102 protein-coding genes, 5 tRNA genes, 3 rRNA genes and 1 pseudogene (1 of these 111 running past the window's edge) are annotated in these 115,343 nt (G+C 57.1%); 34 read left to right on the top strand and 77 right to left on the bottom strand.

Translation table 11 applies throughout. The features are described from left to right. The 17 genes from NLK58_RS00550 to NLK58_RS00475 form a co-directional block, all read right to left on the bottom strand. A protein-coding gene (locus NLK58_RS00550; RefSeq protein ID WP_341581705.1) for an IS3 family transposase crosses the window boundary here: on the bottom strand, positions 1 to 1,294 show its 5' portion. It extends 248 nt beyond the left edge of the window; 1,294 of the gene's 1,542 nt are visible here — the first part of the coding sequence; the start codon lies at positions 1,292 to 1,294; its stop codon lies off the left edge, out of view. Positions 1,295 to 1,332: 38 nt separating this feature from the next. Next, the gene (locus NLK58_RS00545) at positions 1,333 to 1,986 is read right to left on the bottom strand and encodes a reverse transcriptase N-terminal domain-containing protein (RefSeq protein WP_341581704.1); all 654 of its coding nucleotides are present in this window, start codon (positions 1,984 to 1,986) and stop codon (positions 1,333 to 1,335) included. 257 nt (positions 1,987 to 2,243) lie between these two features. Continuing rightward, complete coding sequence (locus NLK58_RS00540) at positions 2,244 to 2,366, bottom strand: hypothetical protein (protein WP_264756443.1); 123 nt, start codon at positions 2,364 to 2,366, stop codon at positions 2,244 to 2,246. Between the two features lie 444 nt (positions 2,367 to 2,810). After that, positions 2,811 to 3,179 carry a hypothetical protein gene (locus tag NLK58_RS00535; RefSeq protein ID WP_341581703.1) on the bottom strand — a complete coding sequence of 123 codons (369 nt, stop codon included), beginning with the start codon at positions 3,177 to 3,179 and terminating at the stop codon, positions 2,811 to 2,813. A 96-nt stretch (positions 3,180 to 3,275) separates the two neighbouring features. Further along, positions 3,276 to 3,548, bottom strand: coding sequence for a hypothetical protein (locus NLK58_RS00530; RefSeq protein WP_341581702.1), 273 nt, complete (start codon positions 3,546 to 3,548; stop codon positions 3,276 to 3,278). 147 nt (positions 3,549 to 3,695) lie between these two features. Continuing rightward, entirely contained in the window at positions 3,696 to 4,163 is a 468-nt protein-coding gene (locus NLK58_RS00525) for a hypothetical protein (RefSeq protein ID WP_341581696.1), read from the bottom strand. A gap of 97 nt (positions 4,164 to 4,260) precedes the next feature. Next, positions 4,261 to 5,043: a hypothetical protein gene (locus tag NLK58_RS00520; RefSeq protein ID WP_341581700.1), complete on the bottom strand. Its 783-nt coding sequence runs from the start codon at positions 5,041 to 5,043 to the stop codon at positions 4,261 to 4,263. A gap of 116 nt (positions 5,044 to 5,159) precedes the next feature. Beyond that, entirely contained in the window at positions 5,160 to 5,513 is a 354-nt protein-coding gene (locus tag NLK58_RS00515) for a hypothetical protein (RefSeq protein WP_341581698.1), read from the bottom strand. Positions 5,514 to 5,673: 160 nt separating this feature from the next. Beyond that, positions 5,674 to 5,904, bottom strand: coding sequence for a DUF6429 family protein (locus tag NLK58_RS00510; protein ID WP_144777380.1), 231 nt, complete (start codon positions 5,902 to 5,904; stop codon positions 5,674 to 5,676). A 126-nt stretch (positions 5,905 to 6,030) separates the two neighbouring features. Further along, positions 6,031 to 6,375 carry a Rap1a/Tai family immunity protein gene (locus NLK58_RS20560; protein ID WP_376788073.1) on the bottom strand — a complete coding sequence of 115 codons (345 nt, stop codon included), beginning with the start codon at positions 6,373 to 6,375 and terminating at the stop codon, positions 6,031 to 6,033. Positions 6,376 to 6,517: 142 nt separating this feature from the next. After that, positions 6,518 to 6,985, bottom strand: coding sequence for a hypothetical protein (locus tag NLK58_RS00505; RefSeq protein WP_341581696.1), 468 nt, complete (start codon positions 6,983 to 6,985; stop codon positions 6,518 to 6,520). 97 nt (positions 6,986 to 7,082) lie between these two features. Beyond that, entirely contained in the window at positions 7,083 to 7,442 is a 360-nt protein-coding gene (locus NLK58_RS00500; RefSeq protein ID WP_341581695.1) for a DUF2750 domain-containing protein, read from the bottom strand. Between the two features lie 80 nt (positions 7,443 to 7,522). Beyond that, the gene (locus NLK58_RS00495) at positions 7,523 to 8,374 is read right to left on the bottom strand and encodes an SHOCT domain-containing protein (RefSeq protein WP_341581694.1); all 852 of its coding nucleotides are present in this window, start codon (positions 8,372 to 8,374) and stop codon (positions 7,523 to 7,525) included. Positions 8,375 to 8,457: 83 nt separating this feature from the next. Continuing rightward, entirely contained in the window at positions 8,458 to 8,928 is a 471-nt protein-coding gene (locus NLK58_RS00490) for a GNAT family N-acetyltransferase (protein ID WP_341581693.1), read from the bottom strand. 115 nt (positions 8,929 to 9,043) lie between these two features. Next, the gene (locus tag NLK58_RS00485) at positions 9,044 to 9,406 is read right to left on the bottom strand and encodes a cupin domain-containing protein (RefSeq protein WP_065761995.1); all 363 of its coding nucleotides are present in this window, start codon (positions 9,404 to 9,406) and stop codon (positions 9,044 to 9,046) included. A 171-nt stretch (positions 9,407 to 9,577) separates the two neighbouring features. After that, positions 9,578 to 9,814 (bottom strand): hypothetical protein, encoded by a 237-nt coding sequence (locus NLK58_RS00480; protein WP_106762053.1) that lies wholly within the window; start codon positions 9,812 to 9,814, stop codon positions 9,578 to 9,580. Between the two features lie 91 nt (positions 9,815 to 9,905). Beyond that, the gene (locus NLK58_RS00475) at positions 9,906 to 10,286 is read right to left on the bottom strand and encodes a hypothetical protein (RefSeq protein WP_341581690.1); all 381 of its coding nucleotides are present in this window, start codon (positions 10,284 to 10,286) and stop codon (positions 9,906 to 9,908) included. Between the two features lie 811 nt (positions 10,287 to 11,097). Here NLK58_RS00475 and NLK58_RS00470 point away from each other — a divergent pair. Beyond that, positions 11,098 to 12,084 (top strand): integron integrase, encoded by a 987-nt coding sequence (locus NLK58_RS00470; protein WP_341581688.1) that lies wholly within the window; start codon positions 11,098 to 11,100, stop codon positions 12,082 to 12,084. Here the strand turns inward: NLK58_RS00470 and NLK58_RS00465 are convergent. Both NLK58_RS00465 and NLK58_RS00460 read right to left on the bottom strand, forming a co-directional pair. After that, positions 12,081 to 12,356 (bottom strand): YrhK family protein, encoded by a 276-nt coding sequence (locus tag NLK58_RS00465; RefSeq protein ID WP_341581687.1) that lies wholly within the window; start codon positions 12,354 to 12,356, stop codon positions 12,081 to 12,083. The genes NLK58_RS00470 and NLK58_RS00465 overlap by 4 nt on opposite strands. A 17-nt stretch (positions 12,357 to 12,373) precedes the next feature. Continuing rightward, complete coding sequence (locus NLK58_RS00460) at positions 12,374 to 12,721, bottom strand: 4a-hydroxytetrahydrobiopterin dehydratase (protein ID WP_341581686.1); 348 nt, start codon at positions 12,719 to 12,721, stop codon at positions 12,374 to 12,376. Positions 12,722 to 12,849: 128 nt separating this feature from the next. On the opposite strand from NLK58_RS00460, the gene imuA reads away from it, so the two are divergent. Genes imuA through NLK58_RS00445 form a run of 3 tightly spaced genes read left to right on the top strand, consistent with a single transcriptional unit; the run spans position 12,850 to position 18,086 of the window. Further along, positions 12,850 to 13,539 (top strand): translesion DNA synthesis-associated protein ImuA, encoded by a 690-nt coding sequence (gene imuA, locus NLK58_RS00455; RefSeq protein WP_117620491.1) that lies wholly within the window; start codon positions 12,850 to 12,852, stop codon positions 13,537 to 13,539. 9 nt (positions 13,540 to 13,548) lie between these two features. After that, complete coding sequence (locus tag NLK58_RS00450; protein ID WP_117620209.1) at positions 13,549 to 14,967, top strand: DNA polymerase Y family protein; 1,419 nt, start codon at positions 13,549 to 13,551, stop codon at positions 14,965 to 14,967. Beyond that, positions 14,967 to 18,086 (top strand): error-prone DNA polymerase, encoded by a 3,120-nt coding sequence (locus tag NLK58_RS00445; protein WP_341581683.1) that lies wholly within the window; start codon positions 14,967 to 14,969, stop codon positions 18,084 to 18,086. Before NLK58_RS00450 ends, NLK58_RS00445 begins: the two co-directional genes overlap by 1 nt. Positions 18,087 to 18,299: 213 nt before the next feature. Here NLK58_RS00445 and NLK58_RS00440 read toward each other — a convergent pair whose 3' ends face one another. The 4 genes from NLK58_RS00440 to dbpA all read right to left on the bottom strand — a co-directional run bounded on the left by NLK58_RS00440 (position 18,300) and on the right by dbpA (position 23,312). Then, entirely contained in the window at positions 18,300 to 19,622 is a 1,323-nt protein-coding gene (locus NLK58_RS00440) for a sodium ion-translocating decarboxylase subunit beta (RefSeq protein ID WP_227539377.1), read from the bottom strand. Between the two features lie 13 nt (positions 19,623 to 19,635). Further along, the gene (gene oadA, locus NLK58_RS00435; RefSeq protein ID WP_341581682.1) at positions 19,636 to 21,423 is read right to left on the bottom strand and encodes a sodium-extruding oxaloacetate decarboxylase subunit alpha; all 1,788 of its coding nucleotides are present in this window, start codon (positions 21,421 to 21,423) and stop codon (positions 19,636 to 19,638) included. Positions 21,424 to 21,463: 40 nt separating this feature from the next. Beyond that, entirely contained in the window at positions 21,464 to 21,715 is a 252-nt protein-coding gene (locus tag NLK58_RS00430) for an OadG family protein (protein ID WP_117620205.1), read from the bottom strand. Between the two features lie 223 nt (positions 21,716 to 21,938). After that, on the bottom strand, positions 21,939 to 23,312 hold the full coding sequence (dbpA, locus tag NLK58_RS00425) for an ATP-dependent RNA helicase DbpA (RefSeq protein ID WP_117620204.1): 1,374 nt from the start codon (positions 23,310 to 23,312) through the stop codon (positions 21,939 to 21,941). A 106-nt stretch (positions 23,313 to 23,418) separates the two neighbouring features. Here dbpA and NLK58_RS00420 point away from each other — a divergent pair, with 106 nt between their 5' ends. Continuing rightward, positions 23,419 to 23,955 carry a DUF2058 domain-containing protein gene (locus NLK58_RS00420; protein ID WP_117620203.1) on the top strand — a complete coding sequence of 179 codons (537 nt, stop codon included), beginning with the start codon at positions 23,419 to 23,421 and terminating at the stop codon, positions 23,953 to 23,955. Between the two features lie 253 nt (positions 23,956 to 24,208). Beyond that, on the top strand, positions 24,209 to 26,065 hold the full coding sequence (locus NLK58_RS00415) for a methyl-accepting chemotaxis protein (protein WP_117620202.1): 1,857 nt from the start codon (positions 24,209 to 24,211) through the stop codon (positions 26,063 to 26,065). A 75-nt stretch (positions 26,066 to 26,140) separates the two neighbouring features. On the opposite strand, the gene NLK58_RS00410 is transcribed toward NLK58_RS00415, so the two are convergent. The 7 genes from NLK58_RS00410 to alaS all read right to left on the bottom strand — a co-directional run bounded on the left by NLK58_RS00410 (position 26,141) and on the right by alaS (position 31,598). Beyond that, positions 26,141 to 26,332: a hypothetical protein gene (locus NLK58_RS00410; RefSeq protein ID WP_117620201.1), complete on the bottom strand. Its 192-nt coding sequence runs from the start codon at positions 26,330 to 26,332 to the stop codon at positions 26,141 to 26,143. Positions 26,333 to 26,785: 453 nt separating this feature from the next. Continuing rightward, positions 26,786 to 26,862: transfer RNA gene (locus tag NLK58_RS00405), tRNA-Arg, on the bottom strand. Between the two features lie 26 nt (positions 26,863 to 26,888). Beyond that, positions 26,889 to 26,965: transfer RNA gene (locus NLK58_RS00400), tRNA-Arg, on the bottom strand. Positions 26,966 to 27,028: 63 nt separating this feature from the next. Beyond that, positions 27,029 to 27,118, bottom strand: a tRNA-Ser gene (locus NLK58_RS00395). 126 nt (positions 27,119 to 27,244) lie between these two features. Beyond that, the gene (gene csrA / locus NLK58_RS00390; protein ID WP_008172808.1) at positions 27,245 to 27,442 is read right to left on the bottom strand and encodes a carbon storage regulator CsrA; all 198 of its coding nucleotides are present in this window, start codon (positions 27,440 to 27,442) and stop codon (positions 27,245 to 27,247) included. A 182-nt stretch (positions 27,443 to 27,624) separates the two neighbouring features. After that, positions 27,625 to 28,863, bottom strand: coding sequence for an aspartate kinase (locus tag NLK58_RS00385; RefSeq protein ID WP_117620200.1), 1,239 nt, complete (start codon positions 28,861 to 28,863; stop codon positions 27,625 to 27,627). 104 nt (positions 28,864 to 28,967) lie between these two features. Beyond that, on the bottom strand, positions 28,968 to 31,598 hold the full coding sequence (gene alaS, locus NLK58_RS00380; RefSeq protein ID WP_341581677.1) for an alanine--tRNA ligase: 2,631 nt from the start codon (positions 31,596 to 31,598) through the stop codon (positions 28,968 to 28,970). A gap of 141 nt (positions 31,599 to 31,739) precedes the next feature. On the opposite strand from alaS, the gene NLK58_RS00375 reads away from it, so the two are divergent. Further along, the gene (locus NLK58_RS00375; protein ID WP_117620198.1) at positions 31,740 to 32,294 is read left to right on the top strand and encodes an RDD family protein; all 555 of its coding nucleotides are present in this window, start codon (positions 31,740 to 31,742) and stop codon (positions 32,292 to 32,294) included. 24 nt (positions 32,295 to 32,318) lie between these two features. Here the strand turns inward: NLK58_RS00375 and lptG are convergent, their stop codons facing one another. Then, a complete protein-coding gene (gene lptG / locus NLK58_RS00370) occupies positions 32,319 to 33,380 on the bottom strand; it encodes an LPS export ABC transporter permease LptG (protein ID WP_117620197.1) in 1,062 nt (353 codons plus the stop codon). Further along, the gene (gene lptF / locus NLK58_RS00365) at positions 33,367 to 34,476 is read right to left on the bottom strand and encodes an LPS export ABC transporter permease LptF (protein WP_341581674.1); all 1,110 of its coding nucleotides are present in this window, start codon (positions 34,474 to 34,476) and stop codon (positions 33,367 to 33,369) included. Before lptF ends, lptG begins: the two co-directional genes overlap by 14 nt. A gap of 243 nt (positions 34,477 to 34,719) precedes the next feature. On the opposite strand from lptF, the gene NLK58_RS00360 reads away from it, so the two are divergent. The 4 genes from NLK58_RS00360 (at position 34,720) to NLK58_RS00345 (ending at position 40,798) form a co-directional block, all read left to right on the top strand. Next, positions 34,720 to 36,213 carry a leucyl aminopeptidase gene (locus NLK58_RS00360; RefSeq protein ID WP_117620196.1) on the top strand — a complete coding sequence of 498 codons (1,494 nt, stop codon included), beginning with the start codon at positions 34,720 to 34,722 and terminating at the stop codon, positions 36,211 to 36,213. Beyond that, positions 36,200 to 36,730 carry a DNA polymerase III subunit chi gene (locus NLK58_RS00355; RefSeq protein WP_117620195.1) on the top strand — a complete coding sequence of 177 codons (531 nt, stop codon included), beginning with the start codon at positions 36,200 to 36,202 and terminating at the stop codon, positions 36,728 to 36,730. The genes NLK58_RS00360 and NLK58_RS00355 overlap by 14 nt, the downstream gene beginning before the upstream one ends. Positions 36,731 to 37,046: 316 nt before the next feature. Continuing rightward, positions 37,047 to 39,899, top strand: coding sequence for a valine--tRNA ligase (locus NLK58_RS00350; RefSeq protein ID WP_341581673.1), 2,853 nt, complete (start codon positions 37,047 to 37,049; stop codon positions 39,897 to 39,899). Between the two features lie 5 nt (positions 39,900 to 39,904). Next, the gene (locus tag NLK58_RS00345; protein WP_341581672.1) at positions 39,905 to 40,798 is read left to right on the top strand and encodes a 2-dehydropantoate 2-reductase; all 894 of its coding nucleotides are present in this window, start codon (positions 39,905 to 39,907) and stop codon (positions 40,796 to 40,798) included. Positions 40,799 to 40,850: 52 nt separating this feature from the next. Here the strand turns inward: NLK58_RS00345 and NLK58_RS00340 are convergent, their stop codons facing one another. From NLK58_RS00340 to NLK58_RS00325, 4 genes are all read right to left on the bottom strand, one after another. Further along, positions 40,851 to 42,881 carry a methyl-accepting chemotaxis protein gene (locus NLK58_RS00340; RefSeq protein ID WP_117620192.1) on the bottom strand — a complete coding sequence of 677 codons (2,031 nt, stop codon included), beginning with the start codon at positions 42,879 to 42,881 and terminating at the stop codon, positions 40,851 to 40,853. A 119-nt stretch (positions 42,882 to 43,000) separates the two neighbouring features. Next, on the bottom strand, positions 43,001 to 43,888 hold the full coding sequence (locus NLK58_RS00335) for a histidine kinase (protein ID WP_117620191.1): 888 nt from the start codon (positions 43,886 to 43,888) through the stop codon (positions 43,001 to 43,003). Then, entirely contained in the window at positions 43,889 to 44,515 is a 627-nt protein-coding gene (gene ampD / locus NLK58_RS00330; protein ID WP_117620190.1) for a 1,6-anhydro-N-acetylmuramyl-L-alanine amidase AmpD, read from the bottom strand. 69 nt (positions 44,516 to 44,584) lie between these two features. Beyond that, positions 44,585 to 46,897 (bottom strand): DUF1631 domain-containing protein, encoded by a 2,313-nt coding sequence (locus NLK58_RS00325; protein WP_117620189.1) that lies wholly within the window; start codon positions 46,895 to 46,897, stop codon positions 44,585 to 44,587. 244 nt (positions 46,898 to 47,141) lie between these two features. Between NLK58_RS00325 and nadC the strand changes: the two genes are divergently transcribed. Further along, entirely contained in the window at positions 47,142 to 47,981 is an 840-nt protein-coding gene (gene nadC / locus NLK58_RS00320) for a carboxylating nicotinate-nucleotide diphosphorylase (protein ID WP_117620188.1), read from the top strand. On the opposite strand, the gene NLK58_RS00315 is transcribed toward nadC, so the two are convergent. From NLK58_RS00315 to NLK58_RS00295, 5 genes are all read right to left on the bottom strand, one after another. Then, positions 47,982 to 48,317, bottom strand: a complete 336-nt coding sequence (locus NLK58_RS00315; RefSeq protein ID WP_117620187.1) for a YqcC family protein — start codon at positions 48,315 to 48,317, stop codon at positions 47,982 to 47,984. A 12-nt stretch (positions 48,318 to 48,329) separates the two neighbouring features. Next, on the bottom strand, positions 48,330 to 49,127 hold the full coding sequence (locus NLK58_RS00310; protein ID WP_117620186.1) for a ParA family protein: 798 nt from the start codon (positions 49,125 to 49,127) through the stop codon (positions 48,330 to 48,332). A 62-nt stretch (positions 49,128 to 49,189) separates the two neighbouring features. Continuing rightward, positions 49,190 to 49,888, bottom strand: a complete 699-nt coding sequence (hda, locus tag NLK58_RS00305; protein WP_341581670.1) for a DnaA regulatory inactivator Hda — start codon at positions 49,886 to 49,888, stop codon at positions 49,190 to 49,192. Further along, positions 49,885 to 50,439 carry a CDP-alcohol phosphatidyltransferase family protein gene (locus tag NLK58_RS00300; RefSeq protein WP_117620489.1) on the bottom strand — a complete coding sequence of 185 codons (555 nt, stop codon included), beginning with the start codon at positions 50,437 to 50,439 and terminating at the stop codon, positions 49,885 to 49,887. Before NLK58_RS00300 ends, hda begins: the two co-directional genes overlap by 4 nt. 27 nt (positions 50,440 to 50,466) lie before the next feature. After that, positions 50,467 to 51,747, bottom strand: coding sequence for a DUF2066 domain-containing protein (locus tag NLK58_RS00295; protein WP_376788060.1), 1,281 nt, complete (start codon positions 51,745 to 51,747; stop codon positions 50,467 to 50,469). A 219-nt stretch (positions 51,748 to 51,966) separates the two neighbouring features. On the opposite strand from NLK58_RS00295, the gene purM reads away from it, so the two are divergent. From purM to NLK58_RS00280, 3 genes are all read left to right on the top strand, one after another. Next, on the top strand, positions 51,967 to 53,031 hold the full coding sequence (purM, locus tag NLK58_RS00290) for a phosphoribosylformylglycinamidine cyclo-ligase (RefSeq protein ID WP_117620488.1): 1,065 nt from the start codon (positions 51,967 to 51,969) through the stop codon (positions 53,029 to 53,031). Further along, positions 53,028 to 53,690, top strand: a complete 663-nt coding sequence (gene purN / locus NLK58_RS00285) for a phosphoribosylglycinamide formyltransferase (protein ID WP_341581667.1) — start codon at positions 53,028 to 53,030, stop codon at positions 53,688 to 53,690. The genes purM and purN overlap by 4 nt, the downstream gene beginning before the upstream one ends. Positions 53,691 to 53,780: 90 nt before the next feature. Beyond that, entirely contained in the window at positions 53,781 to 54,509 is a 729-nt protein-coding gene (locus NLK58_RS00280; protein WP_341581666.1) for a DUF3108 domain-containing protein, read from the top strand. On the opposite strand, the gene NLK58_RS00275 is transcribed toward NLK58_RS00280, so the two are convergent. The 4 genes from NLK58_RS00275 to apbC form a co-directional block, all read right to left on the bottom strand. Then, positions 54,506 to 55,783 (bottom strand): valine--pyruvate transaminase, encoded by a 1,278-nt coding sequence (locus NLK58_RS00275; RefSeq protein ID WP_341581665.1) that lies wholly within the window; start codon positions 55,781 to 55,783, stop codon positions 54,506 to 54,508. The genes NLK58_RS00280 and NLK58_RS00275 overlap by 4 nt on opposite strands. 75 nt (positions 55,784 to 55,858) lie before the next feature. Then, entirely contained in the window at positions 55,859 to 56,458 is a 600-nt protein-coding gene (locus NLK58_RS00270) for a YjaG family protein (RefSeq protein WP_117620180.1), read from the bottom strand. Next, a complete protein-coding gene (gene dcd / locus NLK58_RS00265) occupies positions 56,455 to 57,021 on the bottom strand; it encodes a dCTP deaminase (protein ID WP_117620179.1) in 567 nt (188 codons plus the stop codon). The genes NLK58_RS00270 and dcd overlap by 4 nt, the downstream gene beginning before the upstream one ends. Before the next feature lie 253 nt (positions 57,022 to 57,274). Continuing rightward, positions 57,275 to 58,375 carry an iron-sulfur cluster carrier protein ApbC gene (gene apbC, locus NLK58_RS00260; RefSeq protein WP_341581664.1) on the bottom strand — a complete coding sequence of 367 codons (1,101 nt, stop codon included), beginning with the start codon at positions 58,373 to 58,375 and terminating at the stop codon, positions 57,275 to 57,277. Between the two features lie 198 nt (positions 58,376 to 58,573). Between apbC and metG the strand changes: the two genes are divergently transcribed. From metG to nth, 8 genes are all read left to right on the top strand, one after another. After that, positions 58,574 to 60,604, top strand: a complete 2,031-nt coding sequence (metG, locus tag NLK58_RS00255; protein WP_341581662.1) for a methionine--tRNA ligase — start codon at positions 58,574 to 58,576, stop codon at positions 60,602 to 60,604. A 32-nt stretch (positions 60,605 to 60,636) separates the two neighbouring features. Beyond that, entirely contained in the window at positions 60,637 to 61,218 is a 582-nt protein-coding gene (gene rsxA / locus NLK58_RS00250; protein ID WP_341581661.1) for an electron transport complex subunit RsxA, read from the top strand. A 74-nt stretch (positions 61,219 to 61,292) separates the two neighbouring features. Further along, positions 61,293 to 61,871, top strand: a complete 579-nt coding sequence (rsxB, locus tag NLK58_RS00245) for an electron transport complex subunit RsxB (RefSeq protein WP_117620175.1) — start codon at positions 61,293 to 61,295, stop codon at positions 61,869 to 61,871. Beyond that, positions 61,871 to 63,697 carry an electron transport complex subunit RsxC gene (rsxC, locus tag NLK58_RS00240; RefSeq protein ID WP_341581660.1) on the top strand — a complete coding sequence of 609 codons (1,827 nt, stop codon included), beginning with the start codon at positions 61,871 to 61,873 and terminating at the stop codon, positions 63,695 to 63,697. The genes rsxB and rsxC overlap by 1 nt, the downstream gene beginning before the upstream one ends. 20 nt (positions 63,698 to 63,717) lie before the next feature. Further along, positions 63,718 to 64,767: an electron transport complex subunit RsxD gene (gene rsxD / locus NLK58_RS00235; RefSeq protein ID WP_117620173.1), complete on the top strand. Its 1,050-nt coding sequence runs from the start codon at positions 63,718 to 63,720 to the stop codon at positions 64,765 to 64,767. Between the two features lie 3 nt (positions 64,768 to 64,770). Then, positions 64,771 to 65,472: an electron transport complex subunit RsxG gene (gene rsxG / locus NLK58_RS00230; protein ID WP_117620172.1), complete on the top strand. Its 702-nt coding sequence runs from the start codon at positions 64,771 to 64,773 to the stop codon at positions 65,470 to 65,472. A gap of 2 nt (positions 65,473 to 65,474) precedes the next feature. Then, the gene (locus NLK58_RS00225) at positions 65,475 to 66,191 is read left to right on the top strand and encodes an electron transport complex subunit E (RefSeq protein ID WP_117620171.1); all 717 of its coding nucleotides are present in this window, start codon (positions 65,475 to 65,477) and stop codon (positions 66,189 to 66,191) included. A 28-nt stretch (positions 66,192 to 66,219) separates the two neighbouring features. Then, a complete protein-coding gene (nth, locus tag NLK58_RS00220) occupies positions 66,220 to 66,858 on the top strand; it encodes an endonuclease III (protein ID WP_117620170.1) in 639 nt (212 codons plus the stop codon). A 75-nt stretch (positions 66,859 to 66,933) separates the two neighbouring features. On the opposite strand, the gene NLK58_RS00215 is transcribed toward nth, so the two are convergent. The 17 genes from NLK58_RS00215 to NLK58_RS00135 form a co-directional block, all read right to left on the bottom strand. After that, positions 66,934 to 67,509, bottom strand: coding sequence for a chalcone isomerase family protein (locus tag NLK58_RS00215; RefSeq protein ID WP_341581659.1), 576 nt, complete (start codon positions 67,507 to 67,509; stop codon positions 66,934 to 66,936). A gap of 206 nt (positions 67,510 to 67,715) precedes the next feature. Beyond that, positions 67,716 to 68,711, bottom strand: coding sequence for an RNA polymerase sigma factor RpoS (rpoS, locus tag NLK58_RS00210; protein WP_117620168.1), 996 nt, complete (start codon positions 68,709 to 68,711; stop codon positions 67,716 to 67,718). Between the two features lie 200 nt (positions 68,712 to 68,911). Further along, positions 68,912 to 69,802 (bottom strand): peptidoglycan DD-metalloendopeptidase family protein, encoded by an 891-nt coding sequence (locus NLK58_RS00205; protein ID WP_341582753.1) that lies wholly within the window; start codon positions 69,800 to 69,802, stop codon positions 68,912 to 68,914. Between the two features lie 210 nt (positions 69,803 to 70,012). Next, positions 70,013 to 70,996, bottom strand: coding sequence for a DUF368 domain-containing protein (locus NLK58_RS00200; protein ID WP_117620167.1), 984 nt, complete (start codon positions 70,994 to 70,996; stop codon positions 70,013 to 70,015). 2 nt (positions 70,997 to 70,998) lie between these two features. Continuing rightward, on the bottom strand, positions 70,999 to 71,655 hold the full coding sequence (locus tag NLK58_RS00195; RefSeq protein WP_117620166.1) for a protein-L-isoaspartate(D-aspartate) O-methyltransferase: 657 nt from the start codon (positions 71,653 to 71,655) through the stop codon (positions 70,999 to 71,001). Continuing rightward, the gene (surE, locus tag NLK58_RS00190; protein ID WP_117620165.1) at positions 71,652 to 72,410 is read right to left on the bottom strand and encodes a 5'/3'-nucleotidase SurE; all 759 of its coding nucleotides are present in this window, start codon (positions 72,408 to 72,410) and stop codon (positions 71,652 to 71,654) included. The genes NLK58_RS00195 and surE overlap by 4 nt, the downstream gene beginning before the upstream one ends. 11 nt (positions 72,411 to 72,421) lie before the next feature. Then, positions 72,422 to 73,471, bottom strand: a complete 1,050-nt coding sequence (gene truD / locus NLK58_RS00185; RefSeq protein WP_341581658.1) for a tRNA pseudouridine(13) synthase TruD — start codon at positions 73,469 to 73,471, stop codon at positions 72,422 to 72,424. Beyond that, positions 73,468 to 73,947, bottom strand: a complete 480-nt coding sequence (gene ispF / locus NLK58_RS00180; protein ID WP_117620163.1) for a 2-C-methyl-D-erythritol 2,4-cyclodiphosphate synthase — start codon at positions 73,945 to 73,947, stop codon at positions 73,468 to 73,470. Before ispF ends, truD begins: the two co-directional genes overlap by 4 nt. A gap of 25 nt (positions 73,948 to 73,972) precedes the next feature. Further along, positions 73,973 to 74,674 carry a 2-C-methyl-D-erythritol 4-phosphate cytidylyltransferase gene (gene ispD / locus NLK58_RS00175; RefSeq protein WP_117620162.1) on the bottom strand — a complete coding sequence of 234 codons (702 nt, stop codon included), beginning with the start codon at positions 74,672 to 74,674 and terminating at the stop codon, positions 73,973 to 73,975. Positions 74,675 to 74,680: 6 nt separating this feature from the next. Continuing rightward, entirely contained in the window at positions 74,681 to 74,953 is a 273-nt protein-coding gene (locus tag NLK58_RS00170) for a septum formation initiator family protein (RefSeq protein WP_117620161.1), read from the bottom strand. A 205-nt stretch (positions 74,954 to 75,158) separates the two neighbouring features. After that, the gene (gene eno / locus NLK58_RS00165) at positions 75,159 to 76,454 is read right to left on the bottom strand and encodes a phosphopyruvate hydratase (protein WP_341581656.1); all 1,296 of its coding nucleotides are present in this window, start codon (positions 76,452 to 76,454) and stop codon (positions 75,159 to 75,161) included. Positions 76,455 to 76,632: 178 nt separating this feature from the next. Further along, entirely contained in the window at positions 76,633 to 77,478 is an 846-nt protein-coding gene (kdsA, locus tag NLK58_RS00160; RefSeq protein ID WP_117620159.1) for a 3-deoxy-8-phosphooctulonate synthase, read from the bottom strand. 2 nt (positions 77,479 to 77,480) lie between these two features. Next, a complete protein-coding gene (locus NLK58_RS00155) occupies positions 77,481 to 79,109 on the bottom strand; it encodes a CTP synthase (RefSeq protein WP_117620158.1) in 1,629 nt (542 codons plus the stop codon). Between the two features lie 87 nt (positions 79,110 to 79,196). Then, a complete protein-coding gene (tilS, locus tag NLK58_RS00150; protein WP_117620157.1) occupies positions 79,197 to 80,552 on the bottom strand; it encodes a tRNA lysidine(34) synthetase TilS in 1,356 nt (451 codons plus the stop codon). Further along, positions 80,536 to 81,489 carry an acetyl-CoA carboxylase carboxyl transferase subunit alpha gene (gene accA / locus NLK58_RS00145; protein ID WP_117620156.1) on the bottom strand — a complete coding sequence of 318 codons (954 nt, stop codon included), beginning with the start codon at positions 81,487 to 81,489 and terminating at the stop codon, positions 80,536 to 80,538. The genes tilS and accA overlap by 17 nt, the downstream gene beginning before the upstream one ends. A gap of 141 nt (positions 81,490 to 81,630) precedes the next feature. Next, positions 81,631 to 85,113 carry a DNA polymerase III subunit alpha gene (gene dnaE, locus NLK58_RS00140; RefSeq protein ID WP_341581653.1) on the bottom strand — a complete coding sequence of 1,161 codons (3,483 nt, stop codon included), beginning with the start codon at positions 85,111 to 85,113 and terminating at the stop codon, positions 81,631 to 81,633. Between the two features lie 46 nt (positions 85,114 to 85,159). After that, a complete protein-coding gene (locus NLK58_RS00135; protein ID WP_341581652.1) occupies positions 85,160 to 85,627 on the bottom strand; it encodes a TlpA disulfide reductase family protein in 468 nt (155 codons plus the stop codon). 68 nt (positions 85,628 to 85,695) lie between these two features. Between NLK58_RS00135 and arsC the strand changes: the two genes are divergently transcribed. The 3 genes from arsC to NLK58_RS00120 all read left to right on the top strand — a co-directional run bounded on the left by arsC (position 85,696) and on the right by NLK58_RS00120 (position 88,335). Next, positions 85,696 to 86,049 (top strand): arsenate reductase (glutaredoxin), encoded by a 354-nt coding sequence (gene arsC / locus NLK58_RS00130; protein ID WP_117620153.1) that lies wholly within the window; start codon positions 85,696 to 85,698, stop codon positions 86,047 to 86,049. 75 nt (positions 86,050 to 86,124) lie between these two features. Beyond that, a complete protein-coding gene (locus tag NLK58_RS00125; protein WP_117620152.1) occupies positions 86,125 to 86,484 on the top strand; it encodes a DUF2069 domain-containing protein in 360 nt (119 codons plus the stop codon). 33 nt (positions 86,485 to 86,517) lie between these two features. Beyond that, positions 86,518 to 88,335, top strand: coding sequence for a GspE/PulE family protein (locus NLK58_RS00120; protein WP_341581649.1), 1,818 nt, complete (start codon positions 86,518 to 86,520; stop codon positions 88,333 to 88,335). A 6-nt stretch (positions 88,336 to 88,341) separates the two neighbouring features. Here the strand turns inward: NLK58_RS00120 and NLK58_RS00115 are convergent, their stop codons facing one another. From NLK58_RS00115 to smrA, 9 genes are all read right to left on the bottom strand, one after another. Further along, the gene (locus NLK58_RS00115) at positions 88,342 to 89,397 is read right to left on the bottom strand and encodes a DUF3080 domain-containing protein (protein WP_117620150.1); all 1,056 of its coding nucleotides are present in this window, start codon (positions 89,395 to 89,397) and stop codon (positions 88,342 to 88,344) included. Positions 89,398 to 89,437: 40 nt separating this feature from the next. Beyond that, positions 89,438 to 90,130: an acireductone synthase gene (gene mtnC, locus NLK58_RS00110; RefSeq protein ID WP_341581648.1), complete on the bottom strand. Its 693-nt coding sequence runs from the start codon at positions 90,128 to 90,130 to the stop codon at positions 89,438 to 89,440. Continuing rightward, positions 90,127 to 90,687, bottom strand: coding sequence for a cupin (locus NLK58_RS00105; RefSeq protein ID WP_341581647.1), 561 nt, complete (start codon positions 90,685 to 90,687; stop codon positions 90,127 to 90,129). The genes mtnC and NLK58_RS00105 overlap by 4 nt, the downstream gene beginning before the upstream one ends. Next, complete coding sequence (locus NLK58_RS00100; RefSeq protein ID WP_341581646.1) at positions 90,684 to 91,310, bottom strand: methylthioribulose 1-phosphate dehydratase; 627 nt, start codon at positions 91,308 to 91,310, stop codon at positions 90,684 to 90,686. Before NLK58_RS00100 ends, NLK58_RS00105 begins: the two co-directional genes overlap by 4 nt. A 49-nt stretch (positions 91,311 to 91,359) precedes the next feature. After that, complete coding sequence (locus NLK58_RS00095; protein ID WP_341581645.1) at positions 91,360 to 92,349, bottom strand: XdhC family protein; 990 nt, start codon at positions 92,347 to 92,349, stop codon at positions 91,360 to 91,362. A 1-nt stretch (position 92,350) separates the two neighbouring features. Then, positions 92,351 to 94,555, bottom strand: a complete 2,205-nt coding sequence (locus NLK58_RS00090; RefSeq protein ID WP_341581644.1) for a xanthine dehydrogenase family protein molybdopterin-binding subunit — start codon at positions 94,553 to 94,555, stop codon at positions 92,351 to 92,353. A 1-nt stretch (position 94,556) separates the two neighbouring features. Continuing rightward, positions 94,557 to 95,033, bottom strand: coding sequence for a (2Fe-2S)-binding protein (locus tag NLK58_RS00085; RefSeq protein ID WP_117620145.1), 477 nt, complete (start codon positions 95,031 to 95,033; stop codon positions 94,557 to 94,559). A 77-nt stretch (positions 95,034 to 95,110) separates the two neighbouring features. Then, on the bottom strand, positions 95,111 to 95,302 hold the full coding sequence (locus NLK58_RS00080; protein WP_117620144.1) for a hypothetical protein: 192 nt from the start codon (positions 95,300 to 95,302) through the stop codon (positions 95,111 to 95,113). A gap of 62 nt (positions 95,303 to 95,364) precedes the next feature. Beyond that, positions 95,365 to 95,832 carry a DNA endonuclease SmrA gene (smrA, locus tag NLK58_RS00075; RefSeq protein WP_341581643.1) on the bottom strand — a complete coding sequence of 156 codons (468 nt, stop codon included), beginning with the start codon at positions 95,830 to 95,832 and terminating at the stop codon, positions 95,365 to 95,367. Between the two features lie 284 nt (positions 95,833 to 96,116). On the opposite strand from smrA, the pseudogene NLK58_RS00070 reads away from it, so the two are divergent. The 8 genes and pseudogenes from NLK58_RS00070 to NLK58_RS00035 all read left to right on the top strand — a co-directional run bounded on the left by NLK58_RS00070 (position 96,117) and on the right by NLK58_RS00035 (position 107,498). Continuing rightward, positions 96,117 to 98,034, top strand: a pseudogene (locus NLK58_RS00070) (putative nucleotidyltransferase substrate binding domain-containing protein). 17 nt (positions 98,035 to 98,051) lie between these two features. Continuing rightward, entirely contained in the window at positions 98,052 to 98,759 is a 708-nt protein-coding gene (locus tag NLK58_RS00065; RefSeq protein ID WP_117620142.1) for a PolC-type DNA polymerase III, read from the top strand. Positions 98,760 to 98,971: 212 nt separating this feature from the next. Continuing rightward, on the top strand, positions 98,972 to 99,238 hold the full coding sequence (locus tag NLK58_RS00060; RefSeq protein WP_117620141.1) for a DUF4212 domain-containing protein: 267 nt from the start codon (positions 98,972 to 98,974) through the stop codon (positions 99,236 to 99,238). A 6-nt stretch (positions 99,239 to 99,244) separates the two neighbouring features. After that, on the top strand, positions 99,245 to 101,011 hold the full coding sequence (locus NLK58_RS00055) for a sodium:solute symporter family protein (protein WP_341581642.1): 1,767 nt from the start codon (positions 99,245 to 99,247) through the stop codon (positions 101,009 to 101,011). 97 nt (positions 101,012 to 101,108) lie between these two features. Beyond that, positions 101,109 to 101,615 carry a hypothetical protein gene (locus tag NLK58_RS00050; RefSeq protein WP_117620139.1) on the top strand — a complete coding sequence of 169 codons (507 nt, stop codon included), beginning with the start codon at positions 101,109 to 101,111 and terminating at the stop codon, positions 101,613 to 101,615. Between the two features lie 53 nt (positions 101,616 to 101,668). Continuing rightward, positions 101,669 to 105,187: a PAS domain-containing hybrid sensor histidine kinase/response regulator gene (locus NLK58_RS00045; protein WP_117620138.1), complete on the top strand. Its 3,519-nt coding sequence runs from the start codon at positions 101,669 to 101,671 to the stop codon at positions 105,185 to 105,187. Continuing rightward, positions 105,184 to 106,821 (top strand): response regulator, encoded by a 1,638-nt coding sequence (locus NLK58_RS00040; RefSeq protein ID WP_341581641.1) that lies wholly within the window; start codon positions 105,184 to 105,186, stop codon positions 106,819 to 106,821. Before NLK58_RS00045 ends, NLK58_RS00040 begins: the two co-directional genes overlap by 4 nt. Beyond that, positions 106,818 to 107,498, top strand: a complete 681-nt coding sequence (locus NLK58_RS00035; RefSeq protein WP_117620136.1) for a sensor histidine kinase KdpD — start codon at positions 106,818 to 106,820, stop codon at positions 107,496 to 107,498. The genes NLK58_RS00040 and NLK58_RS00035 overlap by 4 nt, the downstream gene beginning before the upstream one ends. 99 nt (positions 107,499 to 107,597) lie before the next feature. Here NLK58_RS00035 and ltrA read toward each other — a convergent pair whose 3' ends face one another. From ltrA to NLK58_RS00005, 6 genes are all read right to left on the bottom strand, one after another. Beyond that, on the bottom strand, positions 107,598 to 108,986 hold the full coding sequence (ltrA, locus tag NLK58_RS00030) for a group II intron reverse transcriptase/maturase (RefSeq protein WP_341581639.1): 1,389 nt from the start codon (positions 108,984 to 108,986) through the stop codon (positions 107,598 to 107,600). 516 nt (positions 108,987 to 109,502) lie between these two features. Continuing rightward, a 5S ribosomal RNA gene (gene rrf / locus NLK58_RS00025) occupies positions 109,503 to 109,617 on the bottom strand. A 101-nt stretch (positions 109,618 to 109,718) separates the two neighbouring features. Next, positions 109,719 to 112,611, bottom strand: a 23S ribosomal RNA gene (locus tag NLK58_RS00020). A 324-nt stretch (positions 112,612 to 112,935) separates the two neighbouring features. Further along, positions 112,936 to 113,011: transfer RNA gene (locus tag NLK58_RS00015), tRNA-Ala, on the bottom strand. 272 nt (positions 113,012 to 113,283) lie between these two features. Next, positions 113,284 to 113,360 (bottom strand) — tRNA-Ile (locus tag NLK58_RS00010). Positions 113,361 to 113,605: 245 nt separating this feature from the next. Next, positions 113,606 to 115,140: ribosomal RNA gene (locus NLK58_RS00005) — 16S ribosomal RNA — on the bottom strand. Together the 16S, 23S and 5S rRNA genes with 2 tRNA genes alongside form the textbook arrangement of a ribosomal RNA operon. Positions 115,141 to 115,343 lie beyond the last annotated feature (203 nt).

The following is a 115,343-nucleotide window of genomic DNA, read 5'->3' as shown; positions in this document are numbered from 1 at the left end:
TTACCCAGTCACGTGCCAGCTCCAGGTTCTCAAAGCCTTCAGGCGGGTATCCCGGACGCTGCTTGGTGGTGCCGAACAGCGATTCGATATAGGCGTTGTCGTTAGACACACGCGGCCGGCTGTAGGACGGCGTGACACCCAGTTTCTCGAACGTCGCCGGTAACGTGCCACCTTTCATGGCACTGCCATTGTCCGAATGCACCACCGGTGGGTTGTTGATACAGCCTTCACGGAGCAGCGCTTTGCGCAGCACGATTTCACTATTGGCGGCGCTTTCTGCATCGAAGACTTCGGCACCCACGATCTTGCGGCTGTAGACGTCGAGCATGAAGTACAGATAAAAGAATTGACCCCGAACCATAGACTTTAAGTAAGTCACGTCCCAGCACCAGACCTGATTCGGTCTGGTTGCCTCGTGCCGGCGTGGCGGGCCCACTCGTCCGGATGATCGTGTGCCCCGGCGATGGTTCTCATTGTGTTCGGTCAGAACGCGATAAAATGACGATTCTGAGGCGATGTACCAGCCATGGTCATCCAGCAACAGCGGCACGACCTGAGACGGTGGCAGACTGGCGTAATCGGACTGGTGGCAAACGGCCAGGATCATGGCTTTCTCCATTGCGGTCAGTGCATGAGGCGGTGTGTGTTTTGGTGCGCTTGGCCGGCCATCCTCATCACCGGCTTTCCAGCGGCGATAGGTGTTGGTGCCAATGCCCAGCTCGGCACAAGCGCTTTTCAGGCGCGCGCCATCCACACGGGCCTCATCAACCAGCTCTAAGGCATGCTGGCGATCTCGGGTGCTGGTCAGTCGTCCTCGTCCCCCAGATCGCCTGGGCCTTTTTCGCAGGGCCAACAGCGCGGCTGTTTCAGCCAGGGCGGCGTCTTTACGCTTCAGTTCGCGTTCAAGTTGCCGGGTGCGTTTTTTCTCCTGCTTGACCGCTTCACGAGAGCGTTTTTCGACCTTTTCATCGCGATCATTGGCGATTTCACAACTCTGGCGCCAGCGTCGAATCTGCTCGGGATAAACGCCCCGTTTGCGACAATACTCATTCAACTCGGACTCGCTCAGTGCGGCGGTCTCAAGCACGGCATTGAACTTATCGCGAGAACTCCAACCTTCCGGATCTGAACCGTGATCTGGCAGTAACTGTCCATTTTTCCGAGCTTCGTTTCGCCAGTTGTAAAGAGTGGCATCGGAAATACCTTCTTCCTCTGCCACTACGGCAACTGGCCGGTTATTAGGTGGCAGTAACTTTTTAAGAATGGCTTCGCGACGCTCCGGTGAATATTTCATGAAAACCTCTGTCTCTCGCCCCACTTTATTGAGAGAGTCTAACATCGGGTGGGGTTCCAACTACCTTGACAGAGGGGGGTCAACAACCAGTCATGACTGATGCGGTCGAAGCAGGCTTTGATGTCTGCCTCCAGAACCCACTGGGCCGCGGTTTTCTGGGCCAGTATAATGAAGCCCTGTTTGCAAGCATCGTGCAGGCTGCGTTTTTCCCTGAAACCGTAAGAGTGTTTGTCTCCCGTGGTTTCCGCAATGGGGTTAAGCCCAAGAGCATAGAGGGCTTGCATCGCCCGGTCATGAAGGGTGGGTATCCCCAAAGGACGGCGGTCACCGTTCTTTTTCGGGATATAGATCCGGCGCAGTGGTTGCGCCTGATAACCGGCTGTCCTTAGTTGTTGCGCCGCCCGCCAGTATTGCCCGGGAGCGGTCCACCGCTCTCCGTCAACACCTGCCGTGCGGCTTCCTTTATTGGATATGACCCGTCTGACGGCGATCAGCTTTGCCGCAAACGAGCGCGATAGCAGATGTTGCAGGGCTCGCGCCTTACCCCACCGCTGCTCGCGGATAGATTTTGCGATACGCACTTGCAGTCGATACACGCGCTTTTCCATCGCCGGCCAGTCTATGGACTGCCAGCGTTGGGCGTCGGTTGAAGGTGCACTCGCCGTGGCGGCGATCATTTGTCGTTCCTTCATGAAATCGATTCTGTCAGCTCTCTCGCAACAAAGCACCGAGGGGACGTGGGCTCACTTTCGTGCCGGACAAAGTTCGAATCCGTATGCCTCCCATTACAGGAAACCCTTCGCTTTTTCCCCCATCTCATCGACGCAGAGTCACCGGCTCCCTTACGGGTTACCTTCTTCCTCCCTGAAGGCTCTACGACATTGCCATGTTCTGCATAAGCACCTTTACGAGCGACGTAGATGGAATCTGTATCCCGGCAATGCGGTGTCTACGCGCCGCCCACGTTATCAAGGCGACGACCGAGATTGCTTACCTTTTGGTGACTGCCTGTCAGCGCCTTTGGCAGATCTGGCATCTCACGGAACGTCAACGATTCTTCACTTACGTTCATCCTATCGCTCCATCCTAGCCCCCGACCGCCTGGCACTGGCAGTTCCGATTCCCCTCACGGTTCCTCTTAACAGGGTTCATTGTCCCCAACGCTTCATACCAAATCCGTTTCGCATGGTGGGTAGGATACTGGTGGTAGAACACCAGGTTGCGCTTTCGAGTACTTCTCTGTTGGGTGGGCCAATGGTGCGCAGAGCCAACAACTACGAAAATAACTCGAATTACAACATATACTTATGCAACTTCATGTCGCAAATAACGCGCGCAGCATGCGCGGCTTTGGAATGGAGGCGAAGCCGCAATGGAAAAGCCGTCGCCGTGCCTGCGATTGTTAGGGCATCGCGCTCAATGTCTCGTGGCCACCTCCGACAAATTCCAGAAAAGGCGCGACGAAAAAGCGCCCGACGACCGTTGGAAGCGAAATTAATGGCACTTTTAAAAAAATTTAATGACATATGGCTGTAGAATAAGACTCTCCTTTACTATCTACCTGTCTGACTGATAGAAAGGCAATACTGAAATTTTTAGCTATGCTTTTCATCTCAGGAGTACATACTAACGCACTCCACTTTTTTGTAAGTGATAAATTCTTCTCTCTTGGACTGGAGAGTCTAGCAAGCTCCATAGTATCGGGGACTCTAACTTCTACCACATAATTATTGGTCGTGGTTTCAAATACACGAATCAATTTCAATTCTGGGTGCTTCTCAGTGAGATTCATAATTGAATCTTCGATTTGTTTTTGTGCTGAATCAACTGCATTTGCAAAACCACACACAAAAAAGATAGCTATTGCCCATACTAATTTTCGCATCGATTAACCCTCATTTTTTTTATGCTGACAGCCAATTTAGTTACGCTAAAAAGTTTATAGTCGCCTCAGTTTAATAGTTATTTGCCCCTAAGATTATCAGTCTCCGTCATTATTTAATATTTTTTGCATTCTAAACGCATATTCGCGCTCCAGAAAAAGATAGACAAGGCAGCAGTCGCCGAATTCACGTTGGAGCTCAGATTGACGCACAGGGTGGTTGCCATATCGAAACGTTTTACCCGCATTTGCAGTGTTCACGATTTGGTAAACTCCATAACTCTTTGGACAGGTGAGGCGCCCATCGTATTTCATGTCATTACAGGAAACTGCTTTCTGCTCCAATGCCTGTATCACTTGCTTTCTGCCCATGAGTTCTACCCCTGATACTGAGCGATCTGCCACCGTTTTAGCTTCATTTCACCCTCCCTAACGCTTTTGTTCAGCGGCAGCCTTGGCAGAGCGAAGCGGCGACAAGGCTGTCCGGTGGAGGGCCTTCAGGCCCGGAACGAACTGGAACTATTGGTTAGAATTTTTCATCATCCAGGTCCTCTGGGCATACTCAAGCGTAGCCCTAATCCAACATGCCTCTACCAACGCGATGACGCCGAAAAGGAGAATGCCGGTGAAGCTCAAAAGCATTTCACGGCTGTAGTCGAAAATTAGCCACAGCATGAATACTGAGATGAAGATACCTGCAGTTATCCGCAAAATGCCAAGGAACGACGAGGCCATTTCGTAAAGAACTTCAGATACGAATCTGTGAAATTTCCGGAGTGCGTCGCTGTGAAATAGGAAGCGCCACTCAAGGTAGGAGACCACGATAAAAAGACCAAACCCTACCATGCTGTAAATCATGATCCATTTGTGGGTCATCATGCTTTTTGTAAGCTCTGTTAGCAATTCGACGCCGCCACTAGCGTAAGCGAGAAAAGCGGGGAATGCCGCCAACAGAATGGAAATCCAAAATTCCTTTTTCAGCTTCAAACTCTAACTCCCTGAGAAATTCTAACGCCCGCAGCATGCGCGGCTTTGGAATGAAGGCGAAGCCGCAATGGAAAAGCCGTCGCCGTGCCTGCGATTGTTAGAGCGACTCAGCATAGTTCCACCCTTTATTGGTAAGCTCGAAAATCTCGCGCTTTGAGCCCTTTGGTTTGACATACCCTTGTACCTCGAGCTCTTCCAAAGCCGACTCATACAATGCATATGATTTGGCATCTTGATCACCAAAAACCGAATCACCAGCATTGATCGATTTCCCGCTGAATGTATTTGGTGCCAATATAGTCCCTGTTTTATTTTTGGCCGCCGCTTTAATCAAGCTAATGGATTCTTTGCTCAATACATCTGGATTGACAGACCCTCCCTTGGACTTCACCTGTGAGCTCAATTCATCTCGCTCAGCTCTTAATGCCGCCAGTTCGCTTACCAAACGTTTTTTGACTTCTTCATCTTCAATCGTCGCTATTTCCTCATCGCGCCTTGCTCGCTCAATTAACTCCTCCTCCTTCTGTCCAAATAACTCAGACCGAGCCTGTTCCAGTTGAGTTTGGAGAATCGTTCTTTGATGATCCGCATTGAGTTGGAGTCGATCACGCATTGCAAACGGCTTCTGGGAGAGATGCTCGAAGACGTATCTCGACCAAGGCGTCAAAATGGCTAAGATCGCACCAGCGAGAAGCGGAAAAACAAGTGCAGTCCAATAACTGGTTTCTTGCTCAAATGCCGCAATCCGCTCATTGGCTGGTGCATCTAGCATTAAGAGCAAAAATATGGCGCGCCAATTTAGAACCAAGAAGGCTAAAATGGAATAGCCGAAATAAGGGGCTTGAATCCTTGTTGTTACTGCATCCAAAAATTCTTTCATGGCAGATTTAAGACAACCTCGAGTATGGCTCTAACGCCGTTCAGCACGCGCGGCTACGGAATGGAGGCGAAGCCGCAATGTAGTAGACGTCGCCGTGACTGGCTTGGTTATACGTTTCACAGGTTGGTCTCTTCTAGCCAGTATTGCCGATCATTCGGATTAAATACTTCTTGGACAACATTTTCCTTCTTATCATCGTCAAACACGATACGCTCTATTCGCTTGCCAATCAGCTCAGACACTCTTTGGCATTCTGCCGCGAGGAAGCTCTCAGCGTCGTCGCTGAATTTATACTCGGGAGACTCCCACGCTCTGAATCGGTCAATGTCGCCGATCGAATGCTTGATACACAGGAACATTGCAGCCTTTGTACAGGATACGTTGTGCCCATCGAGAGGGAATTTCGACTCTCCTGGAACAACGCACGCCTCAATTTTGTAGGCAGCGCTGAATTGGCGATGGCGTTTCAAGCATTCCTCAGTTGAGTGGTGCCGCCCGAAAAACCTTCCTAGCATGAGCACCTCGTATAACGCTGATGGTAACCGGCGCCGGAGCGCAGCGTAGGGAACCAAAAGCGATAAGCTTTTGGCGTCCGGTTGACCGCTTGGTTAAAAGGCCTGCCATCCAAGTTCAAGAGCCCTTGGTGAAAAGTTTCTGGAACAGACGCTCTGACTCTTTTAGACCGCCCTCTGTGAACAGGACAGACTTAGCCTTACCAACCGGGTTCTCAATGAGACCCTTTTCATGAAGCCTATTCATGGCATCCCAATCAAAGGATTTCCACGCCCGACCGCCATCATGCAAAGTCAGGTATAGCAAAGCCAATACGGCCTCATCGATTTTCTCTTCATCAATCTCCATGGCTCATCCTCTGGTGATGTGCCCTTTTAACGCAGAGCGCACCGGTGGCCTTTACAGAGCGAAGCGGCGTAAAGGGCATCCGTGTGCCGCGTTTTGTTAAAGGCTGAAATAGCCCAGTAAGACACTCTATTTACAAGGAAAAGCTTCACTGAACGCATTCATAGTAAGGATTGACTGGAGTCTATTTAGTTCAGAAGGATTTGCTTTCAGGTATTGAACCAAGACCCTAACCTTTTGGCCTAAAGGCACATCGGGTGGCACACAAAAGAAGCCCTCCTTCTCGCCTCCAGATACCGCTGCGTGAACAGTATTGAAGTCCGACGCTCCTGTTACATAACCAACACATGCACCTGCAGAAAATCCATCTGACCCGTCTCCACTGCGATCCAGTACCCGCAAAAAGGCTGAACAACTGCTCAACAGAGCATTCCCATCACCAAGCACTCGAGAGGCACTAACGTTCCCACTCATTCCTATCAGCAGCAGCAAAAATATCCAACATACTCGATGCATAATTTCCCCTTTAACGCTTTTGTTCAGCGGCAGCCTTGGCAGAGCGAAGCGGCGACAAGGCTGTCCGGTGGAGGGCCTTCAGGCCCGGAACGAACTGGAACTATTGGTTAGAATTTTTCATCATCCAGGTCCTCTGGGCATACTCAAGCGTAGCCCTAATCCAACATGCCTCTACCAACGCGATGACGCCGAAAAGGAGAATGCCGGTGAAGCTCAAAAGCATTTCACGGCTGTAGTCGAAAATTAGCCACAGCATGAATACTGAGATGAAGATACCTGCAGTTATCCGCAAAATGCCAAGGAACGACGAGGCCATTTCGTAAAGAACTTCAGATACGAATCTGTGAAATTTCCGGAGTGCGTCGCTGTGAAATAGGAAGCGCCACTCAAGGTAGGAGACCACGATAAAAAGACCAAACCCTACCATGCTGTAAATCATGATCCATTTGTGGGTCATCATGCTTTTTGTAAGCTCTGTTAGCAATTCGACGCCGCCACTAGCGTAAGCGAGAAAAGCGGGGAATGCCGCCAACAGAATGGAAATCCAAAATTCCTTTTTCAGCTTCAAACTCTAACTCCCTGAGAAATTCTAACGCTTGCCATAAGCGGCGGCTGAAAGCCGTCCGGTGGAGGGCCATCGGCCCGGAACAACCTTAATGGCCTGGTTAGGTGTTGTTGCGCACAGCTTCGACATTTTCCCGCAACTCGAATGGTTGAATATCAAAGCCTGTGGCAAGTTCGCCAGACCAATTTATACCTGCCAGAAGCCCATCTCTGGAAAGCCCAGGAACCCATCGCTCACAGAAATCCGCCCAAGAAATGGCCACAGGTTCAAAATCTTTGTAGGCGCTTACATTGTCGATTAGCAGTTGGGCTCGAGATTGGGAGGACCAGAATGGCATTGCTCGCGTCCCCTCCGATCCGCGTGGAGCTGGAAAGCCACCACTATCCTTAATGCCCCAAACAATGCCGCTCTCGGCAACTTCTTTATAAAACTGCGAGGCTTGCACAGAATAAGTACTCATATGCACCTAACGCTTGGCTTTGCGGCGCGCCGGAGCGCCAGCGTAGGTGCGTCCGACAACAGCCACTTGTTAGGCGTCGATTACTGGGATGCACTGTCGCACATTTTATTTAAGAGTGCGTTGGCAATCATCTTGTTTTGAGGAACACCATTCATTTCTATTGCTTGGAATTCAAAAGACTGTTCACTTTCATTTATTTTTAACTGGAGTGTGGCTCTAACTTCCTTATTTGCGTACATAATATCTCCTTCTATATTTACAAACTCAACTCCACTATCAGATACTCCAGACGCCCAAGAAGGATTGCCCATAAAACTATTTACCAATTCTTCTACTGTGTGACTTTTACATGTATAAAGGCTTCCGTCCTTAACCATTGCTACACTTGGATCATCTGAAGATAAGTTGAATCCAGACTTGTTCGTTGACTCAAATACCGCCGTTACTATAATTAGTGAAAAAATTAATCCTATAGCTATTATTATTGGTTTAAACCATCCCTTTTTTTCGTATTCATCATTATATTTTTCTTTTACATATTTTGTTTGACTTTTGGACGCGGTGAAATACCAAAATAGAAGCCAGATAATACCAATTCCACTTCCATATTTTGCCAGTCCAGGGACAATTAATACTAGAAAAATTATTAAACAGCCGAGGTATACCCAAAGCATCGAACTTTTTGATTTATTCTGCTCTCCAAGACTCTTCCAGTTTTTGGCCTGAAGAAATGCGCCAAAGATTGGGCTAAAAAGTAGGCTCCAATTCGCGGCTGCAGTTGGATTCCAAATTTCTATTGACTGGGGTCCAGAAGCAGTGTCTTGGCTATTGCCAGGACTAAGAATTTCAGCCTTCTTCCTCTGAAACTCTTCTTCCGTTAATGCACCGCTGTCTTTTAATTTAGCTAGCCTTTCAAGATCATCTACACTCATTTTTCTTCTCCACGTCCTGTGGTTGATAGATTGCTAGACATTGGACGCATGAAATGCCTAACGCGAAAACGAAGCGGCGCGTCTCACGCGTCCGCCTTCCGTGACTTGTTAGGGCCGCCGAGCTCTTTCGCGTATACCTTTGTCGTTTTCATGAGCTCAAAACCGATTGAAGGGTAAAACTCATGAGACTCCAAGCGACGCACATTTGATCGGACAAGAACTCTTAGGAGACCCAAATTTTGAGACCATTCTTCAACTGCGTTTACCAACAACTGCCCTATGCCGGACCTTCTACAACTTGAGCGCACGACCAGCCCAGTAATTTCTGATATGAATCCCTGATCAAGCGATATGCGTTTTTCTACAGCGGCCCACCCAAGAACTGAGTCATCAGAAACGGCCACAAATACCTGATGATTTGAGGAACTCACCAATACTTCGAGCCATTCAAGAGTTTCGGGCTCGGTTACTTGATAGCCCCACTCGAGAACTAATTCGTGTATCCCCTTCAGATGTTCTCTATTTGCGGCCTGAACCGAAACTTCCATATTCATCTGGGAGCCCTAACGCCCGGCTCACGCGCCGGTTTGTAGCTGCGAAGCAGCGGAAAACCGGTCGCCGTGCAGCCGATTGTTAGAACGTAGTAACTTGGCACTCATATGTGGCTGTTTATTTTTCAGCCAACGCAAAACCGGCATTGGCCGGCGCAACCACTGAGACAAATATAAAAGGTTCTGGGCCAGAGTTCATTGCACCATGTACTTGCCCAGGTTTTGCGATGGCAATATCTCCAGCTTTAATATGAGTGGCTACGCCGTCACCTTGATAGTACTCGGCTTCTCCTGAGATAACCGTCCAAGTATCTTGGCCGTGAGGATGGACATGGGCAGCTATTTCCTGCCCAGGGTGGGCGTGCCAAACAACAATGACGGAGTCGTTGGTTTCCAGAACAACCGAACGAATCGGTTCGCCGTTAGACGGACGGACATATTCATCCACCGAAAAAATCCGCGATTCCGTTTCTGCTTTCATGTTCACACCTCATTTAAAACTGATTGGACACGTACTAAAAACGCAACTGCGCCTGGACGTTCTAACGCCGAAGCACAGCGGCGACCTTGGAGTGGCGACGAAGGAGCCACGTAAAGGGCGTCCGGCGGCCATCGGCCGCGAACTGCTGCGCCTTGTTAAATGTTGCGGCCACTACGCTGGCACCTTGTTTATTAATATTGAGCTTTTACCTTTATAGTACTCTGTAGCGAATACAGTTTTATTGCTTTCATAAGCAGCAATCTGGATCCACTCTTGTGCTTCACCAAGAGATACTTCTTTGTAGTCTGGGAGCAGAAGATAGCCACCGGGATATCTCTCTATAAAATCGTCAAGAGCATCCCAGCCTTGCAGCCATAATTCTTCTTGCTCTAAGTTGGTGAGCACCATTCCCAATCCTTGGTGACATTTAACGCCTTGGGTAAGCTGCCGGTACGGAGCGCAGCGTAGTACCGGTCAGCTTCACCCACTGGTTAGCAGTTTACTCGATCCAAAATCCGGCAATCTGGTTTTGCCCCATAGCCATCTTTATGAGGCTATCGGACTCTGAACTTGAAGACACCACCTTCCATAGATGAACCTTGAACCCTTCCTGATTGAGAACCCCCAAATACTCAGGTTGGTATCCACCTTTGAATCTTGAGGATAGAGACCTTGAAAGGGTTTCGAACTGCTCTGCACTGATGGCTTTCCGAAAATTTGAATCAGTATGTTCCAGAAATTGCTGATAATCGTTTGAAGCAATAGCACTAATTTGTGAATGGAGCAAAACCTCGATCGATGGCTTGGCTTTCGTATCTGCAAGCAGCAATGATGAAAAGACTGATAACAAAATCAGTGCCGTGAGTGCGAACCTATTCAAAACTTGGAATCTCCTTTTCCTACCTGCTAACGAAAGAGGTTAAGCGGCCCTGGCGCCAGCCAGGGTCCGACTTAACGTGTGGTTATACGGATCGTCCTGAATGACTCTCATGTTCCCCTTCATTGACAGACCACTCCACACTCGGAAGACAACCCTGGAAAGCTATCAGGCAAATGGTTAGCGCGGACGCAGAAGATGCGAAGGCACGGAACAAAGGCGACCACGATCGCTGATTGATCGGCCTTCCCTCAAGAGCCGGAACAGAGCGGTTTAAGCCGGGTCTTAACCGTCTGTTCCGGCTCTTGAGGGTAGCAGGGAGAGCGCTCAACGGCGATCCGCATTATTTGTTTTCTTGCAGCAGGTTCCAAAACCAGAAAAATACTGTTTACATATACAGTACTGTCCGATAACCTCCGGAAAAACGGCAAGAAAACCTTTGCACCCTCACCAACCGCTATAACAGCTAATTATACGAACGCGTTCGTATATCACCCGTTCGTAAAACTCCACTCAAGATTTCTCAGGAAAACGCCTGATTCTCTCTCAAAAACAGAGTCTTGAGAACCATTTACCATGGCTACCGCCGGAGTTATACGCTCATTCCTGAGCCACTCCCGCTCTTGGCCATGGGCGTATAACTCCGCCCTTCCTGTTCCAACTTTTCAACCCTATCAGATAGTTACCTTATTTTCACACTCGGTGTTTTGGAGTTTTGCGAACGCGTTCGTATAATTCCGCGAAATATCAGCCTCTTGACTTCGTCGCAAATCAAGATACTGTATATAAAAACAGCACTTCAGGATAACTGGATATGGATATCCCTACCCCGATACCGGCGCAACCAACCCGGCTTCTGGACAAGGTTCGGAGTTTTTTGCGCCTGCGAGGCATGGCGTACAAAACAGAGAAAACTTACCTGTTCTGGATCAAACGCTTTATTCGCTTCCATGGCCTGCAACATCCTCAGGATATGGGCTCTCCGGAAGTCGAAGCATTCCTGTCGCACCTGGTTTTACAGGTGAACGTCAGCGTCTCTACCCAACGAGTCGCATTGAACGCCTTAGTATTTTTGTATCGGGAGTTTTTGGGCCAGCCTCTGGACGAACTGAACTTTGAGCGTGCAAGAAAACCGGTAAAGCTTCCAACGGTATTCAGTGCGGAAGAAGCCAAGTCTGTAATCCGCAATCTGGAAGGTGAATACAAGCTCGTTGCCATGCTGCTCTATGGCTCCGGCTTACGCATCAACGAAGCTCTGCGCTTGCGGGTTAAAGATGTTGATTTTGATATGCAGCAACTGATTGTTCGAAGCGGCAAAGGCAGTAAAGATCGGATTACGCTATTGCCGGATCGGCTTATCGCACCGGTGCAACAGCAAATTGATTCCGCGTTGCACCAGCATCAGGCAGATCTCTTGAAGGGATTTGGCTCTGTTTATCTTCCAGCCGGCCTGGCGCGCAAGTATCCGAACGCCAGTCAGGAGCCCGGCTGGCAATATATCTTTCCCGCCCCAGAGCCGTCACGGGATCCTCGCTCAGGTATTCGCAGGCGGCATCACTTGCTGGATCGAACCGTTCAAAAGCATATTCGTCGCGCTATTCAGGCGGCTGGCATCCACAAGCTCGCCGGGAGTCATACCTTTCGCCACAGCTTTGCCACACATCTGCTGGAGGCCGGCTATGATCTGCGCACCATACAAAAGCTCCTTGGCCACTCGGATGTGCGCACAACGGAAATCTACACACACGTCGTTCGCAAAGGTGGATTCGGTGTTCGCAGCCCTGTTGACGAGGGTTTCTAACTCTCCCAGTTACTGGCGGGAATTCGCTGTATGTGGATGTGACTGATGAGACGGATGGCCGGGCGAATCAGGAACTGGAAACTGCCAACGATAAACAGCCAGATAGCCGCCTTCTCATATTCGGGGAACAGAAACAGGATACTGCCCACGAGGAACCAGATGGCGATGAAAAAGTCGTTGATGATGCTGATCACTTCGTAGCGGCGGCGAATGATCAGCTCTTCATTTCCCAGTTTCAGGGTCAGTGGGCTGTCGGTACGGTCTTCAATCATACGGCTTACGGCCCGGGTTATTGCAGGTCGTTAAAGGCAGCATCGGTTCGTGCCGCCAGGATGAAGTCGTTTTTGTGCAGGCCGCCGATTTCGTGGCTCCACCAGCTTACCGCGACTTTTCCGTATTCCAGAACAATCACGGGGTGATGATTCTCGGCTTCGGCGAGATCGCCGATCTTGTTGGTGAATTCCAGAGCCTTAACAAAGTTTTTGAGTTTGAAGATCTTGTGAAGCTGCTCTTCTCCATCAATGTCCAGAATTTCCCAGTCCGGAACGTCTTTGTGCAAGCGCTGCTTCTCTTCCCCGGTAGCCTTGGGCGCGTTCGGGCTGCACGCTTCGCAGCTGTGCTCTTTCAGGTCACTCATCTCAACCTCCATGGCTGATGGCTGTACTATAAGCGTGGGTCTGGCCGTTCGTTTTATCAACCCTTCCCTTGAAATCCCGCCACTCTCAATATACTGTATATTTAAACAGTATATTGAGAATGTTCATCATGAGCGAGCTTCTGAACACGCTGATGCAGGATGCCCGTGTCTGGCAGGGGCGCCGTCACGTCCAGACCACACAACCTGCGGAACCAACCGGGTATCAGGTTCTGGATAACCAGCTTGGCGGCCTGGGCTGGCCCCGGGGCGCCCTGAGCGAATGCCTTCTGGATGCACCGGGTATTGGTGAGCTGCATTTGCTGCTGCCACTCATGCAGCGGGTGTGTGGAGAAGGTAAAACCGTGTTCTGGCTGAATCCGCCACACACCCCCTATGCGCCAGCCCTTGCCCGGGAAGGCGTAAATCTGGACCAGGTGGTTCTGATCCATGCTGAGGATGAGGGCGACTTTCTGTGGACACTGGAAAACTGCCTCCGCTCACCGGTAACGGGGCTGGTGATGGCCTGGCCCGGAAAACTGGCCTCCCGGGAGGTCCGGCGCCTGCAACTGGCTGCCGAAGCCGGTAGCAATGTGTGCGTGCTGTTCCGGGAGCGGCGTTACGCCGGGCAGAATTCTCCGGCCGCACTGCGCCTGGAGCTGGAGCCGGGTGAGCAGCAGGATCTTACGGTAAATGTGCTGAAACGCCGGGGAAGCTGGCCCGGGCAGCGCTGTTCACTGGCCATGGCCCAGCGGGCCGGCCTTTCGTTTCGTGAAACTACCCGGACCATTCGCGGGCCCTGGTCGGATTCAACCGGGTAATAGCTCTCCATGCTGTGGCTGTATTTGCATTTTCCACACCTGTTGCTGGACCATATTCGCCGCTCCCGTGAAGACCAGGGCGCGCTGGTGATTGTGGAAGGCTCTGGCCAGAAGGTGATCCAGGCCTGCCCCGAGGCCAGGGCCCAGGGCATACGTAGCGGCATGCGCCTGAAAACCGCCATCGGTCTGGTGCCGGATCTGGGCATGGTGCGCGCTGATGAGGCTCAGGAAGTCAGAATCCTGGAAGATCAGGCCCGCTGGCTGTATCGCTACGCCGCCTATATTGTGCTGGTTCCGCCGGATGGCCTGCTGACTGAGATCGGCAGCCTGCAGAAGCTGTATGGCGGGCTGCCCACCGTTTGGCAAACGGTGGAACAGGGGCTGAATGAGCGCCAGTTGAATGCCTGGATCGGGATTGGCTACACGCCCCTGGCAGCCCGCCTGATTGCCCGTGCGGGCAAGGGGGAATGCACAGCCGATAAGGACCATATTCAGCGAACCCTGAGCCAGATGCCCCTGTTGGCTGCCGAATTCGATGAGAAAGCCTGCACGCGTCTGCAGCGCCTGGGACTGAGCACGCTGGGGGAGGTCTTTGATTTACCGTCCAATGAGCTGGCACGCCGCCTGTCTCCTGAGCTGCTGGCTTACATCCAGAAAATCCAGGGCACACGGCCGGATCCGCGAGCACCCTGGCAACCGCCCCACTCTTTCCGGCAGCAGGCCGATTTTGTGCGGGAGATCGAGCACACCCAGGGGCTGCTGTTTCCGCTCCAGCGCATGCTCACGGAACTGGAGGAAGACCTTTGCTGGCGCCAGCAGGATACCGACAGCCTGAGGCTGGTTCTGAAACACCGGCACTCGGAGCCTACCCGTTTACACATCCGAACCTCCGGGCCGGAACACCGGGCCGGGAACTTTCTGAACCTGATCCGGTTGCGACTTGATCAGCTTTCGCTACAGGCGCCGGTTATCTCGCTGATGCTATCGGTGAAGCGTTTCATGCCCCGGGAAAAGCCATCCGGGCAGGACCTGCTGGGAGAAACCCAGGATCTGAATGAAGCCTGGCATACCCTGATCAGCCGCTTGCAGGCGCGCCTTGGGGAACAGGCGCTCAAACAGCTCTCGCCCCAGGCCGATCATCGCCCCGAACGGGCGTGGTCCGCTTCAGAAGTACTGCGCAAACCCGGAGCCCGGTTAAAGCCGGACGGAAAGCTGCCACGGCGCCCCCTCTGGCTGTTGAAAGGCCCGCAACCGCTTGCCGAAGCGCCGGCCGCCTGGTTCGCCGGCCCGGAGCGGATCAGCGGTGGCTGGTGGGATGGCCAGCGGGTACACCGGGATTACTACATTGCCCAACTAAACAACGGCCAGTTGGCCTGGATTTTCCGGGATCCCCGGGAGGGCTGGTTTGTGCATGGCTGGTTTGGCTGATGGCTGAACGTCAGTATGCAGAACTGTTCTGCTTCAGCAATTTCACCTTCCTGACCGGAGCCTCTCACCCACACGAGCTGACCGAACGGGCGCACGAGCTCGGCTACGCGGCTCTGGCGATCACCGATGCCTGTTCCGTGGCCGGCATTCCCCGGGCCTGGGCGGCACTGTCCGAAAGCCCGGTCAAGCTGATTACCGGCAGTTGGTTCGAGCTTTCCGATGCGCCCAAAGGCGCAACCACACCCCGCTTTATCCTTCTGGCACGGACCCGTAAAGGCTATGGCCAGCTCTGTCAGCTGATCACTACCAGCCGCCGCCGGGCGGAAAAAGGCCAATACCAGTTATTCGCCCGGGACATTGAAACCCACCCTCTCGACGACTGCCTGTGCCTGTGGCTGCCACCCTCACCTGCCGAGGCAGAGTCCGATCAGGCTCTGGCCTGCGGAGAATGGCTGAACCGCCTGTTTGATCCCCGGCTCTGGATTGCCGCCGCCCGCACCCTGGAATCCGGCGAGGAACAGCGGCTTGCGCGGATTCGCTGGCTGGCCGGGCAGATACGCATCCCGGTTGCCGCCGTGGGTGAAGTGCATATGCACAGCCGGGAGCGTCAGCCCCTGCAGGATGTGCTTACAGCCTTGCGCAATCACACCAATCTTGAACACGCTGGCCACTGCCTGTTCCAGAATGGTGAACGATACCTTCGGCCCTTGCCCGTTCTTCAGCGGCTGTTTCCCGAAACCTGGCTGAACGAAACCCTGGCCATCGCCCGGCAATGCATCTTTGAGCCCGGCAGCCTGCGCTACGAATACCCGCCGGACCTGGTGCCGGAAGGGGAATCTCCCGCCAGTTACCTGAAGCGCCTGACCCGTGAAGGCGAGCGAAAGCGCTATCCCGGGGGTACACCGCTTCAGGTTCAGAACCTGATCCGCAAGGAGCTGGGCCTGATCTCGGAGATGAAGTACGAGCATTACTTCCTCACCATCCACGACATCGTGGCCTTTGCCCGCAGTCGGGATATCCTGTGCCAGGGCCGGGGCTCCGCCGCCAACTCCGCCGTCTGTTACTGCCTGGGCATCACCGAGGTGAACCCGACCCGGGTTGAACTTCTGTTCGAACGCTTCATCTCCAAAGACCGTAACGAACCACCCGACATTGATGTGGATTTTGAGCACGAGCGCCGGGAAGAAGTCATCCAGTACATCTACCGGCGCTACAGCCGGGAGCGGGCCGCCCTCGCCGCCACAGTGATCCGTTACCGTCCTCGCAGTGCTATTCGTGATGTTGGCAAAGCCCTCGGTTTTGATCCCGCCCTGGTAGAACAACTGCTGGAAGGCATCGACTGGCGGGACAAGGCCACCAACTGGCGCCAGCAGATTCTGGACAAGAAAATCACCCGCAATCCGCAGGTGGCGGACCAGTTCTTCACCCTGGTAAACACCCTGCTCGGCTTTCCCCGCCATATGTCCCAACATGTAGGCGGTTTTGTTATCAGCGCCGGCCCACTGGCCGAACTCGTCCCGGTCGAAAACGCCGCCATGGCAGACCGCACCGTTATCCAGTGGGACAAGGATGACCTGGAAAGCCTGGGCCTGATGAAAGTGGATGTGCTGGCTCTTGGCATGCTTTCAGCCATACGCAAGGCCCTGGAGCTGATCAGCGACGAAAAGGGTCAGCCATTCCGGATACAGGACATCCCCCCGGAAGACCGGGCGACCTACGCCATGCTCCAGAAAGGCGACAGTATCGGCGTATTCCAGGTGGAGTCCCGGGCCCAGATCAACATGCTCCCGCGCCTGAAACCGGAAACCTGGTACGATCTGGTAATCGAGGTGGCCATCGTGCGGCCCGGCCCCATCCAGGGCGACATGGTGCACCCCTACCTGCGCCGCAAACACGGCCTGGAGCCAGTGGACTATCCTAACGATGCCGTACGAAAAGTCCTGGAGCGCACCCTGGGCGTGCCCATTTTCCAGGAACAGGTCATCAAGCTGGCCATGGTGGCCGCCGGTTTCTCCGCCGGCGAAGCCGACCAGCTCCGCCGGGCCATGGCCGCCTGGAAATCCCACGGCGACCTGACCCCGTTCCGGGAAAAACTGGTCACCGGCATGCTCGAACGCGGTCACGACGCCGACTTTGCCGAACGGCTCTACCAGCAAATCTGCGGCTTCGGCGGCTACGGCTTCCCCGAATCCCACGCCGCCAGCTTTGCCCTGCTGGTGTACGCCTCCGCCTGGATCAAACGCCACCATCCGGCCGCCTTCTACTGCGCCCTGCTGAACAGCCAACCCATGGGGTTCTATTCCCCCTCGCAACTGGTCCAGGACGCCCGGCGCCACGACGTTACCGTACTCCCGCCAGACGTGAATGCCAGCCAGTGGGACCACACCCTGGAAGGCAAGGAACACCACCTGCGCCTGGGCCTGAGAATCATCCAGGGGCTCTCCGCCAGCGGTGCCGAACGCATCCACCAGAACCGCCCGGCAGCCGGCTACCGCTCCGCCAGTGAACTCCGTCGCCTGGCCGTACTGAACCAGCGTGACATGGAGCTCCTGGCCGGCGCCAACGCCATGCCCACATTCACCACCAACCGCCACCAGGCTTACTGGCAACTACTCGACCACGAACAGCCCGCCGAACTGTTCGCCGAAGAAACCACCGTCGACTGCCAACCGGAATATTGCCACCAGCTACCGGAACCCACCGAAGGCCAGAACGTATTGGCCGACTATGCCAGCCAGGGCCTGACCCTCCAGCGCCACCCCCTGGCCCTGCTCCGGGAACAGGGCCACCTCCGGTTCTGTCTCAGTGCCGAACAACTGAAAACCACCAAAGCCGGCATCCCCGTCCAGGTCGCCGGCCTCGTCACCGGCCGCCAGCGCCCCGGCTCCGCCTCCGGCGTGACCTTTGTGACTCTGGAAGACGAAACCGGTAATGTGAATGTGGTGGTGTGGCTGGAAACGGCGCGGCGGCAGCGGAAGCCGTTATTGACCGCCCGGTTGTTGCACGTGAAGGGCGTTCTGGAACGGCAAGGGGATATCGTGCACGTAATGGCAGGAAAGCTTTCGGACCTCACTCATTTAATAAAAACGCTTCCGGTCGGTTCCAGGGATTTTCACTAAAAGTATTACGAAAAGTTGGAGAGCCTGCCGGAACTCCCCTCCCAGGAATGTTGGAGGCCATGGATGGCCGGAAACAAGCGCACATGGGTGAGGCCGAGCGTTTATGAAAGGAGGCTCCATATCCGCTCAAACTCACGAATTGTCAGTCCTATGAAACGAGAAAACCCCGTGAGGCCAAAGCCCAACGGGGTTTCTCAAAGCAGCGGAGAGAGATCAGCCCAAAAGCTTGATCATCACACCAGCAGCAACCGCAGAGCCGATAACACCAGCCACGTTCGGGCCCATGGCGTGCATCAGCAGGAAGTTATGCGGATTGGCTTCAAGACCAACCTTGTTGGACACCCGCGCTGCCATCGGCACCGCGGACACACCGGCTGAACCAATCAACGGGTTGATCTGCTCCTTGCTGAACTTGTTCATCAGCTTCGCCATCAGAACACCACACGCAGTACCCACAGCAAACGCGCCGATACCCAGCGCCAGAATGCCCAGGGTCTGGGCATCCAGGAACTTGTCCGCCATCAGCTTGGAGCCAACAGACAGCCCGAGAAAGATAGTCACGATGTTAATCAGTGAGTTCTGGGCGGTGTCACTCAGACGCTCAACCACGCCACACTCACGCATCAGATTACCGAAGCAGAACATACCCAACAGCGGCGCCGCATCCGGCAGGAACAGCACCACAGCGATCAACACCACCAGTGGGAAGATAATCTTTTCTTTCTTGCTCACCGGGCGCAACTGGGACATCTTGATCTTGCGCTCTTCCGGAGACGTCAGCGCCTTCATGATCGGCGGCTGGATCATCGGAACCATCGCCATATAGGCATAGGCAGAGACCGCAATCGCACCCAGCAGGTGCGGAGCCAGAACGCTCGATACGTAGATCGACGTCGGACCGTCAGCACCACCGATGATACCCACGGCTGCCGCTTCCAGGATCGTGAAGTCCAGAATGCCGGCCCAGTCCAGTAGCGCCGCACCCAGCACTGTACCAAAGATGCCGAACTGAGCCGCCGCACCCAGCAGCATGGTCTTGGGGTTCGCCAGCAACGGGCCGAAGTCGGTCATTGCACCCACGCCCATGAAGATGATCAGCGGGCCCACGGTGCTACCGATAACCACCAGATAGAAGTTGTACAGCATTCCGTTACCGTACCCGAAGTCCTGTGCCAGACCATTAGCCATGACGACCTGGGCAGAGCTCGCTTCTTTATAGGCGTGCTTGAACGCATCCATGATTTCCGGCGTCACCGCCTGGCCAGCCTGATAGGCAACATCCAGTGCGCTGGCGAGCGCCGCCAACACTTCCGGCTTGCCGTAGTGAATGGCATTCTCAGCGGCCGACAGGGCAAGCCCCGCCTCCGGAATGTTCGCCAGAATACCACCGAAGCCAATCGGCACCAGCAGCAGCGGCTCAAATCCCTTACGAATCGCAAGGTACAGAAGAAGCAGGCCGACGGCGATCATCACCCCCTGGCCTGGTGTCATATTGAACAGGCCACTACCTGTCCACAATGTCATTAATTTATCCATGGAATGCTGGCCCTTATGCGATTGTCAGCATTTCATCATCAGGAGAGACGGCATCACCGACCTTGATGAAGATTTCACCGATAGTACCGGCCTTGGGTGCGCGGATCTCGGTTTCCATTTTCATGGCCTCGAGAATGATCAGCACATCGCCCTCTTCCACGGCGTCACCCGGAGAAACCAGAACCTTGAAGATGTTGCCGCCCAGAGGCGCAACCACCGGCTCACCTTCACCAGCAGCGGGTGCCGGTGCGGAGGAAGCCACCGGTGCAGAAGCTGCACCACCCTCACCCTGAATCTGGGTGATCTCACCACCTTCGGAAACCGCAACCACAAACTTCTTGCCGTTCACTTCCACGGTGTAAGTCTCGGGGCCGTCAGCCTTCCTGGCAGGAGCGGCACTTTCTGCGGCCGGAACCGGCTCGAAGGCGTCCGGGTTGTCACGGTTTTCCAGGAACTTCAGGCCAATCTGCGGGAACAACGCGTAGGTCAGTACGTCGTCTACGGTGTTTTCCGCCAGCTTGATGCCCTTGTCGTCCGCCAGCTTCTTGAGCTCGTCGGTCAGCTTGTCCATTTCCGGCTCAATCAGATCCGCCGGACGGCAGGTAACTGGCTCTTTTCCATCGAGGACACGCTCCTGCAATTCCTTGTTCATCGGCGCCGGTGCAGCGCCGTACTCGCCTTTCAGGATTGCAGAGGTTTCTTTGGAGATGGACTTGTAGCGCTCGCCAGTCAGAACGTTCAGCACCGCCTGGGTACCCACGATCTGGGAAGTCGGAGTTACCAGCGGAATGAAACCCAGGTCTTCGCGAACCTTGGGAATCTCTTCCAGAACCTGATCGAACTTATCGCTTGCGTTCTGTTCGCGCAGCTGGTTTTCCATGTTGGTCAGCATGCCACCCGGTACCTGGGCAATCAGGATGCGGGAATCGGTACCACGGAGACTGCCTTCAAACTTCGCGTACTTCTTGCGTACCTGGCGGAAGTAGCTGGCGATTTCTTCAAGCAGGTTCAGGTCAAGACCGGTATCCCGATCAGTACCTTCCAGAATGGCGACCACGGCCTCGGTGGGCGAGTGACCGTACGTCATACTCATGGAAGATATAGCGGTGTCAACGTTATCAATACCGGCTTCCGCTGCCTTGATGGCGGTGGCAGTCGACATGCCAGTGGTGGCGTGGCACTGCATGTGAATCGGAATATCCAGTTCTTTCTTCAGACGGCTGACCAGATCGAACGCCACATAAGGCTTGAGAATACCCGCCATATCCTTGATGGCAATGGAGTCCGCACCCATGTCGGCGACTTCCTTCGCCAGCTCTACCCACATGCCGATGGTGTGCACCGGGCTGGTGGTGTAGGCAATCGTGCCCTGGGCATGCTTGCCGGTCTTACGGACGGCCTTGATGGCGCGATCCAGGTTACGGGGATCGTTCATCGCATCAAAAATACGGAACACGTCGACGCCGTTCTCGGCGGCACGCTCACAGAAACGGTCCACCACATCATCCGCGTAATGACGGTAACCCAACAGGTTCTGGCCGCGCAGAAGCATCTGCTGCTGGGTATTGGGCATGGCTTTCTTCAGCTCGCGGATGCGCTCCCAGGGGTCTTCGCCCAGGTAACGGATGCAGGAATCAAAGGTAGCCCCCCCCCAGGATTCCAGTGACCAGAAACCGACCTTGTCGAGTTTCTCGGCAATAGGCAGCATGTCATCCAGCCGCATACGGGTGGCAAGCAGGGACTGGTGGGCGTCACGCAGGATAACGTCCGTAATCCCCAGCGGTTTCTTTGTGTCAGTCATCGTGTCAGCCTTCTGTTTAAAGGTTCTATCTTTTACCGGATCACTTCTTGTGGCGGGCCCGGAATTGTGCAATTGCCTTTTTAATGGCCTCGGCAGTGTCGGGGTCAACCGACGCAGGCGCCTTCGGCTTGGCACGTGGCGTTTTGGCCGGGGTTGCCGGCTCTGGCGGCGCAAACCGCCCTATGAGTTTGGACATGAGGAGCGTCGCGACTACCAGAATAATCAGGAACACGAACACAAACCCCATTCCGGCAATCATCAGATCGACGGCCTGTGACATCAGGTCATTCATATCGAACAGCTACCTGTATTGATTTATGTTTCTTCCGAACCCTGCCCGGCCTGACCAGTTAGACCAAGGTCTAACGCCATTCCGTCACAATTCGGGTGGCAAAATCCTGCGTAATTTACCGTTTTCAGTAGCCCCGGGCAACCTGAATGCGAAAATCTATACGGAGTTTCCGAGTGTCGAGGCCCATAATGACAGACACCATGGCGCCCGAAGCAATTCTCATTCAGGCATACCGGACGCGTATTTTGCGGCCTTTGACCTTGCCACTTTCCAATCTGGACAAAGCTTTGCCTGCCTGCGACTTCTCAACAGCCACAAAACACTGATGATCAAACAGATCTATCTTGCCAACCGCCTTGCCGGGAATGCCAGCATCTCCCGTGAGTGCCCCCAAAACATCTCCTGGACGGATCTTGTCCTTGCGACCACCAGCAATGCACAGGGTTCGCATGGCAGGAACAACCGGTTTTGCCGGCGTAGCCAGAAGCGATTCAGTGTCTCCCCAGAGCGCGCTACGCCCCCGCTCGGATTCAATCCGGCTGATCTTATGTCCCTGGGCCGGCGTGCAGAAGGTAACTGCATGGCCCTGCTCCCCTGCTCGCCCGGTACGTCCGATGCGATGGGTGTGAACTTCAGGGTCCCGCGCCGGTTCCGCATTTATGACGAGCGGCAGGGACTTGATATCCAGACCACGGGCAGCCACGTCGGTGGCAACCAGAATCGAACAGCTTTGATTACCAAAACGCACCAGCACACTGTCACGATCCCTTTGTTCCAGATCACCATGCAACGCCAGCGCCGAAAACCCCCGATTGCCCAGGTCTTCCGCCATCTCGTCACACTGCTGTTTTGTGGTACAGAAAACGATACACGACTCAGGCTGTCTCCCGGAGAGCAGTGCCACAATGGCATCCGCCCTCTGCCGGGGCGACACCTCGTAGAACAGCTCTTCGATGTCCGGATTCTCGCCAGCGGTTTCCGCGCGCACGTCCACCGGGTCTTTCTGATACTGTTTGCTGAGTTCACGGATCGGAGCCGGCCAGGTTGCCGAGAACATCATGGTCTGCCGCGAGCCTGGCGTCTGCGAGAGGATGTCTTCCATGGCATCCTGAAATCCCATATCCAGCATCCGGTCTGCTTCATCAAGAACGACAGTCTTCAGGCGCGCGAGCGAGAGAGTCCCCTTGCGCAGGTGGTCCTGAACCCGTCCCGGCGTGCCGACAACAATGTGCGCCCCATGACTGAGCGAACCGATCTGCGGCCCGATCGACACACCTCCGCACAGGGTCAGTATCTTGACGTTCTCGCGGGCGCGGGCCAGCTCCCTCAACGCCTTCGCCACCTGATCCGCCAGCTCCCGGGTCGGGCATAAAATCAACGACTGCACCGCAAACAACCGTGGATTCAGCCGCTCAATCAGACTGATGCCAAATGCAGCGGTTTTACCACTCCCGGTTTTTGCCATGGCAATCACGTCTTTACCGGCAAGCCCTGGCGCTAATGCCTTTGCCTGTATCTCGGTGGGTTTTGTAAAACCCAGCTGCTCAAGATTTGCACGCATGGCAGAAGACAAACCGAAGTCATTAAAAGAAGACATAAAAGAAAATCCCGGAATCAGCGGATGCTGGTTATGAAGGCAATAATGAGGGCGTATACTAGGCCAGAATGATACCAGAATTTGCAACTAAAGAACGGAGTTACTGATGGCAACCCTTCAGGACCAATTGCTGAAAGCCGGCCTTGCCGATGAGAAAAAAGCCAAAACCATTCGCACTGAAAAGCGCAAGCAACGTAAGCAGCAACCCAAGGGCGCGGTTCAGGTTAACGAAGCCGAAATCCGGGCACGCCAGGCCCGCGAAGAAAAGGCAGAACGGGACCGTCAGTTGAACCTTGAGCGCCAGCACGCGGCTGAGAGGAAAGCAATCCAGGCACAGATCCGCCAATTGGTTGAATCGAACCGCCTCGACCGAAGCCGGGGGGAAACCTCCTATCAGTTTGTCCATGGCAAGAAGATCAAGAAGATTTTTGTAGACGACAAAATGGTCGATCAGCTGTCCCGCGGCCGACTGGCCATTGTCCATGTCAACGACAATTACGAGATCGTGGCAGAGGGCGTTGCCCGGAAGATTCTGGAACGTGACGAAAATGCCGTTGTCGTGCTCCACGATCGCAAGAAGGATGACGCGGGAGAAGATGATCCCTATGCGGGTTATGAGATCCCCGATGATCTGATGTGGTAAACCGGCGGCTCAATTCTGATAGCTTTAAATTCTCAGCAACCCTCTATTCCGTATCACGTTCGAAAACACCCGGCAATCAACTGTAACGGTAAAGTTCTGGAATACGCAGCCGTAAACCGACTTAATATAAGTCAAACAAAAGGCACTTTAACTCTTCAGGGCGCATCAGAACGCCTCCCGGTTTCCACAACCAGGGCGAGAAGCGATAAAGGCTGAACCGGCAAATCTCACCTCCTCCAGGGACATTGAATCAATGCGTTTTCCAGAACTCTTCTCCAATATGACCATCCGGACCAGGCTGGCCAGCGGCTTCGCCATCCTGCTGTTACTGACCATTCTGGTGGGCGTGGTGGGTGACCGCGCCCTGGACAGCTACAGCAAAATGTCAAATATTGTTGCCATGCTGGGGCAAGTGAATACCGGCCTTACGGAAGCTCGCGTGGAAGAGAAGAACTTCCTTTTGACAGGCGAAGCTGATGCAGTCACCAAAACGCAAGCGCAAGGCGACCGCGTTCTCGAACTAACCAACGAGATAAAACCCCTGCTGGAGGTCAGCGAAGACGTTAACAAGCTGGGCCGCATTCAGTCTGGTGTAAAACAGTATCAGCAACTGATGGGAGAGGTTGAGAAAAACATCAGTGATCGGGAAAAGGCCCTCAACCGCCTTGAGACCAGTGCCAGAATTTTCGGGTCGTCCCTGAAGGCCCATAGTTCGCTGTTCTTTGCCTCAGCGATTTTCGAGGATATGCGCCGGTCAGAACGAAAGTTTCTGATCGAGCATGATGACGCCAGCGTCAAGGCGTTTCTTGGCGATGCCAAAAGGGTCCAGAGCCCGCTGAAATCAGCTGCCATCACTGCCGAAGAAAAAGAACAGATCAACGCGGCGCTCGACACCTATGCCAACGAGTTCCGTACGGCTGTAGAACTGACCCAAACGGGCAGCCGCTTATCGGAGGAAATGGTCAGTACAGCGAGAAGCGCCATTGAGTCTGCGAACAGCCTCCGTGCCCTGCAGGCCGAAAAAATGGAAACGGACCGTCAGCAAGCATCCTGGCTGATTTTTGGCGCGACAAGTATCGCTCTGGTGCTCGGTATATTAATGGCCTATCTCATTACCCGCTCGATTGTGGCACCGGTCAACCAGGCGGTAGACATCGCATCTGAAGTTGCTTCCGGCAACCTGACGGTCGACATAAACGCCTCTGGAACCAATGAGATTGGCCGCTTGATGGCTGCCCTGGCGACCATGGTCACCAGCCTCCGGGAACTGGTCAGAAGCATCGAATCCGGCGCCTCCAACATCGCAGCTTCCTCCGAGGAACTGTCTACAGTCACCAGCCAGACCAGCGACGGCATTAATCGCCAGAAACAGGAGACCGATCAGGTCGCAACCGCGATGAACGAGATGGCAGCTACCGTTGGCGAGATTGCACGGAGTGCAGAGCAGGCATTTTCGGTGGCAACCGATGCCGCCAGCCAGGCGAGCGAGGGTGAGCGGGAAGTTCGGGAAACAGTCGAGCAAGTTAACAACCTGGCCCGGGAAGTAAACCAGAGCATGGAAACCATTCAGGGCCTGCAAAAGGAAACCGCCAACATCGGCACTGTCCTGGATGTCATCAAATCCGTGGCCGAGCAGACCAACCTGTTGGCGCTCAATGCTGCCATCGAAGCGGCGCGTGCCGGTGAGCAGGGCCGGGGATTCGCTGTGGTTGCTGATGAAGTTCGCTCCCTCGCCCAACGGACCCAATCGTCGGCTCAGGAAATCGAGACACTGGTAACCTCGCTTCAGAGTAGTGCGGGAGATTCAGTATCCGCCATGGAATCCAGCACCACCATGGCCTCCAACACGCTGGAGCGCGCGAAAGCGACGGGAGCTACCATTGAGCTCATAACCAGGGCCGTTGAGGATATCAAACAATACAACAGCCAGATTGCCACGGCATCCGAACAACAGACATCGGTGGCTGAAGAGATCAACCAGAACATTACCAGAATCAGGGACGTGACCGATCAGTCCGCAGCCTCATCCAACCAGACCGCAAGCTCCAGCAGCGAACTGGCCAGGCTCGGCAGCGAACTGCAGAACCTGGTTTCCCGCTTCAGGCTTTAAGCCAGCCAATAGCAAAGAGGGACCGGAAACAATTCACCGTTCCCTGCGCCCTCTGCTTTTGTACCAGCCAATATTTTAGTTGAGCTGGTGCCGCTCGAAGATCTCCAGGATTTCCCGTTCGGTCTCGGCGGGCACGCTGACTTTCACCACCTTGGCTTCCTCGTCGATGAAAATGTTATCGCGCGGGATACCGGTTGCGATCAAATCGTCCCAGGCATTCTTGGCCTGGACGTGATCTTGGTAGGCGCCGTTTATTGTCTTATTCATGAATAGACCTCTTGCTTGCTAAACAATTTCCTTGCACCTTAGAGGTTAGGCGGAGACGAGATTTACGCAAATATTAATCAATCGGAAATTGACCAAGCGCAAATAAAACCCCGCGCGGGGCCGCCGTCGCGCTGCTCCGGCGTTCCTCAACCCACTGCGTGGGTTTCGGTCGAACCTCTTATCGGCTCCAATCCTCCCAGCTATACAAAGCAAAACGCCTCAATCTGTGGGGTACACAGACTGAGGCGCTTTGGTCTTGATATGGCGCGGCTGGGAGGATTATGCGGACCTTCGGCCCTTCCCCTTCGGGGCCGCCGTCGCGCTGCTCCGGCGTTCCTCAACCCACTGCGTGGGTTTCGGTCGAACCTCTTATCGGCTCCAATCCTCCCAGCTATACAAAGCAAAACGCCTCAATCTGTGGGGTACACAGACTGAGGCGCTTTGGTCTTGATATGGCGCGGCTGGGAGGATTCGAACCTCCGACCGCCTGGTTCGTAGCCAGGTACTCTATCCAGCTGAGCTACAGCCGCTTAAAACGGATGGCAAGGTTGATCGATGGCGCGGCTGGGAGGATTCGAACCTCCGACCGCCTGGTTCGTAGCCAGGTACTCTATCCAGCTGAGCTACAGCCGCACATTGATCACTTGCTGTGGTTGAATACTACATCAACCTGTCTCTCTTTTCCCGTGAGGGAAATGGCGGAGAGGGAGGGATTCGAACCCTCGGTACGATTGCTCGTACGGTTCCTTAGCAGGGAACTGGTTTCAGCCACTCACCCACCTCTCCTTGAGAACGGGGCGTATACTACCATAATTTTTCTGATTTCATAGGGTTGACACGAGTTTTTTCAGCCTCGATATCCCCGAAAATCAAAAAAGCCGTTCAGGCTTCCCATGAACGGCTTTTCGTCTCTCAGCTGTTGCCGGGTTCCGGCTCTTCGGAGCCTTTTTCCGACTGAATTCGCTGATAGATTTCTTCGCGATGTACCGCAACTTCCTTCGGGGCATTGACGCCAATGCGCACCTGATTGCCCTTCACTCCCAGAACGGTGACGGTGATATCGTCGCCGACCATCAGAGTTTCGCCTACGCGGCGAGTTAGAATCAACATATCCCTTACTCCCTATCCAGAGCTACCTGTTCCGACAAATGGTTTTATCTACTTTTTACTTTTATAGTGAGATCACTGACTGGACAACAGACGCATATTCCCTTATACGGGGCAGCGATGTCATAGGCTCAGTTAATGAATCTCTTTTTTATACAGCCCCGCAGACCGACCTGTTACCTGCGTTACCGGGCCTCGTCTACCCCGGGCTTGTCGAGTTCGAATGCACTGTGAAGGGCACGAACCGCAAGCTCAAGATATTTCTCATCGATCACCACGGAAATCTTGATTTCCGACGTGGAGATCATCTGTATGTTGATACCTTCATTGGACAACGCTTCAAACATTTGAGTTGCAACACCGGCGTGGGAGCGCATACCAACACCCACAATGCTGACTTTCGCAATTTTGCTGTCCCCGCCTACTTCTCGAGCACCCAACTGATCGGCAACGCCCTGGAGTACTTCCCTGGCACGCTTAAAATCATTTCGGTGCACCGTAAAGGTAAACGCAGTTCTGTTATCCTCACCCACGTTCTGGACAATCATGTCCACTTCAATATTGGCATCGCTTATGGGCTTGAGAATCCGCAGAGCGCTGCCCGGAGTATCGGGCACACCGGATATTGTCAGTTTGGCTTCGTCACGGTTAAAAGCAATGCCGGAAACAACCGGTTGTTCCATGGCGTTTTCATCCTCAAGAGTAATCAGGGTGCCTTCCCCTTCCTGGAAGCTGGAAAGAACCCGTAATGGAACGTTGTATTTGCCTGCGAATTCCACAGAACGAATCTGGAGAACCTTGGAGCCAAGGCTCGCCATTTCGATCATTTCTTCAAAGGTAATACGCTCAAGACGCCGGGCGCTGTCCACCACACGGGGATCGGTGGTATACACGCCATCCACGTCTGTGTAGATCTGGCACTCATCAGCCTTTAGCGCTGCTGCCAGAGCCACTGCGGTGGTATCGGAACCGCCGCGGCCCAGCGTTGTAATATTTCCATTTTCATCAATGCCCTGGAAACCGGCCACGACAACCACCCGACCCGCATCAAGGTCTTCCCGCATACGCTGCTCGTCGATCTGCTTGATCCGGGCCTTGGTATGGGTGCTGTCTGTGACAATCCGTACCTGGGAGCCGGTGTATGAGCGCGCTTCACAACCACGCTTTTGTAGTGCCATGGACAAAAGCGCAATCGTAACCTGCTCACCCGTGGACACGAGCACGTCCATTTCACGGGGAGTCGGCTCCTCCATGATGTTGTTGGCAAGGGCAATGAGTCGGTTGGTTTCACCGCTCATGGCGGAAACCACGACAACAACATCATGACCTTCCTTGCGGAAACGGCACACCTTCTCGGCAACCGCTTCGATACGCTCGGTGGTCCCCACCGAGGTGCCACCGAATTTCTGAACCAACAGAGCCATTATCTTCCAATATCCGAAACGGGGACTCACAGCGGAACAATGCCCCGCCACTCACAATAAACGGGCGGGATTATAAACCCCAGCCCGCCCTTTAAAAAAGTTGCTTAAGCGATATTTTTTTCGACCCAGGCCGGAATTCCCGCCAGTGCCTCAGCCAGCCTGGAGGGATCATTGCCTCCACCCTGGGCCATATCGGGGCGACCGCCACCCTTGCCATCCACCTGAGCCGCAAGGTGCTTCATCAGGTCCCCGGCCTTGATCTTGCCGGTGGCAGATTTGGTGACACCGGCAACCAGGGTCACCTTGCCACCCTCAACACTGGCGAGGACAACAACGCCCTCACCCAGCTTGTTCTTGAGCTGATCAGCGGTTTCCATCAGCGCTTTGCGATCCGCACCTTCCATTTCCGAAGCCACCACCTTGAGGCCGGCAACCTCCACAGCCGAACCAGCCAGGTCACTGCCCGCGGAGCTGGCCAGTTTAGCCTTCAGGACATCAATGTCTTTCTCAAGCTGACGGTTGCGGTCGATGGTCTGCTGAACTTTTTCGACGACGGATTCCCGCGTGCCCTTTACCAAGCGGGCAGTTTCCCGCAGGGTGCGCTCGGTTTCATCAACCCAGTCCAGCGCCCCCATGCCGGTCACCGCCTCGATCCGGCGCACCCCGGAGGAGATACCGCTTTCCGAGGTGATCCTGAACAGGCCAATATCACCGGTCCGGCCCACGTGAGTGCCGCCGCACAGTTCCACGGAGTAGTTGTCGGTACCCATGCTCAGCACCCGGACCACATCGCCGTATTTCTCTCCGAAAAGCGCCATGGCGCCCTTTTCCTGGGCCTTTTCCATATCGGTAATTTCGGTCTGTACCGGGCTGTTTTCCAGAATCTGCTCATTCACCTGGCGCTCAATTTCCCGCAACTGCCCGGGCGTTACCGCCTCGAAATGCGAGAAATCAAAACGCAGTTTGTCCGGATCCACCAGCGAGCCCTTCTGGGTCACGTGCTCGCCCAGAATCCTGCGCAAGGCAGCATGCAAAAGGTGCGTAGCGGAATGGTTGCGCTTGGTGCGCTCACGGCGGGCATGGTCAATGCGCGCGTCCACTTCCAGCCCGGGGAACAACTCCCCTTCAATCAGAGTACCGAGATGCAGATGGTTATTCCCTTCCTTGCGGGTGTCCGTTACCTTGAACCGGCCGCCGCTCCAGGTCAGCAGCCCGGTGTCGCCTACCTGGCCACCGGATTCGGCATAAAAGGGGGTACGCTCAAGCACCACGACCGCTTCATCACCGGCTTCAGCGGTCTTTTCTTCGCCATTCACGATAACCGCACGAATTTTTTCGTGGCCGTCGATGCGCTCATACCCGGTGAATTCGGTTTTGCCCTCAATCTGCAGGCCGGCGGCGTTGTAGTCGATACCGAACTTGCTGGCTGCCCGGGCGCGCTCTCGCTGGCCTTCCATAGCTTTCTCGTAGCCCTCGTAATCCAGTGTCAGGCCGCGCTCACGGGCGATGTCGTTGGTCAGGTCAACCGGGAAGCCAAAGGTGTCGTACAGGGTAAAGATCGTTTCGCCCGGAATTTCCGTGCCCTTGAGCTCGGCGATGTCCTGCTCGAGCAGTCGCAGGCCTTTGTCCAGAGTCTTGGCAAACTGTTCCTCTTCCTGCAGCAGCACCTTCTCAATCTGTTTGCGGCTGCTTACCAGCTGCGGAAACGCAGCGCCCATCAGTTCACACAGCGCACCGGTCAGCTTGTAGAAGAACGGCCCGGTTGCCCCCAGCTTGTTGCCGTGGCGGGCTGCGCGACGAATGATCCGGCGCAGGACGAACCCACGGCCCTCGTTTGAGGGCATAACACCATCGGCAATCAGGAAGGCGCAGGAGCGGATGTGGTCGGCAACCACACGCAGGGACGCCTCCGTGGCTGCCGCGCCACCAAGAACCTTCGAAGCAGCCGTGAGCAGATCCTGGAACAGGTCTATCTCATAGTTGCTGTGAACGCCCTGAAGCACAGCGGTAATCCGCTCCAGTCCCATGCCGGTATCGACGGATGGCTTGGGCAGCTTCAGCATCTCACCGTCGGCAGTACGGTTGTACTGCATGAACACCACATTCCAGATTTCAATGTAGCGATCACCGTCCTCCTCCGGGGAACCGGGAGGCCCGCCAGCGACATCCGGGCCATGATCGTAGAAGATTTCGGTACAGGGGCCGCAGGGGCCGGTGTCGCCCATCTGCCAGAAGTTGTCAGACGCATAGCGGCCGCCCTTGTTGTCGCCGATACGGACGATGCGCTCTGCCGGGACACCGATTTCCTTGTTCCAGATGTCAAAGGCTTCGTCGTCTTCAGCGTAAACGGTCACCCAGAGCTTGTCCTGAGGCAGATTCAGCCATTCCTCACCGGTGAGGAATGTCCAGGCGTAGTTGATCGCTTCGCGCTTAAAGTAGTCACCGAAGCTGAAGTTGCCCAGCATTTCAAAGAAGGTATGGTGGCGAGCAGTGTAACCCACGTTCTCCAGGTCATTGTGTTTGCCACCGGCGCGGACGCATTTCTGGGAGGATGTTGCCCGGGTATAGTCGCGCTCTTCACGGCCAAGGAACAGGTCCTTGAACTGGTTCATTCCCGCATTAGTAAACAGCAACGTGGGATCGTCCGCGGGTACCAGCGAACTGCTTGGAACAATTGTGTGACCTTGCTGCCTGAAATAATCGAGGAACGCCTGTCGCAACTCAGCGGTTTTCATAGCCCTTTGATACCTTTCCAGAAACCCGCCGGGAATGCCGCCGGGTCCGCGATTGAATACGAATGCTTACATGCTTGTGCAAATCCGCTACTCTAGCACACGCCGAGAACAGGAAAAACGTGAAACATCACAGGAGATTCCATGCCCCGACGCTTCCACGACGCCGAGGAACTATCCCCCCCGGCCACCGCCCTGAAACGGGCCCTGGCGATTATTTACGACGGTTTGATCAGCATTGCCGTGCTATTGGTAGTCACCTGGGCCTACACCATGGTTGCCGGATGGGTCACTGGCTGGGACCGCTACGAGCAGATGGCCGAGGCAGGCCAGCTTTCCGGTGACCCCGGCTTGACCTTCGTGCTGTTCCTGGTGCTGTACCTGTTTTTTGCCTACTTCTGGACACGCGTCGGGCAAACCCTGGGGATGCAGGTGTGGCGAGTCCGCATCGAGAACCTGGACGGCACTTCCGTAAGCTGGACCCAGGCGCTGATCCGCTATGTGACGGCCGCGGCGGTCATCTTCCTGGCCCTGCTCGCAAGCCACTACCTGGGCGCAGCAACACTATTCCTTTCAGTTCCGGCTATGATCGCCCTGTTTTACCCTATCAACGGCCTTTCCGTTACAGACCGGCTGTCCGGCAGCTTGGTTATCTCCTTACCCAAGGAATCCGGAAAGAAGCAGTCTGCGAACAGATGAAAACCGGCCGTGTAACCGGGCTGATCATCCGGCCCGGCGCATCAGGATTGCGCCCACCACTGCATTGACCGCAATGGGCACCAGCACCGCCAGCATCGGGTTAAACCCGTAGAGCAGGCTCATGGGCCCCAGCAGGTCCTGCATGTATTTGAACAGAAGCCCCACCAGCAGCCCCGTGAACACCCGGAAACCCATGGTGACAGAGCGCAGGGGGCCAAAGATGAAGGATATGGCAACCAGTACCATGACGGCCGTGCCCAGCGGCATCAGTGCTTTTTTCCAGAAGGCAAGCCAGTATCGCGAGGCATTCAGGCGCTGCTCCCCGAGATATCTGGCGTAGGTGTACAGGCCCGTCATGGAGAGATTTTCTGGTTTAACAATCAGAACGCTCAGTACACCTGGGGACAAACCTGTCTCCCATCTCAGGGTCTGGCTTTCAGAGCGAGCAGTTCTATTGCCCTCAAAATTCGTGGTGCGGACATTCTCCAGCAGCCAGTAGTCGCCCTGGAAAATTGCCCGTTCGGCAAAGCTGGCCGAGATCAACAGACGATCGTCGTCGAAGCGGAACCGGGAGACACCGTGCAGCACGCCGTTCGGCTGGACTGCGTTCAGGTGGATATAGACATCCCCCTCCTTGTGCCAGACGCCAGACGCCGAAGCCACATTTCTTCCCGCGCCGAGGGCCACGGCCTTGTCGCTCTGGGCCACGCGTTCCGCCGGAGGTGCAACATACTCGCCGATCACAAGCCCCAGCAAGACCACTACGAGCGCCGGCTTCATGGCCGACCAGACAATACGCCTGAGCGACACCCCGGCGGCGCGAATGACCGTGAGTTCCGAGGAACTGGCCATGGAGCCGAGGCCAATCAGGCAGCCCATGAAAGCGCCGAGCGGAAGGTAATCGTAGATCCGGCGCGGCACAGTCAGGAGAATATGCCAGAGCACCTGAAGCGTCTGGTAGTCGTTGCGGGTATTTTCCAGCTCGGCAATGAACGCAAACACCAGATCCAGCGACAGCACAACAACCATCACCAGAAAAATGGCGCCGCCAACCGTGCGCATTACATAGCCGTCAACCCTGCGCATGCACGCCTCCCTCCCTGGCTATACGCCGCCGGTGCAGCCAGCCAGGACCGAACTGGAGCCAGAGACCCAGGGCCGTGAACAACCCATGCACCCAGAGCATGCCGACCCACTCGGGCACCTTGCCCGCAGCCAGCCAGTCCCGGGCCACAATAAGCAGGCCGAGGTAGGTGATGTAAACCAGCATCGCCGGCAACAGATGAAAAAAGCGGCCCTGCCGGGGGTTGACCCGGCTCAGGCTCACCGCCAGCAAGGCAACGACCGGAACAATCAATGGCAGGGAAAGACGCCAGTGAAGCAGTGCCCGGTCTCCGGGATTGTCTGACTGCATCAGGCTCAGGGTGCTGATCCCTTTCTCAAGTTCCTGGGCCCCGGTTTTGCCGCTCTCGATCCTCAGGCCATAGGCTTCAAAATCAATCAGCTTGTAATCGAGTTGGCCAGCGACGCCCTCGAACCTGCCTCCCTCTTCGAGTATGAGAAAGCGACTGCCGGTTTCCGAATCTATCAGCTGCGAACCTGTTTCGGCGGTGATAATGGTCAGGCCATTACCATCCTGCGCATATTCGGCAATGAAAACGCCCCGCAACTGACGCTTGTCCTCGCTGAGACTTTCGGTATAGGTCACCCGCCCGCCTGAGGCAAAATCCTGGAACCGCCCGGGCGCCAGCATTTCAAACTCCGTGGCCTTGCGCTGCTCGTTGATAATGTCTTCAACCTGCTTCATTCCCCACGGCGAAACATAGAGGCTCATGGCCCCGACAATGATCATTACCGGAAAGCTGCCAATCAGAGTCTTACCAAGCAATGCCTTATTGCTCACACCGCAGGCATGGAGCACCGTCATCTCGCTTTCGAGATACATTCGCCCGTAGGCCAGCAGAATTCCGATGAACAGCCCCAGTGGCAGTATCAGCTCAAGAAAACCGGGGAATCGATACGCCATGATTTCAAACAGCACCCCGGCCGAAATGCTCCCTTCAGCTGCGCTGTCGAGGTACTTCAGGAAACGGCCACTCATAAACACCAGCAACAGGATGCCCGAAACGGCAACCATGCTGATCATGGCCTGGCGTATGAGGTAACGGAAAATGATGCTCAAATCGCTCTCTCTGGCCGTATCCGGTGAAACGTGGAGGATGCTGGGAACAGCGCGTATTCTATGTAACCTTGATGCCGAATGACAGAGCAGCGGCATTACACCGGCATGAAGGGCCGGCCAGGCCGGCAAGCGGGACCAACCGCTTGATAATATCCTTGCCAGCCCCAATGCTAAACTGGATAACATTCAAGCACGATTGCCCGCCTCTGGCGGACGTCTCCCGAACAATCAACAGGAGTTGCCATGAATTTCAGCCTGAGCAATAAAGCCATCAACAGCACCAAAGCAGACTGCCTCGTTGTCGGCTTGCCCGAAAAAGGCACCTGGCCGCAATCCACCAACCAGGCAGACGAGGCGCTGGGCGGGCTGATCAAAAAACTCCAGAAAGCCGGCGACCTTACCGGCAAGAACGCCACCACGGCGGCCATTCCGCTGACAGATCAGCCCTGGGGTCGTCTGCTGGTGGTTGGCACGGGTAACGATAGTGATCGAACGCCGGCGAATTACCGCAAGGCCCTGATCGCCATGATGACAGCCCTGAAGGATGGTCCCTCGAAAAGCATCGCCGTCGCCCTCGCAGACACCCCCGTAACCGGCGAAGACGCGGTAAGCTCCGAAGCCGCCCGCCTCAGCCTTATCGGCCGCACCCTGGAAGATCAGCTTTACACCTTCAGCGACTTCAAGAGTGAAAAGCCGGCAGCCCGCAAACTGAATAAAGTAGCGGTAGTTGCCTCGAGTGCTGCCAAAGACCTGAAAGATGCGTTCAATCTCGGCCTCGCCACCGGCCGCGGCATGAACCTCACCCGCGACCTGGGCAACACCCCACCCAACATCTGCCACCCGGAATGGCTGGCTCAGCAGGCGAAGAAGCTGGCGGAGGACCATGACTGCATCAAGACCGACGTGCTTGATGAAAAGCAGATGGAAAAGATGGGCATGAACACCATCCTGGCCGTGGGCAAAGGCAGCACCCAGCCCCCGAGACTGATCGTGATGGAATACCGTGGCGGTAAGGCCAAGGACAAGCCTCATGTCCTGGTGGGCAAAGGCATCACCTTCGACACCGGCGGCATCAGCCTCAAACCCGGTGAAGGCATGGATGAAATGAAATACGACATGGGCGGCTCCGCCAGCGTATTCGGCGCCATGCAGGTCCTGGCCGAAACCCGGCCCAAGATTAACGTAGTGGGCGTGATCGCCGCAGCGGAGAACATGCCGGACGGCGGCGCCTCGCGCCCGGGCGACATCGTCACCACCCTCTCCGGCATGACCGTTGAAATCCTCAACACCGACGCCGAAGGCCGCCTGGTACTGTGTGACGCCCTCACCTACGTGAAGAAATTCGACCCGGCCGCAGTCATTGATCTGGCCACCCTCACCGGTGCCTGCATCATCGCCCTGGGCAACCACGCCACCGGCCTGCTTGCCAATAACGACGACCTGGCCAACGAACTGCTGGCTGCCGGCGAACGCGCCGGTGACCGCGCCTGGCGCCTGCCCCTGTGGGACGAATACCAGAGCCAGCTCGACAGCAACTTCGCCGACATGGCCAACATCGGGGGCCGCCCCGCCGGCACCATCACTGCCGCCTGCTTCCTGTCCCGGTTCACCAAGGATTACCGCTGGGCCCATCTGGACATCGCCGGCACCGCCTGGCACTCCGGCAAAGCCAAAGGCTCCTCGGGCCGCCCGGTACCCCTGCTGGTCGACTACCTGATGTCCCATGCAGGAAAGTAACCCGGCCACTATCCACGGGCAAGGCAGCCCGGAGACCGGCAGCCCCGCTGCCGGCCCCTCCGGCCAGGAAGACCGGAACCAACGCTACTGGTTCCACATTCTCGCCCAGAACTCCCCCGCCGCCCGCAACCTCCACGCCGCCAGACTCGTGGACAAAGCCTGGCGGCAGGGTGACCGCGTGTGCATCGTCTGCGATACCGCCAGGCACGCCGAAGAACTGGACGACCTGCTGTGGAGCTTCAGCCCTGATGCATTCATCCCCCACAGCGTCGTTCCCGACTCCGCCACCACCTGTCCGGACCCCGTCGGTATCTTGCTCTGCCCGCCTGTTGCCGAGGACTGGGACACGGTGATCATACTTTCTGCAACATTGCCGCCTGATGCTGACCGGTTTAAACGGCTTGCTCTGGTTGCCCATAACGATCCGAACGTTCTCAATCAGGCGCGGTCGCATTTCAAGCAGTTGAGGACTCTGGGGATTGAGCCCCGGGTGCATGATCAGAGGAAACGGGGGTAGGTTTTTGTCGGATTACGCTTCGCTGATCCGACCTGCGTTTTCCACAGCCCGTTACTCCTGCGAACTGCACGAGTTCGGACCGGCGGGGTTGGGGGCCACTTTCCAAAACTGTTGAGGGCCATGGACGGCCCGAAACAAGCGCACATGGATGTGCTCGTAGCGTGTTTTGGAAAGTGGTCCCCAACCTCGCCTCGCACACAACTAGCAGGCTACTGACAGAACCCACCTCCAAGGTTCGCCGCATCACCGGCGACCATGTATAATCGGGCGTCTCAATTTTCCCTTGTGAATCAACCAACGGTCACTGCAGAACCCCATGGAAAAAACCTACCAGCCAGAAAACATCGAGCGCCAGTGGTACGAAAACTGGGAATCCAAAGGGTACTTCCGCCCCAGCGGTGAAGGCCAGTCCTACAGCATTGCCATCCCGCCGCCCAACGTCACCGGCAGCCTGCACATGGGCCACGCGTTCCAGCACACCATCATGGACACCCTCACCCGCTTCAAACGCATGCAGGGCCGAAACGCACTCTGGACCGTTGGCACCGACCATGCCGGCATCGCTACCCAAATGGTGGTTGAACGCAAACTGGCCGCCGAAGAAGACAAAACCCGCCACGACCTGGGTCGGGACGAGTTCATCAAACGGATCTGGGACTGGAAAGAACACTCCGGCGGTACCATCACCCGCCAGATTCGCCGCCTCGGCAACTCCGTGGACTGGGACCACGAACGCTTCACCATGGACGACGGCTTCTACAAGGCCGTTCAGGAAGTGTTTATCCGCCTGTACGATGAAGGCCTGGTATACCGTGGCAAACGGCTGGTGAACTGGGACCCGAAACTGCACACCGCCATCTCCGATCTGGAAGTGGAAAACAAGGAAGAGAAGGGCTTTTTCTGGCACCTGCGTTACCCGCTGGCTGACGGCGCGCAAACCCGGGATGGCAAGGACTACCTGGTGGTCGCCACCACCCGACCGGAAACCATGCTCGGCGACACCGCCGTGGCCGTACACCCGGAAGACGAGCGCTACCAGCATCTGATTGGCAAGCACGTGTTGCTGCCGCTGGTGAACCGCCGCATTCCCATCGTGGCCGATCACCATGCCGATCCGGAAAAGGGCTCCGGCTGCGTGAAAATCACCCCGGCCCATGACTTCAACGACTATGCCGTGGGCAAGCGCAACAACCTGCCGATGATTAACGTCATGACCCAGGACGCCAACATCCGGGACGTGGCCGAGGTGTTCAATGCAGACGGCACCGAAAACACCGAACTCGACGGCACCATGCCGGGCGCCTACGCTGGTTTGACTCGCGAAGCGGCGCGCAAGCAAATTGTTGCCGATATGGAAGCCGAGGGGCTGGTCGAGAACATCGAGGATCACGTACTCAGCGTTCCACGCGGTGACCGGTCGGGCCTGATTATCGAGCCCATGCTCACCGACCAGTGGTTTGCCGATGCCAAGACCCTGGCCAAGCCGGCCATTGAAGCGGTGGAAGACGGTCGTATCCAGTTCGTACCCAAGCAGTACGAAAACATGTACTTCGCCTGGATGCGCGATATCCAGGATTGGTGTATCTCGCGCCAGCTCTGGTGGGGCCACCGCATTCCGGCCTGGTACGACGCCGACGGCAATATCTACGTGGGCCGCAGCGAAGATGAAGTGCGCCAGAAGCACAAATTGGACGCCAATGTCGCCCTCGAGCAGGATGAAGACGTTCTTGATACGTGGTTCAGCTCTGCCCTGTGGACGTTCGGCACCCTGGGCTGGCCAGAGATCACCGAGCGCCTGAAAACGTTCCATCCGACCGACGTGCTGGTCACCGGTTTCGACATCATCTTCTTCTGGGTTGCCCGGATGATCATGATGACCATGCACTTCATGAAGAACGAAGACGGCACACCCCAGGTGCCCTTTCATACCGTGTATGTCACCGGCCTGATCCGGGACGAGCACGGCGACAAGATGTCCAAGTCCAAGGGCAACGTGATCGATCCGCTGGACATGATCGACGGCATCAGCCTGGATGACCTGCTGGAGAAGCGCACCGGCAACCTGATGCAGCCCAAGCTGGCCGAGAAGATCGGCAAACGCACCCAGAAGGAATTCCCGGAGGGTATTGCCGCTCATGGCACTGACGCCCTGCGCTTCACCCTGGCGGCCATGGCCACCACCGGCCGTGACATCAACTGGGACATGAAGCGCCTGGAGGGCTACCGCAACTTCTGCAACAAGCTGTGGAACGCCGCCCGTTACGTGCTGATGAACACCGAAGGCGAAGACTGCGGCGTCAACGACGAGCCGGTGGAGCTGTCACTGGCTGACCGCTGGATCATCAGCGAACTGCAGAGTTGTGAGCAGGATGTGATCCGCCACCTGGACCAGTACCGTTTCGACCTCGCAGCCTACGCGTTGTACGAGTTTATCTGGAACGAATACTGCGACTGGTTCCTGGAGCTGTCCAAGCCGGTTCTGAACGATGAGAATGCCAGTGCTGAAGCCAAGCGTGGCACCCGCCGCACCCTGGTCCGGGTGCTGGAAGCGGTCCTGCGCCTGGCCCACCCGATGATGCCGTTCATCACCGAGGAAATCTGGCAGCGCATTGCGCCCCTGGCCGGCAAAAGTGGCGACAGCATCATGCTGCAAGCCTTCCCCCAGCCGGATGCCACCAAGCAGGATGCTGCTGTTACCGCTGACATTGAATGGCTCAAAGGGGTCATCGTGGCCGTGCGGAACATCCGTGGTGAGATGAATATCTCCCCGGCGAAAAAGATTCCGGTCCTGCTGCGGAGCAAAGACGCCGAAGACCAGCGACGTATGAACGACAACCGCCAGTTCCTGAGCTCCCTGGCAAAGCTCGAGAGCCTGGACTGGTTTGAAGGCGAAAAAGCCCCGATGTCTGCCACCCAGCTTGTTGGCGAAATGGAAGTGCTGGTCCCCATGGCCGGCCTGATCGACAAGGATGCAGAGCTCAAGCGCCTGGACAAGGAGCTGGAGCGCCTGCAGAAAGAAATTGGCCGCCTGGAAGGCAAGCTGGGTAACGAGAAGTTTACCGCCAAGGCACCGGCCGAAGTTGTTGAAAAGGAGCAGGAAAAGCTCCGTGACGCCCAGAGCAGCCAGGCCCGCCTGAGCCAGCAGCGGGCCGACATCGAGGCCATGTAACCGACATGATCGCCATTCTGGGCGCAGGTTCCCTGGGGCGGCTGTGGGCCGCCTCATTGAATCCCGGCCGGGCTGCGTTCATTGCCCGGCCTGCTGAACCGCCCAGGGCGGCCATCCGCTATCGGTTCCGGCCTTTCAATGGGCCGGAATCGATCATCGAGGTTCCCTGGCTCAGGGCCGGTGACAACCCCGAACTGATTCTGGTCACCACCAAGGCCGGCGACACCTTCGGGGCGATTGCCGGAGTAATCGACCGGTTCCCCCAAAGTTCCCCAATCATTCTTTTCCAGAACGGCCTCGGCAGCCAGCAAACGGTGACTGCCCACTGGCCGTACCGCCCCATCCTGGCAGCCAGTACCACCGAAGGCGCCAACCGGCCGGAGCCGGATCTGCTGGTCCACGCCGGCACCGGTGACACCTGGATCGGGCCAATGACCAAATCCGCTGGCAGCTACCTCAACAAGGCAGTGGCGTTACTGAGCGCCGGCGGCCTGACGATTCATCCCGAGCAGACTATTCGCCAGCGGCTCTGGCAGAAGCTTATTATCAATGCCGGCATCAATCCCTACACCGCCATCCTGGACTGCCCCAACGGCGATATCCTTGCCTCTTCCCTCTATCGGGACACCATCCGCGGTCTGTGCCGCGAACTATCAGATCTGATGCGAGCAAGCGGACAGGGCGAGGAAACGCCGGAAGCCCTTCGTCACAGGATAGAAACGGTTGCCCGCAAGACTGCCCGCAACACCTCGTCCATGCGTGCTGATGTTCTCAAGGGCCGCACCACGGAGATAAACTTCATCAACGGCTATCTGGCGAGGCTGGGAAAAGACTTCGGCATCCGGACACCAGTGAACCAAATGCTGACCGAGCAGGTACAACAGCTGTCGTCACATTAACAGGCGCAGACTGATGAGCAATCGCCTTTTGTCAGCACAAACGTCGTGCCGGTCAGACCTTGAAGGCCTCCACCAGCCGCTGAAGCGAAGCCGTCCGTTCCGACATTTCCCTCGAGGACCCCAGCGTCTCCTCCGCGTTTGCGGCGGTCTTTTTGCCCAGTTCGCCAATTTCCTCTACGTTCGAATTGACGTTCTTCGCGACGGCGGACTGCTCCTCCGCAGCCTGAGCGATCTGGTGGCTCATATCCACAATGACCGCAATACCATTGGCAATCCGATCCAGCGCCTGCGTCACCTCACCGGATTTCTGCACCGTCGCTTCGGTAACATCCCGGCTGTTGGTCATGGCGGACACAGCGTCCTTAACACCGCTCTGCAGCCTTGAGATCATCCCTTCAATCTCTTCGGTCGACTTGTGAGTGCGCTGTGACAATGACCGGACTTCATCGGCAACCACGGCAAACCCGCGCCCCTGCTCGCCCGCCCTGGCGGCTTCAATCGCCGCATTCAGGGCCAGCAGATTGGTCTGTTCCGCAATGGCCTTGATTTCCACCAACACCTGGCTGATATTGTCGCTGTCTTTACTGACCCTGTTGATCACCTCCACCGCGCCCGAGATTTCGGCAGCCAGCTTATTAATGGTTGCCACAGTATCGGCAACCACACCACGACCGGTTTCGGTATCCCGTTCGGCATTGCCGGCACTGTCGGCGACCCTGTGGGCACTTTCGGTGACCTCGTTCACGGCTTCAACCATCTGGTTCATGGCCTCATTAATCTGGCCGCTCTCATCCATCTGGCGAGCCACGGCCTCACTGTTGGCCGCTGCAGTGTCGTTAACCCGGGTCGCCTGCTGATCCACATCGGCCGTGGTACGACTGACAGACCGTATCAGTTCGGCGATCCGGTCCGTCATGTTGTTGAACTCCGCTGTCAGTTCGCCCAGTTCGTCCCGGTTATGCAACATGATGTGGGTGGTCATATCGCCGGCGGCAACGCCCCTTGCGGCCTCACTGAAACGGTTGATGGCGGTACGAACCGACATGAAGAAACCGATGTAGAGGTAAACAACCACCAGCAGAATGGCAACCAGTGCAATGATGATCAGGCGACGCTGACTCATCTCACTATCGAGCCGTGACCGCAGGTTGGCATTCACCACCTCAAACGCGGCGGCTTTTACCCGATCGTAGTGAGCCAGCTGTTCTGACATCAACTCATCGTATTCCTGCCAGGGCATTTCCAGGCGCATGGGTGTGATAACATTCTGGTCCAGCTGGTCCCGAACAATCATCAGGCTTTCGTCAACCCTGCGAATTGCCCCACCCGACTTCTCCACCAGAGCGGGCGACGACTCAGTGACGACAGACAGCGCCGGAGTAAGGAGCGAGCTGCGATTGGTCAGCTGGTCATAGATTTCATTCAGGGTTTCACTCAGGGCGTAGCCTACCTGCCCATCGACCAGCGCAAAGATACCGTAGGATTTTGCCCGTCCGATAACGGTGCGAGCCGCCGGAAGTGAATCACGAACCAGGCCAAGGATCAGCAGATTTTCCCGCGAAGCCCCGTGCCCGAGGCCGGAAATCTCAATGGTCGCCGGCAACAGGGCCTGGGCCTTCTGGACGAACTCCTGATAATACTTGAATTGCGGATCGAAACTGCCCAGGTAGTTATCGTCGGCGCGCAGAGCCTGCCAGTCCTGCCGGAGTGTCTCGACCTGTCCGGTCCAGGAGCCGGAAGCATCAAAGGAACGCTCCTCTGCAGTCAGCGCCTCCAACCTCGCCTCAACTTCACTGGCCGCTTCCTCTGACGCGGCCATAATGGCCCCGTCATCCTTGATCACAGCCGGAGAACGATAATCCCGGTAATCCATTGCCGCATCGACCAGCCGGTCAACCTGCTCCAGTTGCTCAAGCCCCTCGACGCCACGGGTCATGGCCTGAACCGAGCGGTTAAGCTCGGAGATAACCAACCATGACAGTCCACTGATCGGTAACAGAAACAGGATGCTGATGAGGCTGAATTTGTAGACCATCGGCAGCCGGTTCATAAGGGCAATGGCAGGATTGATAAGGTGCTTCACGGTGACCCTCTTGCTGGCGATTAACTACTGAACAATTGTTCTTTTCTTATATTGTCGCCTAAAGTCTTAAAAACTTGAGCATTATTTGTTGTTAAACTGTAACTTCGCAGGAGTTCTGCTCAGACAACGCCGGAAATCACCAGCAAGGCGAGCGTGCAGATCCACACGAGCATACTTCTGTTCAGTAAATCCCTTATCGCGCTCAGGCTTCGCCCCCCGAAAGCTGTCCACTCATCCGGATGAATCCGGGAAAAACGGGCAGGATCCAGAGCATATCCGGTTAACGCCCCGTTGGCGGAAATCATTAGGACCTCACCGGCTTTTCTCGTCACGCCGGTAAGGGTCTGGCGGGTTTCGCGCAACCAGCCGGCAAGGTCTCCGGCAATTCCGAATGTCAGTGACAACAGCCTTGCCGGAATCCAGCCCGCCCATTCCGATAGCCTTTCGAATCTGGGGCGAGCCGGCGCCTGGGGCCACTGATCTGCGAGCGCAGCCAGCCCCCGGGCCAGAACCGCCACGCCGATTCCCCCGACTGCGTACCAGAAAGCCACCAGGAAGAAACGCTGGAACACCGTTAACATCAGCGTCCTGGACAGGGAAAGATGCATTGCCTCCGGAGACAATGCAGCGCCACGCTCTTCCGCCGGCAAATGATCCTTCACATGGTGCCATGCCGATTGCATGTCTCCCCGTTGCCATGCTTCTGCATAAGGCCGGAGCACCTGCCGCCAGCCGGGTGTTCCCATGATGACCACCAGAACCAGGAACTCCAGCGGGTAAGTCGCCACCGGCCAGCCCGAGGCCACCAGCAGATACTCGGCCACTCCCAGCAACAAGGCCGGAAGCAGAACCAGCGCCAACCCGGTTGCAATTTCCGTTTCGTGGCCCGCCCTGGCACGACTGCCCAGATGAAACCACCGGCGCCAGACGTCATCACCGGAAAGCAGATCCAGGGAATCCAGACGTCTGCGCACCATGTAGGCAAGAAGAAAGACAATCAGCACCATCTAGACGCTCTCCCTCGCTGCTCGTATTTGCTTAAGGGTTGCCCGGAAGTGCTGCCAGTCAAACGCCGGTCCCGGGTCGCTTTTGCGGCCCGGCGCAATATCGCTATGGCCGGCAATGCGACCGGCAGTGATGTCGGGCCAGGCCAGCATGATGAGATCGGCGACACGTGCAAGCTGATGATATTGCCCGGAGGTATAAGGGACGTCATCGGCGCCCTCCAGCTCAATCCCGATGGAGAAGTCGTTACATTCTTCCTGCCCGTCAAAACTCGATCTGCCCGCATGCCAGGCGCGATCAAGCAGGCTGACGAACTGGACAACGGCTCCATCGCGACGAATCAGCAGATGAGCCGAGACCTGAATGCCTTCAATGGTCCGGAAATACGGGTGGGCCGAGTGATCGAGACAATTGCAGAAGAAGTTTTCAATTTCCGGGCCGCCGAAACGCCCTGGAGGAAGGCTTATATTGTGGACAACCAGCAGGGAAATGGCAGCGCCATCAGGGCGGGGCCCGAAGTTTGGCGAGGGACACCAGCGGGCGAAGGGAATCTTCCCGGTTTCACGGAGCGTACTTCGGTCGGAACCGGAATCGGAAAGGCTCGCGGACAAAACGTCTGAATCGGGCAAAATAATTCCAAAAGTTTCAGAGGATTACACTCCCTGATTGAATCACAAACTTGCCCCGGTTGCTACGAGTCAGTCTCTACGGCTGTTCCGCAGGTTATCAATAATTGACTCCAGTGCCCGATCGAAGATCAGGCCATCGTCCAGCATGGTGATTCGGCCCGCCTCCATGTCTGCGGCCAGGGCCTGGCGCTGGTATTCGGCAACCTTGGCACCGCTTCTGTTAACGAATATATACTTCCCGGTTGCCTTGATAAAAGCGGCGAGTTTACACCGGACCCGCGTTTCATCGCGGATGAGTTCAATCCAGGACCCCACCCGAAGGCCGTCCGCTGTTTCCTGCCACTGCGGCGATACCGAACCCGTCACCCCGGTGCGCTCAGGCTGTTCGGCAGCTTCGCCCCCGGCAACCTCAACAGATGATGCAGCAGGCCCTGCAACCGGCTCGTCGTCCCGGGATTCCTCCGGACTCTCAGGGCCAGCCGACGCGTAGTCCTCCGGGCGTTCCGGTTCAGACTGAACCAGATTACCAGCCGGCAACTCGGAAGGGGGCCCTTCCCGTGACGGTGCGGTCACAAGCTTCTGGAATACATCCACATGGGCCAGTTCCAGATCACGGATGGCGGCATCGGTGGCAAACGGATCCCAGGAAATTTCCTGCAGAGCTTTGCGCAGGTCATCAACAATGGCCGGAATGGCCCGCAACAACTCGCTGCGGGTTGAATCGCTGACCGGGCGCGGATCCACACTCCAGACCAGCTGTTCCGTCAGCTTGCGGGCATGCCGCCAGCGGTCACTGCCCTCACCCTCCCGAAGCGCAACCCACTGCAGATACCGGACCCAGGCCTCGTTGAGCAAGCCGGTGACCGGCTCCGGAATAGCATGCTTTTCAGTCAGCTCCTGCACCAGCCCTTCTGCCGCCTCCGAAGCACGCTCCTGACGGGCCCGCCCCTCTTCCGCATCCCGAAGGCGCTGCTCCACGAGTTCCCGGCGACGGCGGTCCAGATCCATGAAGTAACTGAAATCCTTCAGCAACTCCTCGAACAGGGCTACGTTGTCGGTGAATTCGTTCAGAACGCGGTCGACTACAGCTTCTATCTTTTCCCGAAGGGGGTCACGCTGGCCGGTTTTTTTCTCGGCCCAGCCGATCGCGGACAAAGCCATCTCATTGAGCAGCTTACGAACCGGATGACCGCCCCGATTGAAAAAGTTCTTGTCACTCAGGGCGACTTTCAGCACCGGAATCTGCAGGCGCCCGATCAATGCCTTCATGACCGGATGCAGCTGCCGATCTTCCAGAATAAAATCGAACAACATGGACACCAGATTGATTACATCACCGTCCACCTGCCCCGGCTTCAGGCTCTGGCCATCTCCAGCCCGGAGAATGGGTTGTAGCTGCTCATTAAGGGGCATGACGACACCGTCACCCCACTGCCGGCTGTTGGACTGCGCTTCCGTCAGGCGTGCCATAAGGCGATCAGTATCGATGCAGCCTTCACCACCGTGGCCTCGGCCACCGGATGCGGCGTCACCCTGATGCAACAGTGCGCTGAGCTCGGAGAAGGTCGCCCGGGACCATGGCCCACCATAACTCTCACCGGCGGGGGCGCCCGGCGAGACATCAGCACCGGAGGGTGCCCCCGTGCCACCACCTGCGGGCCGTTGACCGGGCCGGGTTGACCCTCTTCCGACCGGCGGACGCTTCATCTCCGGCAACACCCCCTCATTGATCAGCGTCCGGTTCGCCTCCTGATAGAAGTCGCCCAGTGTGTCGGCAAGCAGGCGGTCAAACAGCTTGAGGACCACCAGCTTGGCCCGTATGTCTATGTCAAGATCGGCACAGGCTTCAGCCACCCCGCCACAGATAACTTCCGGGCTCAGGGGCATCTGCGCGTCTTTCAGGTTAATACCCGGTACCAAATGGCCGACCCGCACAGTCAACAGGCGGATCTGTTCTGGGTAACGATTCCGGAGCTTGTTAATCAGGTTATCGATGGCAACCTGCTGCTCCAGCTGTGAATGGTCTACCAGACTGAGCGAATCCTGGTCGATGTCTTCCAGAGAGCCGGTCGCCTGTTGGGGCAGGAACTTTCCGATTTCGTTGAACGCCTGGCTGACATACTGGAGCATCGACACCACCATGGCCTTGCGGCGCAGTCTGAGCTCACGCATGGCATCAAAATAGGCTGTCTGGTCGAGGTTAGTACCTGCCCGGTCGGCAAGTTCGAACAGGGCATCGTCGGCGCGATCAAAAAATCTGGCAAGAACAGATTTCAGTGACTGACCCGAGGCGTCACGCAGGTGAACCAGCGCAGCCGGCAAGGAAAACCGGCCAGGCGGTTTCTGGCCTGAAAAGCTGACAACCTTGTTATCGTGCGCCATGAAGCTGCTCCGGGTCTTGATCGGCCAATATCTGAACTTCTTTCCACCTCACATGATACGAGCTGCCTGCGTCAGGTTGTGTCAGAATTTGTCACCTTTTGTGTAGACCTGACCTGCATCACACTTTAGCAGCCCAACATTAAGAGTAGCAGGCAGGCGGCGAGCGTTTGGCGATTCCCCGAGTGCCCTATAGAATGACCAGCCTCAACATTGTTCCATCCCAAACGACCGGACGCTCTTCCCTATGATCACCGCAGAAATCCTCCGCCAGGCCAGAATCGAAAATGTTGCCCAGAGTCTGCGGGAAGATATTGGAGACGGCGATATCACGGCCAAGCTTATACCGCCGGAAAAGCGTGCCAGCGGCCGGGTTATTACCCGGGAAGCCGCCACCATCGCCGGTCGTCAGTGGGTTGAAGAGGTTTTCCGGCAGGTTGATCCTTCGGTGACGCTTAGCTGGCAGGTTACCGATGGCGAAACCGCGTCACCCGATCAGGTACTTTTCACCATGGAAGGCCCCGCAAGAAGCTTGCTCACCTCGGAACGGTCGGCCCTTAACTGGTTACAGACCCTCTCTGGCGTCGCCACCGCCTGCGCCGGATATGCGGCCAGGGTGGCCCATACTGGCGTTCGCCTGCTTGATACCCGGAAAACCCTGCCCGGGCTGCGCCTGGCCCAGAAATACGCGGTTACCTGTGGTGGCTGTTACAACCATCGCATCGGCCTGTGGGATGCGTTTCTGATCAAGGAAAACCACATTGCCGCGTGCGGCTCCATAGCCGATGCCATTCTGGCGGCTCACCGGATCGCACCGGGCAAACCCGTTGAAGTGGAAACCGAAAACCTTGACGAACTGGACCAGGCCCTGAATGCAGGGGCAGACATCATCATGCTGGACGAATTTTCGCTGGAAGACATGCGCACGGCGGTCGCCAGGACCGCTGGCAGGGCAAAACTTGAGGCCTCTGGCGGGATTAACTCAACCACCCTGGTCCCGATCGCGGAAACCGGCGTGGATTTCATCTCGATTGGCGCACTGACCAAAGACATCAGGGCCGTGGATCTGTCCATGAGGCTGGACTGATCAGCCTCCGGACAGCAAACGGTCGATTTCCTCCAGCTCCCTGACCAGCGCGCTCCCGGGCTCTGGCCGGCCACGAAAATGCTCCTCAGCCATGGGCGCCATGCCGGAAACCGCCGGCAGCGGGTGGTCGTTCTCAATAATCACCTTCATTCTGGCCACAAACACAAACTGCAGCCACTGGTGGAACTCCAGGGTATCGATGCAAAACGGCTTGGTGCTCTGAAAAGCCTGTTCAGGCGGCAACTCCGACTCCCAAAGCCCGAGTTGCCGTAATTCCATCTCAATGTTCAACAGGCTGTCTGCAACCTGCCTGATCGGATGATCGGGTTTGGTCATATCAGTCTCACTTCAGTCAATCAGTGGCTCCAGCTCCACTGTTTCGCCATGCAGAACCCGAAACAGGTCCTCGTACTGGCGTGTCAGAGGGTGCTTGGGCGCCATATGAATCAGGGGCTGCCGGCTCTGATGGGACTCTTTCATTTTCACGGAGCTCGATAGCCTCACCGGCAACACGGGCAAGCCTTCTTCGATGAGCTCCCTGACCAGCTGTCTCGGCAAACTGGCCCGGGGCTGGAACTGATTGGCGATAATTCCCTCAACAACCAGGTCTTCGTTGTGGTCTTCCTGAAGATCACGGATCTCATTGAGAATGTTGTACAGAGCCTGACGGGAAAAATCGTCACAATCGAACGGGATCAGGCAGCGCTGGGCCGCAATGAGTGCCGACCGGGTGTAAAAGTTGAGCGCAGGCGCCGTATCGATGTAGATGGCGTCAAAGGTTTCCTCCAGCTTTTTAAGGGCTTCGCGCAGCTTGTAGATCTTGTGCTTGGCCTCCAGCTTGCGCTCAAGGAAGTCCAGCTCCGGACTGGACGGCATCACAAACAGGTTTTTGAACGGTGTTGCGTGAACGAATTCGTCCGGGCGGCGATTGAATACTGTAAATGCGACGGTCTGTTCAAGCAGATCAGCGGCAGTGTCCTTGAGCTCACTGGCCGGCTTTCCCAGCAAATAATGGGTGGAGTTCCCCTGGGGGTCCAGGTCCACAACCAATGTTCGTTTTCCCCGAGCTGCACTGATAGCGGCAAGATTGCAGGTAATACTGGACTTGCCGACACCGCCTTTCTGGTTGAATACCACCCGTCTCATTTCGTCTCTCCCCTAATAAGCACGTATCGTTCTTTATGATGCCACTATAGCTTCGCGGGCTTTCACCACCCCATGACCGTTTTCACAAACGGGATCGTGAGTCTTCGCTGCGCCTGAAGTGAATTTTCATCCAGTATATCCAGAATGCCCAGCAAATCCCCAAGCCGCCTGGGAGCCCGGCGCATAATGTAGCCGGCGACGTCATCCGCCATCACCAGACCGCGTTTTTCCGCCCGCGCCATCAGAATCTTCAGTCGATCGTCGTCCCGGTAGATCCCCAGCTGGATGGTCAGGCCGTGGCTCAGCCGCGATACCAAGTCTGGCAATTCGAACGGCAGGTTGGCGGGCAGGTCCGACAAACCCACCACCAACAGTCCGCCCTGGTCCTGTATCCGGTTATACAAATGGAAGATGGCTTCTTCCCACAACCGGTCACCCGCAATGCGATCCAGGTCATCCAGACAAATGATGTCCTGGGCCTCAAGGCCGGAAAGTGCCCCGGGGCCAAAGGGGTGCAGCTCGGCAATACTGATGCAGACCGCAGCCTTGCCACGGTTTTCGCTGCGATGGCAAACCGCCTGCAGGAGGTGACTTTTCCCGGTATCGGAATCTCCGCACAGAACAACCACGGGAACCCTGGCGGGCCGATGACACACCGCCTCCAGACGTTTCGCGGCATCCGTGTTGCGATCACCGTGGAAGTTATCAAAGCGCGCATCGTCACGCAGCTTGACGCCAAGTACCAGCTGGGATGCACTCATGACCGTTTGGCCCTCCAGGCCCGCAAACCCCAGACACAAAGGTAATGAACACCACTGAACACCGCCGAGGCGGCGACCAGCACGATGCCGGCATCCACCACCCAGGTCGGCATGGACAAATCGGCCAGCAGCACAATGATCGCCAGTGCCACCAGAATCTGAACGAAGGTATTCACCTTACCAGGGATACTCGGCTCCATATCGTAGCGGCCAACGCTGTAATGGTATGCCAGCGCGCCTGCCACGATCAGCAGGTCCCGCCCCAGAACCACCATGAACAGCCAGACCGGCAGAACGGAGGTCAGTGTAAGCATAAGGTAGGCGGTGATCAGTAGGGCCTTGTCGGCAAGTGGATCGGCAATTGCTCCGAGCCTGGTGCGCCAGTTAAAGTGCCGCGCCAGGAACCCGTCAATTGCATCCGTGCCAGCCGCCAGAAAAAAAATCACCAGTGCCCACCGGTAATCTCCGGCCAGCAACGCGCCTGCAAAGGGAGCTATCAGAAGAATGCGCAGAAACGTCAGGGCATTGGGAATCCAGCGCCAGCTGTGCAAATTCAAAAGACTCCCTCCGGTAACGTCTTACTCTCCGCCATCGCTCCCGATGACAGAAGACGGTTGCCAACGATAATACAGAACCTGGTACAGGGATTCGAACGCCTGCCTGGCATCCTCTTCATCAACGGGCACCGGCTGGTAGGTAAACAGGGACGGGCTTTCTGATTCTCCTGACGATAACGGCGACCCTGCGCCTGCCGGTTGCTCAGTGGCGCTTTCCTGGGCGGTTTCCGTTTCTGGCGCGGCCGACGGCTGACTTGTTACCGACGGAACTTCCGCCGGAACAGACGGGTTTTCCGTTCCCAGGGAGACGAATCTCGGATCGAGGGCAATATATTCCCTGAGCTGATCCAGCTCACCGGAAAAAGCGACTCTCAGAGTCAGTTGGTCTTCCCGTACCCGGTGTGCACCCACACTGACCACCGGCGTCAGCCCCCCGAGAACCTGATTGACCCTGGCATAGTCCTCCAGCGAAGTCACACCACGCAACACAATATCCACTTGCGGGGACTCGCCAACCTCTGCAGCGTCAACGGCATAGCGACTGGCGTACAGCTCGGCCCAGCGATTAATCATCGCCTCGGCCAGAGCGTCGGGGGTCGGGCCGGTTACCGATTCCTCGCCCGAATTCATCGACATGCCATCAAAAACCCAACCGGCACGCCACTGCTCACCACTGCGGCTGACCCGCACCAACGCCAGCACATCGTGCTCCAGATCACCCGATGCGGCCTTCACCCGGCCAACAAACTGACCCCAGATATCTGACAAAAGTTCCCGATCGGTGGTGAAACTTGCTGGAGGCAGCGCCACCGGCAGCCCCCGCTTTCTCGCTGCCGCGTCAAAGGCGGCCTGCCAGGTTCCGCTGGTTTCCTGCACGCGCAGGGTAGCCCCCAGCGTATCATCGGTTATCAGTGTACGGGAGCCACGCTCCTCGGCCGCAATCCATGCAAGCGTCAGTGGGCGGTTGGCGCCCCACACCGGCGCGTTGACTGACGCCAGGGCCCGGTTTACACCTACCGCGCCGAAAGACATGTCCAGGACGCTCTGACCGGAGTCGTCCCGGACTACCTGATAAGATAGCAGCAAGGACTCAGCGTCAGACAGCAGCGCTTCGACGCCTTCCAGGGACAGCACGTCCCTGGTGCCCGAGACACGCACCAGAACCTGGCTCAAACCATCTGAATACCCTTCAGCAAGCTGGCCCGGGGAAGATCCGCCCACGGGCACCCTGGCAGAATACAGGCCGGATACCGTTACCGCGGCTGCCGGGCCGGAAACCCCGCCCAGCAGAAACGTGAACAACACAAACACCCACGCTGCCGATACTGATGTATGTGCCGGCTTTTGTCCTGATACTGACATGAAACACCCTGCAGTTCGCATGAATGGCGCATAGGATACACCATGGTCCAGAGTGTGAGTAGCGGCGCCGGGTTTCAGAAAAGCAATATACATTTGGAGCACCACACTGCACCTGTTAAAATCCGCCACCTGACCCACTGGCCAACGGTTAAGTACACCATGAGCGAACAGAAGCCCTCCCTGACCTACCGTGATGCCGGCGTTGATATAGACGCCGGCAATGAACTCGTCAGCCGCATCAAGGACACCGCAGCGCGCACCCGCCGCCCGGAAGTTCTGGGCGGCCTCGGCGGCTTCGGCGCCATGGTCTCGATTCCTGCCGGCTACAATGAGCCGGTTCTGGTTTCCGGAACCGACGGGGTGGGCACCAAACTCAGACTGGCGATGCAACTGAACAAGCACGACAGCATTGGCATCGATCTGGTCGCCATGTGCGTGAACGATCTGGTTGTCGGCGGTGCCGAACCCCTGTTTTTCCTGGATTACTACGCCACCGGCAGACTCAACGTCGATGTTGCCGCCCAGGTGGTTGGCGGAATCGGTGAAGGCTGCGAACAGGCCGGCTGTGCGCTGGTGGGCGGCGAGACTGCCGAGATGCCGGGCATGTACGAGGGCGACGACTACGACCTGGCGGGCTTCTGTGTCGGCGTTGCCGAGCGCAGTGAAATCATCGACGGCAGCCGGGTTCAGTCCGGCGATAGCCTGCTCGCACTGGGATCATCCGGCCCCCACTCGAATGGCTATTCGCTGATCCGGAAAATCCTGGAAGTGAGCAGCGCCGACCTGAATCAGCCCATGGGCGAGACCACCCTGGCCAACGCCCTGATGGCACCCACCCGGATTTACGTGAAAAATCTTCTTCAACTCATTCGTGAAGTGGACGTGCGTGCACTGTCCCATATCACCGGCGGCGGACTGCCAGAGAACATTCCCCGGGTACTGCCAAGGGGCAGCGTGGCCGCAATCGATACCGCGAGCTGGACGCTGCCTCCGGTATTCCAGTGGCTCAAGGACAATGGCGGTGTGGCCAGCGAGGAGATGTACCGTACCTTTAACTGCGGCATCGGCATGATCGTCTGCGTACCTGCCAACCAGAAGGAGCTGGCTCTGGATACCCTCAAAGCACTGGGCGAACATGCCTGGCAGGTCGGTATCATCGAAAGTGCGGACAGCGAAGACGCAGAGGCATCCGTTCGCTACGCACCCGGACTTCTGTCGGCATGAAGGCAGATCAGACCCCATTACCGAGAATCCTGGTGTTAGCCTCCGGCAGCGGCACCAACCTGCAGGCACTGATCGACGCGAGCCGTGAACGGGAATTTCCCGGGCAGATTGTTGCGGTCGGCTGTAACCAGCCGGGGGCCTTCGCCCTGGAGCGTGCAGCCCAGGCCAACATTGAAGCCTTCGTGGTAAACCACAAGGATTTCGGCTCCCGTGAGGAGTTTGATGCTTCCCTTATGGCGGAGATTCTCCGCCATAACCCGGATCTGATCGTGCTGGCAGGTTTCATGCGGATCCTGACCACCGGTTTCGTCCGCACCTTCCGGGGCAAGATGCTGAACATCCACCCTTCTCTGCTGCCGAAGTACACCGGTCTGAAGACCCATCAACGAGCGCTGGAAGCCGGCGACAAAGTTCATGGGGTCTCCATCCACTTCGTGACAGAGGAACTGGACGGCGGGCCGGTCATCGCCCAGGCAGAGGTGTCGATCGCACCCGACGATACCCCGGAGTCCCTGGCGGAGAAAGTTCAGGAAAAGGAACACGTTCTTTACCCCATCGTAGTCCGCTGGTTCTGCGAGGGCCGGGTTCAGTTGGGCAGCGATTACGTGATGTTTGACGGAGAGCCCCTGAACGCGCCCATGCGCCTGCCCGATAACTGATCCATCGCCTGAACGAATTGTCATCTCCGTATCTCACCCGGGCAGCTACACTGTCGCCATCGATGACGGTATTTGTTCGGGTTTAGCTATATGCACTCACTACTAACCTCCAAACTCCGGGGCGCAGCATTGTCGCTCTGCCTCGGCATTCTGGCAGGCTCCGTCCAGGCGGAGTCGGACACGGGGCTTACACCCTTTGAAGCCAGCTACACAGCGGCCATGGAAAAAGGCATCTCCCTCAGTGGCACCGCAAAACGGACTCTGACATCTCAGGGCAACGATATCTGGCTCTACCGAACCGATGTTGATTCCTTTATTGCCAGCATTGATGAATCCCTGATCCTCAGATGGGAAAACGGTCGGGTCGTGCCGATGAGGTACCGCTACCACCTTTCCGGGTTTCTGATAAAGGATCGGAAGCATTCCATCGATTTCGACTGGTCGACAGGTGTGGCCACCGGAGAGTACAAGGGCAAGCGCTTTGAAATCGAACTGGAGGAAGGGGTCCTGGATCCGCTCGGCTACCAGCTCCAGTTGCATCAGGATATCCGCAACGGCGAACGTGATATGACCTACAAGGTCATTAATGGCCGGTCAGTTGATGAGGAGCGTTTTGCCGTCATAAACGGCGAGGCTACAAGCACCGGTGGCGACGGAACAGCCTTTCTGAAAGCGGAAAAGGTTCGGGAGGACTCGAAGCGCCAGACCCTGATGTGGTTCTCGCCCGAGCAGGATTTCCTTCTCGTGCGGCTGCGACAGGTGGAACCAGACGGCAGCAGCTACGAGCTGAAACTGGAAGCGGCGGATTTCGGGCCCTAAACCTCGCGCCCAGCCTCACGCCAGACGGCTTTGACTTCATCCGCGATGATCCTCAGACCCTCGGCAACCCGCTCATCGTCCTGGGAGTAGGTCACACGCAGGCACTCGTGCCGGTGTTTCCAGCCGTCCTCCGGCAGCCCCGGAAAGAAATAATGGCCGGAAACAACCAGCACACCACGGGCTTTCAGTCGCTGGTACAACTCAAGGCTGGTGATCGGCAGATCCGGGAACCACAACCAGAGAAACATCGCGCCCTCCGGCTTGTGGAGATACCAGCGGCAACTGTCCTCCCCCATGGCGTCCCGAAAAACTGCTACCGCCTTCTGCATTTTCGCCTTGTAGAATGGGCATACCACCTCGCGGCTCAGCGAGAGGATCTCGCCGGACCTGACCAGCGGATCCGCCAGCATGGCTCCGAAACTACCCGTGGCCAGGTTCACGATGGCGTTAATGCCCGAGAGCGCCTTGATGATCGGCTCAGCCGCAATCACAATACCCGTACGCGCCGCTGGCAGACCCAATTTCGACAGACTCAGGCAGAGGATAATCTGCTCGTTCCAGGTGGGCGTTGCGTCGACAAAAAGCAGGCTGGGAAACGGCGTGCCATAGGCTCCGTCAACGATCAGGGGCACGTCGTGGTCACGCGCCAGCTGCTCAAGACGCGCAAGCTCGTCGTCGGTCACCACATTGCCGGTCGGATTGGTGGGCCGCGACACACAGATAGCGCCCGTCTCGCCGGTCACTTCCACGGCATCAAAGTCCACCCGGTACTTGAATTCGTGAGCATCGGTAAAGGAAATATCCGGCTGAACCGCGTGAAACAGGCCAGGCTCGATGCCAGCGTCGGCGTAGCCGATGTATTCCGGTGCCAGAGGCAACAGAATATGCTTGCGCTGACCTTCACCGTAATCGCCGCCAAACATGTTGAACAACATGAAGAAGGCGGCCTGGCTGCCATTGGTAAGCGCGATGTTCTCAGGCTTCAGGCCCCAGTTGTACTCGCGGTTCAGCATCTCGGCGAGCGCGGCGATAAACTGCTTTTCGCCCTGGGGCGGATCGTAAATGCCAACCAGACGCCGGACATCGCTTTCGCTGCGACTCATGTCCGCCAGAATTTCCTGCACTCGCTGCTGAATCTCGGGAATATGCCCCGGGTTACCGCCGCCCATCATGATCATGTCGTCGCCGGATGCCATGGCATTACCAAGGTCATCCATCAGGGACGTAATACCGGCATCGGCGGTAAATTTGCGACCAAATGCAGAGAGTTTCATGAGGTAAATTCCGTCTGACCAGGGCTGAAAACAATAAAGAACACTGAAAGTGTAGCTCGCCCGCGCGCTGTTCGATTATTCGTTGAGGGAGATGCCCAGGTTGCTGACGCCGTCGTTGGCTGCGTCTTCCCGCAGGCGGGCCACGAACTGATCGGTAGGCGTGCGCTGGCGTTTGAGGGCAAGCACCAGATCGCGCTGGAAGGTCTTGTCCTCTTTCATCAGGGGGTGTTGATCCAGCAAGCGAACCAGCTCGTCTTCGTCGAGATCGTCACCCTCGGAAAGCTCAATGAAGTTCATCACCGTTGCCGTGGCCATCTGCGAGGCGTCGGTTGCCCGGTGTTTACCCGGGTTCAGACGACTAAGCAGGGCCTGCTCCAGCAACTGGCAGAAATCAAAGGCCGGGTAGACGCCGTAGGCATCGTAGGCGTTCACATCCGGAGACAGGGTCTCCAGCCTTGCCAGCAGCTGGGGGATGGCGGACTCCGAAACATCTTTCTGGAGCAGGTCCCAGCCAAGATCCAGCAGCTGGCGCATTTTGGCACCGGTTTTCAGGTCGACAGCGTCTGCGAACAAGGCATAGTTGGGGAATGAGCGCTCAGCCAGAGCGAGCAGGAAGGCGCATTCGCGCCAGCCCTGCAACTGTGAGACTGCTTTGAGGAACTGGTTGGCGTTCATGTCTTGGGCAGGGTGACGCCGGTCTGGCCGAAGTATTTGCCGCCCCGGTCTTTGTAGCTGGTCTCGCAGATCTCGTCGGATTCGAAGAAGAGCATCTGGGCCACGCCTTCGTTGGCGTAAATTTTGGCCGGCAGGTTGGTGGTATTGGAAAACTCCAGGGTAACCTGGCCTTCCCACTCCGGTTCCAGCGGTGTGACGTTGACGATGATGCCGCAACGGGCGTAGGTGGATTTGCCGAGGCAGATGGTGAGTACGCTGCGCGGGATGCGGAAGTATTCGACGGTGCGGGCCAGGGCAAAGGAGTTCGGCGGGATGATGCAGACGTCGCCGGTGTAGTTGACGAAGCTGTTTTCGTCGAAGTTCTTCGGGTCCACGGTGGCGGAGTGGACGTTGGTGAAGATTTTGAATTCGTTGCTGCAGCGTACGTCATAGCCATAGCTGGAGGTGCCGTAAGAGATCACGCGGCCTTTTTCGGTTTCACGAACCTGTCCGCTTTCGTACGGTTCGATCATGCCGTTTTGTTCGGACATCCGGCGAATCCACTTGTCGGATTTGATGCTCATTGGCGAAGTCTCGTATCCACTGGGAAAAATTGAGGCGTAGTTTACCCGTTAGCGCAGTGTCTGTCGAAGTCTACGGGCTTTATCACAGGACTGCCTGGCTGGGTGGCTGCAAGCTTGGGATGCACTTTCCAAAACACGCTACGAGCACATCCATGTGCGCTTGTTTCGGGCCGTCCCTGGCCCTCAACAGTTTTGGAAAGTGCACCCCAACTCGCGACTCTAACAGTCGGGAATTCGCCTCTTTGAGCCTAAGTCAGTGCTCTGTCACCGAAACGCTTGAGATGGAACCACTGAGGTTGCGCTCCCGGGTGGAGAGTTCAGCCCCTAACCTTCTGGCGATATCGCGGTACCGGCGGGCCACTTCGGAGTCCGGTTCGGCAACCACGGAGGGGGTGCCGCCGTCGGTCTGTTCGCGGATGGTCATGTGCAGGGGCAGCTGACCCAGGAGCGTGGTGTTGTATTCTTCGGCGATGCGTGCACCGCCGCCGTGGCCGAAGAGGGGTTCTTCGTGGCCGCAGTTGCTGCAGATGTGGACGCTCATGTTTTCGACAACGCCGAGCACGGGGATGTCGACTTTGCGGAACATTTCGATGCCTTTTTTACCGTCCAGCAGGGCGATGTCCTGGGGAGTGGTGACGATCACGGCGCCGGTGACGGGGACTTTCTGGGCCAGGGTGAGCTGGATGTCGCCGGTGCCCGGGGGCATGTCGATGATGAGGTAGTCGAGTTCGTTCCAGAGGGTCTGTTGCAGCAGTTGCATCACCGCGCCGCTGACCATGGGGCCGCGCCAGACCATGGGGGTTTTGTCGGTGACAACGAAAGCCATGGAGTTAGCCTGGAGGCCGTGGGCCTCCATGGGAACGAAATATTTGTTTTCGCGGGTGTCGGGGCGCTTGCCTTCGGGGACGCCAAGCATCATGCCGATGCTGGGGCCGTAGATGTCGGCGTCGAGGATACCAACTCTCGCACCTTCGGCCTGAAGTGCCAGGGCGAGATTGACGGCGGTGGTGGATTTACCGACACCACCCTTGCCGGAGGCGACGGCGATGATGTTTTTCACGCCAGGGACCGAGGGCAGGTCTTTTTGAACCTTATAGGCGTGGATTTTCTGGCCGACATGAACGTCGGCACTCTCTACGCCATCGACGAATTCCAGCGCGTTGGTCACGATCCCCTTCAGGGCCCCGGCGATGCCTTTGGAGGGGTACGGTAGCTCGACTGTGAGGGTCACTTTGCCTCTGGCATCCGCACTCAGGGATTTTACCGCACCCAATTCGTAGAGATCCTTGTTGAGATACGGGTCGCGGTACTCGCGGACCGCTGTTTGCAGGGCCTGCTCTGATATCTGTGTCATCGGGTTCTCCAGAATAAGCTAATGCGCGATTTTAAGCACGGAAACGGGTGATTCGGATGAAAAATATCTGCTCGGAAGGTATCATCTGTGCCCGTTTCTGACCATATGGGGTCTTTACCTGGCGCAATCAATTCCGACGGCCGCCAGGACCCCGTTTTGTCTTTCCAACCCGTATCAACATAAGGTTCGGACATCACCATGACGCAAGCGAGCAAACAACAGCGCGATATTCTGGTTACCAGCGCCCTGCCGTACGCCAACGGCCCTATCCATCTGGGCCACCTGCTGGAATACATTCAGACGGATATCTGGGTACGTTATCAGAAAATGCGTGGCCAGAACTGTTACTACGTTTGCGCCGATGATGCCCACGGCACGGCCATTATGCTCCGGGCCGAGCGCGAAGGCATCACGTCCGAACAGCTGATTGACCGTATCCGCGATGAGCATCAGGAAGATTTCCGCGGCTTCCATATCCACTTTGATAACTACTACACCACCCATTCCGAGGAGAACCGCCAGTTCTCGGAGTACATTTACCGCCAGTTGCAGGAAAACGGGCACATTGCCACGCGCAAGATCATCCAGTCCTACGACCCGGAAAAGAACATGTTCCTGGCGGACCGGTTTATCAAGGGCACGTGCCCGAAATGCAAAACCGAGGATCAGTACGGGGACAACTGTGAAGCCTGTGGCGCTACCTACACGCCGGCGGAGCTGATCAACCCGCGCTCGGCCGTGTCCGGGGCGACGCCCATCGAGAAGGAGTCCGAGCACTATTTCTTCAAGCTGCCGGACTTTGCCGATTTCCTGGCTAAATGGACCCGTAGCGGCACATTGCAGCCACAGGTGGCAAACAAGCTGGCCGAGTGGCTGGATGCCGGGCTGCAGGAGTGGGATATCAGCCGCGATGCGCCCTACTTCGGCTTCGAGATTCCGGATGCGCCGGGTAAATACTTCTATGTCTGGCTGGACGCTCCTATTGGCTACCTCGCCAGCTTCAAGAACCTGTGCAACCAGGAAGGCATCGATTTCGAGCACTTCTGGAAGGCCGATTCCACCGCCGAGGTGTACCACTTCATCGGCAAGGACATCATCAACTTCCACGCCCTGTTCTGGCCATCCATGCTGCACGATGCCGGTTTCCGCACGCCAACGGCGGTCTGGGCCCATGGCTTTGTGACCGTGAACGGCAAGAAGATGTCCAAGTCCCGTGGCACCTTTATCATGGCCCGCACCTATCTGGACCACCTGAATCCGGAATACCTGCGTTACTACTTCGCGGCCAAACTGACCGGCAGTGTCGATGATATGGACCTGAACCTGGAAGACTTTGCTGCCCGGGTAAACTCGGATCTGGTGGGCAAGGTCGTGAACATCGCCAGCCGCAGCGCCGGTTTCATCACCAAGCGCTTCGACGGTCAGCTTGGCCAGGTTACCGAGCATGCCAAACTGAAGGAATTCATCGAAGCTGGCAAAGAGATCGAGGAGTTCTACGAAGCCCGTGAGTTCGGCCGCGCCATGCGCCGGATCATGGAACTGGCCGACATTGCCAACCAGTACGTCAATGACGAGCAGCCCTGGGTGATCGCCAGGCAGGAAGGCCAGGATGGGAATCTTCAGGCTATCTGCACCAACGCCATCAACATGTTCCACCTGCTGATGACCTACCTGGCACCGGTACTACCGGAAACCGCCAAGGCCTCCGAGGCGTTCCTGAATGCGCCGCTGGACTGGAACAAACGCGCGGAGCGCCTCGAGAACCATGGCATCAACAAGTTCAAGCCGTTGATGAACCGTGTCGACATTGCCCAGATTGAGAAAATGCTGGATGCCTCAAAAGAGGAACTGCCCGCAGCAACCGGAAAGCCGGCGCCTGCTGCCAAGGCTGAGCCGATCGCCGACGAGATCGAATTCGGGGAATTCGCGAAAGTGGATCTCAGGGTCGTTAAAATAGTGAAAGCCGAACAGGTTGAAGGCGCTGACAAGCTCCTTCGCCTCACCCTTGACGTGGGGCACGGCGACCGCAACGTGTTTGCTGGTATCAAGTCTGCTTACAGGCCGGAAGATCTTGAGGGCCGCCTGACCGTGATGGTTGCCAACCTCAAGCCCCGGAAAATGAAGTTCGGCATGTCCGAGGGCATGGTTCTGGCAGCGGGGCCCGGTGGCAAGGACCTCTTTATCCTGTCTCCGGATTCCGGTGCCACGCCCGGCATGCGGATCATGTAACGGCCGGCAGCCGGGTCAATGGAGCAAGGCAAATGACCGAATATCTGCTGATTCTGGTCAGCACCATTCTGGTGAACAACTTTGTGCTGGTTCAGTTCCTGGGCCTGTGCCCGTTCATGGGCGTTTCAGGGAAGCTCGAAACGGCCATGGGCATGTCTCTGGCAACCACCTTCGTGCTGACTCTGGCGTCGGTATACAGCTATCTTGTCTACACCTATCTGCTGGAGCCGTTGGACCTGACCTTTCTAAGGACAATCACATTCATTCTGGTGATCGCCGTGGTGGTCCAGTTCACGGAAATGGTCGTTCACAAGACCAGCCCCTTGCTCTACCGGGTGCTGGGTATTTTCCTTCCCCTGATCACCACAAACTGTGCGGTGCTTGGGGTCGCTCTCCTGAACATTAACAAGAACAACAACTTCGTTGAGTCGGTTTTGTACGGTTTTGGCGCAGCGGCCGGCTTCTCCCTGGTCCTGGTCCTGTTTGCCGCCATGCGGGAACGCATCGCCGTCTCTGACGTTCCGGTTGCGTTCCGCGGGGCTGCGATCGGGCTGGTTACGGCCGGGCTGATGTCGCTGGCGTTCCTCGGCTTTGGTGGCCTGGTCAGCGTTTGACGGGGTAGCAGAATTAGGGGCAGTTGGATTAGGGGCAGCTGGATTAGGGGCAGCTGGATTAGGAGTAGCAGTTTATGTGGACAAGCATTCTGGTTGCCGTGTTGGTTCTTCTGGCCCTGGCCGTTGTGTTCGGAGGTTTGCTGGGCTTTGCCGCTGAACGGTTCAAGGTGGAGGGTAATCCACTGGCTGACCAGATCGATGCGCTCCTGCCACAGACCCAGTGCGGGCAGTGTGGCTATCCGGGTTGCCGGCCCTACGCCGAATCCATCGCCGAGGGCGGCCCCATCAACAAGTGCCCGCCCGGAGGCGAGTCCACCATCAAGGCACTGGCCGACCTGCTGGACGTTGAACCGGAACCTCTCGATGCCGAGCATGGTGTTGAGCAGGTCAAGCAGGTTGCAGTGATTCGTGAAGACGAGTGCATCGGCTGTACCAAGTGCATCCAGGCCTGCCCCGTGGATGCCATTCTTGGTGCCGCCAAGCACATGCACACGGTCATTGAAAGCGAATGCACCGGCTGCGACCTCTGTGTGGAGCCCTGCCCGGTCGATTGTATCGATATGGTGACTGTTGAACCGGATATCCGTACCTGGACCTGGACACCGCCGACCCCGGGGCTCATTGCCACCGACCGCCAGGGAGCCAGCGCCTGATGACACAACTGTGGGATTTTTCCGGTGGCATTCATCCGCCGGAGCACAAAGACTTCTCAACGGCCCGGCCGGTTCGTCGAGCCGGAATTCCGGAACGGCTGGTGTTGCCACTCCAGCAGCATATCGGAGACCCGGCCGAAGCGATTGTTGAAGTGGGCGAGCAGGTTCTGAAAGGGCAGAAAATCGCAGATGTCAAAACCGGCATGGGTGTAGCCGTTCATGCGCCGACGTCCGGTGTCATTGAGAGCATTGTGGAACACCCCGTTCCCCACCCGTCGGGAATGGCGGACTGGTGCATTACGCTCAGGCCAGATGGCGAAGATCAATGGTGCTCCCGCAACCCGGTGCCTGACTATCGCACCCTCACCCGTGACCAGGTCCTCGGGATTATCCGGGATGCCGGCATTTCCGGCATGGGCGGCGCCGGCTTTCCCACCAACATCAAGCTCCGGCCACCCCGGAACCGCAAGGTAAGCACGCTGATTCTGAACGGCGCTGAGTGCGAGCCCTACATTACCGCCGATGACATGACCATGCGGGAAAAAGCCGATGAGGTTGTTGCCGGCCTGAAGGTTATGGCGTGGATTCTTCGTCCGGAACGTTGCGTTATTGGTATTGAAGACAACAAGCCGGAAGCCATTTCAGCGATGCGCGAGGCAACCGAGGGCACCCAGACTGAAATCGTCGTTATTCCAACCAAGTACCCTTCCGGCGGTGAGAAACAGCTGATCCGGATACTGACTGGCATGGAAGTGCCCAGCGGTGGTATTCCGGCTGATATCGGAGTTATGTGCCAGAACATCGGCACCGCCGTTGCCGTGGCGCAGGCCGTGGTTGAAGGCACACCACTGATTTCCCGGGTTGTTACCATTACCGGCGAAGCGGTACGCGAACCGGGCAATTTCGAGGCGTTGATTGGCACGCCGATCGAATATCTGCTCGAACAGGCCGGTGTTCAGCAGGACAGGCTCAGCCGTCTGGTGCTCGGCGGCCCGATGATGGGCTATACGCTTACAACCGACGCCGTTCCGGTGATTAAAACCACCAACTGCGTCATTGCTGCAACGGCCAGCGAGTTACCGGCACCGCCGCCGGAGCAACCCTGTATCCGATGCGGACAGTGCGCCGAAGCCTGCCCTATGAAGTTATTGCCACAGCAGCTGTTCTGGTATGCCAAGACCACCGAGTTTGAGAAAGCCGAGCACCTGAACCTGTTCGATTGCATCGAATGCGGAGCCTGCTCCTATGTATGCCCGAGCTCGATCCCGCTGGTGCAGTACTACCGCTTCGCCAAAGGCGAAATTCGCGTTCAGCGCGCAGAACAGCTGAAAGCGGACCGCGCCCGGGAACGCTTCGAAGCTCGTCAGGCCCGCCTGGAGCGGGAACAGCAAGAGAAAGAACTGAGGCGCAAGGAACGGGCAAAAGCGGCGGCCGACGCCCAGGCAAGGAAAAAAGCCGAAGCGGAGCAAGTAACAGCAGAGGGTGAGGCCGTTGACGAACGCTCTGCCAAGGCCGCTCTGGTCGAGCAGGCCCTGGCCCGCAAGAAGGCAAAAGCCGGGGCACTCCAGCCACCACCTGCGACCGACACAGCTGAAGAAAAGCCGGATATTGACGCTCTGGAAAAGCAACTTGGCCAGGCCCGATCCAAGCTGGAAACCATACAGGGCATGCTTGACGAGGCAAAAGCGCAACAGGCCGATAACGTGGACAAGCTTGAGCGCGCAGTAGCCAAGAACCATGATCGGGTAAAGCGGGCCGAAGAGATGCTGGCGGAAGCCCGAGACAAACTGGCCGCCCGGCCGACCGAATCCCAGCCCACCCACTAACGGAATCAGGCTCGACACACATGGCGTTTGTTCAACAGTCCTCACCCCATGCCCACAAGGCCCGACCGACGTCCCGCGTGATGTTGTGGGTGATGATTGCGGCGTTGCCTGGCCTGTTCGCCCAGACTCTGTTTTTCGGCTGGGGCAACCTCATCAATGTGGTCTTCTGCATCGCCGTTGCCGTGTTCTCCGAGGCGACCGTGCTCAGGCTTCGGAAAAAACCCGTGGTCTTTTTTATCAGGGACAACACGGCCGCGGTAACCGGGCTACTGCTGGGCCTCTCGTTGCCACAATTCACGCCGTGGTGGGTTTCGGCGGTGGCTGTCATTTCCGCCATTGTTATTGCCAAGCAGCTATACGGTGGACTGGGCTCCAACCCATTCAATCCGGCCATGGTGGGTTATGCGCTGGTACTGGTGTCGTTTCCGGTCGCCATGACCACCAATTGGGCAGAACCAGCCATGCTCTGGGACGGCGCGCCGGGCTTCGGTGAAACCCTGGCGACCATCGCATCAGGCCAGCAGACAGCGGTAGATGGCTGGACCATGGCAACGCCCCTTGACGAGTACAAACACAAGATCGCCGGCCACACCTCGGCCGAGGTACTGATCCACCCGACCTTCGGTGAAAGCATCGCCAAAGGCTGGGAATGGGTGAATGCAGCCTTTCTTGCCGGCGGCCTCTTGCTGATCGGCCTTCGTATTATCAGCTGGCACATTCCAGCCGGTTTTCTCGGTGGCCTGATCCTGATGAGCCTGGCGTTTGGCAACAATGCAGACCTGTATACGCCGGTATCACTCCATCTTCTGGCTGGCGGTACCATGCTCGGTGCCTTCTTTATCGCCACCGACCCGGTCTCCGCTGCTACCAGCCATCAGGGTAAACTGATTTACGGGGCGGGAATCGGCATTCTGCTCTATCTGATCCGTACCTGGGGCAACTATCCCGACGCCGTTGCTTTCAGCGTTCTGCTGATGAATTTTGCCGTGCCATTTATCGACCACTACACACCACCGCGGACTTACGGCCATCACAAGGCCCGCCGGGGTGTACCAGGCAATCGGGGGTAAACCATGGCCGCCATAGCACAGTCCATGCGCCGCAGCGCCATCGGCCTCGGCTTGTTCGCCGTCATAACCGGTGGCACCATTGCAGTGACTCAGGTGGCCACCGAGGAACGAATTAAACAGCAGGCAGCGCGCGCCGAAGCAAAGGCGTTGTTCGAAATCATTCCCGAAAGCCGGCACACCAACGACCTGCTCAGGGATACCGTGCAGTTGCCGGCCAGCGAACGGCTGGCCCTGCCGGACCCCCTGACCGTCTGGGTTGCCCGGCAGGATGACCGGCCGATAGGCATGATCATGCCCATTGTGGCATCCGCCGGCTACTCCGGGAACATCTACCTGCTGGTTGGCGTGGACATGCAGGGCACCATTCTTGGCGTCCGGGTAACCAGCCACAGGGAAACCCCGGGGCTGGGCGACCGTATCGAGACCAAGAAATCGGACTGGATCAAGAGCTTCGACGGCCGGTCGCTCGGCGAACCACCCCACCGGGAGTGGGCCGTGAAAAAGAACGGCGGCCAATTTGATCAGTTTACCGGCGCCACGATCACTCCGAGGGCCGTGGTAAAGGCTGTTCAGAAAGCGCTGATCTATTTTCGAGAGAATCGCCGGGTAATCCGGGAGCGTCTCAACGAAGCGCCGTCTCAGAGGAACGAAGCCCTCAAACCGGAAGCGATTGCTGGCGAATCATCCAACACGGAGCATTCCTGATCATGGCGACCAAATCTTCCAGCGAAATCATCCGCGACGGTCTCTGGGACAATAACCCGGCACTGGTGCAGGTTCTCGGGCTGTGTCCCTTGCTGGCCGTTACCAGCACCGTTGTGAATGCCATTGGTCTTGGCGTGGCAACCCTGATGGTGCTTATGGGTTCCAACCTTGCCGTGTCACTGATTCGCAACTTTGTCAGTGAATCCGTGCGCCTGCCAGCTTTTGTCATGATCATCGCTTCCTTCGTGACCTGCGCCGAATTGCTGATGCAGGCATTTACCTACGAGCTCTATCAGATTCTGGGCATCTTCATTCCGCTCATCGTGACCAATTGCGCTATCCTTGGCCGGGCCGATGCCTTTGCCTCCAAAAACGCACCTGGCCCGGCCCTTCTGGACGGAGCCATGATGGGGCTCGGTTTTCTCGCAGTACTGGCTGTGCTCGGCGGCATTCGGGAGCTCACCGGTCAGGGAAGCCTGTTTGTTGACATGAACCTGCTGCTCGGCCCCGCGGCCGCCGACTGGGTCGTCCGACCGTTCGAAAATTACCCAGGCATGCTGTTTATGATCCTGCCACCCGGTGCCTTTGTGGGCCTCGGCCTACTGATTGCCCTGAAAAACAGCATCGATAACCACCTGAAAGAACGCCGAAAGGCCAGCGAACCGGCTCCGATAGAGGCTGGAAGCAAACGGGTCCGGATTACCGGGAACATCTCCTGACCCCCGGTTAGCAACTGACTGAGCGCTGATGAACAAACTCAAACGTGTTGAGATCTTTACCCGGCTGCGGGACGCCAACCCCCATCCGACCACGGAGTTGAACTACTCGAGCCCGTTCGAGCTGTTGATTGCGGTAATCCTGTCGGCTCAGGCAACGGACGTGGGCGTGAACAAGGCTACCGGTAAGCTGTTTCCGGTGGCCAACACGCCGGAAGCCATACTGGCTCTGGGTGTTGATGGCCTCAGGGAATACATTAAAACCATTGGCCTGTTTAACAGTAAGGCCGAAAACGTTATCAAGACCTGCCGTATTCTTATTGAGAAACACGATGGCCGGGTACCGGAAAACCGGGAAGACCTGGAAGCGCTTCCCGGCGTAGGACGCAAAACCGCGAATGTGGTTCTCAATACGGCATTCGGTCACATGGCGATGGCCGTGGACACCCATATCTTCCGGGTTTCAAACCGCACTGGAATTGCGCCGGGAAAGAACGTTCTGGAAGTGGAGAAACGGCTGCTGCGTCTGGTCCCCAAAGAGTTCCTGCTTGACGCCCACCATTGGCTGATCCTTCATGGCCGCTATACCTGTACCGCCCGGAAACCCAAATGCGGGGCCTGTTCTATTGAAGATCTCTGCGAATTCAAACATAAGCGGGATTACCTTTAAGCCAGACCCGATACCTTGCAACAGGAACAGCAAAGCCGGCGTCACGCCGGCTTTTTACTGGCAGCTGTCTCCTTGTTAACGCTGGCCCAGCATCTTCTCCTTCAGATCCTTCTGGGCAGGCTTATCGGACAGCCAGATTCCGAACAGGGCTTTTTTGAAAGCCAGGTCACCTAAGGTGTCCTTGTGCTCACCGTTCTTGAGAACTTTCACACCCTTCCCGGGCAGGTAGACCAGATCAAACACATCACCTTCGGTAATTTCTTCCTGAAACACCGCCATAAACTGGTCAACATCTTCCTGAATGGCGGACATATCACCGTCGGTTGACGCCTTGAAACCGTCCAGCGTGGCCTCTGTCATCCGCTCACTGGTGATCATGCCGGAAATGATGTGCAGAGTAATGGCCTGGGGCTCATCCGCATTAATCACGGTTTCGCCGTCGTTGATGGTTTCCGGCACGTAAAGACCACCGACGTACAGATCCATGAACCACTTGGAACGGGTGCCTGCACCGTTCAGCTTCAGTTCGGTATCCATGGCGGAGTATGTATCCGGGACATCAACACCTTCAACGGTCAGTGCTGAGGCCGGTGCGGACAGCACGACCGCCATCATAAGGGAGGTAAAGCTGATTATAAGAGCCTTCTTCATAGTCCTTTCCTTTTCGATCGTTATTATTGACGTGTTTCATTCGTGCACCGGGTTTCGACACCCTTATCCCCGCCCGGTCCCGGCATTCTATCAATGAGGCCGGCCAGAAAGGCGCAACCTGGTTCTCATTTGCAGCGATCCTGAAACACAAAAGCCAACCAGGAGTATCCTGATTGGCTTTTTGCGGTCGAACTGCCAGAAAGGGCTTATTTGAACAGCAGGTTCCCTGACAAGCCTTCCTTCTCAAGGATTTCCCGGAGCCGGCGAAGCGCCTCAACCTGGATCTGGCGAACACGCTCGCGAGTCAGCCCGATTTCCTGCCCGACCTCTTCCAGGGTGCTCACCGGGTAGCCTCGCAGGCCAAAGCGACGGGAAAGCACTTCCTGCTGCTTGTCGCTAAGCTGATCAATCCATTTTTCCAGACAGGAACACATGTTGTTGTCCTGCAGGAGATCGGCAGGATCAGACGCGCCCTCATCCGCCACTGTGTCCAGCAGAGACTTCTCGCCACCGCTGCCGATGGGCGTATCCATGGACGCGACACGCTCGTTGAGGCCCAGCATTCGTTTCACGTCCGAAACCGGCTTGTCCACCATCTTCGCAATCTCTTCCGCCGATGGCTCATGGTCCAGTTTCTGGGTCAGCTCCCTCCCGGCCCGCAAGTAGAGGTTCAGCTCCTTTACCACGTGAATCGGCAGCCGAATAGTACGGGTCTGGTTCATGATCGCCCGTTCAATGGTCTGGCGAATCCACCAGGTTGCATAGGTGGAGAAGCGGAACCCACGCTCCGGATCAAATTTTTCAACGGCCCGGATCAGGCCCAGGTTACCCTCTTCAATCAGGTCAAGCAGGGTGAGGCCCCGGTTCACGTAACGGCGGGCGATCTTGACCACCAGACGCAGGTTACTTTCGATCATCCGCTTGCGGCCAGACTCCTCTCCCTTGCGCGCCAGGCGGGCAAAATAGACTTCTTCTTCAGGAGTCAGGAGGGGTGAAAAACCGATTTCGTTGAGATAAAGCTGAGTGGCGTCCAGCTGTTTCTGGCTGGTGAAATAACGCCCCTTGGTGGGAAAATCCTCTTCGACCGCCGCAACCTCTTCGGTCACGTCCTTGTCGACTTTTTCTTCAGCTAACAGCTGATCTTCTGAGTCATCAATATCTGACACACGATCCATGATGATGTCTTCTTGCTCTGCTGACATTTGTCTTGCCCCGCCTCTCAATAATCCTGGATGTTCGCCCGATACTTCTTGTTATTGCGGACGTTTTCGTCTTCATGTTTTTTCTTCAGGACATTTTGTTGGTCGGCCTGTTACGGCCTTTACCGTTTTTGTTTTTTTGCGAACGCGGTTTATTTGTCAGTGCCGGGGAGTGCGATCAGGCAGCCTGCTGACTGCTCGGTTCACTGGCGCGGTGGCAGATAATGGACTGGATCGACCGGATTGCCATTTTTTCGGATCTCAAAATGCAATATGGGTCGTTCAGCACCACTGCTACCGAGCTCTGCAATCACCTGCCCGGCTTTCACATCCTCCCCTTCCTGCACCAGAATCTTCCGGTTATGAGCGTAAGCACTCAAATAGTGCTCGTTGTGATTCACAATAATCAGGTTGCCGTATCCAAGCAACCCGTTGCCGGCGTAAACCACATTTCCCGTGGCTGCGGCTCTAACAGCATCCCCGGCTTGCCCGGCGATATCAATACCTTTATTGACTTTTCCGGATGTTGAGTATCCAGCAATTACGGTGCCAACATGCGGCCAGCGCCACTCAATGCGGGCGACGGTCTGGGTCTGGGACCCCAGCGGCGCATCCTTGCGAGGCGCCCTCGTGACCGAGGGTTTTGGCGCGGTAGCCGCTGTCTGTCTCGGCGTTAAAACCCGGCTTTGGGTGTTGGAGGCAGACGCCGCAGGCCTGCTTGCTGAACCAGTCTGACTGCCAGAGGTTACAGTTCCGCGAAGATCAAGGCGCAGCACCTGACCGGCTTTCAGGTTCCAGGGAGGACCCATGCCGTTGGCATTGCCAAGCTCACGATAATCCCGCCCGTACCGCCAAGCTATGCTGTAGAGGGTTTCGCCCGGTTTGACAACGTGCCGGCCCCAGTATACCGGAGGGTTATATAGATCATCCTGGTACAGTGCCGGGGTGTTACAGCCGGAAAGAAACAGCAGTGCAATGAGGGAAATCAGTGGGAAGGACCGGTACTGCGTCTTTTTCAGGGGGCGAGAGGATTCACAGGCACCGGGCGGGAACCGCGGGGACGCCGGAAGATCGGCATTGAGTAACCCAGGCAAAAATCTCACAGAAATAAAAATAACCCAGTTATGAAAAATCCGTATAAACCACCCAGCCTGTAGAAGCAAATTCTAAAATTTTAATAGTAACTTGCTAATATATTGCACATTTCCCGATGGGATCCAAGTTACTACCCGGCCACCCCTGTTACCTGCCGAAACACTTATTTTGTGCGTCAGGTAACACTTTCGCACAGTTTTGCCGCCCCGCTACCCGGCCTGAGCGACGCTCCGGCTGCGAAAACCGACCCACTCAACCAGCAAAACAAGACAGAACCCGGCCAACGCCATCAACACTGCCAGTGCTATCTGAGGGTCCTGCCCGGCCTGTTCGGCGAATGTCCAGGGCCAGATGCTTACCTCATTAAGGGGCACCTGTTCACCGGCACTGTTGGTGCGCCAGCTGAGTATTTCTTTCCAGGGCCAGACCTTATTAAGGGCGCCGACCATGAATCCTGTCAGCAAAGCCAGCACCAGATCATGAAAGTGATGAAACGCCCAGGTAATCAGACGCGCTATCGATAACAGGCCGACCACACAGCCCGCCATAAACAGCAGCAAAACGCCCATATCCAATGACTTGATGGCCGCCAGGACCGGCGCATACATACCGATAATGACCAGAATAAAGCTGCCGGAAATACCGGGAAGAATCATGGCACAGATGGCGAGCGCCCCGGCACCGAAGAACGCCAGACCAGACGGTGAAACCTGTCCCGCAGACAAGGTGGTAATCCACCAGGCAACCACAATACCGGCCAACAGCGGTGCCAACAGTGCCACTTTGTAGTGTCGCACCTGGCGGCCCACATGCCACACCGAGGCAACGATCAGACCAAAGAAAAAGCTCCAGATGAGGATGGGGTATTCCACCAATACATAACTGATCGCTGAAGCCAGCGTCGCAATACTGATGAGAATGCCCGCCAGCAGGCATACCAGAAAGGTGCCGTCGCAGGCGTGCCAGAACGCCCTGAAATTGCCCCGGAACAGGTGCCGGAAAACTGCAACGGGCACGGCATTAATGGCTTCCAGCAACCGGAAGTAGACACCGGTAATGAATGCAATGGTACCGCCGGACACACCCGGCACAATATCGGCGGCCCCCATGGCGATACCGCGAAGAAAGACCGCCGCTGGACGATGGCTACGCGCGGATTCGGGACTGGCACTATTCGATACGGGACTGTTCATAACTATCGGACAACTCCTCCGAGCAGAGGCACAAACCGGACAGGTTCGAGCTCCTTGTGGTCAAAACGGGCGCCGCGACGAGTCACTTCCACCAGCACCTGACGTTCCTCACCGACCGGTGCAATCAGAACACCCCCGTCCGCCAACTGGCTAAGCAGCTCACCGGGAACCTCAATAGGTGCCGCCGTCACGATAATACCGTCGAAAGGGCCACGCTCCGGCCAGCCCATGCCGCCATCGGCGTGCTTGAAAAATACGTTTCTGGCGTGCAACTGCCGCAAACGCTCCCGGGCCCGGTCCTGAAGCGGTTTGATACGTTCAACGCTGTAGATCTCAGCAAACAGGCGCGAGAGCACAGCGGTCTGGTAACCGGATCCAGTACCCAGCTCCAGCACATTTGAGGGACGGTGAGCCAGCATCAGCTCGGTCATCCGGGCCACGATGTAAGGCTGGGAAAGGGTCTGCCCGTAGCCAATCGGCAGCGATGTGTCTTCGTAAGCCCGATGGGACAGGGCTTCATCCAGAAAAATGTGCCGGGGCACCTCTCCCATAATCTCAAGAACCTTGTCTGATTCAATGCCCGCTTCCCTCAGGCGCTGAACCAGCCGCATCCGGGTACGGCGGGAGGTCATCCCGATGCCTTCGAGCTGAGCCGTCATCCACTGCCCTCCAGCGTACCCAGCCATTCCCTGAGCGGAACCAGTGCCTCATGGCGGGTCATGTCAATGTGAACCGGCGTCACCGACACGTAGCCTTCACGAATGGCGTGGAAATCCGTTCCGGGGCCGGCATCACCGCCCGCCCCGGCGGCACCGATCCAGTACCGCTCCCTGCCCCGGGGACAGGTCATCGGAACCGCACCTTCTGCCCGTTCACGATGACCAAGCCTGGTAACACGAATACCGGCCAGTTGCTCCCAGGGCACATCCGGGACATTCACATTGAGAATGGAGCGCGGTCCAAGGACCAGGGGGCGTTCGCTCTCAAGGAGCATCCGGACAACCCGGGCCGCCGTCTCGTAATGAAAATAACCGTTGTTAACCAGCGAAACGGCAATGGCAGGCAGTCCGAGGTGGCGCCCTTCGGTGGCCGCAGCTACGGTGCCTGAGTAGATAATGTCATCGCCAAGGTTGGCGTGGGTATTGATGCCTGAAACCACGCGGTCAAACGGTTGCCGGAACAGACCGTTTACCGCCAGGTGTACACAGTCTGTCGGCGTTCCATCCACGGAACGAAAGCCGTTGGGATGTTCTTCCACGGTCAGCGGGCGGTTCAGGGTCAACGCGTTACTGGCACCGCTGTGATCGCGGTCAGGCGCCACTACCTCAAGCTCACCAAGCCCCTTCAGCCCCTCGTACAGAGCAATCAGCCCCAGTGAATGAACGCCGTCATCATTCGACAACAGAATACGCACAGTGTTCTCCGCTAGCCTTGTTGTTCGTTATGTCGGCCGAGGCTCATGTCCTCAAGCTCGAAAATATCATTCAAAATCGTCGTGGCGTACTGCCCCGGAGAAAGTAAAAACGCCAACTCCAGACAGTCGTCACCCTGCCAGTGCCAGACAAGATCTTCCGGCCTTGCCGCCAGGGGCCTGCGCTCGGGTTTCATACGGGTGACCGAGAACAGATCCGCCAGCCCGGGTGTCTGCGACACAATACCTCGTTCCAGCGCCTCCAGCGGCCCCGTGGCCGTGGTGCCGCCGTCGCCCCACAGCGGGCCGGTTGCCGAAGCCTCAGCCCAGCTGCCATCCTGGACGCGGGCGGCAAGCACCTCATTGAACAGCCAGGAGCGCGCCGCCGAAAAATACAATACGTTTTTAGCGCCCTCGCTTCCAGCGCGCTTTTTACCTCCGCGACCTTTTCCACCCGATCGGCTACGCCGGTTCAACACTGACGGATCGGTATGGAGAGCCCGGTCCAGATTGGCGCCATCTCTTCCAAACCGCTGGGGACCGAAATAGTTCGGAGCGCCGACAGTAGCCAGCCGCTGAAGGGCGTTTTCTATCGCCTGCCGATCCCCGGAAACATTCCTCAGGGTAATCACGAAACGGTTACCCCGGTGGTCACCGCGACGCAACTTCCGCGCATCCCGGAAGGAAGATACCACCGACCAGCGGGAGGAAACCTCTTGAAGCAGGTCCGCGTCCTCAGCCTCACGGCCCGGACGATAGAGGCTGAACCACTGACGGGTTACCGCATGACGATCCTTCAGACCACAAAAACCCACGTCAAAGCTGCGGCAGTGAGTCAGGTGCGCCAGTTCACGGGCGACAAACTCGGTATTGTCGCCGACTTTCTCCAGCCTCAAGCAGAGGTGCTCCCCGCGACCCCTGACCTCCGTTGGCTCCGGAGCGGTCAGCTCTCCAGCCAGGTCCAGAACCTCGTCCACGAAGAAATCCGCGGGTGACACCTTGAGCTGGGCATGCGCCAAACGCACGCCACCAGAGGTTGGCCAGTCAAGCCTCCAGTGGCTCACGAATCCACCGCTTCAAGCAGGCAAATGGCCTGACAGGCAATACCCTCACCACGGCCGGTGAAACCAAGCTTTTCCGTTGTTGTTGCCTTGACGCTGACACGGCTGGCGGGAACCCCCAGATCCTCCGCAATGTTCAGACGGATAGCATCGATATGAGGCGCCATTTTCGGGGCCTGGGCAATTACCGTGGTATCAACATTGATCACACTGAACCCTTCATCACGCACACGCGCCATTACCCGGCGCAGCAGATCACGACTGTCTGCCCCCGCCCACTCGTCACTGGTGTCCGGAAAAAAATGGCCGATATCGCCAACTGCCATGGCACCCAGAAGTGCATCAGCCAGTGCATGCAAGAGTACGTCGCCATCGGAGTGGGCCTTCAGCCCCCGGGAATGCGGAATGTTTACACCGCCGATAATGACAGAGTCGCCTTCACAGAAGGCATGGACATCGAAGCCCTGACCAATACGCATAATGTGCTCCGGAAAACTCGGGAAATCAGAACCGGCTCAGGATAAAACCTGCGAGTGCCAGATCCGCAGGTACCGTTATTTTAAGGTTGTCAGGCCGCCCCTCAACCAGAACCGGCATGTTACCGGAAAACTCAATGGCAGAGGACTCATCGGTGACCGGAAGTTCCTCCCTGAGAGCGGCCTCCAGGGAATCAACCAGCAACCGGTAGCGGAACATTTGGGGCGTAAGGGCCCGCCACAGGTCCGAACGGTCGACGGTCTCGGCGACTTCGTGGAGCTCGCCGGTATCGGCTCTCTTGAGAGTATCTGCCACCGGCGAAGCGAGGAGGCCACCAACAGGATGGTCGTAGAGCCGCTCAATGAGATTGGACAGATCCCGGGTGTGAAGGCATGGCCTGGCGGCGTCGTGAACCAGAATCCAGTCATCATCCGCTACCTGCTCCGCCATAGCATGCAGTGCCGACAAAACCGAACAGGCGCGCTCAGAGCCGCCAGTACAGGTCTGGATACGACTATCGCGGCTGGCCTCTGTATCCGGCCACCAGTGATCGGCGGGATGCAGTGGCACCATGCAGCCGGAAAAAGGCGCGGAATCCATCAGTCGGGACAGGGTGATATCGAGAATGAAACGTTGATCGATCCGAAGATACTGTTTCGGTTGCCCGGCCTGCATACGCTGGCCAATGCCTGCGGCAGGAACAATCAGCCAAAGTCTCGGAGCGGTCATAGACAATCAGTTTTCGACAACGAGGAAAAAGGTCTCGTCTTCCCTGATCAGGCCAAGGTTCATCCTGGCCCGTTCTTCGACGGCGCCCTGCTCGTTGCGCAAATTCCTGACCTCGGCATAGAGACGTTCATTGCGGGTAGCCAGTTCGGCATTTTCTTTACGTTGCTCAGCAATGGACTGCTCGAGTGCCCACACCTGCGCAAAGCTGCCTTCCCCGACCCACAGGCGCACCTGGAGCAGGAGAATCGCAACCACCATTAGGGTCCAGAGCAACTTCATTGCCGATACCGTTCAAAAATTAATCAGTCAGAATAACAACGCCGGACGTTGAGTATAGACCTTAGAGTAGATTAGCAACAAATTCTTCTAACTGCCTGTACAAAAAGGCCATCGCATCCAAACTTTCGCCCGGAACACGATGGCCTTAACAGTTTTCTGCTGACGACCGGCCTGACACTTTGCCAGAACCGGTCAAATCCGTCGATCAGCCCTGCCCCTTGATCTCGCTCAGACCGCGATACGGCGCCTTGCCGTCCAGGGCTTCTTCAATGCGCAGCAGCTGGTTGTACTTGGCAACCCGATCCGAACGACACAGGGAGCCGGTCTTGATCTGGCCTGCACAGGTCGCCACAGCCAGATCGGCAATGGTGGTGTCCTCGGTTTCACCGGAGCGGTGCGAGATCACTGCCGTAAAGCCGGCATCCTGGGCCATTTTGATGGCATCCAGGGTTTCGCTCAGACTGCCGATCTGGTTGAACTTGATCAGGATGGAGTTGCCAACTCCCCTGTCGATACCCTGCTTCAGGATCTTGGTGTTCGTTACGAACAGATCGTCACCGACCAGCTGAACCTTGCTACCCAGCTTGTCAGTCAGAACCTTCCAGCCGTCCCAGTCGCTCTCGTCCATGCCGTCTTCAATAGACACGATCGGGTAACGCTCACACAGACCGGCGAGGTAATCGGCAAAGCCCTCGGAATCGAAGCTCTTGCCTTCACCGGAAAGCTGATACTGGCCGCCCTTGTAGAATTCGGAAGACGCACAGTCCAGAGCCAGAGTCACATCGGTTCCCAGCTTGTAACCGGCCTTCTCAACCGCTTCCTGAATCACCGCCAGCGCCGCTTCGTTGGAGGGCAGGTTCGGGGCAAAACCGCCCTCGTCACCAACTGCAGTGTTCAGGCCCTGGGCCTTGAGTACTTTCTTCAGGCTGTGAAAAATTTCCGCACCAACACGCAGGGCCTCGGAGAAGCTTTTGGCAGACACCGGCTGCACCATGAACTCCTGGATATCAACGTTGTTATCCGCGTGCTCACCACCGTTCAGGATGTTCATCATCGGCACCGGCATGGAAAACTTGCCAGACGTACCGTTGATGTCGGCAATGTGCGCGTACAACGGCTTGCCCAGAGAGATCGCCGCCGCTTTGGCAGCCGCCAGGGAAACCGCCAGAATTGCGTTGGCGCCCAGGTTGGCCTTGTTCTCGGTGCCATCCAGCTCCAGCATGATGTTGTCCAGAGCACGCTGATCGGCCGCATCTTTGCCGATAAGGGCATCACGAATTTTGGTGTTTACAGCCTCAACCGCCTTCAGGACACCCTTGCCAAGGTAACGGGATTTATCGCCATCACGCAGCTCCAGCGCTTCCCGGGAACCGGTGGAGGCACCGGACGGCGCGCAGGCAGTGCCCACAGTGCCGTCTTCGAGGATAACGTCTGCTTCGACAGTGGGGTTACCGCGGGAATCCAGAACCTCACGGCCTTTGATGTTGGCAATCTTGGTCATTCTTCTCTGTCTCCAAGTTCGTGTTCAAATTTGGGAGTCAGAGCGAGCGGAACGGCCCTGCGAAAACCGCTACAAGCACATCCATGTGCGCTTGTTTCGGGCCATCCTTGGCCCTCTACATTTTCGCAGGGCCGTTCCCGCTCACTCCCATAGTCCGTATAAACGCCAACACCGCCAGTCAGGCGGTGTCGATAGGTTTAAAACTTTTTACCAGATCATCTACTGCTTTCACCCGCTGCAGGAAAGGCTCCAACTGGCTGAGGCGAAGGGCGCAGGGACCATCGCACTTGGCCTGATCCGGGTCCGGGTGGGCCTCCAGGAACAAACCAGCCAAACCCTGAGACATGCCCGCCAGCGCGAGATCGGTGACCTGTGCCCTGCGGCCACCGGCAGAATCGGATCGTCCACCTGGCATTTGCAGCGAATGAGTCACGTCGAACATCACCGGCACGTTCATCGATTTCATAATACCGAAGCCGAGCATATCGACGACCAGATTGTTGTAACCGAAGCTGCTGCCCCGCTCACACAGGATCACCTTGTCGTTGCCGGCTTCCTCGCACTTGGTGATGATGTGCTTCATTTCCTGAGGCGCCAGGAACTGAGCCTTCTTGATGTTAATCACCGCGCCGGTTCTGGCCATCGCGACCACAAGGTCAGTCTGGCGACTCAGGAACGCCGGCAATTGGATAATGTCACAGACTTCAGCAGCCGGAGCCGCCTGTGCCGGCTCGTGGACGTCAGAGATGATGGGAACACCGAATTTGCTCTTAATGTCCGCCAGTATCTGCAGCCCCTTCTCAAGGCCGGGGCCCCGGAAGGAGTTCACAGACGACCGGTTGGCCTTGTCAAAAGACGCCTTGAACACGTACGGAATACCGAGCTTGCCGGTGGCCTCAACATAAGCCTGCGCCACTTCCATGGCCAGTTCCGGCGACTCGAGGACATTCATGCCGCCGAACAGTACAAACGGCCTGTCGTTGGCGACCTCGATTCCGGAAACGTTTACGGTACTCTGCGCCATACTCAGGATCCTTTCTTGTTGGCCAGCGCTGCCTCAACAAAACCCTTGAACAGCGGGTGGCCGTCGCGGGGCGTGGAGGTGAATTCCGGGTGGAACTGACAGGCCACAAACCAGGGATGATCCGGCGCCTCGACCACTTCCACCAACCGGCCATCGGTTGAGCGACCCGCGATTTTCAGGCCAGCTTCTTCCAGCCTCGCCAGGAAATGGTTGTTCACCTCATAACGATGACGGTGGCGCTCGCGGATCGTTTTCTTGCCATAACAACTGGCAATGGTTGAATTATCGCTCAGCACACAGTCCTGGGCCCCCAGCCGCATGGTGCCGCCAAGGTCCGATTCTTCAGTCCGCTCCTCACGCTCACCGGTGGCGTCCAGCCATTCGGTAATCAGGCCGACCACCGGTTCGGGGGTGTGCTCGCGGAACTCGGTACTGTGGGCGTCCTTCAGGCCGGCCACATTACGGGCGTATTCAATAACCGCTACCTGCATACCCAGACAGATGCCCAGATACGGAACCTTGTTCTCGCGGGCGTACTGAACCGTGCGGATCTTGCCTTCCACACCGCGTTCACCGAAACCACCGGGCACCAGAATGGCGTCGGCACTGGCCAGGGCCCCGGTGCCGTCACGCTCAATATCCTCGGAATCGATGTAGTTGATATTGACCTTGGTGCGGGTCTTGATGCCCGCGTGCAGCAGGGATTCGATCAGGGACTTGTAGGCGTCCAGAAGCTCCATGTATTTGCCAACCATGGCAATGGTCACTTCCTGCTCCGGGTTCATCAACGATTCAACAACGTTGTCCCACTCGCTCAGATCCGCAGGCCGGGCGTCCAGACCGAAGCGCTCGATAACCAGTTGATCCAGGCCATGCTCATAAAGCATGCGCGGAATGGCATAGATGGACCTGGCATCCTGGAGAGGAATAACGGCCCGCTCTTCAACGTTGGTGAACAGGGCGATCTTGCGGCGGGAGCTTGCATCTACCTCATGCTCGGAACGACACAGCAGAATGTCCGGCTGCAGACCGATAGAGCGCATTTCCTTGACGGAGTGCTGGGTCGGCTTGGTCTTGATCTCGCCTGCGGTGGCGATGTAAGGCACCAGGGTCAGGTGCATGAAGATCGCGCGCTGGGGCCCGACTTCCACCTTCAACTGACGGCAGGCTTCAAGGAACGGCAGGGATTCGATGTCACCCACGGTGCCACCGATTTCGATCAAGGCGACATCGGCACCGGCCGCGCCTTCCACAACACGACGCTTGATCTCATCAGTGATGTGAGGAATCACCTGAACGGTACCGCCGAGATAATCACCGCGGCGTTCCTTACGAATAACTTCTTCGTAGACACGGCCGGTAGTAAAGTTGTTACGACGACTCATCGGAGTACGGATGAAGCGCTCGTAGTGGCCCAGGTCGAGGTCTGTTTCCGCGCCATCCTCGGTGACAAAAACCTCACCGTGCTGGAACGGGCTCATGGTGCCGGGGTCCACGTTGATGTACGGGTCCAGCTTGAGAATAGTGACTTTCAGGCCGCGTGCCTCGAGGATCGCAGCCAGAGAAGCTGATGCGATACCTTTCCCCAGGGAGGACACGACACCGCCGGTGACGAAAATATAACGCGTCATGCAGATTCCATGATTGTCTGGTTCGGTGAAGGAGGGAGATTGTCATCTCAAGATGGGACGCCAGACTACCAGAAAGGCCCCACTGACTCAATCACATTCCCGTTCAACAACCAGCCGCCAAGCGGCGGCATGGGCGCCTCCCGAGTATTGTTCAGAGCACCACAAATCGCCAATGGCGATGAGTTCCCCAACGCCCTCGGAGCCTGCAAAAACCAGCGGCAGGCGGGGTCTCTCCCAGGGTGGCACCCTAAGCTCCTGAAGCCATTTCTTGAGCGATCTGGACCGGCCATCAGGGTGAAAACGAACGCGCTCCCCGCCCTGCCTCGTAAATATCCGTATTGGCGGTGGCAGGCTTTCCGGGGTAGAGACCGGCTCCAGCTTCAGGGACCATTCGCCCCAACGCCGGGCCGGACCGGGTTCGAGGGCCACCGGCGTTTCCGGCAATGGCGCTTTCTCTGGAACCAGATACAAACCACCCTGAAACCGTCGAAGGCTGAAGCCTTCAGCCCTCAATTCCGGCTCCCGGTCCTCGCCTGCAAAAAGCAGATCATGCAGGCTCTGCTGCCAGTCTGCGACCGAGGGCGGCTGAAACCCGCGCTCCCGGACCCACCAGCGAATCAGGTTCTTCTGCTCTGCCAGCGAGAGTGCCTTCAGGCCGGTTGTCGGCAAGCGGTCCCACTCACCACCGAGAGACTTCCACTGCAACGCGGCAAGTTTCCGGTTCAGGGTTTCGCTCTCGGCGCAGGCGTCGGCGGTGTGGCAAAGCCTGCGGTTCAGCCCCGGCCAGCGGGACCGCACGAGCGGCAGCACCCTGTGCCGGAGAAAATTCCGGTCGAAACGCTCGTTGGTATTGCTGGGATCGTTGATCCAGGATAGTCCGGCCGCCTGTGCCCAGTGCTCAAGCTCTGACCGCTCCAGGTGTAGCAATGGCCGAACCAGACGCCCGGCGCCCAAGGCGCGACTGGCCGGCATACCCGCCAGCCCCGCCACACCACTTCCCCTGAGCATCCTGAACAAAACGGTTTCAGCCTGATCGTCACCATGATGGGCCATCAACAGAATGTCCCCTGGCCGCATGAGCTCCTCAAGCACCCCATACCGGGCCGTGCGAGCCGCTTCCTCAATGCCACCGGAACCTCCGCGATCATCACCGGAAACAACCGACACCCGCTCAACCACCAGCGGCACTTCCAAGACGGCGCACAGCGCCCGACAGAACGCCTCGGTTTCCGACGCGTTCGGCTGCAACTGGTGATTGATATGGACAGCGTTAACGGTTCCTGCAGGGCCATGGCAATGGACGGCAAGATGCAGCAACAGGGTCGAATCCAGGCCACCACTCAGGGCAACCCAAAGGCGGGAAAAGTCGGAGAGTTCTCTGACCGGGGCACTCAAGGCCTCCGGCCAGCGGAATCCGGATCCGGGCTCAGCGCCCGGTGTCATAGCGGGTCAGCCGCTCATAGCGGCGGGCTACCAGCTCATCCAGGGGCAGGCGGCTGAGTTCTGCGACACCTTTTGCGAGAACTTCCTTGAGAGATTCCGCCATTTTCTCGGGGTTGCGATGCGCACCCCCCAAAGGCTCCCGGATAACATTATCCGCCAACCCGAGCTCTTTCAGCCGGTCTGCGGTAACCCCCATCGCCTCTGCCGCCTGAGCGGCATATTCGGCGCTCTTCCAGAGTATAGAGGCGCAGCCTTCCGGGGAAATAACCGCGTAGGTGGAATACTGAAGCATGTTCAGCTGGTCGCAGACACCGATGGCCAGTGCGCCACCAGAACCACCTTCACCAATCACCGTGGAAATAATGGGTGTTTTCAGCCGCGACATCACCGCCAGATTGAAAGCGATGGCCTCACTCTGGCCCCGCTCCTCGGCACCGATGCCCGGGTAGGCACCCGGCGTATCGATAAAGGTCAGGATCGGCATCCTGAACCGCTCGGCCATTTCCATCAGGCGCAGGGCCTTGCGATACCCCTCTGGACGTGGCATGCCGAAGTTGCGCTTGACCTTGTCACGCACTTCCCGGCCCTTCTGGTGACCGATGACCATCACCGGCTTGTCATCCAGCCGGGCAGTACCGCCCACAATGGCAAGATCGTCGGCATAGCGGCGGTCACCGTGCAGTTCGTCGAAATCCTCGAAAATCGATTCGATGTAATCGAGGGTATAGGGCCTGCGCGGATGCCGGGCAAGACGGGAAACATCCCAGGGCTGAAGGTCGGAGAAAATACTCTCCGTCAGGCTGACGCTCTTTTTCTTCAGCCGGGTAATTTCGTCGGAGATGTTGATGTCGGTGTCGTTGCCGACCATACGAAGCTCTTCAATCTTGGCTTCCAGGTCGGCAATTGGCTGTTCGAAATCCAGATAATTAGGGTTCATGATGTTCCATCATTTTTTGCCAGGCGGGACAACGCTCCGCCAAACCAGAATTTGAAACAAAGATAGCAGCGCCCGGCCAAGGGCTAAAGCGGACCTTGGTATGAGTCCGCAATCTGACAAAGTTTTAATTTTCGGGCTTACTTAATCATAGACCAGTTCTACCGACTGGTCGCCTACGAGATACCGGAGCTCCAGCAACAGGTTATCGTCGGGCTGGACCCGCCAGGACTCACCCAGCTCGATCCGGGTTGAAGCCTCAGGACTGCTGTACTCAATCCACACCGGGCTGCCTTCGCAGCGGAAGGGCCGCAAGGTGCTGTCCAGTTTTTCAAGCAGACCATTCCGCAGCTGATCGGCATGGAGATTCAGCTTCAGTCCGCGACTGAACTGCTGGCGCGCTGTGGCGACATCCATCACCGAACTCACCCGCATCTTCATCTGACCGGAGTAGTCATCGTGGCTCACCTGCCCCTCCACCACAATCACCTGATCGGATTGCAGCAGCTCCCGATTCTCGAAAAACGCTTCCGAGAACAGGGTCGCCTCAATCCGGGCACTCCGGTCATCCAGTGTTATAAAACACATGGTGGACCCGGTGCGGGTTTTCATGGTGCGCTGTGCCACCACGAGCCCGGCAACCCGCTGGGGCGATTTGTTGGGTTTCAGGTCGGCAATGGATGACCGCACGAACCGCCGTACCTCTTTCTCATATTCATCGAACGGATGGCCGGTCAGGTAAAGCCCCAGGGTATCCTTCTCCCCCTTGAGCCTCTGCTTTTCAGGCCACTCTCGAATCCCGGCGACATCTTCGTACGGATCGCCGCCGTCACCGGCCTCCAGCATTTCGCCGAACATGTCCATCATGCCGACAGATTCGTTGCGGGATTGCTGGTCGGCCTGTTGCACGGCCTTTTCGATGCTCGCCATCAACTGGGCCCGGCCAGCACCGAGTTTGTCCATGGCACCGGAGCGGATCAGGGCCTCCATGGCCCGCTTGTTGACTTTTTTCAGGTCGACCCGCCGGCAGAAATCAAAAATATCCTGGTACGGCCCGCCTTCTCCGCGCCCTTCCACAATGCTCTGGATCGGCCCCTCACCCAACCCCTTGATGGCGCCGAGACCATAGACGATCTGGCCCTCATCGTTAACCGTGAAGGTATATTCAGAGCGACTGACATCCGGCACCAGCAGATCCAGCTTCATAGTCCGGCATTCTTCGACCAGGGTGACCACCTTGTCGGTATTCTGCATATCCGCGGTAAGCACTGCGGCCATGAACTCCGCCGGGTAATGGGCCTTCAGCCACAGGGTCTGGTAGGACACCAGGGCATAGGCGGCCGAGTGCGATTTGTTGAAACCGTAACCGGCAAACTTTTCCACCAGGTCGAAAATGTTTTCTGCCAGGGTCTTGTTGATGCCATTCTTTTCACAACCGTCCAGAAAAAACTGCTTCTGTTTCGCCATTTCCTCGGGCTTTTTCTTGCCCATGGCCCGGCGCAGCATGTCAGCGTTACCAAGCGTGTAGCCCGCCATCACCTGGGCGATCTGCATGACCTGCTCCTGGTACAGGATGACCCCGTAGGTAGGCTCCAGGACAGGTTTCAGACCCTCGTACTGATAATCCGGGTGCGGGAACGACATGGGCTGCCGACCATGCTTCCGGTCGATAAAGTCGTCCACCATGCCGGATTGCAGCGGCCCGGGGCGGAACAGGGCCACCAGGGCGATCATGTCTTCCAGGGAATCCGGCTGGAGGCGCCGGATCAGGTCTTTCATACCCCGGGATTCCAGTTGGAACACCGCCGTGGTTTCCGCTTTTTTCAGCATGTCGAACGAGGGCGCATCCGCCAGGGGAATCTCGTTGATATCCAGTGCCGGCAATCCCCGCTTTTCCCGGCGAGGATTGATCATCTTCAGAGCCCAGTCGATGATCGTCAGCGTCCGCAGCCCGAGGAAGTCGAACTTTACGAGGCCGGCGTCTTCAACATCGCCTTTATCGAACTGGGTGACCAGGCTGCCGCCCTCGTCGTCGCAGTACAGGGGCGAGAAATCGGTGATCTTGGTGGGGGCAATAACCACACCGCCAGCGTGCTTGCCGGCGTTGCGGCAGACCCCTTCCAGCTTCAGGGCCATTTCCCAGATTTCCTGGGCCTCTTCGTCCTGATCCAAAAAGTCCTTGAGCTGGGGCTCCTGAATCAGGGCCTTCTCGAGGGTCATTCCCGGCTCAAAGGGAATCATCTTGGAGAGTTTGTCTGCCAGGCCGTAGGATTTGCCCTGCACCCGGGCAACGTCACGCACCACCGCTTTGGCTGCCATGGTACCGAAGGTGATGATCTGGGAGACCGCCTCCCGGCCGTATTTCTCGGCCACATAGGCAATCACCCGGTCCCGCCCTTCCATACAGAAATCGACGTCGAAATCGGGCATGGAAACCCGCTCCGGGTTCAGGAACCGCTCGAACAGCAGGTCGTATTCCAGGGGGTCCAGGTCGGTGATCAGCTGGGCATAGGCGACCAGGGAGCCGGCACCGGAGCCCCGACCCGGACCGACCGGCACGCCGTTGTTCTTGGCCCACTTGATAAAGTCCATAACGATCAGGAAGTAGCCCGGGAATCCCATCTGGATGATGATGTCCAGCTCGAAATTCAGGCGTGTGTAGTAGGCCTCGCGCTTGGCATCGTATTCCGGGTCGTCTTTGCTCAGGGTTTTGGCAAGTCGTTCTTCCAGGCCTTCTTCCGATACCTTGCGGAAGTATTCGTCTATGGTCATCCCGTCCGGAATCGGGTAGTTCGGCAGGAAGTATTCACCCATGCGGACCTTGACCGAACAGCGGCGGGCGATCTCCACCGTGTTCTCGATCGCTTCCGGGATGTCGCTGAACAGCTCGATCATTTCCCCGGCGCTGCGCAGGTACTGCTGGTCACTGAAGCGACGGTCACGACGGGGGTCATCCAGGGTACGGCTCTCGCCGATGCACACCCGGGCTTCGTGGGCCTCGAAATCATCCGCATCCAGGAAGTGGACATCGTTGGTGGCCACCACCGGCAGGGCCAATGCCTGGGCCAGCTCGACACTCAGGTGCAGGCAGTCTTCGTCCCCCGGGCGGCCGGTGCGCTGCAATTCCAGGTAATAGCTTTCCGGGTACAGCTCCATCCAGTAACGGGCGCGCTCACTGGCCAGTTCCGGTTTGCCTGCCAGAAGCGCCTTACCGACATCCCCCATTTTGCTGCCGGAGAGCGCAATCAGGCCCTTCGGGCGGGCCTCAAGCCATTTGCGCTGTATGATCGGTTTTCCGAAGCGCTGGCCTTCGGTGTAACCCAGGGAAATGATCTCGGTCAGATTCAGGTAGCCGTCGTTATCCCGGGCCAGCAGTGTCACCCGGAACGGATTATCGGGCTCATCCGGGTTTTCAAGCCAGATATCGGCGCCGATAATGGGCTTTACGCCCGCCCCCATGGCTGCCTTGTAGAAACGCACCAGCGAGCACATGTTGGACTGTTCGGTCAGCCCCACCGCGGGCATGCCCAGCTCAGCAACATGGTTGATCAGCGGCTTAACCCGTACCAGGCCATCCACCATGGAGTACTCGGAATGGACACGGAGGTGTACAAAAGTCTGCGACATAATGTCAGGTTATTCCTGCTGTAAAATTCGGTTAGGGCAACGGTCTTCAGCCGCCAATCAGCGCCCGGATGTCTTCTTCAGTCTGCGGGCCAAAGCGGGTTTCAACCAGATCGCCGTCCGGGTTAACGATAAATGTAGCCGGCAGAGCCAGGGGTAACTTCCAGCCAAACCCGGGGCCCGGATCGTCCGCAAGCATGGTGAAATCGATACCCATCCGACCACCCAGCTCCACCAGCGCCTCGCCCCGTGTGCCATCAAAGTTAACGCCGAGAACAGTGATATCAGGTGCCTTGTCCAGCTCGTTCAACTCGGGAATTTCTTCCAGACATGGCTTGCACCATTCCGCCCAGTAGTTCACCAGCACCCACTGGCCACGCAAGGTGTCCCAGTTCAGTTTTGTACCGCCGGCCCGCTCCAGTTCAGTTTTCTGGCAGCCCGCCAGTGCGATCACCATCAGCAAAAAGCCGGCAGAGGCGAGCCGCGGGCGAACACGCAACGAATCAGGGTACTGCACTGGAAAACCTCCTGTTAGACTACCGGCCACGGAAATCGTGGTATCCATTCAGACAACCAGGCACGAAGATGACAGAACCAACCCGGATTTTCCACAACCCTCGCTGCTCAAAATCCCGCCAAACCCTTGAACTGCTTACCGAACGGGGTATTGAACCGGAGATTATACGCTACCTTGAAACGCCACCGACAGAGCAGCAGCTCGAGGATATTCTTGCTGCACTGAATCTGGATCCCCGTGATCTCATGCGCACCAGGGAAAAAGAGTATAAGGAGCAGGGCCTCGATAATCCCGACCTTAGCCGTGAACAATTAATCGCCGCCATGGCTGCCACTCCAAAATTGATCGAGCGACCAATTGTGCTCGCAAACGGCAAAGCGGCCCTTGGCAGGCCACCGGAAAACGTACTTTCCATTCTCTGAGCCAGACCGCGGACTGATACAGGCTTTGGCCCGGAACGTAACTTCTCAACCACTTTTCTATGCCGGAATCATACTATGCTGAACAACCCCAAGGCCCGTTACACTGCCCGGGCAACCATTGCCCTTTACATCGGCGTGCTGGCCACACTATTGATCACCACCTTCTATCCGGCGCCGGTGGAGGGCGTGTCGATTCCACTGATGCTGTCGGTGAAGCTGATTCCGCTGCTGGCCTTCGCCGTACCGGTAGTCCGGGCCAACAACCGGGGCTATATCTGGATGGCGTTCGTGGTGATCTTCTATTTCACCCAGGCGGTCGTTTCGGCCTGGCTCAGCGAAGGCGCCCCCGGACCGGTCATTCTGACGATACTGACCTTCCTGCTGTTCACTGTTGCCATGATTCACCTTAAAGTGAACCGGCCGGTGACGAACTGAAACACACTTATCGATACCTGGATCTGACCGCTTATGGCTGAAACAGACACCTCCGAAACCGTGCAGCGGCCACCCGCGCCGCCCCGAAGCACCCTGACCCTGCGAGATGTCTGTACCGCTCTGGTGAGCAGTGGCGAAGTCAGCCAGGAAGACGCCGAGCGCGTATTATCGGCAAACCTTGGCGCGACAACCGGCAGCGGGCAGGCCGCCAGGCGCCATCCGCTTGAACTGGTGGCTATTGCCTCCCTGACCAGCGAAACAAGCGGTCGCACCCTGGATCTGGACCGGCTTACCCAGTGGCTGGCCGACTGGGCCGGGCAGCCCTATTACCACATCGATCCGCTGAAGATTGATACCCCGGCGATTGCCCGGGTGATGTCCTACGCCTTTGCCCAGCGCCACGGCATCCTGGCGGTGGAGATTGGCCGGGAGGAAGTGCTGATCGCCAGCGCAGAACCCTTCAAGAGCGACTGGGTGCAGAACCTGCAGCAAGCCGTTCGCAAGGACATCCGGCGCGTGGTTGCCAATCCCGTAGATATCCGCCGTTACACCGTTGAGTTCTATCAGCTTGCCAGTTCCGTCAGCAAAGCCAGTGGTGGCAAGGCCACTGGTGTTGCCGGTAACCAGAACTTCGAACAGCTTCTGGATCTGGGCGCCAGCGAACACCCGGATGCCAACGACCAGCATGTGGTCAAGATTGTTGACTGGCTGCTGCAATACGCCTTCGACCAGCGCGCTTCGGACATTCACATTGAGCCCCGGAGGTCCGTCACTCAGGTTCGGTTCCGGATCGACGGCGTGCTTCATAACGTTTATGAATTCCCGGAACACGTCGGAGTAGCGGTCACCAGCCGCCTGAAGATTCTTGGGCGCCTGAATGTGGCGGAGAAACGCCGGCCCCAGGACGGACGGATCAAGACCCGCAAACCGGATAACAGCGAGGTCGAGCTTCGCCTGGCTACCATGCCGACCGCGTTCGGCGAGAAGATGGTCATGCGGATCTTTGATCCGGATGTACTGCTGAAATCCTATGAGCAACTGGGATTCAGCAAGGAAGACCGCCAGCGCTGGCAGGAAATTACCTCCCGGCCCCACGGCATTGTTCTGGTGACCGGGCCAACCGGTTCCGGCAAGACCACAACCCTGTATTCAACCCTGAAACAGATCGCCTTGCCCGAGCTCAATGTCTGCACCATCGAAGACCCCATCGAAATGGTGGAACCGGCGTTCAACCAGATGCAGGTTCAGACCACCATAGACCTGACCTTCGCGGCCGGTGTTCGGGCACTGCTTCGGCAGGACCCGGATATCATCATGATCGGCGAGATCCGTGATCTGCAAACCGCTGAAATGGCGGTGCAGGCTGCACTCACCGGCCATCTGGTGCTTTCCACCCTGCACACCAACGACGCCCCCAGTGCTATTACCCGGATGATGGAACTGGGCATTCCGCCGTATCTGATCCGGGCCACGGTGCTGGGCGTGATGGCGCAACGCCTTGCCCGAACCCTGTGCCCCCACTGCAAGTCGCCCGGCCCCGCCGATGAACAGGCCTGGCAGACACTGACCCGGCCCTGGAAGGCACCAGTTCCGAAGCAGTTCTATCAGCCCGTAGGCTGCCTGGAATGCCGGAACACCGGTTACCTGGGCCGCGCCGGGGTTTATGAGATCATGACCCTTTCGGGCCCGTTGCTCCGGCAGATCACCGATCATTGCGAGCTGGAACCGCTCAGGCTGGACGCCTACAAGGAAGGCATGAAGTCCCTGCGCCTGAGTGGTGCCCAGAAGGTGGCCGCGGGCCAGACCACGGTCGAGGAAATCCTGAGGGTAACGCCGGAAAGCCAGCGCTGAAACGGATCAGGTGCCGGGACGCAAGCCACATTGGCCGAGTAAATCCTGCCAGGCTCCGGTGTGGTCCATCATGGCCACGTCGAGTTTCCGCCAGAGACTGGTCTCGGCATCCTGCGAAAGATGCCGCTCATACCAGCCAGCGAAGCTGTCCGGCATGATATCCGCCTGAAGCTCGGCCAGCCGCTCAAACGGCTCAATAAGCTCAGTCCGCCCCTGCCTGACCGCACTCATGTACGGCTGGATCTTTTCGATGTACACGCTGAAAAACGTATTCTGCACGATATCCGACTGATTATTGGACTGGCCGTTGAGGCACAGGGGCCGTCCTTCAATTCGCTGCTTCAGTAATTCGGTACCATCCTGCAATCGCGCTGTCAGCAGGAGCGCGCTGTTGATCAGTTGGCCGACCCGGTACTCGGCCTGCCAGCGCTGATGAACATCGCCGGCAAAATCCAGGGAAACGGCCAGGTCCTCTGCGCGCAACCTGGCAACCGCTGCGTTCAGGCTGTCGATATCAAGGGCCAGATCGGAGACGGGATTGCCGTCCGCCGCGACCGGATAATAGCCCTTGGCCAGGGTAAACAGCTTTTCGACCTCTTCCACACCCCAGGTGGCGTTCCAGATGGCAATGGGCAGGGATTCGAGCTTGCTCTTGATGGCCTCGCCAAGCTCCTCCGAGAAGTCCTCATCCTCGATCCCGGGAAGACAGTCCCTGGCCGCCTCGATAAACCGGATTTCATAACGCAGGCGGTTCAGGGGTTGCATCACCCGCCCCATCACCGAGTTTTTCTCACCCACAACGTACTGCAGCTCACAACCATACAGGGAGAGAAAATCCAGCACCCCCATGTCCAGTTCCGGCATGGTCAGCACACGATCCCGGCGACGGGGAAGCTGGCTGGCAGAACCGATGTCAGAGAGTTGAGGGTCGGTTTCCAGGACGCGGGCGACCCGCTCCACGTATTCATCCATCATGGGGCGGGCATCTGAGAAGGGATTGCAACCTGCAAGAAGCAACGCAAGGACCGGAGTGACAATTCTGAAAAATCCGGTTCCGGGCATCGGGTCCGTCCTCCTGCGGTGGCGTGACAGAGCTGTGGCCTTACCGCTTTTGCAGCAGGGTATCGACCTCCGCAAAATCACGGGCCACAAAACGTCCGGTTTCCGGCAGATCTCCCTCGCGAACAAGCCAGGCGGTCTGCATGCCTGCCTGTTCGGCTGCCTCAAGCTCGGCCTCAACATCGGACAGGAACAACACCGTGCCCGCCTCAACGCCCAACTCCGACAGGATATTGCGGTAGGAATCCGCCTCTTTCTTGCCCCCGATACCGGTATCGAAATAGCCGGAGAAGAACGGCGTGAAGTCGCCCTCCGTGGTAAAGCCGAAAATCAGCTTCTGGGCCTTGACCGACCCGGAGGAATATACGAACAGGCGCAGGCCCCGATCGTGCCAGCGCTGCAGGTATTCGGCCGCGTCGGCATAGATATGAGCCTTGAGCTCTCCCTGCTGGTACCCCTGCTCCCAGACCATACCCTGCAACGCCTTGAGCGCGGTTTCCTTGCGGTCCTCTCGAATCCAGCCCTGCAGGACCTCGATAAGTCCATCAACATCATCGCGCGCTACACCGGATTTTTCCGCTACAGCATCCAGTTGCCCTGCCACCGCCGGATTATCCTGGTACCGGGCACGAATGAAGCCCGGCAGATGCTCACTGGCATACGGAAACAGGACATCGTGGACAAAGGAAATGGAACTGGTGGTGCCTTCGATGTCCGTAAGCACGACCCGGATCACCCCGCCGCTCCTGCCAGCGCCTCGTAGTGCGGCAACCGGGCGGCGATGTCCTCGCCGGTGAAATCGGCAGCCCATCCTTCGGGGTTGGTGAACAGGCGGATGCAGGTGAATTCCGGCTCCGGCCCCATATCGAACCAGTGCCGTGTGCCATCCGGCACGCTGATCAGATCATTCTTCTGGCACAGCACCGCGAACACCTCGTTGCCGAAGTGCAGGTAGAACAGAGCCTGGCCCCGCACGAAAAAGCGAACCTCATCCTCTCTGTGGGTGTGCTCATCCAGAAACTTTTTCCGGAGCGCCTCTTTCTGGGGATTGTCGGGGTTCAGGCTCACCACATCAGCAGCCTGGAACCCGCATTCCGCCTTCAGCTTCGCTACTTCATCGCCGTATGCTTCCAGGATCTCCTCCTGGGACGCGTCCGCTGGCAGATCCCGGGTGGGCCACTGTTCGAAGCGAACACCATGCCGGGCGAGCAGTTCGCGAATCTCGGCGGGGTTTTCGGTGACCGTACGGGCCGTTTCTGGCTGGCTTTGATCAAAAACACTCAAGGTCGTCATGGGCGCATCCTCATGGTTTCAAGTTCACATTCAAACAGGAATTCAAAGGCTTCGACGTGGCGCAGGCAGTCGGCCATGGTGTTGCCCCAGGTGTAGAGACCGTGGCCCCGAATCAGGTAACCGGGCTGATCCGGATGGCCCCGGAACCAGTCCCCGGTCTCCTGCGCCAGAGCATCAATATCCTGGGTGTTGTCGAAGACCGGAATGGTTAATACCGATTCGTGGGTTTCAACGCCGGCAAAGGCTTTCTGAAGCTCATAGCCTTCCAGCTCCAGCGGCTGCCCCGGTGTCAGCAGCCGGCTCAGGACTGTCGCCTTGACCGAGTGGGTATGAAGCACCGCGCCGACTTCCGGGAAGACTTCGTACAGTATGGTGTGCAACCGGGTTTCGGCCGAAGATCGGCAGTTGCTCTGAACCGGACGGCCCGCCAGATCCACCACCATAACATCGCCAGCACCCAGTTGCCCCTTGTGACGACCAGATACGGTTATGGCAATATGCTCGCCGTCAATGCGCGCAGAGTAATTGCTGCTGGTCGCCGGCGACCAGCCTCGCTGGTAAAGGAAGCTCCCGGCTTCGACAATCGAGTCGGCCGCCCTGGCGTATCGGGTTACATCAAACACGGATTCTCTCCCGGGGTTCAGATGTCTTTGACACGTTCATTTGCCGACATTATAGGGATGGAGGGGCGGCCCGCAAATGGTGTCGGGCCACGATCAGGTCCGCGACCACGGAGATTGCAATTTCCGCAGGCGTCTTGCTGGGAATATCGACCCCAATGGGGGCGCGCAAGCGGTCGAGTGCCGCGTTTTCCAGGCCCAGCGAACTCAGTCGTTCACGCCGTGCTTCCGAGGTCTTTCGGGAGCCCATGGCACCGATGTAAAATGCTTTCGACTGCAACGCCGCCAGCAGCCCCATATCGTCAATCCGGGGGTCATGGGCCAGCGCCAGAACGCCGGAAAACGCATCGTTAAACCCTTCCGCCACCAGGTCATCAGGCAGGCGGCGGTCCAGCGGAATATGCGGGTATCCCCATCCGTCCGCAAAGGCCTCCCGGGGCTCACACAGAGTCACCGAGAAATCCGCCGCTGTGGCAAACCCGGACACGTACCGGGCCACCTCGCCAGCGCCAATCAGCAACAGCCGGCACCCGGGCTGCAGGGCATGCACCAGCTGCTCACCGTCAAAGGCCACCGAAGACCGGTCATGGGATCGCCGGTACTCAAGGGTCGGCGCGCCCCGAAGCGGAACCCGCCGGGCAACCGGTTCACGATTGCTCAACGCCTCCGCCAACGCGCGGACGTGGTCAAATCCTGCCTCACTGTGCAGAGGCTCGACAAGAAGCCGGATTCGACCGCCACAGGGCAACTGGAACTGGTCACGGTCGTCATCGGTAATGCCGTAGTCGATCAGGACCGGTTGATCCGGGCCGCTCCCGGCCGTGCGCCTGAGCAGATCCTCTTCCAGGCAGCCGCCGGATACCGAACCGCTCCACTGGCCGGATTCGCCAATGGCCAGCCAGGAGCCCACCGGCCGGGGTGAAGAGCCCCAGGTTTCCACAATGGTGCATAACCAGACCTTCTGCCCCTGCTCCAGCCAGCCCGCGATGTCGCGAATCACGGATTGATGGCCCGCAGCCAGAGACGACCGGGAAATCTCCATATCAGGCATCCGCTCTCAGTGGCAGGCTGCGCTGGCGCTTACCGGTCAGGGCAAACAGGGCATTGCCAAGCGCCGGAATCACCGGCGGCACACCCGGCTCGCCGACACCGGTTGGCGCTTCGGCACTGTCCACAATACCCACCAGCACTTCCGGGCGTTCGTACTGTCGCATCAACTGGTAATCGTGAAAATTGCTTTGCTGGACCTGTCCACTCTCCAGGGTGATTTCGCCATAGAGCGCGGCGGTCAGTCCGAACAGGATACCGCCTTCAATCTGGTCTTCCACGATGCGGGGGTTAACCACCTGGCCGCAGTCTACCGCGCAGGCCACCTTGTAAACCCGAATCGCACCGTTCTCGATTCCGGCCTCTACCACCTGCGCAACGTAGGTGCCAAAGCTCCGGAACAGGGCAATGCCCCGGGCACGGCCTTGTGGCGCAGGCGAGGTCCAGTTCGCAAGGTGCGCAGCCTGATCGAGCACTTCCAGATGCCTTGGCTCCGAGGACACCAGCCGGCGACGGAACTGATAGGGATCCTCCCCGGATTCGTGGGCAAGTTCATCCATGAAGGTTTCAACGGCGAAACCGTTGTGGGAATAACCCACCGATCGCCACCAGGTTACGGGTACGCCGGGGTCCGTGTGGGTATGGCGGATATCGATGTTATCCACCTGATAAGGGTACTCAATGGCCCCCTCAATGGCGGACATATCCTTGGGTGTGGCAATACCTTCGGCCATCAGGCCCACCTTGCCCAGGGTGCCGTACATGAACTTCGGCGCCCAGGGATACTGGGCTGGCGCAGCATTACGCACATACCAATCAAGAATCTGCGGGCCCACAATCTGGTGGTGCCAGCCGGTGAGCTCTCCGCCAGACAGGCTGGCTCTCATCCGGTGCAGCATGGCCGGACGATACAGGTCGTGCCGGGTATCTTCTTCCCGGGACCAGATCACTTTGACCGGCCGTCTGACCCGATACGCCACGGCAGCCGCTTCCTCGATGTAATCCTGAGTCAGTCGGCGGCCAAAGCCACCGCCGAGGAAGGTGGTGTTGATGGTGACGTCATCCGGCCCGAGATCCGTCACTCTGGCAACCGCAATCCGGCCAAGGTCCGGTGCCTGGGTCGGCGCCCAGACTTCCATCCGGCCGCCCCGGTACCAGGCAGTTGCGTTCATCGGCTCGAGGGTAGCGTGGGCGAGGTACGGCTGGGCATACTCTGCCTCCAGAACCCGTTCTGCCCCCTCAACCGCACGCTCGAAGCTGCCTTCGCTGCGCTCGGACTCGCCAGAATCTTCATCTGCCGCGGTACGATAAGACTCAAAGACATCCTCTGTGGATACGGACAAAGCCTCCGAAAAGTCCCATTCGACGCTCAGTGCCTCTTGGGCCTTACGGGCGCGCCAGTACTTGTCGGCAACCACGGCGACACCGCGCTCGGTTTCAAAAACCTCAAGCACTCCGGTCATGGCCCGGACCTCATCGCCGTTAAAGCCAGTCACACGACCTCCGTGCCTGGGTGGTCGGGCGACCACCCCATAGACCATGTCCGGCAGTTCCACATCGATACCGTATACAGCCGTACCAGTGGATTTGGCCCTGGCATCCAGCCTGCCCTGCTGCTTACCAATATATTTCCATTCCTTGCGGGGCTTCAGGGCAATGTCACCGCGCACCACTTCTTTTGCGGCCAACTCCACCAGCTTGCCGTAGGCCATGGAATCAATACCGTTCGGATGTACAACCCGACCTTCGCTGGCATGACATTCGGCAGCCTCCACGTTCCAGACCCGGGCCGCAGCCATTACCAGCATCAGCCGGGCTTCGGCCCCCGCCATTCGCAGAGGTTCCCAACTGGTTGCCACACTGGTGCTGCCCCCGGTGAGCTGCAATTTGTAGAGGGGGTTACGGTACTCGGGCGCAACCGGAGCGAAGCGAGGCGTAATCCTCTCCGGCTTTATTTCCAGTTCCTCCGCGATCAGGGTCGTCAGCCCGGTGTAGGTGCCCTGCCCCATCTCGACCCGGGCCAGGGTGAAGAACACCTCATCGTTTTCGGTCAGTTCCAGCCAGGCATCCGGCCGCCACTCACCGGCTTCTGGCTGATAACCTGTCTGGATTCCGGCACAGCCCGGCAAAGCCAGGGAAACCACCAGACCGCCGGAGACACCAGCGCCGACCTTGAGAAAATCCCGTCGATTCATCGCCATGTCACACCTCCTGACTGTTGGATGAACCGGTGGCAACGGATTCCACCGCCGCAATAATCCGGGAGTAAGTTCCGCAACGGCACAGGTTGCCTGTCATCGCGGCAACAATATCGTCCCGCGAGGGAGCCGGGTTGTTGGCCAGCAAGTGTGCCGCACTCATGATCTGGCCCGACTGGCAGTAACCGCATTGCGGAACGCCCTGCTCAATCCAGGCCTGCTGCAGGGCATGAAGCTGATCGCCACCACCCAGCCCCTCGATGGTCTGCACCTGGCCACCGGCCGCCATTTCAGCCGGCGTCGAGCAGGACCGGACAGGCTGGCCGTTCAGATGCACCGTGCAGGCGCCGCAAAGTCCGGCACCGCAGCCGAACTTGGTACCTTTCAGCCCCAGCTCGTCACGGATTACCCACAACAGGGGTGTATCCCCCTCCACATCCAGCGAATGCTGCTCTCCGTTGACTGTCAGCCTTAATGCCATTCCTACTCTCTCCTGTAGGCATTCCGGTTCTGTGCGCCGGATTTATCGTTCTTATTGGTGTCGAAGTTCACCCGGTCTTACTTGATAACCTCCTTTCCGTCCTTGTTAACCCAGATCTTGCGCTCTCCGGTTTCCATCTGATCATTGGAATCCCAGACCTCCCGGTCCGTGGTTGCCTCTTCCACCTTGCCGTTGTCGTTCCAGATTACGCGATCCTTGCAGCCAGCAAGCGCCAGTACTGCACATACAACCAACATTGCTTTTTTCACGACGATAACCTCCGTTTGGCCGTTTGAATGACCAGATTTGAAGACCTCAGAAGCTGGAGCCGTTAACGGCTTCCGTGAACTTCACGATTGTGCTGCTTGTCCCGTTCACTTTTTCGCACCATGACATAAACCGCTCCGGTTCCACCATGGTGTTTTTGGGCCGAATGGAAGGCCATGACATCAGCCAGCTCGGGCAACCACTTGGCAAGGTAACTTTTCAATTGTGCAATGCCATCAGGATTGCGCTCCCCCTTGCCATGGAGAATAATCACAGAGCGCAGACCATAACGGACGCAATCACCGACAAATGTAAACACTTCTCTTCGGGCCTGTTCCACCGTCATCCGGTGTAAATCGAGCCGGGCTTCAATGGGGTATTGCCCCAGCCGCAGCTTGCGAAATACCCCGTGTTGTATGCCCGGACGCCGCCAGCTCAGAACGTCGTGGGCTGTGAGAGGTTCGACTATGTCCGAGGTCAGGGGGGTTTTTGTCCCGGACCGGATTTTCCACGGCGGACCGCTGTCGCTCAAGATGCCCTGGCGTCAGTTCACGGGGTGTCGATACCTCGGCGCGGTTGGGCTTTCGGATGCGCCGGACATCTTTCATTTCCTCAAGAAAACTGAGGCGTTCGTCTTTGGTAGTCATGACATTACAATTAATGACCTGGTTCGACAGGAACTTTACCACCCACCCCCCTTCCCTTAAAGAAAACTGACTTGCGTCAGTCAGTTTGCGACGAAAATCGTAGGGCGGTGACCTTACTCACTGAACTACACTTCTTACGGAAAATAATAACAATCGAGTGGATACGGACATGGCCGCAGCAAACACAGAAACCACCCCCCCCCAGAACATCCGCGCGATTATGACCTTTCTTCGGGAACATGCGCCTTTCTCCAGCATGGATGATACGCACCTCGCACATTTTGCCGAGCACGCATCTCTGCAGTTCTATGCAGACGGCGACGCCGTTCTGTCTCCGGATCAGGGCGTCGTAAAAAAGATTCTACGTGGTCAAGCAGGGGCGGATTCGTGGCGAGCGACATAATGAAAAGGAAGACCGGACGGAAACCACCTTTGAAATCAGCCAGGGCGAATGCTTTCCACTGGCGGCCATCATTGGCGAACGGCCAACCAGAACCCTGCACCGCGCGTCTGGAGACACCTTCTGCCTCAGCATCGGACAGAATGCCTTCATTACCCTGTTTTCAGAGAGTGAGCCTTTCCGGGATTTCTGCCTTCGCGGTGTCAGCAGCCTGCTTGATCAGGTAAACCGGCGCATCCAGTCCGGCGCTATGGCCTCCATGGGCTCCAGCACGTCCCTGGACACGCCTCTTGAGCGCTTTGCCCTGCGCAATCCGATTGTCTGCTCCCCGGACCTTCCGGTACGAAAAGCAGTGGCACGCATGCACGAAAACAACGTCGGCAGCATTATCGTTACCGACGACAACCGCCACCCAACCGGCATTTTTACGCTGCGGGATCTTCGTACCATGATCGCCGAGGAAAAGGGCCCCCTGAATACGCCAATTCGGCAGGTCATGACGAAAGAGCCCTGCTGCCTGCCCTCCCATGCGGATGCCTTTGAGGCTGCCATGCTGATGGCGGAACACCATTTTGCCCACTTGTGCGTGGTCGATGATGAAAACAAACTTATTGGCGTAGTGTCGGAGCGGGACCTTTTCGCCCTTCAACGGGTGGATCTGGTCAACCTTGCCCGCACCATCAGTACCGCCACCCACTTGCGCACCCTGGTCAGCCTGCGATCAGACGTGTCCCGTCTGGTCGATGCCATGCTGGCCCACGGCGCCGATTCCGGGCAGGTGGTCAAGATCATCACAACCCTGAACGACGTAACCGTTCGACGGGTACTGGAACTGAACATCAAGAAAAACGACCCGGGCATTCCCTTTACCTGGCTGACCTTCGGCAGCGAAGGGCGCCAGGAGCAGACACTGCTGACCGATCAGGACAACGGCATCCTGTTCCGGACCCCGGAAGGCATGACCGAAGAACAGGTTCGGGAGAAACTGCTGCCATTTGCCCAGACCGTCACCCAGGAGCTGGCGGAGTGCGGCTTTACCCTGTGCAAAGGCAACATCATGGCCAGCAACCCGAAGCTTTGCCTCAGTGACAGGGAATGGGACGACTGGTTTATCCGGTTTATTGATGCCTCGACACCCCAGAACCTGGTGTACTCCTCAATCTTTCTCGATATGAGAGCGGTGTTTGGCGCCACCGAGCCGTTGCATGATCTGCTGGACAAAGTGCTGTCCCGTATCCGGAAAAACGCCCTGTTCCAGAAGATGCTGGCGGGCAATGCCTTTCAACGGAAGCCGCCGCTGACCATGTTCCGGAATTTCCGCTATGTCTCAGAAGGCAAAAAGCGTGCGCTTGACCTCAAACGCCAGGGCCTTGCGCCCTTCGTGGAAGCGATCAGGGTCTTTGCATTAGCCAACGGGGTCGAAACGGCAAACACCCTGGAGCGCATGGATGAGCTGGCAAAAAAAGGGGTCTTTGATCCGAAGGACGCCAATGCCTGGAAGGAAAGCTATAGCCTGATCCAGGCCATCCGGATGCGAGCCCACCAGGAAATGCTCGAAAAGGGCGAAGAACTGACCAACTACATTGATCCGGACGATCTGAACCCATTGGATCGGCGCATCCTCCGGGAGTCTTTCAGACAGGCTCAGCGGTTGCAACAGAAACTCGAAGTGACCTACCAACTCTGACCGTCAGGCAACACGTCATGCTGGAACAGATAAAACAATGGATAGAGCAGCGCCGGGGCGGGAAGATTGGCAGCCACGACCCGGACAATCTGCCCCATCCCAAATCACCGGGGGAGCAGCTGCTATCCGATTGCCGCCTGATTGTACTCGATCTGGAAACCACGGGGCTGAATGCTGCGAAAGATGAGGTCATCGCAATCGGCGCTGTTGCCATCCGGGGCGGCATTATCCACCTCAGTGACCAGTTTGATCTGATTCTGAGGCGACCGGAACTGGATATACGGGAAACCGTACTCATCCACGGAATTGGCCCCGAAGCCCTTACCCAGGGCCAGGAAACCGAAGATGCACTGCTTTACCTGCTGGAATGGATGAACGGCGATCCCGTACTGGCCTATCACTCGGCATTCGACCAGAAATTCCTGGAGAGAACCCTACGGGCCCAGATTGGCTACACCCTGAGCCACACCTGGATGGACGTTGCAGACCTGATGCCGGCCTTTTTTCCGAATACAAAGACGGGCGGCAAGGGCCTTGATCACTGGGCGGACTATTTTGGCCTGGAGGTTACTGAACGGCACCACGCCGCGTCCGATGCCCTGGCGACCGCAGAGCTGACCCTGGTGGCCCTGAACAAGGCCCGGAAGGAGGGGGTAAAAACCCTTAAGGGACTCCACGACAAGCTTCTTTATCACCGGCGACTGCAAAACATGCATCGTTTTTAATTCCAGCTACGAACGAGTGCGCAGAATTCGATCAATTATTCGGCAAATGACTGAGAATTAGACCTTTTGCCAATATCTATAAATCGCTTGACCAGTAAAGTCAGTAGGGACAACTAGTCGGAGAAGTACTTATATGAATAATAAATTCTCTAACCCAAGTGCCTCGCCAAAAACCCACCCAACCTCCACAACAACAAAACAGGAGTGATCCTATGTCAGTTGGTCATAGCTACGACGCTGAGAAGTACTGGAAGGCGAATCTGCGCCTGATATTCGGGAGCCTGATTGTCTGGGCCCTGGTATCTTATGGCTTTGCAATTCTGCTTCGTCCGATGCTCGCGGGCATTCCGATTGGTGGCACCGATCTGGGCTTCTGGTTCGCCCAGCAAGGCTCCATCCTTACGTTTATCGCTCTGATCTTCTTCTACGCTTGGCGCATGAATAAGATCGACGAACAATTCGGCGTGCACGAGGAGTAAGAACGAATGAGCCAATTTGCCATCAACATCATTTTCGTAGGGGCCTCGTTCCTCATCTATATCCTGATCGCTGTCTGGGCGAAAGCCGGTAGCACCAAGGACTTCTACGTTGCCGGCGGCGGCGTTCATCCGATCACCAACGGTATGGCGATCGGTGCCGACTGGATGTCAGCGGCATCCTTCATTTCCATGGCGGGCCTGATTGCCGCCGGTGGTTACGCCAACTCCACCTTCCTGATGGGCTGGACCGGCGGTTACGTTCTGCTTGCGATGCTGCTGGCCCCGTACCTGCGGAAGTTCGGTAAGTTCACCGTACCCGAGTTCATCGGTGATCGTTTTTACAGCAAGAATGCGCGCCTGGTGGCGGTTATCTGTCTGATCGTCGCGTCCGTGACCTACGTAATCGGCCAGATGGCCGGTGCCGGTGTTGCCTTCTCACGCTTCCTCGAAGTTGACGCCACCCTGGGTCTGATCATTGCTGCGGTCGTGGTCTTCATCTACGCCGTTATGGGAGGCATGAAGGGTATCACCTACACCCAGGTTGCCCAGTACTGCGTGCTGATCGTCGCCTACACCATCCCTGCCGTGTTCATCTCCGTGCAACTGACCGGTAACCCTATTCCCGGTCTCGGCCTGTTCTCCACCCACGTGGACTCCGGCATGCCGCTACTCTCCAAGCTGAATCAGGTCATCACCGACCTCGGCTTCAACGAGTACACCGCGGACGTGGACAACAAACTGAACATGGTCCTGTTTACCCTGTCACTGATGATCGGTACTGCTGGCCTGCCGCACGTCATCATCCGCTTCTTCACCGTGCCGAAAGTTGCCGACGCGCGCTGGTCAGCCGGCTGGGCCCTGGTTTTCATCGCCCTGCTGTACCTGACTGCGCCGGCTGTTGCTTCCATGGCGCGCCTGAACCTGATGACCACCATCTACCCGGACGGCACCGCAGCTGAGCCAATCCAGTACGATGAGCGTCCGAACTGGATCAGGGAGTGGGAAATTACCGGTCTGATTCAGTTCACCGACAAGAACGAAGATGGCCGTATCCAGTTGTATAACGACAGCGAAGCTTTCCAATCCGAGGCTGACGCCCGTGGCTGGAAAGGCAACGAGCTGGTCGTTAACCGGGATATCCTGGTTCTGGCCAACCCGGAAATCGCCAACCTGCCAGGCTGGGTGGTCGGTCTCATTGCGGCGGGCGGCCTCGCGGCAGCACTGTCCACAGCAGCGGGCCTGTTGCTGGCGATTTCCTCCGCGGTGAGTCATGACCTGATCAAGGGGTCTATCAACCCGAACATCTCGGAGAAAGGCGAACTGCTGGCAGCACGGATCTCCATGGCTGTCGCGATCGCGGTGGCGACCTGGCTTGGCGCCAATCCCCCGGGCTTCGCGGCACAGGTGGTGGCACTTGCCTTCGGTATTGCCGCCGCGTCCCTGTTCCCGGCGCTGATGATGGGTATCTTCTCCAAGCGTGTTAACAACACCGGTGCCATCTCCGGCATGCTGACCGGCCTGGGCTTCACCCTGGCGTACATCTTCGTCTATAAGGGCTGGCTGTTCATTCCGGGTACCAACAACCTGGCAGATACCCCGGAGAACTGGGTGCTGGGCATCTCCCCGCTGTCCATCGGCGCGGTTGGCGCAATTGTCAACTTTGCGGTAGCCTTCATTGTATCCAACGCAACTGAAGAGCCGCCCGTTGAGATTCAGGAGCTGGTTGAAAGCGTCCGTTACCCACGTGGTGCCGGTCAGGCTCAAGACCACTGAGCAACATCTCAACCTGATTCGTTCCCTGAACTGACAGGTTGATACTGAACGGGCTTCCTCAATGAGGGAGCCCGTTCTTTTTTGAGGAAGTTATTTTATGTTCTGGACATTTGTTGCCACAGTAGTCTGCGGCCTGGGTGCCGCAGGTATCGCTCTGGGTATCAGGGCCGCTACCCGAAACAAAGCCCCGAAGTGGATCATCCCCGTTTTTGCCGGCGCCGGCATGCTCGGCTATCTCATCTACATGGAATACACCTGGTTCGACCAGAAACAATCCCGCCTGCCGGAAGAAGCCGTGGTTGTGAATACTGAAACTGACGGCATCCTCTGGCGGCCCTGGACCTTTGTTTTTCCGTATGTTACCGCTTTTTCGACTGTGGATATCAAGAGTATCAGCCGTGACACAAACAGCGATGACATCGTCCGGTTTACGCTCTATCGCTTCGAACAGAAGGTGATAGACGCCGTTTCCCACCGCATTCACATCATCAACTGTGCGTCCCGGGAACTCGTGCCCCTGGGATCGGACGGAAGCCCCCGGGTAGACAATCTGAAGGTTCTTGAACCCGGAGATGCCCTGTATGACACCGTCTGTGCGGAATGATGCGACAATAGCGTGACGCCCTGACCTGCCGACCCTGACGGGAATGAATATCCATGATTAGCGCCTGGTTGCTGGCTCTTATTTCCATCACTTACATTTCGATCCTGTTCGTGATCGCCTGGGCCGGCGACAAACATCCGGGGCTGTATCGGCGGCGCCTGGCACGAACCCATATCTACGCCCTGTCACTGGCAGTTTACTTTACTTCCTGGACCTTCTATGGCGCCGTGGGCCGCGCCACCCAGGAAGGCCTTGGCTTTCTCCCGATTTACCTGGGCCCGCTGCTGGTCTTCGTGTTCGGCGCTCACATGCTGCGCCGGATTATCTACATCAGCAAACGCAACAACAGCACCTCCATCGCCGATTTCATCGCCTCCAGGTACGGCAAATCACAGCTCCTGGCCGCGATGATCGCAACCTTCGCCCTCATAGGCAGCGTTCCCTACATTGCCTTGCAGCTGAAAGCCATTGCCATGGGCTTCGCCGTCCTGTCCGGGACAGGTACCGGCTACGAGGGGCTAAGCTCAGCGGCCTGGAAGGATTCTGCCTGGTACATCACCCTGGCCCTGGCGGTATTCACTGTGCTGTTTGGCACCCGGCACCTGGAATCGACGGAGCACCACCGGGGGATGATTCAGGCGGTCGCCTTCGAGTCCCTGATAAAGCTCGTGGCCTTTATCGCCGTCGGCCTTTTTGTCGGCTACGGCCTGTACGGTGGATTCGGCGACCTGTTTTCCCGGGCGAAAGACGCCGACCTGATGGGCACCCTGACCACCGACGGCATCGAGGCTCCCGCCTTTATCACCCAGACCCTGGTTGCGATGCTGGCTATCATCTGCCTGCCAAGACAATTCCATGTCATGGTGGTCGAGAACACCGATCACCGGGATTTTGAGATCGCGCGCTGGGCCATGCCCATCTACCTGATCGTGGCCTCCGCCTTTGTACTTCCCATCGCTGCGGCGGGCATGCTGTCTCCCGAAGCGGCCGCGGGCAACCCCGATATACTGATTCTCCAGTTGCCGATCATGGCCGGGGAGGAATGGCTTGCGATACTGGCGTTTCTGGGTGGTGGCTCCGCCGCAGCGGCCATGGTGATCGTCAGTTCGGTCGCCATCGCCACCATGGTAAGCAACGAAATTATCATGCCGGCGCTCCTGAAATTTTTCCGGCCGGGGATGAACCGGCGCAACGACCTGAGCTATCTTCTGCTCAGCATTCGCCGTGTCGCGATCTTTGTGGTCCTGCTGACTGCCTATGGCTTCTACCGTATGGCGGGCGAGGATTACAGCCTGACCGCCTTTGGACTGCTTTCCTTCGCAGCAGCCGCGCAGTTCGGGCCGGCGCTGGTTGGTGGTATCATCTGGCGGCGCGGCAACTACATGGGCGCCGTCTGGGGCCTCGGCCTGGGTTTCCTGATGTGGTGCTACACCCTGCTGCTGCCGGCACTCGCAACCACCGGATGGGTAACGGACTCGCTGATTGAACAGGGCATCTGGGGTATCAACTGGACCCGACCCACGGCATTGTTTGGCTCTGATCTGGATCAGATCAGCCATGGCATTATCTGGAGCCTTGGCATAAATACCGTGGTCTACATCCTGCTTTCCATGCTTACCCGACAACGGGTGCGGGAAAAAATCCAGATTGCCTCGTTCTTTCACGATCCCCAGCCGAAAGCGGAAACCGCCCAGCACCAGAGCTGGCAGGGCGAGATTCTGACCTCTGACCTGCAGGCCCTCACCGACCGTTTCATGGGCGAGGAGCGTTCCGAGACGATTTTCCGGAATTACGAGCGCCGCAACGCCATCCGGCTGCACCCACACCGTCCTGCATCCGCCCACCTCATGAAGTACATCGAGCGGCAGCTGGCTTCCGTTATCGGGGCCTCCACGGCCCGCGTGGTGCTGGAATCCACCCTCACCGGTCGCGACATGCAGATTGAGGACGTGGTCAGCATCGTCGATGAGGCCTCCCAGGCCATGACGTTCAGCCGGGAACTGCTACAGTCAGCCATTGAAAACATCAGTCTGGGCGTCTCGGTGGTTAACCATCAGCAACAACTGGTGGTCTGGAATCATCGCTATCTCGAGCTGTTCACTTACCCCAAGGGGTTTGTCAAGGTTGGGCGCCCGGTCGAAGATCTGATGCGGTATAACCTGACCAACGCCAACCTGTCAGCCCGCAGGATTGATGAAATTGTCGAGGACCGCTGCACCAGCATGCGGGAAGGCCGGCCGATGTCCTACGAGCGCCAGAGGCCCGACGGAACCGTCCTGCGGGTAGACGGCAGCCCGATACCCGGGGGTGGCTATGCAACCACCTTCCAGGACATCACAGCCATGCGAAGGACCGAGCAGGCCCTCAAGGAAACCAATATCTACCTTGAACAACGGGTGAAGGAGCGTACCCAGGAGCTTCAGGTCATCAATGAGCAGATGCTGAAAGCGAAATCCGTTGCCGAGCAGGCCAACCAGAGCAAGACCCGGTTTCTGGCATCGGCCAGTCATGATCTGTTGCAGCCCCTCAATGCGGCCCGTCTGTTTACCTCTGCCCTGGCTGGCAAGGCCGACGATACTGAAATGAAAGATCTGGTGGATCATATTGACAGTTCCCTCGGTGCTGCCGAAGAGATCATCAGTACATTGCTTGATATCTCCAAACTTGATGCAGGTGCACTGGAACCGGACATCGGGGCCTTCCCGGTTAATGAGATCATGCGACATCTTGCGACCGACTTTTCGGCGATTGCCAAGGATCAGGACCTGGAGCTCCACGTTGTACCCAGCAGTGTCTGGATCCGCTCGGACGCCAAATTGCTGCGCCGTGTGGTCCAGAATTTCCTGTCCAATGCCATACGCTATACGCCGGAAGGGAAGATTCTGCTCGGCTGCCGGAGATTAAAGGGGTATATCCGCATTGAAGTCTGGGACACGGGTCCGGGTATACCCGAAGACCAGCTGGCGCACATTTTCGAGGAGTTTCGCCGTTTCCAGCACGGCCGGGACAAGAAAGGGCTCGGGCTCGGCCTGGCCATCGTGGACCGGATCAGTGGCATGCTGAACCATCCGGTCAGCGTACACTCGGTTCAGGGCCGTGGCAGTGTGTTCGGAATCACCGTCCCTGTCGCCGCGCCGGAACAGAACGAGCCCGTCGCCACTAAGTCTGCCTCAACCTCACGACGGGTTTCGAACCTCGGCGGCCTGCACTTCCTGTGTATCGACAACGACCCTGCCATTCTTCACGGCATGGTGGCTTTGCTTGGTAACTGGAAGTGTGATGTGACCGCTGCGGAAAGCCTCGAAGATGCCATGGAAAAACTGGAAGGCCAGAGACCCGATATTATACTTGCCGATTACCAGCTTGATGATAACAAGAATGGCCTGGATGCCATGGACAGTATCCGTGACGCGCTTAGCGAGGACATCCCGGGGATACTTATCACCGGGTATATGGCACCCGAAGTTCGGGAAGATGCCATTAACCGTGGTTACCAGATTCTCTACAAGCCTGTAAAACCCGCTGCATTGCGGGCGCTGGTTAACAAGTTACTCAAGCAGAAGCGCTCATGACCGATTCAAAAACCGATTTCAATCCTTTCGGCAAGCTGACATTCCTGATTATTGATGACTTCGAGAACTTCCGGTTGTCCATACGCCAGATGTTACGCAGCTGTGGCGCAGACAAAATCGAATTGGTTGCCCATGCCAATCCGGCTATCCAGTACTGCACCTACAACCACGTTGATGTAGTGCTCTGTGACTTCAACCTTGGGGAAGGCAAAAACGGGCAGCACATACTGGAAGAACTCCGCCATAAAAAGCTCCTGAAGCGCTCCTCCCTGTTTCTGATGGTCACCGCCGAGACATCCAAGGAAATGGTAATGGGGGCTCGGGAATATCAGCCGGATGCCTATCTGACCAAACCGATCAACCGGGCAGTTCTAGAGAAAAGACTTGGCAGCCTCATCAGCCAGCGTAACGCGCTTATGCCCATTAACCGGGAAATCGACCGGGAGAACTATCCGGAGGCCATCTCCCTATGCCTCCAGGCACTCCCCAGGCAACCCCGCTACAAAACCTGGTTGATGAAAACCCTGGGAGACCTCTACTTCCAACTGGGGGATCTCGCTCACGCGCTCAAGGTTTTTGACGATGTGCTGGCCCAACGTGAGCTTTCATGGGCAAGGTTTGGCCGCTGCAAAGTCCTGCTTGCAAAACGAAGCTTCGACGACGCAGTTGATGGACTTCGGGAGCTTATCGCCAAGCATCCAGACTATATGGAAGCCTATGACCTCCTCGCGGAAGGTCTGGAGCAACAGGGTCGTCCGACCCAGGCCCAGCAAATACTCGAACAGGCCGCACAACACTCCCCTAATGCCCTGCTCAGACAGAAGCATCTGGCGGAGCTGGCCGGCTCCAATCAGGACATGGACACTGCGTCGGATGCGTGGCGCCGGACCGTTGAGCTCGGAACCTACTCGATTCACGACAACTCTGGCCATTATCTTGCTCTCGGGCAAACGTTGTCCGACCTCAGTGAGGGCGATCTGGAAGAAGAAGGCGCCGCGCGGGCCAAAGAAGCACTGGCTATGCTGAAAAAAATGGAAAAACGGTTCGCGGAGGAAGAAGACATCGCGGTGCGCAGTCAGATCATTCAGTGCCGGGTGTATGCTGGCCAGGGGCAGGATCAGCAGGCGGCCAAGATCCTCGAAAGAATCAGGCCTGAGCTTCAGGACACCACAACACTGGACGTACAAACGGCGCTGGACTATGCAAAAACCCTGTTCCGGATGAGCCACGAGACGGAAGCGAAACAGCTTCTGGCCGAAATGGCCGAACGTTTCAGCGATGATCCAGACACCCTGCAGAAAATCGAAAGTCTCCTGGACGAGCCTGTCGGATTCCGTCAGAAGATCATGGCCCGCACGCTTAACCGCGACGGCATCAGGGCGTTTGAGTCCGGGGACCTGCGGGAAGCCGCGGACACGTTTACCAAAGCCCTGGAAATTGTTCCTGATCATGCCGCCCTGAACCTGAACCTGGTGCAGGTGCTGATGAAGGAATACGACAATAACCCGGAAAAAACCGATCTTCTCAGGCGTTGCCAGACCTGCCTGGACCGGTTATCAAACCTGCCAGGGCAACACCGCCAACACCGACGTTATATCGCCTTGCAACGCAAGCTGAAGGGGCTCACCGAATGAACAACCATAATATTGATTTTTCAATGGTCCTTGCCTCCGCTGTTCACGATATGAAGAACTCCCTTGGTATGCTCCTGAATTCCCTGGACGAACTGCGATCAGAACAGGAGAGAGCACTGGGGGAGTCTTCACGATTCAATACCCTGCAGTATGAAGCCGAACGCATGCATAACGACCTGGTTCAGCTTCTGGGTATCTACCGGCTGGGGGAAAATAACCTGTCTGCTCATATTGAGGAGCACTTTGTGCCCGACTTCCTCTCCGAACACCTGGTCCGGCACACCCCGCTACTCAAGGGTCTGGGCATTGATTGCTCGGTAGAGGCCGAGGAGATTAACGGCTTTTTCGACGAGGATCTTTTGACCGGCGCGCTCAATAACACCATCAATAACGCCATACGCTACACCAAGAGCAAGATCCGCCTTACGGCCGGCGAAAGGGACGGCTATCTCGTGATAGGTGTTGAAGACGACGGAAAGGGGTACCCGGACAGCATGCAGCACACTGGCACCCTGAGCTTCAAATCCCTGGATTTCAAAAGTGGCAGCACCAGCCTCGGGCTGTTCTTTGCGTCTTCCGTTGCCGAGCTTCACAGCGACGGGAAAAGAACCGGAGCCATCAAATTGCACAATGGCGGCAGCCTTGGTGGTGGCGTTTTTGAAATCTGGTTGCCCTGACTGGCACAACATAAACACAAATTCCGGGATCGAGTAGGAGGGGGAGTTACCTCCCCCGTCCTCTCACACCACCGTACGTACGGTTCCGTATACGGCGGTTCATGGCTGGCTCTGAAGCCGAGTCATCGTATCCAACAAGCTTACCAGAGACAGGCGGTTAAAGACCTTCTTGGGGAGTGCGGCATTCATATGCGATGCCCCGCTATTCCACCAAGGCCCGCGCCCGTTTGTCGCGCTTTTCCAAGCCCGTTCCTCCACCAGTCCAAGCCGCATCAGGTTGCGAGCTCGAGTGTGAACTCGCTTCCATTGTCGCCACAGGATCAGGCGGAGTCGTCGCCGTACCCACCCGTCCATCGCCTCTACCGAGCGCTTTGAGTCGGTCAGGCGGTAGTAGTTCGCCCACCCTCGCAGCACTGGATTCAGGTGTTGGATGGTGGTCAGCAGCGATCGCCCCCGTGATCGTCGGAGCAACTGACGCAGTTTGGCCTGATGAGCTTTCAGGCTCTTGGGCGCAATCCTCAGCCGAACCTGTTTGTGCCAGCTTACGCTGTAACCCAGATAGCTCCGGCGCCAAGGCCGATCCACGGCGCTTTTCTCCGTGTTGATCTTCAGGCGCAAGTGCGTTTCCAGATAGTGGGTGAGGCTGGCCATGATCCGGTGCCCGGCTCGCTTGCTACGAACGTAGATATTGCAGTCGTCCGCGTAGCGGCAGAACCGATGGCCCCGGCGCTCCAGCTCCCTGTCCAGTTCGGTCAAAAGAACATTGGAGAGCAGAGGCGAGAGCGGGCCGCCTTGTGGCGTCCCTTCCCGTCTCGGGCTGACCACCCCACCGTCCAGCATGCCGGCTTCCAGATAACGTCGGATCAGGGTCAGTATCCGGCGGTCGGTGATGCGACGAGCCAGCAGGCTCATCAGCACATCGTGGTTGACCCGGTCAAAGAACTGGGCCAGATCCAGATCGACCACCCAACGGTGGCCCTCATTGATGTGCTGCTGCATCGCCTTGACCGCCTGATGGGCACTTCTCCCAGGCCGGAAGCCGTAACTGTGATCCGAGAAGGTCGGTTCCAGCATCGGGCTCAGCACTTGGTGAAGGGCTTGTTGAATCAGGCGATCTTGTACCGTCGGAATACCCAGTACCCGTTCGCCGCCTTGCGGCTTGGGGATACTGACCCGGCGTATGGGCTGAGGATGGTAGCGTCCGGCCAATAAGCGCTCACGCACCGTTGGCCAATGCTGTTGCAGGTGGCCTTTCAGGGCCGTTGTGGGCATCTGATCGACGCCAGCTGCGCCCTTGTTGGACACCACCCGCTGATACGCACGCATCAGGTTCGGGCGCTCAAGCACCTGTTCCATCCGCGCGTTCGGCTCCGCGTTCGTCCACGAATGAGCCTCCGCGTCTGCCTCGACACGGGCACCAGTCTCTGCCGGATTCCGTCCGGCGCCTCCCTGATTGCCCTGACCCATCCGGGCCGCTTCTGTCTTCATAAGCACACCACGAGCACTCATCGCCTACTTGCGGTCAACCATGTTCAGCCCTTCAGTGTGCGGTGACACACCTACTATGGCCTCTGCTGAGTTCTGGCTTCCCATCCCCACCCCTCACGAGGTGAGTAGCACGGTGGCAGAAAACCAGACTTCCCAGGGTAAGACGCGTGACCTTCACACTTATACCCGCCGCATCTACGTTCACACCTTCTGTGCAAGTATCGGGCTTTGACGATATTGGCCGCCTTACCCGGTGTGACCGCCTCGTATGCGATTTCTGTTCGTCAGGTCAGTGTTTTGCCTGCGGCTTCCTTCAGATTCCACCTCGCGATGGACACCCTTGCCGTCCGGCTAGTGGTTCCCCTTACCGGGCCCACAGGGGACTTGCACCCCCAAGTCATCCGGCCAGCACCACCTGTACCGGAACAGCGCCCGTCAAGGCGCTACGCGCCATGCCTGGCGCACCAACAAAAAAGCCCCGGCAGCTATTGCTGTCGGGGCTTGTTTATATTAGGAGCCTGACGATGACCTACTCTCACATGGGCAACGCCACACTACCATCGGCGCTGGTCTGTTTCACTTCTGAGTTCGGGATGGGATCAGGTGGTTCCAGACCGCTATGGTCGTCAGGCAAAACGGTTGATCACTGGGGGACGAGATGGAACGTTCAGGGTGTTTTCTGAGTGATAATCGATTTCGGTTTGCGTTACCCGCAATTGTCTTGGGTGTTATATAGTCAAGCCGCACGAGCAATTAGTATCGGTTAGCTCAACGCCTCGCAGCGCTTACACACCCGACCTATCAACGTCCTGGTCTTGAACGGCTCTTCAGGGCCCTCGAGGGGCCAGGGAGATCTCATCTTGGAAGGGGCTTCCCGCTTAGATGCTTTCAGCGGTTATCCTGTCCGAACATAGCTACCGGGCAATGCCACTGGCGTGACAACCCGAACACCAGAGGTTCGTCCACTCCGGTCCTCTCGTACTAGGAGCAGCTTTCCTCAAATCTCCAACGTCCACGGCAGATAGGGACCGAACTGTCTCACGACGTTCTAAACCCAGCTCGCGTACCACTTTAAATGGCGAACAGCCATACCCTTGGGACCGGCTTCAGCCCCAGGATGTGATGAGCCGACATCGAGGTGCCAAACACCGCCGTCGATGTGAACTCTTGGGCGGTATCAGCCTGTTATCCCCGGAGTACCTTTTATCCGTTGAGCGATGGCCCTTCCATACAGAACCACCGGATCACTATGACCTACTTTCGTACCTGCTCGACGTGTCTGTCTCGCAGTTAAGCGGGCTTGTGCCATTACACTAACCGCATGATGTCCGACCATGCTTAGCCCACCTTTGTGCTCCTCCGTTACGCTTTGGGAGGAGACCGCCCCAGTCAAACTACCCACCACACAGTGTCCTCATCCCCGATCAGGGGACCAAGTTAGAACCTCAAACAGGTCAGGCTGGTATTTCAAGGTTGGCTCCATGAGAACTGGCGTTCCCACTTCAAAGCCTCCCAGCTATCCTACACAAACATGCTCAAAGTTCACTGTGAAGCTATAGTAAAGGTTCACGGGGTCTTTCCGTCTAGCCGCGGATACACCGCATCTTCACGGCGATTTCAATTTCACTGAGTCTCGGGTAGAGACAGCGCCCCCATCGTTACGCCATTCGTGCAGGTCGGAACTTACCCGACAAGGAATTTCGCTACCTTAGGACCGTTATAGTTACGGCCGCCGTTTACCGGGGCTTCGATCAAGAGCTTCGCGCAAGCGCTAACCCCATCAATTAACCTTCCGGCACCGGGCAGGCGTCACACCGTATACGTCCACTTTCGTGTTTGCACAGTGCTGTGTTTTTAATAAACAGTCGCAGGGGCCTGGTATCTTCGACCGGCGTCCGCTCCACCCGCAGGGGCTTCACGTAATACCGGCGTGCCTTCTCCCGAAGTTACGGCACCATTTTGCCTAGTTCCTTTACCCGAGTTCTCTCAAGCGCCTTGGTATTCTCTACCTGACCACCTGTGTCGGTTTGGGGTACGGTCCCGAATAGCCTGAAGCTTAGAAGATTTTCCTGGAAGCAGGGCATCAATGACTTCCCGCTCTATGAGCAGTCGTCGTCGCGTCTCGAGATTGTGGACCCGGATTTGCCTAAGTCCACTCCCTACTCGCTTAAACCGGGACAACCGTCGCCCGGCTCACCTAGCCTTCTCCGTCTCTCCATCGCAGCTATCCAAGGTACGGGAATATTAACCCGTTTCCCATCGACTACACCTTTCGGTCTCGCCTTAGGGGCCGACTCACCCTGCGCCGATTAGCGTTGCGCAGGAACCCTTGGTCTTCCGGCGTGGGGGTTTTTCACCCCCATTGTCGTTACTCATGTCAGCATTCGCACTTCTGATACCTCCAGCATGCTTCTCAACACACCTTCGCAGGCTTACAGAACGCTCCCCTACCCCGTGCACTTGCGTGCACAGCCGCAGCTTCGGTGACCAGTTTGAGCCCCGTTACATCTTCCGCGCAGGCCGACTCGACTAGTGAGCTATTACGCTTTCTTTAAAGGATGGCTGCTTCTAAGCCAACCTCCTAGCTGTCTGAGCCTTCCCACATCGTTTCCCACTTAACTGGTACTTGGGGACCTTAGCTGGCGGTCTGGGTTGTTTCCCTCTTCACGATGGACGTTAGCACCCACCGTGTGTCTCCCGGATAGTACTCACAGGTATTCGGAGTTTGCATCGGGTTGGTAAGTCGGGATGACCCCCTAGCCGAAACAGTGCTCTACCCCCTGTGGTATTCGTCCGAGGCGCTACCTAAATAGCTTTCGGGGAGAACCAGCTATCTCCGGGCTTGATTAGCCTTTCACTCCGATCCACAAGTCATCCCCTGGCTTTTCAACGACAGTGGGTTCGGTCCTCCAGTTGATGTTACTCAACCTTCAACCTGCTCATGGATAGATCGCCCGGTTTCGGGTCTATGCCCAGCGACTAAATCGCCCTATTCAGACTCGGTTTCCCTACGGCTCCCCTAAACGGTTAACCTCGCCACTGAACATAAGTCGCTGACCCATTATACAAAAGGTACGCCGTCACGGAACACGTCCGCTCCGACTGCTTGTACGCATACGGTTTCAGGATCTATTTCACTCCCCTCACAGGGGTTCTTTTCGCCTTTCCCTCACGGTACTGGTTCACTATCGGTCAGTCAGGAGTATTTAGCCTTGGAGGATGGTCCCCCCATGTTCAGACAGGATATCACGTGTCCCGTCCTACTCGATTTCACTGAACTTAGGTTTCGGATACGGGGCTATCACCCACTATGGCGGCCCTTTCCAGAGCCTTCTCCTACCCGTCGTCCAGCTTAAGGGCTGGTCCCCGTTCGCTCGCCGCTACTGAGGGAATCTCGGTTGATTTCTTTTCCTCGGGGTACTTAGATGTTTCAGTTCCCCCGGTTCGCCCCGCACAGCTATGTATTCACTGTACGGTACCGACCCGAAAGTCGGTGGGTTTCCCCATTCAGAGATGCCCGGATCACAGCTTGTTTGCCAGCTCCCCGAGCCTTATCGCAGGCTTCCACGTCTTTCATCGCCTCTGACTGCCAAGGCATCCACCGTATGCGCTTAGTTGCTTGACTATATAACCCCAAGACAACTGTTCACGAATCAACATCCCTTACCAGGCAAGCCTGACAAAGAACCCTGTTTCGAGACAGTCACTTGAAGCAATATAACAACCACTTCAACGACAACACCGGATAACGCTTGAAATCGCTATCACATTGAACACGTTTTCTCGGAGATAATGAGAAAACGTCTTCGTGTTCTATCTCGTCCAATTTGTTAAAGAGCAAATCTGACCCAGTGATCAGAAAGAAGGCCTTCAGCCATAACCCTTAACTCGGTCATCAAACTGAAAAACTTGTTTCTGTACACTGCCAACTCGCGTTGGTCAGTAAATTTGGTGGAGCTAGGCAGGATCGAACTGCCGACCTCCTGCGTGCAAGGCAGGCGCTCTCCCAGCTGAGCTATAGCCCCGTCTACTTGTCCAGCTTCTGTCACTCGTCGTTGCAGCCTTCATTCGCATCCGTCATGACCCATCGAGGGTCACTCCTTCACTCATTCAAGCTGCGCCTGGATTGACAAAACCTGTCCGGCGCATCCGCGTACGTCGCTACCTTTGCGGATGACCCACTCGGTCCACCTCTTTACCGCGAGGCGCGCTCCGAAAATTGGGTTAGCCTAGGCATCGGCGGGTGTAGCGTGCGAGTAGCACGTGAGCCCGGCGATAACGACGGATAACGCAATTTTGGTGGGTCTGGGTGGACTTGAACCACCGACCTCACCCTTATCAGGGGTGCGCTCTAACCACCTGAGCTACAGACCCGGTTTTGCTTGTCTTCGCACCACCTGGGCTGCGTTGCAGTCTTCGATCACTCAGTCACGTACCTGGGTACGCTCCCTCACTCTCTCAGCCTGCGCCTTGTCAGCTGGCGCGAATCCGGCGCCAAACCCCGAGATCGTCTCGTGGTTTGAACCAAACCGACAACGGGCCTGCATAGACCCTTTTGCTCTCTTTATTAGCCAACCAAGTAATTCGTGTGGACTCTGACCGAAGCCTTCGGCTTCGTTTAAGGAGGTGATCCAGCCGCAGGTTCCCCTACGGCTACCTTGTTACGACTTCACCCCAGTCATGAACCACACCGTGGTGATCGTCCTCCCGAAGGTTAGACTAACCACTTCTGGTGCAATCCACTCCCATGGTGTGACGGGCGGTGTGTACAAGGCCCGGGAACGTATTCACCGTGACATTCTGATTCACGATTACTAGCGATTCCGACTTCACGCAGTCGAGTTGCAGACTGCGATCCGGACTACGACGCGTTTTGTGAGATTGGCTCCCCTCGCGGGTTTGCAGCCCTCTGTGCGCGCCATTGTAGCACGTGTGTAGCCCTGGCCGTAAGGGCCATGATGACCTGACGTCATCCCCACCTTCCTCCGGTTTGTCACCGGCAGTCTCCCTAGAGTTCTCAGCCAAACTGCTAGCAACTAGGGATAGGGGTTGCGCTCGTTACGGGACTTAACCCAACATCTCACGACACGAGCTGACGACGGCCATGCAGCACCTGTGTCTGAGCTCCCGAAGGCACCAATCCATCTCTGGAAAGTTCTCAGCATGTCAAGGCCAGGTAAGGTTCTTCGCGTTGCGTCGAATTAAACCACATGCTCCACCGCTTGTGCGGGCCCCCGTCAATTCATTTGAGTTTTAACCTTGCGGCCGTACTCCCCAGGCGGTCAACTTAGTGCGTTAGCTGCGCCACTAAGACTTCAAGAGTCCCAACGGCTAGTTGACATCGTTTACGGCGTGGACTACCAGGGTATCTAATCCTGTTTGCTCCCCACGCTTTCGCACCTCAGTGTCAGTGTTGGTCCAGGGTGCCGCCTTCGCCACTGGTGTTCCTTCCTATATCTACGCATTTCACCGCTACACAGGAAATTCCACACCCCTCTACCACACTCTAGCCTGACAGTTCGAAATGCCGTTCCCAGGTTAAGCCCGGGGCTTTCACATCTCGCTTATCAAACCACCTACGCGCGCTTTACGCCCAGTAATTCCGATTAACGCTTGCACCCTCCGTATTACCGCGGCTGCTGGCACGGAGTTAGCCGGTGCTTCTTCTGTGAGTAACGTCAATCCTCAAGGGTATTAACCTTAAGGCCTTCCTCCTCACTGAAAGTGCTTTACAACCCGAAAGCCTTCTTCACACACGCGGCATGGCTGGATCAGGGTTGCCCCCATTGTCCAATATTCCCCACTGCTGCCTCCCGTAGGAGTTCGGGCCGTGTCTCAGTCCCGATGTGGCTGATCATCCTCTCAGACCAGCTACGGATCGTCGCCTTGGTGGGCCTTTACCCCACCAACTAGCTAATCCGGCTTAGGCTCATCTGATAGCGCAAGGTCCGAAGATCCCCTGCTTTCCCCCGAAGGGCGTACGCGGTATTAATCCGGGTTTCCCCGGGCTATCCCCCACTACCAGGCAGATTCCTAAGCATTACTCACCCGTCCGCCGCTCGTCAGCATCCCGAAGGACCTGTTACCGCTCGACTTGCATGTGTTAAGCCTGCCGCCAGCGTTCAATCTGAGCCATGATCAAACTCTTCAGTTTAAATCATACAAGAATCCGAAGATCCTCTATTCTTGCTCAAGACAAAACTCAATTTCGACGAGTCACTGTCCTGATATTTCATCTCCGAAATACCTCGGCCAGCGCCCACACGAATTACTTGGTTAACTTTTTAAAGAGCGGTTGAGCCGTGGCTCAATCAAGGAGGCGTATTCTACATCGTTCCGCCACCCTGTCAACCGTTT

It is taken from the genome of Marinobacter metalliresistant (assembly GCF_038098645.1).
GTDB lineage: Bacteria > Pseudomonadota > Gammaproteobacteria > Pseudomonadales > Oleiphilaceae > Marinobacter > Marinobacter metalliresistant.
Note: the sequence above shows the minus strand (reverse complement) of the source record. Positions and strands in the feature narration are given on the sequence as shown.

Bases quoted from the DNA above. Each gene is read 5' to 3' on its own strand.
- NLK58_RS00095 (WP_341581645.1), bottom strand. From the start codon at position 92,349: ATGGAGATTTCCCGGTCGTCTCTGGCTGCGGGCCATCAATCCGTGATT.
- NLK58_RS00335 (WP_117620191.1), bottom strand. From the start codon at position 43,888: ATGGTGCTGATTGTCTTTCTTCTTGCCTACATGGTGCGCAGACGTCTG.
- NLK58_RS00280 (WP_341581666.1), top strand. From the start codon at position 53,781: ATGCACTCACTACTAACCTCCAAACTCCGGGGCGCAGCATTGTCGCTC.
- NLK58_RS00495 (WP_341581694.1), bottom strand. From the start codon at position 8,374: ATGAGTGTAGATGATCTTGAAAGGCTAGCTAAATTAAAAGACAGCGGT.
- NLK58_RS00200 (WP_117620167.1), bottom strand. From the start codon at position 70,996: ATGAACAGTCCCGTATCGAATAGTGCCAGTCCCGAATCCGCGCGTAGC.
- NLK58_RS00195 (WP_117620166.1), bottom strand. From the start codon at position 71,655: ATGACGGCTCAGCTCGAAGGCATCGGGATGACCTCCCGCCGTACCCGG.
- NLK58_RS00120 (WP_341581649.1), top strand. From the start codon at position 86,518: ATGGCTGAAACAGACACCTCCGAAACCGTGCAGCGGCCACCCGCGCCG.
- kdsA (WP_117620159.1), bottom strand. From the start codon at position 77,478: ATGGCGCAGAGTACCGTAAACGTTTCCGGAATCGAGGTCGCCAACGAC.
- NLK58_RS00315 (WP_117620187.1), bottom strand. From the start codon at position 48,317: ATGACCAAACCCGATCATCCGATCAGGCAGGTTGCAGACAGCCTGTTG.
- NLK58_RS00270 (WP_117620180.1), bottom strand. From the start codon at position 56,458: ATGAACGCCAACCAGTTCCTCAAAGCAGTCTCACAGTTGCAGGGCTGG.
- NLK58_RS00415 (WP_117620202.1), top strand. From the start codon at position 24,209: ATGCGTTTTCCAGAACTCTTCTCCAATATGACCATCCGGACCAGGCTG.
- nadC (WP_117620188.1), top strand. From the start codon at position 47,142: ATGATCACCGCAGAAATCCTCCGCCAGGCCAGAATCGAAAATGTTGCC.
- ltrA (WP_341581639.1), bottom strand. From the start codon at position 108,986: ATGAAGACAGAAGCGGCCCGGATGGGTCAGGGCAATCAGGGAGGCGCC.
- ispF (WP_117620163.1), bottom strand. From the start codon at position 73,947: ATGCGTATTGGTCAGGGCTTCGATGTCCATGCCTTCTGTGAAGGCGAC.
- NLK58_RS00545 (WP_341581704.1), bottom strand. From the start codon at position 1,986: ATGAAGGAACGACAAATGATCGCCGCCACGGCGAGTGCACCTTCAACC.
- NLK58_RS20560 (WP_376788073.1), bottom strand. From the start codon at position 6,375: ATGAGTGGGAACGTTAGTGCCTCTCGAGTGCTTGGTGATGGGAATGCT.
- NLK58_RS00490 (WP_341581693.1), bottom strand. From the start codon at position 8,928: ATGAATATGGAAGTTTCGGTTCAGGCCGCAAATAGAGAACATCTGAAG.
- dnaE (WP_341581653.1), bottom strand. From the start codon at position 85,113: ATGTCGCAGACTTTTGTACACCTCCGTGTCCATTCCGAGTACTCCATG.
- alaS (WP_341581677.1), bottom strand. From the start codon at position 31,598: ATGAAAACCGCTGAGTTGCGACAGGCGTTCCTCGATTATTTCAGGCAG.
- NLK58_RS00065 (WP_117620142.1), top strand. From the start codon at position 98,052: ATGCTGGAACAGATAAAACAATGGATAGAGCAGCGCCGGGGCGGGAAG.
- NLK58_RS00215 (WP_341581659.1), bottom strand. From the start codon at position 67,509: ATGAAGAAGGCTCTTATAATCAGCTTTACCTCCCTTATGATGGCGGTC.
- apbC (WP_341581664.1), bottom strand. From the start codon at position 58,375: ATGACACAGATATCAGAGCAGGCCCTGCAAACAGCGGTCCGCGAGTAC.
- NLK58_RS00105 (WP_341581647.1), bottom strand. From the start codon at position 90,687: ATGACGACCTTGAGTGTTTTTGATCAAAGCCAGCCAGAAACGGCCCGT.
- NLK58_RS00170 (WP_117620161.1), bottom strand. From the start codon at position 74,953: ATGAAGTTGCTCTGGACCCTAATGGTGGTTGCGATTCTCCTGCTCCAG.
- NLK58_RS00355 (WP_117620195.1), top strand. From the start codon at position 36,200: ATGCAGGAAAGTAACCCGGCCACTATCCACGGGCAAGGCAGCCCGGAG.
- tilS (WP_117620157.1), bottom strand. From the start codon at position 80,552: ATGACACCGGGCGCTGAGCCCGGATCCGGATTCCGCTGGCCGGAGGCC.
- nth (WP_117620170.1), top strand. From the start codon at position 66,220: ATGAACAAACTCAAACGTGTTGAGATCTTTACCCGGCTGCGGGACGCC.
- NLK58_RS00225 (WP_117620171.1), top strand. From the start codon at position 65,475: ATGGCGACCAAATCTTCCAGCGAAATCATCCGCGACGGTCTCTGGGAC.
- NLK58_RS00115 (WP_117620150.1), bottom strand. From the start codon at position 89,397: ATGCCCGGAACCGGATTTTTCAGAATTGTCACTCCGGTCCTTGCGTTG.
- purN (WP_341581667.1), top strand. From the start codon at position 53,028: ATGAAGGCAGATCAGACCCCATTACCGAGAATCCTGGTGTTAGCCTCC.
- NLK58_RS00275 (WP_341581665.1), bottom strand. From the start codon at position 55,783: ATGAAACTCTCTGCATTTGGTCGCAAATTTACCGCCGATGCCGGTATT.
- NLK58_RS00445 (WP_341581683.1), top strand. From the start codon at position 14,967: ATGGCTGAACGTCAGTATGCAGAACTGTTCTGCTTCAGCAATTTCACC.
- purM (WP_117620488.1), top strand. From the start codon at position 51,967: ATGAGCGAACAGAAGCCCTCCCTGACCTACCGTGATGCCGGCGTTGAT.
- NLK58_RS00500 (WP_341581695.1), bottom strand. From the start codon at position 7,442: ATGAGTACTTATTCTGTGCAAGCCTCGCAGTTTTATAAAGAAGTTGCC.
- eno (WP_341581656.1), bottom strand. From the start codon at position 76,454: ATGACCAAGATTGCCAACATCAAAGGCCGTGAGGTTCTGGATTCCCGC.
- NLK58_RS00470 (WP_341581688.1), top strand. From the start codon at position 11,098: ATGGATATCCCTACCCCGATACCGGCGCAACCAACCCGGCTTCTGGAC.
- NLK58_RS00530 (WP_341581702.1), bottom strand. From the start codon at position 3,548: ATGGGCAGAAAGCAAGTGATACAGGCATTGGAGCAGAAAGCAGTTTCC.
- NLK58_RS00125 (WP_117620152.1), top strand. From the start codon at position 86,125: ATGCTGAACAACCCCAAGGCCCGTTACACTGCCCGGGCAACCATTGCC.
- NLK58_RS00510 (WP_144777380.1), bottom strand. From the start codon at position 5,904: ATGGAGATTGATGAAGAGAAAATCGATGAGGCCGTATTGGCTTTGCTA.
- NLK58_RS00085 (WP_117620145.1), bottom strand. From the start codon at position 95,033: ATGGCATTAAGGCTGACAGTCAACGGAGAGCAGCATTCGCTGGATGTG.
- csrA (WP_008172808.1), bottom strand. From the start codon at position 27,442: ATGTTGATTCTAACTCGCCGCGTAGGCGAAACTCTGATGGTCGGCGAC.
- NLK58_RS00520 (WP_341581700.1), bottom strand. From the start codon at position 5,043: ATGAAAGAATTTTTGGATGCAGTAACAACAAGGATTCAAGCCCCTTAT.
- imuA (WP_117620491.1), top strand. From the start codon at position 12,850: ATGAGCGAGCTTCTGAACACGCTGATGCAGGATGCCCGTGTCTGGCAG.
- lptG (WP_117620197.1), bottom strand. From the start codon at position 33,380: ATGCGCAGGGTTGACGGCTATGTAATGCGCACGGTTGGCGGCGCCATT.
- NLK58_RS00155 (WP_117620158.1), bottom strand. From the start codon at position 79,109: ATGACGCGTTATATTTTCGTCACCGGCGGTGTCGTGTCCTCCCTGGGG.
- dcd (WP_117620179.1), bottom strand. From the start codon at position 57,021: ATGAGCATCAAATCCGACAAGTGGATTCGCCGGATGTCCGAACAAAAC.
- NLK58_RS00090 (WP_341581644.1), bottom strand. From the start codon at position 94,555: ATGGCGATGAATCGACGGGATTTTCTCAAGGTCGGCGCTGGTGTCTCC.
- oadA (WP_341581682.1), bottom strand. From the start codon at position 21,423: ATGACTGACACAAAGAAACCGCTGGGGATTACGGACGTTATCCTGCGT.
- rsxA (WP_341581661.1), top strand. From the start codon at position 60,637: ATGACCGAATATCTGCTGATTCTGGTCAGCACCATTCTGGTGAACAAC.
- NLK58_RS00040 (WP_341581641.1), top strand. From the start codon at position 105,184: ATGACCGATTCAAAAACCGATTTCAATCCTTTCGGCAAGCTGACATTC.
- NLK58_RS00420 (WP_117620203.1), top strand. From the start codon at position 23,419: ATGGCAACCCTTCAGGACCAATTGCTGAAAGCCGGCCTTGCCGATGAG.
- NLK58_RS00045 (WP_117620138.1), top strand. From the start codon at position 101,669: ATGATTAGCGCCTGGTTGCTGGCTCTTATTTCCATCACTTACATTTCG.
- metG (WP_341581662.1), top strand. From the start codon at position 58,574: ATGACGCAAGCGAGCAAACAACAGCGCGATATTCTGGTTACCAGCGCC.
- NLK58_RS00310 (WP_117620186.1), bottom strand. From the start codon at position 49,127: ATGAGACGGGTGGTATTCAACCAGAAAGGCGGTGTCGGCAAGTCCAGT.
- NLK58_RS00535 (WP_341581703.1), bottom strand. From the start codon at position 3,179: ATGCGAAAATTAGTATGGGCAATAGCTATCTTTTTTGTGTGTGGTTTT.
- NLK58_RS00060 (WP_117620141.1), top strand. From the start codon at position 98,972: ATGTCAGTTGGTCATAGCTACGACGCTGAGAAGTACTGGAAGGCGAAT.
- NLK58_RS00050 (WP_117620139.1), top strand. From the start codon at position 101,109: ATGTTCTGGACATTTGTTGCCACAGTAGTCTGCGGCCTGGGTGCCGCA.
- NLK58_RS00480 (WP_106762053.1), bottom strand. From the start codon at position 9,814: ATGGTGCTCACCAACTTAGAGCAAGAAGAATTATGGCTGCAAGGCTGG.
- NLK58_RS00385 (WP_117620200.1), bottom strand. From the start codon at position 28,863: ATGGCTCTGTTGGTTCAGAAATTCGGTGGCACCTCGGTGGGGACCACC.
- ispD (WP_117620162.1), bottom strand. From the start codon at position 74,674: ATGACCGCTCCGAGACTTTGGCTGATTGTTCCTGCCGCAGGCATTGGC.
- NLK58_RS00485 (WP_065761995.1), bottom strand. From the start codon at position 9,406: ATGAAAGCAGAAACGGAATCGCGGATTTTTTCGGTGGATGAATATGTC.
- NLK58_RS00540 (WP_264756443.1), bottom strand. From the start codon at position 2,366: ATGAACGTAAGTGAAGAATCGTTGACGTTCCGTGAGATGCCAGATCTG.
- NLK58_RS00035 (WP_117620136.1), top strand. From the start codon at position 106,818: ATGAACAACCATAATATTGATTTTTCAATGGTCCTTGCCTCCGCTGTT.
- NLK58_RS00375 (WP_117620198.1), top strand. From the start codon at position 31,740: ATGCCCCGACGCTTCCACGACGCCGAGGAACTATCCCCCCCGGCCACC.
- NLK58_RS00325 (WP_117620189.1), bottom strand. From the start codon at position 46,897: ATGGCGCACGATAACAAGGTTGTCAGCTTTTCAGGCCAGAAACCGCCT.
- NLK58_RS00465 (WP_341581687.1), bottom strand. From the start codon at position 12,356: ATGATTGAAGACCGTACCGACAGCCCACTGACCCTGAAACTGGGAAAT.
- NLK58_RS00360 (WP_117620196.1), top strand. From the start codon at position 34,720: ATGAATTTCAGCCTGAGCAATAAAGCCATCAACAGCACCAAAGCAGAC.
- NLK58_RS00450 (WP_117620209.1), top strand. From the start codon at position 13,549: ATGCTGTGGCTGTATTTGCATTTTCCACACCTGTTGCTGGACCATATT.
- rpoS (WP_117620168.1), bottom strand. From the start codon at position 68,711: ATGTCAGCAGAGCAAGAAGACATCATCATGGATCGTGTGTCAGATATT.
- NLK58_RS00055 (WP_341581642.1), top strand. From the start codon at position 99,245: ATGAGCCAATTTGCCATCAACATCATTTTCGTAGGGGCCTCGTTCCTC.
- NLK58_RS00460 (WP_341581686.1), bottom strand. From the start codon at position 12,721: ATGAGTGACCTGAAAGAGCACAGCTGCGAAGCGTGCAGCCCGAACGCG.
- rsxC (WP_341581660.1), top strand. From the start codon at position 61,871: ATGACACAACTGTGGGATTTTTCCGGTGGCATTCATCCGCCGGAGCAC.
- rsxB (WP_117620175.1), top strand. From the start codon at position 61,293: ATGTGGACAAGCATTCTGGTTGCCGTGTTGGTTCTTCTGGCCCTGGCC.
- NLK58_RS00430 (WP_117620205.1), bottom strand. From the start codon at position 21,715: ATGAATGACCTGATGTCACAGGCCGTCGATCTGATGATTGCCGGAATG.
- NLK58_RS00350 (WP_341581673.1), top strand. From the start codon at position 37,047: ATGGAAAAAACCTACCAGCCAGAAAACATCGAGCGCCAGTGGTACGAA.
- accA (WP_117620156.1), bottom strand. From the start codon at position 81,489: ATGAACCCTAATTATCTGGATTTCGAACAGCCAATTGCCGACCTGGAA.
- rsxD (WP_117620173.1), top strand. From the start codon at position 63,718: ATGGCGTTTGTTCAACAGTCCTCACCCCATGCCCACAAGGCCCGACCG.
- hda (WP_341581670.1), bottom strand. From the start codon at position 49,888: ATGAGTGCATCCCAGCTGGTACTTGGCGTCAAGCTGCGTGACGATGCG.
- NLK58_RS00440 (WP_227539377.1), bottom strand. From the start codon at position 19,622: ATGGATAAATTAATGACATTGTGGACAGGTAGTGGCCTGTTCAATATG.
- arsC (WP_117620153.1), top strand. From the start codon at position 85,696: ATGACAGAACCAACCCGGATTTTCCACAACCCTCGCTGCTCAAAATCC.
- dbpA (WP_117620204.1), bottom strand. From the start codon at position 23,312: ATGTCTTCTTTTAATGACTTCGGTTTGTCTTCTGCCATGCGTGCAAAT.
- NLK58_RS00410 (WP_117620201.1), bottom strand. From the start codon at position 26,332: ATGAATAAGACAATAAACGGCGCCTACCAAGATCACGTCCAGGCCAAG.
- rsxG (WP_117620172.1), top strand. From the start codon at position 64,771: ATGGCCGCCATAGCACAGTCCATGCGCCGCAGCGCCATCGGCCTCGGC.
- NLK58_RS00345 (WP_341581672.1), top strand. From the start codon at position 39,905: ATGATCGCCATTCTGGGCGCAGGTTCCCTGGGGCGGCTGTGGGCCGCC.